The 111979-nt window shown below is 69.3% G+C and carries 112 protein-coding genes and 2 pseudogenes; 63 read left to right on the forward strand and 51 right to left on the reverse strand.

The annotated features are described in order from the left end of the window. Positions 1 to 174 precede the first annotated feature (174 nt). Positions 175 to 864, forward strand: coding sequence for an SDR family oxidoreductase (locus tag AB0F77_RS28385; protein ID WP_361954624.1), 690 nt, complete (start codon positions 175 to 177; stop codon positions 862 to 864). Positions 865 to 882: 18 nt separating this feature from the next. Here AB0F77_RS28385 and AB0F77_RS28390 read toward each other — a convergent pair whose 3' ends face one another. Then, positions 883 to 1332: a MarR family transcriptional regulator gene (locus AB0F77_RS28390; RefSeq protein ID WP_361954493.1), complete on the reverse strand. Its 450-nt coding sequence runs from the start codon at positions 1330 to 1332 to the stop codon at positions 883 to 885. 178 nt (positions 1333 to 1510) lie between these two features. Between AB0F77_RS28390 and AB0F77_RS28395 the strand changes: the two genes are divergently transcribed. Further along, positions 1511 to 2263: an SDR family oxidoreductase gene (locus AB0F77_RS28395; protein ID WP_361954495.1), complete on the forward strand. Its 753-nt coding sequence runs from the start codon at positions 1511 to 1513 to the stop codon at positions 2261 to 2263. Positions 2264 to 2360: 97 nt separating this feature from the next. Here the strand turns inward: AB0F77_RS28395 and AB0F77_RS28400 are convergent, their stop codons facing one another. Together AB0F77_RS28400 and AB0F77_RS28405 are read right to left on the reverse strand one after the other, a co-directional pair. Then, the gene (locus AB0F77_RS28400) at positions 2361 to 2519 is read right to left on the reverse strand and encodes a hypothetical protein (RefSeq protein WP_361954497.1); all 159 of its coding nucleotides are present in this window, start codon (positions 2517 to 2519) and stop codon (positions 2361 to 2363) included. Positions 2520 to 2631: 112 nt separating this feature from the next. Further along, a complete protein-coding gene (locus AB0F77_RS28405; protein ID WP_361954499.1) occupies positions 2632 to 3198 on the reverse strand; it encodes a TetR/AcrR family transcriptional regulator in 567 nt (188 codons plus the stop codon). Between the two features lie 262 nt (positions 3199 to 3460). On the opposite strand from AB0F77_RS28405, the gene AB0F77_RS28410 reads away from it, so the two are divergent. Beyond that, a complete protein-coding gene (locus tag AB0F77_RS28410; protein ID WP_361954501.1) occupies positions 3461 to 4474 on the forward strand; it encodes an SDR family NAD(P)-dependent oxidoreductase in 1014 nt (337 codons plus the stop codon). Positions 4475 to 5092: 618 nt separating this feature from the next. Beyond that, positions 5093 to 5372 (forward strand): annotated as a pseudogene (locus AB0F77_RS28415) (IS701 family transposase); the annotation flags it as partial. An 18-nt stretch (positions 5373 to 5390) separates the two neighbouring features. Here AB0F77_RS28415 and AB0F77_RS28420 read toward each other — a convergent pair. The 4 genes from AB0F77_RS28420 to AB0F77_RS28435 are packed head-to-tail and all read right to left on the reverse strand — an operon-like array spanning position 5391 to position 7787. Further along, complete coding sequence (locus AB0F77_RS28420; protein WP_361954503.1) at positions 5391 to 5909, reverse strand: DUF302 domain-containing protein; 519 nt, start codon at positions 5907 to 5909, stop codon at positions 5391 to 5393. Between the two features lie 30 nt (positions 5910 to 5939). After that, positions 5940 to 6773 (reverse strand): hypothetical protein, encoded by an 834-nt coding sequence (locus tag AB0F77_RS28425; RefSeq protein ID WP_361954505.1) that lies wholly within the window; start codon positions 6771 to 6773, stop codon positions 5940 to 5942. A 37-nt stretch (positions 6774 to 6810) separates the two neighbouring features. Further along, positions 6811 to 7296 (reverse strand): zinc-binding dehydrogenase, encoded by a 486-nt coding sequence (locus tag AB0F77_RS28430; protein WP_361954625.1) that lies wholly within the window; start codon positions 7294 to 7296, stop codon positions 6811 to 6813. After that, positions 7248 to 7787 (reverse strand): alcohol dehydrogenase catalytic domain-containing protein, encoded by a 540-nt coding sequence (locus AB0F77_RS28435; RefSeq protein WP_361954507.1) that lies wholly within the window; start codon positions 7785 to 7787, stop codon positions 7248 to 7250. Before AB0F77_RS28435 ends, AB0F77_RS28430 begins: the two co-directional genes overlap by 49 nt. Before the next feature lie 219 nt (positions 7788 to 8006). Here AB0F77_RS28435 and AB0F77_RS28440 point away from each other — a divergent pair, with 219 nt between their 5' ends. Then, complete coding sequence (locus AB0F77_RS28440; RefSeq protein WP_361954509.1) at positions 8007 to 8606, forward strand: CGNR zinc finger domain-containing protein; 600 nt, start codon at positions 8007 to 8009, stop codon at positions 8604 to 8606. 88 nt (positions 8607 to 8694) lie between these two features. Here the strand turns inward: AB0F77_RS28440 and AB0F77_RS28445 are convergent, their stop codons facing one another. Genes AB0F77_RS28445 through AB0F77_RS28460 form a run of 4 tightly spaced genes read right to left on the reverse strand, consistent with a single transcriptional unit; the run spans position 8695 to position 12556 of the window. Continuing rightward, positions 8695 to 9570, reverse strand: a complete 876-nt coding sequence (locus AB0F77_RS28445) for a hypothetical protein (RefSeq protein ID WP_361954511.1) — start codon at positions 9568 to 9570, stop codon at positions 8695 to 8697. Next, a complete protein-coding gene (locus AB0F77_RS28450) occupies positions 9563 to 10006 on the reverse strand; it encodes a hypothetical protein (protein WP_361954513.1) in 444 nt (147 codons plus the stop codon). Before AB0F77_RS28450 ends, AB0F77_RS28445 begins: the two co-directional genes overlap by 8 nt. Further along, positions 10003 to 10932 (reverse strand): NAD-dependent epimerase/dehydratase family protein, encoded by a 930-nt coding sequence (locus AB0F77_RS28455; protein ID WP_361954515.1) that lies wholly within the window; start codon positions 10930 to 10932, stop codon positions 10003 to 10005. Before AB0F77_RS28455 ends, AB0F77_RS28450 begins: the two co-directional genes overlap by 4 nt. A gap of 52 nt (positions 10933 to 10984) precedes the next feature. Then, the gene (locus AB0F77_RS28460; protein WP_361954517.1) at positions 10985 to 12556 is read right to left on the reverse strand and encodes a succinic semialdehyde dehydrogenase; all 1572 of its coding nucleotides are present in this window, start codon (positions 12554 to 12556) and stop codon (positions 10985 to 10987) included. Between the two features lie 159 nt (positions 12557 to 12715). Here AB0F77_RS28460 and AB0F77_RS28465 point away from each other — a divergent pair, with 159 nt between their 5' ends. After that, positions 12716 to 13426, forward strand: a complete 711-nt coding sequence (locus AB0F77_RS28465; protein WP_361954519.1) for a TetR family transcriptional regulator — start codon at positions 12716 to 12718, stop codon at positions 13424 to 13426. Positions 13427 to 13435: 9 nt separating this feature from the next. Here AB0F77_RS28465 and AB0F77_RS28470 read toward each other — a convergent pair whose 3' ends face one another. From AB0F77_RS28470 to AB0F77_RS28485, 4 genes are all read right to left on the reverse strand, one after another. Next, a complete protein-coding gene (locus AB0F77_RS28470) occupies positions 13436 to 14353 on the reverse strand; it encodes an MBL fold metallo-hydrolase (protein ID WP_361954520.1) in 918 nt (305 codons plus the stop codon). A gap of 188 nt (positions 14354 to 14541) precedes the next feature. Then, positions 14542 to 14925 (reverse strand): YciI family protein, encoded by a 384-nt coding sequence (locus AB0F77_RS28475; protein ID WP_361954521.1) that lies wholly within the window; start codon positions 14923 to 14925, stop codon positions 14542 to 14544. Then, complete coding sequence (locus AB0F77_RS28480) at positions 14922 to 15686, reverse strand: SDR family oxidoreductase (protein WP_361954522.1); 765 nt, start codon at positions 15684 to 15686, stop codon at positions 14922 to 14924. The genes AB0F77_RS28475 and AB0F77_RS28480 overlap by 4 nt, the downstream gene beginning before the upstream one ends. A 136-nt stretch (positions 15687 to 15822) precedes the next feature. Next, a complete protein-coding gene (locus AB0F77_RS28485) occupies positions 15823 to 16662 on the reverse strand; it encodes an SDR family oxidoreductase (RefSeq protein ID WP_361954523.1) in 840 nt (279 codons plus the stop codon). A gap of 105 nt (positions 16663 to 16767) precedes the next feature. Here AB0F77_RS28485 and AB0F77_RS28490 point away from each other — a divergent pair. Then, positions 16768 to 17424 (forward strand): annotated as a pseudogene (locus tag AB0F77_RS28490) (LLM class flavin-dependent oxidoreductase); the annotation flags it as partial. 367 nt (positions 17425 to 17791) lie between these two features. On the opposite strand, the gene AB0F77_RS28495 reads toward AB0F77_RS28490, so the two are convergent. Beyond that, on the reverse strand, positions 17792 to 18502 hold the full coding sequence (locus tag AB0F77_RS28495) for an SDR family oxidoreductase (protein WP_361954524.1): 711 nt from the start codon (positions 18500 to 18502) through the stop codon (positions 17792 to 17794). Between the two features lie 125 nt (positions 18503 to 18627). Here AB0F77_RS28495 and AB0F77_RS28500 point away from each other — a divergent pair, with 125 nt between their 5' ends. Beyond that, the gene (locus tag AB0F77_RS28500) at positions 18628 to 19023 is read left to right on the forward strand and encodes a MerR family transcriptional regulator (RefSeq protein WP_361954525.1); all 396 of its coding nucleotides are present in this window, start codon (positions 18628 to 18630) and stop codon (positions 19021 to 19023) included. Positions 19024 to 19305: 282 nt separating this feature from the next. On the opposite strand, the gene AB0F77_RS28505 is transcribed toward AB0F77_RS28500, so the two are convergent. Beyond that, on the reverse strand, positions 19306 to 20193 hold the full coding sequence (locus AB0F77_RS28505; protein ID WP_361954526.1) for a DUF5753 domain-containing protein: 888 nt from the start codon (positions 20191 to 20193) through the stop codon (positions 19306 to 19308). Positions 20194 to 20470: 277 nt separating this feature from the next. Between AB0F77_RS28505 and AB0F77_RS28510 the strand changes: the two genes are divergently transcribed. The 3 genes from AB0F77_RS28510 (at position 20471) to AB0F77_RS28520 (ending at position 23356) form a co-directional block, all read left to right on the forward strand. Next, positions 20471 to 21604: an XdhC/CoxI family protein gene (locus AB0F77_RS28510; protein ID WP_361954527.1), complete on the forward strand. Its 1134-nt coding sequence runs from the start codon at positions 20471 to 20473 to the stop codon at positions 21602 to 21604. Positions 21605 to 21745: 141 nt separating this feature from the next. Continuing rightward, positions 21746 to 22477, forward strand: a complete 732-nt coding sequence (locus tag AB0F77_RS28515; protein WP_361954528.1) for a GntR family transcriptional regulator — start codon at positions 21746 to 21748, stop codon at positions 22475 to 22477. A 186-nt stretch (positions 22478 to 22663) separates the two neighbouring features. Continuing rightward, positions 22664 to 23356 (forward strand): GntR family transcriptional regulator, encoded by a 693-nt coding sequence (locus tag AB0F77_RS28520; protein ID WP_361954529.1) that lies wholly within the window; start codon positions 22664 to 22666, stop codon positions 23354 to 23356. Here the strand turns inward: AB0F77_RS28520 and AB0F77_RS28525 are convergent. The 4 genes from AB0F77_RS28525 to AB0F77_RS28540 are packed head-to-tail and all read right to left on the reverse strand — an operon-like array spanning position 23331 to position 27765. Next, positions 23331 to 23951: an SRPBCC family protein gene (locus AB0F77_RS28525; RefSeq protein WP_361954530.1), complete on the reverse strand. Its 621-nt coding sequence runs from the start codon at positions 23949 to 23951 to the stop codon at positions 23331 to 23333. The genes AB0F77_RS28520 and AB0F77_RS28525 overlap by 26 nt on opposite strands. 28 nt (positions 23952 to 23979) lie before the next feature. After that, the gene (locus tag AB0F77_RS28530) at positions 23980 to 24507 is read right to left on the reverse strand and encodes a (2Fe-2S)-binding protein (RefSeq protein ID WP_361954531.1); all 528 of its coding nucleotides are present in this window, start codon (positions 24505 to 24507) and stop codon (positions 23980 to 23982) included. Further along, positions 24500 to 25375 carry an FAD binding domain-containing protein gene (locus AB0F77_RS28535; protein WP_361954532.1) on the reverse strand — a complete coding sequence of 292 codons (876 nt, stop codon included), beginning with the start codon at positions 25373 to 25375 and terminating at the stop codon, positions 24500 to 24502. The genes AB0F77_RS28530 and AB0F77_RS28535 overlap by 8 nt, the downstream gene beginning before the upstream one ends. Then, complete coding sequence (locus AB0F77_RS28540; protein WP_361954533.1) at positions 25372 to 27765, reverse strand: xanthine dehydrogenase family protein molybdopterin-binding subunit; 2394 nt, start codon at positions 27763 to 27765, stop codon at positions 25372 to 25374. The genes AB0F77_RS28535 and AB0F77_RS28540 overlap by 4 nt, the downstream gene beginning before the upstream one ends. 532 nt (positions 27766 to 28297) lie before the next feature. On the opposite strand from AB0F77_RS28540, the gene AB0F77_RS28545 reads away from it, so the two are divergent. The 10 genes from AB0F77_RS28545 (at position 28298) to AB0F77_RS28590 (ending at position 38145) form a co-directional block, all read left to right on the forward strand. Then, on the forward strand, positions 28298 to 29383 hold the full coding sequence (locus AB0F77_RS28545) for an alcohol dehydrogenase catalytic domain-containing protein (protein ID WP_361954534.1): 1086 nt from the start codon (positions 28298 to 28300) through the stop codon (positions 29381 to 29383). A 23-nt stretch (positions 29384 to 29406) separates the two neighbouring features. Further along, positions 29407 to 30633 carry a Rieske 2Fe-2S domain-containing protein gene (locus AB0F77_RS28550; protein WP_361954535.1) on the forward strand — a complete coding sequence of 409 codons (1227 nt, stop codon included), beginning with the start codon at positions 29407 to 29409 and terminating at the stop codon, positions 30631 to 30633. Then, positions 30620 to 31120, forward strand: a complete 501-nt coding sequence (locus AB0F77_RS28555) for an aromatic-ring-hydroxylating dioxygenase subunit beta (RefSeq protein ID WP_361954536.1) — start codon at positions 30620 to 30622, stop codon at positions 31118 to 31120. The genes AB0F77_RS28550 and AB0F77_RS28555 overlap by 14 nt, the downstream gene beginning before the upstream one ends. 10 nt (positions 31121 to 31130) lie before the next feature. Beyond that, on the forward strand, positions 31131 to 31445 hold the full coding sequence (locus AB0F77_RS28560; protein ID WP_361954537.1) for a hypothetical protein: 315 nt from the start codon (positions 31131 to 31133) through the stop codon (positions 31443 to 31445). Positions 31446 to 31461: 16 nt separating this feature from the next. Next, positions 31462 to 31650, forward strand: a complete 189-nt coding sequence (locus AB0F77_RS28565; protein WP_361954538.1) for a rubredoxin — start codon at positions 31462 to 31464, stop codon at positions 31648 to 31650. Continuing rightward, positions 31650 to 32849, forward strand: a complete 1200-nt coding sequence (locus AB0F77_RS28570) for an FAD-dependent oxidoreductase (protein ID WP_361954539.1) — start codon at positions 31650 to 31652, stop codon at positions 32847 to 32849. The genes AB0F77_RS28565 and AB0F77_RS28570 overlap by 1 nt, the downstream gene beginning before the upstream one ends. Positions 32850 to 33027: 178 nt before the next feature. Next, complete coding sequence (locus tag AB0F77_RS28575) at positions 33028 to 34341, forward strand: MFS transporter (protein ID WP_361954540.1); 1314 nt, start codon at positions 33028 to 33030, stop codon at positions 34339 to 34341. Between the two features lie 107 nt (positions 34342 to 34448). Further along, a complete protein-coding gene (locus AB0F77_RS28580; protein WP_361954541.1) occupies positions 34449 to 34748 on the forward strand; it encodes a Dabb family protein in 300 nt (99 codons plus the stop codon). Then, complete coding sequence (locus tag AB0F77_RS28585; protein WP_361954542.1) at positions 34748 to 35674, forward strand: cyclase family protein; 927 nt, start codon at positions 34748 to 34750, stop codon at positions 35672 to 35674. Before AB0F77_RS28580 ends, AB0F77_RS28585 begins: the two co-directional genes overlap by 1 nt. 203 nt (positions 35675 to 35877) lie before the next feature. Continuing rightward, on the forward strand, positions 35878 to 38145 hold the full coding sequence (locus AB0F77_RS28590; protein WP_361954543.1) for a SpoIIE family protein phosphatase: 2268 nt from the start codon (positions 35878 to 35880) through the stop codon (positions 38143 to 38145). 2 nt (positions 38146 to 38147) lie between these two features. Here AB0F77_RS28590 and AB0F77_RS28595 read toward each other — a convergent pair whose 3' ends face one another. Then, the gene (locus tag AB0F77_RS28595; RefSeq protein WP_361954544.1) at positions 38148 to 39605 is read right to left on the reverse strand and encodes an aldehyde dehydrogenase family protein; all 1458 of its coding nucleotides are present in this window, start codon (positions 39603 to 39605) and stop codon (positions 38148 to 38150) included. Positions 39606 to 39837: 232 nt separating this feature from the next. Between AB0F77_RS28595 and AB0F77_RS28600 the strand changes: the two genes are divergently transcribed. After that, on the forward strand, positions 39838 to 40701 hold the full coding sequence (locus tag AB0F77_RS28600; RefSeq protein WP_361954545.1) for a helix-turn-helix transcriptional regulator: 864 nt from the start codon (positions 39838 to 39840) through the stop codon (positions 40699 to 40701). Between the two features lie 92 nt (positions 40702 to 40793). After that, positions 40794 to 41963, forward strand: coding sequence for an acyl-CoA dehydrogenase family protein (locus AB0F77_RS28605; RefSeq protein ID WP_361954626.1), 1170 nt, complete (start codon positions 40794 to 40796; stop codon positions 41961 to 41963). On the opposite strand, the gene AB0F77_RS28610 is transcribed toward AB0F77_RS28605, so the two are convergent. Both AB0F77_RS28610 and AB0F77_RS28615 read right to left on the reverse strand, forming a co-directional pair. Then, positions 41947 to 42609 (reverse strand): phospholipase, encoded by a 663-nt coding sequence (locus AB0F77_RS28610; RefSeq protein ID WP_361954546.1) that lies wholly within the window; start codon positions 42607 to 42609, stop codon positions 41947 to 41949. The genes AB0F77_RS28605 and AB0F77_RS28610 overlap by 17 nt on opposite strands. Before the next feature lie 100 nt (positions 42610 to 42709). Next, a complete protein-coding gene (locus AB0F77_RS28615; protein WP_361954547.1) occupies positions 42710 to 43021 on the reverse strand; it encodes a helix-turn-helix domain-containing protein in 312 nt (103 codons plus the stop codon). Positions 43022 to 43480: 459 nt separating this feature from the next. On the opposite strand from AB0F77_RS28615, the gene AB0F77_RS28620 reads away from it, so the two are divergent. The 3 genes from AB0F77_RS28620 to AB0F77_RS28630 all read left to right on the forward strand — a co-directional run bounded on the left by AB0F77_RS28620 (position 43481) and on the right by AB0F77_RS28630 (position 46432). Continuing rightward, positions 43481 to 44062: a Rid family hydrolase gene (locus AB0F77_RS28620; RefSeq protein ID WP_361954548.1), complete on the forward strand. Its 582-nt coding sequence runs from the start codon at positions 43481 to 43483 to the stop codon at positions 44060 to 44062. Between the two features lie 215 nt (positions 44063 to 44277). Continuing rightward, the gene (locus tag AB0F77_RS28625) at positions 44278 to 45192 is read left to right on the forward strand and encodes a dioxygenase (protein WP_361954549.1); all 915 of its coding nucleotides are present in this window, start codon (positions 44278 to 44280) and stop codon (positions 45190 to 45192) included. Between the two features lie 184 nt (positions 45193 to 45376). Beyond that, the gene (locus tag AB0F77_RS28630; protein WP_361954550.1) at positions 45377 to 46432 is read left to right on the forward strand and encodes a maleylacetate reductase; all 1056 of its coding nucleotides are present in this window, start codon (positions 45377 to 45379) and stop codon (positions 46430 to 46432) included. A 56-nt stretch (positions 46433 to 46488) separates the two neighbouring features. Here the strand turns inward: AB0F77_RS28630 and catC are convergent, their stop codons facing one another. From catC to AB0F77_RS28685, 11 genes are all read right to left on the reverse strand, one after another. Continuing rightward, positions 46489 to 46773 carry a muconolactone Delta-isomerase gene (gene catC, locus AB0F77_RS28635; protein WP_361954551.1) on the reverse strand — a complete coding sequence of 95 codons (285 nt, stop codon included), beginning with the start codon at positions 46771 to 46773 and terminating at the stop codon, positions 46489 to 46491. A 6-nt stretch (positions 46774 to 46779) separates the two neighbouring features. Next, a complete protein-coding gene (gene catA / locus AB0F77_RS28640) occupies positions 46780 to 47634 on the reverse strand; it encodes a catechol 1,2-dioxygenase (protein ID WP_361954552.1) in 855 nt (284 codons plus the stop codon). A 26-nt stretch (positions 47635 to 47660) separates the two neighbouring features. After that, positions 47661 to 48764: an enolase C-terminal domain-like protein gene (locus AB0F77_RS28645; RefSeq protein ID WP_361954553.1), complete on the reverse strand. Its 1104-nt coding sequence runs from the start codon at positions 48762 to 48764 to the stop codon at positions 47661 to 47663. Beyond that, positions 48761 to 49660 carry a LysR substrate-binding domain-containing protein gene (locus AB0F77_RS28650; protein WP_361954554.1) on the reverse strand — a complete coding sequence of 300 codons (900 nt, stop codon included), beginning with the start codon at positions 49658 to 49660 and terminating at the stop codon, positions 48761 to 48763. The genes AB0F77_RS28645 and AB0F77_RS28650 overlap by 4 nt, the downstream gene beginning before the upstream one ends. 158 nt (positions 49661 to 49818) lie before the next feature. Then, complete coding sequence (locus tag AB0F77_RS28655) at positions 49819 to 50313, reverse strand: response regulator transcription factor (RefSeq protein WP_361954555.1); 495 nt, start codon at positions 50311 to 50313, stop codon at positions 49819 to 49821. Beyond that, positions 50307 to 51329 (reverse strand): histidine kinase, encoded by a 1023-nt coding sequence (locus AB0F77_RS28660; RefSeq protein WP_361954556.1) that lies wholly within the window; start codon positions 51327 to 51329, stop codon positions 50307 to 50309. The genes AB0F77_RS28655 and AB0F77_RS28660 overlap by 7 nt, the downstream gene beginning before the upstream one ends. A 41-nt stretch (positions 51330 to 51370) precedes the next feature. Further along, a complete protein-coding gene (locus AB0F77_RS28665) occupies positions 51371 to 51964 on the reverse strand; it encodes a VOC family protein (protein WP_361954557.1) in 594 nt (197 codons plus the stop codon). Positions 51965 to 52038: 74 nt separating this feature from the next. After that, positions 52039 to 52872, reverse strand: a complete 834-nt coding sequence (locus AB0F77_RS28670) for an aldo/keto reductase (RefSeq protein ID WP_361954558.1) — start codon at positions 52870 to 52872, stop codon at positions 52039 to 52041. Then, a complete protein-coding gene (locus AB0F77_RS28675) occupies positions 52869 to 53159 on the reverse strand; it encodes a DUF3703 domain-containing protein (RefSeq protein WP_361954559.1) in 291 nt (96 codons plus the stop codon). Before AB0F77_RS28675 ends, AB0F77_RS28670 begins: the two co-directional genes overlap by 4 nt. Positions 53160 to 53164: 5 nt before the next feature. Further along, complete coding sequence (locus tag AB0F77_RS28680) at positions 53165 to 53977, reverse strand: mycofactocin-coupled SDR family oxidoreductase (RefSeq protein ID WP_361954560.1); 813 nt, start codon at positions 53975 to 53977, stop codon at positions 53165 to 53167. 219 nt (positions 53978 to 54196) lie between these two features. Then, on the reverse strand, positions 54197 to 54943 hold the full coding sequence (locus AB0F77_RS28685; protein ID WP_361954561.1) for an enoyl-CoA hydratase/isomerase family protein: 747 nt from the start codon (positions 54941 to 54943) through the stop codon (positions 54197 to 54199). Between the two features lie 66 nt (positions 54944 to 55009). On the opposite strand from AB0F77_RS28685, the gene AB0F77_RS28690 reads away from it, so the two are divergent. From AB0F77_RS28690 to AB0F77_RS28700, 3 genes are all read left to right on the forward strand, one after another. After that, on the forward strand, positions 55010 to 55444 hold the full coding sequence (locus tag AB0F77_RS28690) for a helix-turn-helix domain-containing protein (RefSeq protein WP_361954562.1): 435 nt from the start codon (positions 55010 to 55012) through the stop codon (positions 55442 to 55444). Between the two features lie 126 nt (positions 55445 to 55570). Next, complete coding sequence (locus AB0F77_RS28695; RefSeq protein ID WP_361954563.1) at positions 55571 to 56272, forward strand: EthD domain-containing protein; 702 nt, start codon at positions 55571 to 55573, stop codon at positions 56270 to 56272. Between the two features lie 148 nt (positions 56273 to 56420). Then, positions 56421 to 56783, forward strand: coding sequence for a helix-turn-helix domain-containing protein (locus AB0F77_RS28700; RefSeq protein WP_361954564.1), 363 nt, complete (start codon positions 56421 to 56423; stop codon positions 56781 to 56783). Between the two features lie 22 nt (positions 56784 to 56805). Here the strand turns inward: AB0F77_RS28700 and AB0F77_RS28705 are convergent, their stop codons facing one another. Continuing rightward, positions 56806 to 57888, reverse strand: a complete 1083-nt coding sequence (locus AB0F77_RS28705) for an aldo/keto reductase (RefSeq protein ID WP_361954565.1) — start codon at positions 57886 to 57888, stop codon at positions 56806 to 56808. 111 nt (positions 57889 to 57999) lie between these two features. On the opposite strand from AB0F77_RS28705, the gene AB0F77_RS28710 reads away from it, so the two are divergent. The 11 genes from AB0F77_RS28710 (at position 58000) to AB0F77_RS28760 (ending at position 69854) form a co-directional block, all read left to right on the forward strand. Beyond that, on the forward strand, positions 58000 to 58893 hold the full coding sequence (locus AB0F77_RS28710; protein WP_361954566.1) for an AraC family transcriptional regulator: 894 nt from the start codon (positions 58000 to 58002) through the stop codon (positions 58891 to 58893). A 174-nt stretch (positions 58894 to 59067) separates the two neighbouring features. Continuing rightward, on the forward strand, positions 59068 to 59856 hold the full coding sequence (locus AB0F77_RS28715; RefSeq protein ID WP_361954567.1) for an enoyl-CoA hydratase-related protein: 789 nt from the start codon (positions 59068 to 59070) through the stop codon (positions 59854 to 59856). Between the two features lie 181 nt (positions 59857 to 60037). Continuing rightward, positions 60038 to 61198 (forward strand): acetyl-CoA C-acyltransferase, encoded by a 1161-nt coding sequence (locus AB0F77_RS28720; protein WP_361954568.1) that lies wholly within the window; start codon positions 60038 to 60040, stop codon positions 61196 to 61198. 54 nt (positions 61199 to 61252) lie between these two features. After that, entirely contained in the window at positions 61253 to 62044 is a 792-nt protein-coding gene (locus AB0F77_RS28725) for an enoyl-CoA hydratase-related protein (RefSeq protein ID WP_361954569.1), read from the forward strand. A gap of 25 nt (positions 62045 to 62069) precedes the next feature. Continuing rightward, a complete protein-coding gene (locus tag AB0F77_RS28730; RefSeq protein ID WP_361954570.1) occupies positions 62070 to 62828 on the forward strand; it encodes an SDR family NAD(P)-dependent oxidoreductase in 759 nt (252 codons plus the stop codon). A gap of 2 nt (positions 62829 to 62830) precedes the next feature. Continuing rightward, positions 62831 to 63736: an SDR family NAD(P)-dependent oxidoreductase gene (locus AB0F77_RS28735; RefSeq protein WP_361954571.1), complete on the forward strand. Its 906-nt coding sequence runs from the start codon at positions 62831 to 62833 to the stop codon at positions 63734 to 63736. After that, entirely contained in the window at positions 63733 to 64887 is a 1155-nt protein-coding gene (locus AB0F77_RS28740; RefSeq protein ID WP_361954572.1) for an acyl-CoA dehydrogenase family protein, read from the forward strand. The genes AB0F77_RS28735 and AB0F77_RS28740 overlap by 4 nt, the downstream gene beginning before the upstream one ends. After that, the gene (locus tag AB0F77_RS28745) at positions 64884 to 65804 is read left to right on the forward strand and encodes an LLM class flavin-dependent oxidoreductase (protein ID WP_361954573.1); all 921 of its coding nucleotides are present in this window, start codon (positions 64884 to 64886) and stop codon (positions 65802 to 65804) included. The genes AB0F77_RS28740 and AB0F77_RS28745 overlap by 4 nt, the downstream gene beginning before the upstream one ends. A 116-nt stretch (positions 65805 to 65920) precedes the next feature. Continuing rightward, on the forward strand, positions 65921 to 66421 hold the full coding sequence (locus AB0F77_RS28750; RefSeq protein WP_361954574.1) for a MarR family transcriptional regulator: 501 nt from the start codon (positions 65921 to 65923) through the stop codon (positions 66419 to 66421). Positions 66422 to 66625: 204 nt separating this feature from the next. Further along, positions 66626 to 68290 carry an AMP-binding protein gene (locus tag AB0F77_RS28755; RefSeq protein WP_361954575.1) on the forward strand — a complete coding sequence of 555 codons (1665 nt, stop codon included), beginning with the start codon at positions 66626 to 66628 and terminating at the stop codon, positions 68288 to 68290. Between the two features lie 100 nt (positions 68291 to 68390). Further along, positions 68391 to 69854 (forward strand): aldehyde dehydrogenase, encoded by a 1464-nt coding sequence (locus AB0F77_RS28760; RefSeq protein ID WP_361954576.1) that lies wholly within the window; start codon positions 68391 to 68393, stop codon positions 69852 to 69854. Between the two features lie 101 nt (positions 69855 to 69955). Here AB0F77_RS28760 and AB0F77_RS28765 read toward each other — a convergent pair whose 3' ends face one another. Further along, the gene (locus tag AB0F77_RS28765) at positions 69956 to 71533 is read right to left on the reverse strand and encodes a class I adenylate-forming enzyme family protein (protein WP_361954577.1); all 1578 of its coding nucleotides are present in this window, start codon (positions 71531 to 71533) and stop codon (positions 69956 to 69958) included. Positions 71534 to 71615: 82 nt separating this feature from the next. On the opposite strand from AB0F77_RS28765, the gene AB0F77_RS28770 reads away from it, so the two are divergent. The 9 genes from AB0F77_RS28770 to AB0F77_RS28810 all read left to right on the forward strand — a co-directional run bounded on the left by AB0F77_RS28770 (position 71616) and on the right by AB0F77_RS28810 (position 80050). Further along, positions 71616 to 72815: a MaoC family dehydratase N-terminal domain-containing protein gene (locus AB0F77_RS28770; protein WP_361954578.1), complete on the forward strand. Its 1200-nt coding sequence runs from the start codon at positions 71616 to 71618 to the stop codon at positions 72813 to 72815. Beyond that, the gene (locus AB0F77_RS28775; RefSeq protein WP_361954579.1) at positions 72812 to 74029 is read left to right on the forward strand and encodes an acyl-CoA dehydrogenase family protein; all 1218 of its coding nucleotides are present in this window, start codon (positions 72812 to 72814) and stop codon (positions 74027 to 74029) included. Before AB0F77_RS28770 ends, AB0F77_RS28775 begins: the two co-directional genes overlap by 4 nt. Before the next feature lie 9 nt (positions 74030 to 74038). Beyond that, on the forward strand, positions 74039 to 75163 hold the full coding sequence (locus tag AB0F77_RS28780) for an acyl-CoA dehydrogenase family protein (protein WP_361954580.1): 1125 nt from the start codon (positions 74039 to 74041) through the stop codon (positions 75161 to 75163). Continuing rightward, positions 75160 to 75870, forward strand: coding sequence for a PaaI family thioesterase (locus tag AB0F77_RS28785; protein WP_361954581.1), 711 nt, complete (start codon positions 75160 to 75162; stop codon positions 75868 to 75870). The genes AB0F77_RS28780 and AB0F77_RS28785 overlap by 4 nt, the downstream gene beginning before the upstream one ends. A gap of 8 nt (positions 75871 to 75878) precedes the next feature. Next, complete coding sequence (locus AB0F77_RS28790; RefSeq protein WP_361954582.1) at positions 75879 to 76379, forward strand: MaoC family dehydratase N-terminal domain-containing protein; 501 nt, start codon at positions 75879 to 75881, stop codon at positions 76377 to 76379. Beyond that, on the forward strand, positions 76376 to 76915 hold the full coding sequence (locus AB0F77_RS28795; protein ID WP_361954583.1) for a MaoC/PaaZ C-terminal domain-containing protein: 540 nt from the start codon (positions 76376 to 76378) through the stop codon (positions 76913 to 76915). The genes AB0F77_RS28790 and AB0F77_RS28795 overlap by 4 nt, the downstream gene beginning before the upstream one ends. Then, on the forward strand, positions 76912 to 78090 hold the full coding sequence (locus tag AB0F77_RS28800; protein ID WP_361954584.1) for a thiolase family protein: 1179 nt from the start codon (positions 76912 to 76914) through the stop codon (positions 78088 to 78090). The genes AB0F77_RS28795 and AB0F77_RS28800 overlap by 4 nt, the downstream gene beginning before the upstream one ends. Positions 78091 to 78191: 101 nt before the next feature. After that, the gene (locus AB0F77_RS28805; protein WP_361954585.1) at positions 78192 to 78968 is read left to right on the forward strand and encodes an enoyl-CoA hydratase/isomerase family protein; all 777 of its coding nucleotides are present in this window, start codon (positions 78192 to 78194) and stop codon (positions 78966 to 78968) included. Positions 78969 to 79066: 98 nt separating this feature from the next. Further along, a complete protein-coding gene (locus AB0F77_RS28810) occupies positions 79067 to 80050 on the forward strand; it encodes a nitronate monooxygenase family protein (protein WP_361954586.1) in 984 nt (327 codons plus the stop codon). A 124-nt stretch (positions 80051 to 80174) separates the two neighbouring features. Here the strand turns inward: AB0F77_RS28810 and AB0F77_RS28815 are convergent, their stop codons facing one another. Continuing rightward, complete coding sequence (locus AB0F77_RS28815; protein ID WP_361954587.1) at positions 80175 to 81818, reverse strand: carboxylesterase family protein; 1644 nt, start codon at positions 81816 to 81818, stop codon at positions 80175 to 80177. 968 nt (positions 81819 to 82786) lie between these two features. Between AB0F77_RS28815 and AB0F77_RS28820 the strand changes: the two genes are divergently transcribed. Continuing rightward, positions 82787 to 83314 carry a DinB family protein gene (locus AB0F77_RS28820; protein WP_361954588.1) on the forward strand — a complete coding sequence of 176 codons (528 nt, stop codon included), beginning with the start codon at positions 82787 to 82789 and terminating at the stop codon, positions 83312 to 83314. Between the two features lie 153 nt (positions 83315 to 83467). Here the strand turns inward: AB0F77_RS28820 and AB0F77_RS28825 are convergent, their stop codons facing one another. Then, on the reverse strand, positions 83468 to 84103 hold the full coding sequence (locus AB0F77_RS28825) for an AraC family transcriptional regulator (protein ID WP_361954589.1): 636 nt from the start codon (positions 84101 to 84103) through the stop codon (positions 83468 to 83470). Between the two features lie 241 nt (positions 84104 to 84344). Between AB0F77_RS28825 and AB0F77_RS28830 the strand changes: the two genes are divergently transcribed. After that, complete coding sequence (locus tag AB0F77_RS28830; protein WP_361954590.1) at positions 84345 to 85676, forward strand: MFS transporter; 1332 nt, start codon at positions 84345 to 84347, stop codon at positions 85674 to 85676. 79 nt (positions 85677 to 85755) lie between these two features. On the opposite strand, the gene AB0F77_RS28835 is transcribed toward AB0F77_RS28830, so the two are convergent. Beyond that, complete coding sequence (locus AB0F77_RS28835; protein ID WP_361954591.1) at positions 85756 to 88236, reverse strand: SpoIIE family protein phosphatase; 2481 nt, start codon at positions 88234 to 88236, stop codon at positions 85756 to 85758. A gap of 148 nt (positions 88237 to 88384) precedes the next feature. Here AB0F77_RS28835 and AB0F77_RS28840 point away from each other — a divergent pair, with 148 nt between their 5' ends. Further along, positions 88385 to 88915, forward strand: coding sequence for a hypothetical protein (locus AB0F77_RS28840; protein WP_361954592.1), 531 nt, complete (start codon positions 88385 to 88387; stop codon positions 88913 to 88915). Between the two features lie 64 nt (positions 88916 to 88979). Here AB0F77_RS28840 and AB0F77_RS28845 read toward each other — a convergent pair whose 3' ends face one another. Further along, a complete protein-coding gene (locus tag AB0F77_RS28845; protein WP_361954593.1) occupies positions 88980 to 89657 on the reverse strand; it encodes a TetR/AcrR family transcriptional regulator C-terminal domain-containing protein in 678 nt (225 codons plus the stop codon). A 124-nt stretch (positions 89658 to 89781) separates the two neighbouring features. Here AB0F77_RS28845 and AB0F77_RS28850 point away from each other — a divergent pair, with 124 nt between their 5' ends. From AB0F77_RS28850 to AB0F77_RS28860, 3 genes are all read left to right on the forward strand, one after another. Next, the gene (locus tag AB0F77_RS28850) at positions 89782 to 90867 is read left to right on the forward strand and encodes a hypothetical protein (RefSeq protein ID WP_361954594.1); all 1086 of its coding nucleotides are present in this window, start codon (positions 89782 to 89784) and stop codon (positions 90865 to 90867) included. 11 nt (positions 90868 to 90878) lie between these two features. Continuing rightward, positions 90879 to 91439 carry an ester cyclase gene (locus AB0F77_RS28855; protein ID WP_361954595.1) on the forward strand — a complete coding sequence of 187 codons (561 nt, stop codon included), beginning with the start codon at positions 90879 to 90881 and terminating at the stop codon, positions 91437 to 91439. Between the two features lie 160 nt (positions 91440 to 91599). After that, a complete protein-coding gene (locus AB0F77_RS28860; protein WP_361954596.1) occupies positions 91600 to 92400 on the forward strand; it encodes an MBL fold metallo-hydrolase in 801 nt (266 codons plus the stop codon). 45 nt (positions 92401 to 92445) lie between these two features. Here the strand turns inward: AB0F77_RS28860 and AB0F77_RS28865 are convergent, their stop codons facing one another. After that, positions 92446 to 92982 (reverse strand): hypothetical protein, encoded by a 537-nt coding sequence (locus tag AB0F77_RS28865; RefSeq protein ID WP_361954597.1) that lies wholly within the window; start codon positions 92980 to 92982, stop codon positions 92446 to 92448. 145 nt (positions 92983 to 93127) lie between these two features. Next, positions 93128 to 93712, reverse strand: a complete 585-nt coding sequence (locus AB0F77_RS28870; protein WP_361954598.1) for a YrhB domain-containing protein — start codon at positions 93710 to 93712, stop codon at positions 93128 to 93130. A 146-nt stretch (positions 93713 to 93858) separates the two neighbouring features. Here AB0F77_RS28870 and AB0F77_RS28875 point away from each other — a divergent pair, with 146 nt between their 5' ends. Continuing rightward, positions 93859 to 94599, forward strand: a complete 741-nt coding sequence (locus tag AB0F77_RS28875; RefSeq protein ID WP_361954599.1) for a methyltransferase domain-containing protein — start codon at positions 93859 to 93861, stop codon at positions 94597 to 94599. A gap of 177 nt (positions 94600 to 94776) precedes the next feature. Further along, on the forward strand, positions 94777 to 95379 hold the full coding sequence (locus AB0F77_RS28880; protein WP_361954600.1) for a DJ-1/PfpI family protein: 603 nt from the start codon (positions 94777 to 94779) through the stop codon (positions 95377 to 95379). 210 nt (positions 95380 to 95589) lie between these two features. Here the strand turns inward: AB0F77_RS28880 and AB0F77_RS28885 are convergent, their stop codons facing one another. After that, entirely contained in the window at positions 95590 to 97761 is a 2172-nt protein-coding gene (locus AB0F77_RS28885) for a TerD family protein (RefSeq protein ID WP_361954601.1), read from the reverse strand. 330 nt (positions 97762 to 98091) lie between these two features. Here AB0F77_RS28885 and AB0F77_RS28890 point away from each other — a divergent pair, with 330 nt between their 5' ends. After that, positions 98092 to 98232: a hypothetical protein gene (locus AB0F77_RS28890; RefSeq protein WP_361954602.1), complete on the forward strand. Its 141-nt coding sequence runs from the start codon at positions 98092 to 98094 to the stop codon at positions 98230 to 98232. A 220-nt stretch (positions 98233 to 98452) separates the two neighbouring features. Here the strand turns inward: AB0F77_RS28890 and AB0F77_RS28895 are convergent, their stop codons facing one another. Continuing rightward, complete coding sequence (locus AB0F77_RS28895) at positions 98453 to 99442, reverse strand: LysR family transcriptional regulator (protein WP_361954603.1); 990 nt, start codon at positions 99440 to 99442, stop codon at positions 98453 to 98455. A gap of 112 nt (positions 99443 to 99554) precedes the next feature. On the opposite strand from AB0F77_RS28895, the gene AB0F77_RS28900 reads away from it, so the two are divergent. Next, the gene (locus tag AB0F77_RS28900) at positions 99555 to 100181 is read left to right on the forward strand and encodes a LysE family translocator (protein WP_361954604.1); all 627 of its coding nucleotides are present in this window, start codon (positions 99555 to 99557) and stop codon (positions 100179 to 100181) included. 193 nt (positions 100182 to 100374) lie between these two features. Next, the gene (locus AB0F77_RS28905; protein ID WP_361954605.1) at positions 100375 to 101163 is read left to right on the forward strand and encodes an alpha/beta fold hydrolase; all 789 of its coding nucleotides are present in this window, start codon (positions 100375 to 100377) and stop codon (positions 101161 to 101163) included. 218 nt (positions 101164 to 101381) lie between these two features. On the opposite strand, the gene AB0F77_RS28910 is transcribed toward AB0F77_RS28905, so the two are convergent. Continuing rightward, a complete protein-coding gene (locus tag AB0F77_RS28910; protein ID WP_361954606.1) occupies positions 101382 to 102263 on the reverse strand; it encodes a phytanoyl-CoA dioxygenase family protein in 882 nt (293 codons plus the stop codon). Between the two features lie 194 nt (positions 102264 to 102457). Here AB0F77_RS28910 and AB0F77_RS28915 point away from each other — a divergent pair, with 194 nt between their 5' ends. Beyond that, positions 102458 to 102583: a hypothetical protein gene (locus AB0F77_RS28915; protein ID WP_361954607.1), complete on the forward strand. Its 126-nt coding sequence runs from the start codon at positions 102458 to 102460 to the stop codon at positions 102581 to 102583. Between the two features lie 96 nt (positions 102584 to 102679). Here AB0F77_RS28915 and AB0F77_RS28920 read toward each other — a convergent pair whose 3' ends face one another. The 4 genes from AB0F77_RS28920 to AB0F77_RS28935 all read right to left on the reverse strand — a co-directional run bounded on the left by AB0F77_RS28920 (position 102680) and on the right by AB0F77_RS28935 (position 107248). Further along, complete coding sequence (locus tag AB0F77_RS28920) at positions 102680 to 103432, reverse strand: iron-containing redox enzyme family protein (RefSeq protein ID WP_361954608.1); 753 nt, start codon at positions 103430 to 103432, stop codon at positions 102680 to 102682. A 71-nt stretch (positions 103433 to 103503) separates the two neighbouring features. Beyond that, entirely contained in the window at positions 103504 to 104820 is a 1317-nt protein-coding gene (locus AB0F77_RS28925) for an ATP-grasp domain-containing protein (protein ID WP_361954609.1), read from the reverse strand. Positions 104821 to 104852: 32 nt separating this feature from the next. Beyond that, positions 104853 to 105947, reverse strand: a complete 1095-nt coding sequence (locus AB0F77_RS28930; protein ID WP_361954610.1) for a DUF1611 domain-containing protein — start codon at positions 105945 to 105947, stop codon at positions 104853 to 104855. Between the two features lie 59 nt (positions 105948 to 106006). Next, positions 106007 to 107248 (reverse strand): ATP-grasp domain-containing protein, encoded by a 1242-nt coding sequence (locus tag AB0F77_RS28935; RefSeq protein ID WP_361954611.1) that lies wholly within the window; start codon positions 107246 to 107248, stop codon positions 106007 to 106009. Between the two features lie 611 nt (positions 107249 to 107859). Here AB0F77_RS28935 and aroA point away from each other — a divergent pair. Together aroA and hisC are read left to right on the forward strand one after the other, a co-directional pair. Further along, entirely contained in the window at positions 107860 to 109209 is a 1350-nt protein-coding gene (gene aroA / locus AB0F77_RS28940) for a 3-phosphoshikimate 1-carboxyvinyltransferase (RefSeq protein ID WP_361954612.1), read from the forward strand. A gap of 216 nt (positions 109210 to 109425) precedes the next feature. Beyond that, positions 109426 to 110493, forward strand: coding sequence for a histidinol-phosphate transaminase (gene hisC / locus AB0F77_RS28945; protein WP_361954613.1), 1068 nt, complete (start codon positions 109426 to 109428; stop codon positions 110491 to 110493). A 563-nt stretch (positions 110494 to 111056) separates the two neighbouring features. On the opposite strand, the gene AB0F77_RS28950 is transcribed toward hisC, so the two are convergent. Next, complete coding sequence (locus AB0F77_RS28950) at positions 111057 to 111530, reverse strand: LuxR C-terminal-related transcriptional regulator (protein ID WP_361954614.1); 474 nt, start codon at positions 111528 to 111530, stop codon at positions 111057 to 111059. Positions 111531 to 111979 lie beyond the last annotated feature (449 nt).

The raw sequence follows: 111979 nt of genomic DNA on the forward strand, positions 1-111979 counted from the left end.
CACGCTCAACCAGCAGTCGCCTGCCGTGAACGGTCAGCCGGGCATTACGGTGGGACACGAAGGCCTCCGTGCGGTGAAGATTCGACACCTCCACCACACACGGAGGCCTTCGCCATGATCAAGCCCGGCGGCGTTAACAACGCTCGTGATCAATACAACTAGGTCGTCGCCGCCATCCGCGCCGAGGGCGGCACAGCCGTCGCCAACCACGACGACGTCGGTGACTGGACCAGCTGCCGCAGGATGGTCGACCAGGCCGTCGAGGAGTTCGGCGACCTGCACGCCGGGATCCTGATCGACGCCCCGCTCACCGAGCAGCACCAGGCCATGTGGGAACGCGTCCTCCGCGTGCACCTCACCGGGCACGCCGGTCTGATCAGCGCCGCCGGCGCTTATTGGCGCGGCCGTCCGCGGTGCGACCGGTCGATCGTCAACAGCACTTCCCGGGTGGGCATGGGCGGCGGCAGCTCCGGACAGTCGAGCTACGCCGCGGCGAAGGCCGCCATCGCCATGCTCACCCTGGTCGTCGGCAACGAACTCGCCGACCAGGGCGTACGCTGCAACGCCGTCGCCCCCAGCGCCGTGACCCGGCTCGCCGACGCGCACTCCCGCATGGCGGAGCGGCTGGTCGGCATGACCCACGCCGAACGAGACCGGCTCGGTCCCGCGAGCGTGGCCCCGCTCGTCGTCGCCCTCGCGGCGGCGGACTGCGAGATCACCCGTGAGATCTTCTACGCGGGATCGGGCACCGTACAGCGCTACAGCCCCTGGCGCGCGGTCGGCGAGATCACCACTGAGGACATCTGGACCGCGCGGCAGCTTGCCACCCGGCTGCCCGAACTCATCGCGTCGGACAGCGTCTGACCCCACGCCGACGACCTCTCAGCGGTCGTCGGTCTCCCCGGCCAGTTTGCTCAAGTCGGCCTCCAGACGCTGCAACTGCGCCGCGAGCGCCTTGAGATCGGCCACCTTCCAATCGGGAAGGCCCGCGACCATTGACGCACCCGTCTCGGCCCGTAGGTCGTCCAGCATGCTGCGACCGCTGTCCGACAGGGTGATCAGCTGCGCCCGCCGGTCCTTGGGATCCGTGACCTGGACCACCCAACCCCGCTTCTTCAGTGGGGCGATACGACGGCTGAGGACCGAGGTGTCGATGGCGAGTCGATCAGCGAGCTGGGAGATCCGTGCGCCCCCCGACTCACGGATCGCCTCCAACGTGGCCAGAAGGGTCGTCCTGGTTCCGAATCGGGCATCGGCACTGCGCCGGCGAAGACGGCTGATCTCATGCACGGACGCGAGGATGTCCACCAGCAGATCGGCTTTCCTGACCATGGGGCAACCCTAGACCCAGTGCATGCAACAAACAAACAGTGCTCTCGTTCCTGCCTGGGGCTCTGCAAGTCGGGATCGACCCCGGTTGCGTGACGGAGTCCTCTCCGTTAACGTAAACATTGTGACGGAGTGGTCTCCGTCACGGTTGGAAAGTACCTTCTCTTGAGGAGTCTCACTGATGTCTGCACAGGACAGGCGTGTCTCGATCGTCACCGGAGGGTCGCGAGGGATCGGTCGCCGTATCGCCGAACGTCTCGCCGAACGCGGCGACGCTGTTGTAGTGGCCTACCAGAACGGAGCGTCGGCGGCGGACGACGTCGTCTCCGGGATCATCGCCGCGGGCGGCGCGGCGATCTCGGTGCAGTCGGACGTCGCCGACGAGGCGTCCGTCTCCGGCCTCTTCGACAAGGCGAAGGCGGAGTTCGGGGGCGTCGACACCGTTGTCCACGCCGCGGCCGTACTGACCACGAAGCCGCTGGTCGATCTGACGGTCGACGAGATGGACGCCATGCTGCACACGAATCTGCGTGGCACGCTGCTCGTCGATCGCGCGGCTGCCTCGACGCTGCGGGCGGGCGGATCGATCGTGAACATCTCGACCGCGGTCACGAAGAACTTCGCCCCGGGCTACACGGCCTACGGTGCGACCAAGGCAGGTCTTGAAGCGATCACCAAGATTCTCGCCAAGGAACTCGCCGGACGGGACATCACCGTCAACGCCGTCGCGCCCGGCCCGACCGAGACCGAGATGTTCGCTCGTGACCTCGCTGACAGCGGCGACGGAGCGGCGATGAGGCAGGCGCTCGTCGACATGATCCCGCTCCGTCGCATCGGCACGCCCGACGACATCGCTGAAGCCGTGCTCGCCCTCACCGGCCCGGTCCGGTGGGTCAACGGACAGACCGTCCACACCAGCGGCGGCCTCGTCTGACGGTCTCGCGCATGGCCGGCGCCGAGTCGTCGAGACGTGCTCTCGCACTCCGGTTGCCGATGTGACAGCGGGCCGACGACGGCATGCGGCATCTCGCTCATGTGCTCGCGGCGCCGAGGCGGCGGACCGGAGCCCGCCGGTCCTTGAGATGCGCGGTACCGATGGTGCACCCCCGCTCGGCGAGCAGGGGCCGCACCTCACCGATGGCCCGGGTGACGGCCGGGTGGTTCCCGCCGAACCAGCAGACCAGCACCAACGGCCCGCTTCCGTTGCCGGGAACGCCCGGGCGAGCCGGGCAGGAGGTGCCTGCCCGATCCTCCTGCCGATGCCCGAAGAACGAGCCCTCGGCTCCGCGCCGTGCCGCGCGGTCAGTTCGTGCCGCGCAGTCCGGTGACGACGAGGTCGAAGAGGCGTGCCGCTCTGGGCGGCCAGTCGCTGTCGGGGTCCAGGTTGTAGAGGCCGTCGACGGCGAGCAGTACGTCGTCGGCGGTGAACCCGGGCCGGACCGTGCCCGCCCGCTCGTTGGCGGCGAGCAGCCTGTCGATGGCGGCCGCGACCGGGCCGTACGCCTCCTGCACGAAGCGTCCGTGCGTCGCCGCGCCGCGCAGGGCCCGGACGAGCCCGGCCTTCGCCATCACATAACGCGCGTATCCGTCGAGCCAGTCGCGCAGGGCGACCGCGGGCTCCGAGACGGCCAGCAACTCGTCCGCCGACGCGGCGAGTTGGTGCACCTCGTGCCGGTACAGCTCGAAGACCAGCTCCTCCCGGGTGGGGAAGTGCCGGTAGAGCGTGCCGATGCCCACCCCGGCCGCCTTCGCGACCGCGTTCAGCGACACCGCGCCGTCCGCGGCGAACGCCTCCCGGGCCACCTCCAGCAGTCGCGCCCGTGTGCGCTCGCCCTGTGCGTGCAGCTGCTCCACTCGTTTGCCGCTCACCCCGCGCCGCCCTCCTCTTCTTGCCTGCACGTTCTTGCCCGCTTGCGTGACGGAGGGCCCTCCGTCACGTTGATGGCAACCATGACGGAGAGGTCTCCGCCATAAGGTCCCATCGTACGCCACGCACCAGGAGCGGTTCCACGCCCACACAGGTCTCGGAAGCTGCCGGATCTCGCGGCACCTCCGACGGGTGCGGCGCCGGCAAACCGAGTGACTTCCCGGTCCCCGTTGCGCACCCTCATCCCCATCAGGAGACACTTTCATGACCTTCCCCGGCCACCAGCAGCCCATCGGCTCCGGCTTCACGGCAGCCGACACGGCGCTCGACGTCGTCGCCGGCCTCGATCTGTCCGACCGCACGGCAATCGTCACCGGTGGGCACTCCGGCGTCGGACTGGAGACCACCCGTGCGCTGCGCGCCGCCGGCGCCCATGTCGTCGTACCCGTCCGGGACCCGGACAAGGGCCGGGCGCGGGTCGCCCGTATCGACGGCGTCGAGATCGCACGGCTCGACCTCACGCGACCGGCCTCGGTGGACGCCTTCGCCGACCGGTTCGTCGAGTCAGGCCGGCCGCTGCACATCCTGGTGAACAGCGCCGGCGTCATGGGGCTGCCCCTGACGCGGGACGATCGCGGCCACGAACTGCACTTCGCCACCAACCACCTGGGCCATTTCCAGCTCGTCCAGAGGCTGTGGCCTGCCCTGCGGGCCGCTGGAGGTGCCCGTGTGGTGAACGTGTCCGCGTGGGCACACCGCATGTCCCCCGTGGTGTTCGACGACCCGATGTTCGAGCGACGCGAGTATCAGTGGTGGCTCGGATACGGGCAGTCCAAGACGGCGAACATCCTGCACGCGGTCGGCATCACGGCCCGCGGCGCCGACGACGGGATAGAGGCGTTCTCGGTCCACCCCGGTGCGATCCCCAGCACCGATCTGTCTCCCTGGACCACGCCCGAACTCCTGCGTGAGATGGGTTTCATGGACCGCGAGGGAGGCTGGATCATCGACCCCGAAGCAGGTAAGAAGACACCGGAACAGGGCGCCTCGACCCAGACGTGGATGGCGACCGATCCACGTCTGGCCGGGCTCGGCGGCGCGTACGGCGAGAACAACGAGGTCTCGCCTCTTGTCGGACTGCCCGAGCCCGAAGACCTCCAGGCCCTGATCGAGAGCGGTCAGACCCCGGTCGGGGTCGTACCCCACGGCGTGGACCGCGACTCGGCCGACCGCCTCTGGCAGCTCAGCGAGCGACTCCTGCACGGAACGGCGGCATGAGCCGGACTCTCCCTGCCCTTTCCCACGTCAGCGGCACTACCGGCCCCTAGGCTCGCTGACGCACCCTCGCGCCGCACAGCCCGTCCGGGCCGTGCGGCGCTTGTGTTCGCCTGCGACGGAGGTACCTGCCCCGTCCATAGGACCACGTGGGGCAGGCACGTCCGCGCCCCCGGAGTCGCCCGTGCCGGGAGACCACCGCCGCGCCGAAGCGCCATCCCGGCAGCACAAACCCCCCGCCCCCGGGCGCACGTGGCACCACGAGCCGCAGCGGCATGCCACCGCGGAGAAGATCGGGGGCGCCCGCCGGACCGGGGACGGTGACCTCGGTGTGCTCCAGGCCGGTGCCCGCGAGGATCTGATCGATTCCAGGGAACCAGGCGATGGTCTGCCGGCGGATCTTCGGAATCGTTTCCATGGTCAATTCGTAGGAGATCGTGTCCCTTTGGGATTCGAGGAAGGCGGCGAGCTCAGGATCGTACGGCGGCCTGGCAGGGGACACGGACACTCCTCGTGCAACGGTGGAGGAAGGTGGATAAAGACCACTGTCCTATCCGTCCACGTACCACGTGAACCGCCACCGTGACGCGTTCGACGGCACCGCACCCGCCATGCGGCGGTCAACGCCGTCCAGCCGGACCCGGCGCGAACGGGCAGCGGTTCTACGGCTGCGCCATCATTGACCTCGCCGCCCCGTCGCCAGGTCGCCACCAGCTCCTGATCCGCCGCAACCGCCACCGGCGAACTCGCCTACTGCCGCTGCCACTCCACCAAGCCGGTATCCCTGGCCACCCTCGCCATGCTCGTCCACGCCTTCCTCGACGTCGTCCGCGTCGACGAACACGCGCACCCACTCACACCCGACGACCTGATCCCGCTGACCTGCGACGAGATCCAGCGGTCCTCGAATGCAAGCGATTCATTGGCGGGTCATCTCGTCCGGGGGTGTGAGCCCTAGTCGGCGTAGTAGGTGTGCTATCTGTGTGTCGACTTCATGGCCGATCCTGGTTATATGGGGACTGTTCAGGCTGTTCAGCTGGGTGGACGGCTGGACGATCGTCAGGGTCGTGCGCCCTTCGCCGTCTCGGCTGACGGTGACACGAAAGGGAGCGTAAGTCAGGGCAGCCGGATCATGCCGAAAAAGTGATTCACCGATGAGGCTGTTGCCGAGCAGGTATGTGACCGCGGTCGTGTCGTGCCCATTGAGGCGCTGGAGCGGCCCGATGTCGATCTTCCAGTACACGGACCAGCCATTCGGCGCATGTACAGAAAAGTGTTCGCTGACCGCGTTCATGTCGCCTGCGGCGATGAGGTGGGCCAGCTTTTTCGGTTCAACGTCCGGAACCAGTGTCTCGAAGAGCTTGATGAACTGGCCGTACGGTATGTGCACCGGCAGGTGAAACTGGCGCGCCTGGTAGAGGGAAACTTCCGGAGTCATGGAGAGACCTTGAGTCGCGTGTGTTTCAGTTCAGTTGACTTGGATGTCGGAGAGGTCGACCGTGATGAAAGGCTCTTCGCGAAGGGACGTGCCGTCGGCGTCCGGTATCAGGATGTACCGGTGGGTGGGGAATATCAGTCCGGACACTTCCTGGTGTCCTTCGGTGAAGTGGGCTCCTCGTCCGCCTCCTGCGACTTCGACTCGGTAGTCCATGCGGCGCTGGAGTCCGAGGTCGTCGTAATAGAACGTCTGCTCGCGGCTGTGGGTCTCGATCTGTTGGGGAAAATTGACCCGTAGGCGATGCCATGTGCCGCTCACAGGCGGCCGCAGGTCGAGGGTGTCCGGGTCGGGGCTCAGTTCTTGTATCAGCACGCCGGGCAGTGTCAGTAGATAGGGCGCCGTGAGATAGTTCCACATGGCGTATCCGACGAAAAACAGGAGGTGGAGTTCGTCCCAGGGGGAGTTCACCTGGAAGCCTTCGAAGGATTTCCGTGGGGCGTGGCGCTCTCGCAGGATGCGCCCGTTCTTGTCGACCAGAGCCACGTGGTTGGGGGTGTAGACGCCCTGGATTCCGGGGCCGGTGAAGTCGCTGATGACGGTGTGCTGCTGCTTGAGGTCGATGGTGAACTTGTTGTCGTTCAGGAGGCCGGCCACACCGCGCAGTTCCCACATGGGTCCTCCGAAGCTGGCTCGCGTCTGGATCGTGGTGGCGTTGCGCCAGCGTTCCAGGCCACCGTGGGCGTTGAGCACCCGGTTCAGAAGCTGCGTCATTGCAATTTGACCTTTCGCTGGTTTTCGGTAGCGGAAGCCAAGGTGGAGAGCGGCGTGATTGTCGTGCCAGACTTTGCTGTTGTTCTTCGCCACCCCGTGAAGCTTGGGCTGATGTCGGCCCGTTGTGGGGTCAGTTGCCGGCCGTCGAGGCCCGCAGGTCGAGGAGGATCTTGCCGCCGCGGAAGAGGTGGTCGAGTGCGTCCTGGATCTTGTCGAGGGTGTAGACACCTGCTACCGGCACGACAAGATCGCCGGACGCGATCAGCGCACCGGCTTCACGGATCGCCGGGGCGGTCTCGGTGACATAGTCCCGGGCGCCGGCGAAGAAGCCGTGGACCGTCGCCCGTTTGCTGGTCAGGATGAAGTACGGCACGTGCATGGGGTCCCCGGACACGGCCGAGTAGGCGACGAGCGCGCTGTTCTCGGTGAGCAGCGAGGCCAGGTTCAGCGTGGCGGCGCCACCGACCCCGTCCACGCCGAGGCGCACCGGCGCGTCGCCGATCAGTTCCTTGGCGATGGCCACGGACTCCGGCCGGTCCGGCAGCACGATGTCCGCGCCCGCGGCCTTCAGTTCCTCGAAGGTGGCCTCGTTGCGCGCGAAGTTGATGGTCCTGATGCCGCGGGCGCGGCGATGGCGATGAGGGAGCGTCCGACGCCGCTGTTGGCCGCGTTCTGCACGACGTAGGAGCCGGCCGGGACATCGGCGTACTTGTCGAGGATGAGCGCGGCGGTGGGCGGGTTGCTGCCGATCATCGCCAGTTGCTGCGGGTCGGCCTCGGGCAGGGCGGCCATACCGACCGCCGGAACGACGATCTGCTCGCGCCAAGTGCCGCTCAGCAGCGGGAGCGCGACGCGGTCGCCAGGCTTGACGTTCGTCACCCCCTCGCCGGTGGCCGCCACGACACCGGTGCCCTCGTTGCCCGCCACGAACGGCGCCGGGGGCACCGGCAGGAAGCCGCTGATCGAGGCCAGGTCGTGCTTGTTCAGCGGCGCGTATTCCATGTCGATCAGTACCTCGCCGACGCCGGGTGCGGTCGGCGGCTCCAGGTCCACGACCTGCAGGACCTCGCGGGCGTCCCCGTACGCGGTGACGTGGATGGCTTTCATCGCATTCTCCTTGTTCCTGGTGCTGCTCAAGTGGGACCCTCGATCCCAACGGTTACGACCATAGAGCCTATGCTCGTAACTGTCTATTCCGCGAGCAGTCCCGTCCGGCGGCCCGGATATGCTGAACGCGGCGCCGGTTCCAGCCCGCCGGGCGTGTAGAAAGGTGCAGGCCAGGAAGCCGGCGCAAGAGGTCGGGCAGGAGAGGAGAGCCAACCGCCGATGGCCGAGAACGCAACGTTCCGCACGTGGCACGACGTCTGTGATCGCTACAAGGCGCCGCTCGCGCCGCCCGGCCTCCATCTGACGCAAGCCCTCGCCAACTCCACCGCGCGTACCCAGGAGGACGTCGACCCGCTGGACGACCCGAGCGATGCGCTCGCGTGGATCACGACGCTCGCCGACGAGTGGGCCGTCGTCCATGGCGGCCCCACCCCGCGGCTCACCTTGACCGCGGCGGACATCGCGGCCGTGCGGCGCTTGCGGTCCACGGTGCACGACCTGCTGCTACGGAAGCCGGAAGCGACCTTGCGCACCCCGGTCGAGATCTCCGTCGGAAACGGACAGGTGAGCCTGCTGCCGAAGGGGTCCGGTGGGACGTGGCTGACGTCGGCCATCGGCGCCGAGCTGCTGCTCGCCCAGCAGAACGACACTCTTCGTCGCCTGAAACTATGTCGCGAGCCGTTGTGTCGGACCTGCTTCTACGACCAGTCGAACAACAACAGCAAGCAGTGGCACGACACGAGCACCTGTGGCGTGCGGCAGCGCATGCGCGACTATCGGCAGCGCCGCCAGCAGGCGGGACAGCAAGACCAGGTCTGACGGCAGGACCGGGCACAGCGACGAAACTGGGGGGGAGTGGTGCGGAGGCGGGGTGAACCGGCCGGAGCCGGACATGCCTGCTACCGCGTCAGGCGGACGGTGTGCCGAACGTGGCGTGCAGCCCGGGCAGCAGGCCGGCGAGGTGGGTCATGCCCATCTGGTCGTTGAACAACTGCTCGTAGCCGGTGTCCGGCGTGATGAGCCGTCGTTTGAGACCGAGTGCGGACAGGGCCGGTGTGAGGTTCACCGGGCCGGCGGCGATGCGTTCGCCGAGCCAGAAACGGGTGCGCAGTTCGAATCCGTCGTCGGTCGCGCGGGCCAGCCGCAGCATGCGTCCGACCCGTACGCCGGCGAGAATGATCTCCCCGCACACTTGGGCGACGATCTTGGCTTCGGTGAAGCGGCCGGTGTCCAGTCCCCAGGCTGACGGTTCGACGAACCGGGTGCGGGCCGTGATCCGTTTCGGACCCACGTACTCGGTGACGTGCACGGTGTTGCCCACATACCGCTGCTCGTGCGTGAGGCCGGGCCGGGTGAGGACGGCGGTGTCCAGCGCGCGAGCTGTGACCCGGGTGTACGGCGACCAGACGCTGTAGCGCTCGGAGGCGGCCATGTACCACCAGAAGAACCAGCTGAACATCTCCCCGGTCGCGCCCGGGAAACGGGTCCGGCTGGCGACGTACGCCGTGCCGCCGGGCAGCAGGCAGTAGCCGTTCTCCACTCGGTGGTCGCCTGGGTCGAGCAAGGTGTTGAGCGCCTCTGGACCGGAGTCGAGGGCGTCGGCCGGGTCCATCGGCCGGCGCAGCGCGGGCAGGACGTCATCAGGCAGGAACATCTCGTCCCGGAAGAACTCCTCGTACGGAGTCCCCCTGATCCGGCGGGCATTGGCGGCGAGTACGGACTGGGTGGCCGCAGGGTAGTAGGGGACGGGGACCATGGCGGCGGGGGCGGAGACGTCAGTCATGTCGGTCCTCCGTGGACGGCGGGTCGTGCGGCCGTTTGTGTTCGACCGTCAGGAACCTCAGCTCGGACGGGCCGTCGTTGCACAGGTCGTGCAACAGGTACGCCTCGCCCGGGAAGCTGAAGTGGCGGGTGTCACCGGCCCGGTAGCCGACCCGGCGGGTGGTGCCGTCATCGGTGTGCTGGACGCTCGTGCCATCGACGAGGGCGGTCCAGAAGTAGTCGAGGACGTGCCGGTGGGCGGGCAGCCGACCGCCCGGGGGCACCGTGACACCCCACACCTTCAGGTTCCCGGTCTCCGACAAGAGCTCGGAGCCGACGCTGTAGTTGAAGGCGTTGTCGACGAACTCCTGTTGCAGTTCCTCGCTCCAGCCGTCGAAGTCCCGGGCGACGACCTCGCCGGCGAGCTGTCCGTCCACCGCCGGATCGGGCCGGGTCACGCCGCCACCTCACCAGTGACCAGTGCGACCTCGCGGTCGCCCCACACCTTGCGGTACGAGCCGCGCACCAGGTCGTCGATGAGGGAAGGGCCGACCGGGTTCCAGCCCAGCTCGGCTCGGGCACGTGCGGAGTCGACCCGCACGTTGGAGGCCATTCCGAACGCGTAGGTCAGACCGATGCCTTGGGCGACCTCCTCCAGCGTGCTGGAGACGGCCTCGCCCAGTCCCAGGACGGAGGCGACGCCCTCGGCGATCTCCCGCATGGTGGTCTCGTCGGCGGCGAGGTTGTACTCGCTGCCGGCCGGTGCGGACTCCACGGCGAGGACATAGGCCTGCGCGACGTCGTCGAGGTGGACGTTCGGGTACCGGTTGAGGCCGGGACCTGTGTAGCGGCTGACCCGGTCTCGCATCGCGGCGCGCAGCAGCACGGGCAACTGCTCGCTGCCACCCAGGCCATAGACCATGCCAGGACGCAGCACGACGCTGTGGATGCCGTCCGCGGCGGCGGCCATGACGCTCAGGTCCTGGTTCCAGCGGTGGCGCAACGGCTCGATCGGCTCCCAGGCGGGGTCCTCGACGTGCACGGTGTCGCCGGCCTCACCGGCGGACAGCTCGGTGTAGACGGCGACACCACTGGTTCGGACATACCGCTTGCCGCTGCCGGCCAGGAGGCCGAGGAAGCCGGCGGTGGCCCCCGCATTGTCTGCGTCAGCGGTCTCCACGACAGCCTCGGCTTCCTCGACGGCGTCTCGCAGCGACGTCGGATCCGACAAATCGCCGCGCACGGCGTGGAATCCGGCCGCCGTCAGCGCACTGAGGCCGACGGTATCGCGGGCCACAGCGGTGACGTCGTGCCCGGCGCCCTTGAGCCGCTGGGAGACGGCCCGTCCCAGGTATCCGGTTGCTCCGGTGACAAGAATCCTCATGATGGTTTCCTCAAGCGAGTACGGGTGGACGGGGAAGGCGGGAGAGCGCGGATCAGCGGATCCGCAGGGCCTTCAGCAGACGCAGGGAGCGGGTGAACAGCGCGGCCTGGCGGGCCCTGCTCATGCCGAGGGCGGGGTCGAAGCCGAGCAGGCGCTGAGCGGCGACGGTCTGCGGTTCGGTGTACTTCAGCAGTCCGCCGACGCCGTGCCTGCGTCCCAGGCCTGAGGACTTCATGCCGCCCATCGCGGCGCCCTGGGACGCGTAGGCGGTCGCATAGCCCTCGTTGATGTTGACGGTGCCGGCCTCGATGCGGCCGGCGAGTCGGCGCGCACGGGCGACGTCACGGCTGTACACGGCGGCGTTCAAGCCGTACGGGGAGTCGTTGGCGGCGGTGACGGCCTCGTCGTCGGAGGCGACACGGTAGACGGAGACCACCGGTCCGAATGTCTCTTCGCCGTGTACCGGGGTCCCGGCGGGGACGTCAGCGAGAATGGTCGGCTCGTAGAACAGCGGTCCAAGGTCCGGCCGTGCCCGGCCGCCTGTCACCACACGGGCTCCGGCGGATCTGGCCGCCTCGACGTGTTCCTGGACCCGCGCCAGTTGCTGCGGGGAGGTGAGGGAGCCCATGTCGGTGGCGAAGTCGAAGTCCGGGCGCAGCGTCATGCGGGCGACGCGGGCAGCGAAGCGGTCGAGGAACTGGTCGTAGACCTCGGTGCGGACATAAACGCGCTCGATGCCGACACACATCTGCCCGGAGTTGCCGAAGCAGCCGCGCACCGCGGACTCGACGGTGGCGTCCAGGTCCGCGTCGTCGAGCACCACCATGGGGTTCTTGCCGCCCAGTTCCAGCGAGCAGCCGACCAGCCGGCGAGCGGCCCGCTCGGCGATGCCCCGACCGGCCCGGGTGGAGCCGGTGAAGGTGACGAAGCCGGCGCCGTCGATCAGGGCGTCGCCGATGACCGCGGGGTCGCCCGGCACGATCTGCCACAGGCCGGCCGGCAGTCCCAGCTCCTCCAGGACGGCGCGCGGCCACAGCGTCGACAGCACGGTGCGCGTGTCCGGTTTGTGTACGACCGCGTTGCCGGCCGCCAGTGCCGGGATCACGTCCAGGCCGAGGGCCAGTGGGTAGTTCCACGGTGTGATCGCCGTGACCACACCCTTGGGACGATGGGCCTCCAGCGCGCGGGTGAGGCCTGGGAACGCACCCTGTCGACGCCGGGTGCGCAGCACGGAAGGCGCCTGCCGTCCGGCGTACAGAGACGCTGTGGCGGCTTCCAGTAGTTCGTCGAAGGCGTCGTGCCGGGCCTTGCCGGTCTCCCATTGCAACAGATCGAGGATCTCGTCCTGCCGGGCGAGCAGTGTGTCGTGGAACCGGACGAAGAGCCGGGCTCGCTCCTTGAGCGACACCGCCGCCCACTCTCGCTGCGCGACGCGGGCTGCCGCGAACGCCCGTTCCACGTCGTCCACTCCGGCTTGCGGGATCTGCGCGAGCGGCTGCCCGGTGAACGGCGCGTGGGTCGTGACGGCTTCGCCGGATGCCGCGATGCCCCGGGTGAGGCGTTCGACGAGTGCGGGGGCGAGCGAGGCCGACGAGGTGGCGGTGGGCTGTTGGGTGATGGGCATGCGGGACTCCGTCCACGGGAACCGCCGCGCCGGGCGGCGGCTGCCTACGACGGTGTGGGCGGGCTGTTGACTGCCGACACCCGCCCTCAGCTGATCGCTGCTCCTGTACGGCGTTCAGGTACGAGGTACATGAGACATGTACGGGGTAGGGTTGTCAACATGGCGAACAAGGGACCCGCGCCGACGCGGCGGGAACGGCTGACCCCGGAGACGATCGCTCGCGGTGCCATCGCGCTGGCGGACGACGAAGGGCTGGACGCGGTGACGATCCGTCGGCTGGCGCAGCTGCACGACGTGACGCCGACGGCGTTGTACTGGCACTTCAAAGAGAAGGACCAGCTGCTCGACGCCATGGCCGAGCGGCTGTTCGCCGACGTGGTGTTCCCCGAGACGGACGATTCGCCCTGGCCGCACCAACTACGCGCCATCCTGGAAGCATTCGTCGCGGCGCTGCGGCCGCATCCTGCCGTTGCCCCGCTTCTGCCGGCCCGAGTCCTCGGCTCACCGGCCGGCCTCACCCTGACCGAACGAACCTTGTCCCTGCTGCGCCAAGGCGGCCTGCCCCCGGACCGGACCGCGGAGGCCGGCGGCTACCTGCTCAGCGCGGCCGTGGCCCTGGTCGCCGCCGAGCCGGGACGCGAACTCCCCGACGACGCGGAGGCGCGCGACGACGCCATCCGCGTCAAGCGTTCCTCCCTGACCGCACTGTCCCCCCGCCGTTACGGCACCGTCGTGTGGTGCGCGGACGCTCTGAGCGACTGCGCGAGCCCTGACCAGTACTACGCCTTCAACCTCGATGTCCTCATCGGCGGAGTCACCGCCATGACCGAACCGCCCGACAGTCGTGCGGCGGTGGCGGTTCCTCGGTGATCGGCGCGCTTATGTGAGTGTGCGGGGTGAAGGTGCGAGGACCGTGCTGAGGACGGGCCGCCAGACCGGCATGTCATCGCCGTCGCGCTCCACTCGACCGAAGGGCTGATCCCCGAAGTGGAAGGCGAAACCCAGTGTGTCTGGAGTTTCGAGTTCACTGAGGATGGTTCTGCGGGCCGTCGGCACGGCCGCACCGATCAGATCGGGCTGAGAGCCCCACTCGGGGTGGGCGAGCTGTGCCGGGATATGAAAAGCGTCACCAAAGACGACCACGCGGTCTTCACCGGTGTGGATGATGTAGGACGTGTGTCCGGCGGTGTGGCCAGGCGTCACGAGGCCGTACACACCCGGGAAAATCTCTTCTCCGTCGTCCATCAGCACAAGCTGGTTCGAGAGGGTGGCAAAGAGCGAGGCGTTGGGCGGTGCGCCCGGCACGGTCTCGCCCCGCCCGTATGGAGCCCACTCCTGTCGAGCCAAAACGTAACGTGCTCGAGGAAAGGTCGGACGGCCGGCACCCTGGGCGTCGGGGGAGAAGGCCCAGCCCGTGTGGTCGGCGTGCAGATGCGTGAACGCCACGGTGTCAATGTCTTCTGGCCCCTTACCTGCGCGGGCGAGGCTCTCCAACAGCGATCCGCTATCGGCTGCGCCCATGGGGTTCTCACCTGCGATCGGCCCCAGCCCCGCGTCGATCAGCAATGCTCGCCCATCCCGTTCGACGAGCAAGCCTCCTGCGGACATCGGCACGCGACCGGCGGCGTCCAGCTCGCTGGATCCATGCTCCCAGTGCCCCGCCGGGACCGAGGGCAGAAAACTGGCAGGGTAAAAAGCCATTGCCCCGTCAACGACGTATGTCAGTCGCACATCACCGCGAGTGAGGGTACGAAGTGCGGCCTGCGTAGCCAGCTTTCCCATGTCATTGCTGTGCAATTGAAGACTCCTTCACACCATCTGTGCTCACAGCGTTGGATGAAGCGTGCTGGACCTATTGGCCATTACGTTCCAGACCCTGGCGCTCACTCAGAAGACAAATGTGACGACCATCACTCTAAATCACCGGGTTGTGTGCACACTTTTGTCGAGGGTTTACGGCGGGACCACCGGATCCAGCGCTCTGATCAGAGCGGGTAGATCAACGGCTGCCAGATCTGCACGGCAGAGATCGTGATGAGCCCGTGGTCCACATAAGGGTCGTCGTGGATGAACCGCTCGGCCGTCGCACGGTCACGGAAAACGGCCAGAGCGCCATGAGGCACCTGGGCGGCGACCGCCGTCCGAGCGCGAGGTTCGCCGCTGTGCTCTGGCACGAGATCGGTGAGGACACCGGTGAGCCAGAGGCCACCTGCGGCACCGAGCTGGTCGACGTGTGCGCGGTGGCTGGGATACACAGTCCGGAGCCTCGGCTCACTCGCCGGATCCCAGCGGTACGTCACGACGTAGTAGGCACCCCGCTCCCCGCCGGCGGTCGCTGGGTGTGGCTGTCGGTTGTCCGGTGTGCTCATGTGTGGAACCGAGCACTAAGGCCACCGTCAACGCTCCAGCTCGCTCCTGTGACATAACTGGCGCGGGGGGATGCCAGGAAGGACACGACTTCGGCTATCTCCTCGGGTTCGGCGATGCGGTCGAGGGGCTGTGCAGCGTTCAGGTGCGCCCAAGCGCCTTCTGCGTCGGGGCGTTGCTGGTACTGGGTGATGATGGGATGCGTGCGAACGTAGCCAGGACACACTGCGTTGACTCGAATGTTGTCGCCGGCAAGCTCCAGAGCCATCGTCCGGGTCAGGCCGAGCATGCCGGCCTTGGCTGACGCGTAGGGGAAGACTCCGGGCCGGGTGAGGTGTGCGTGGACGGACGCGACATTGACGATGGAGCCGCCGCCGATGCTGCGCATGCCGGGGAGAAAGGCTTTGGTCAGAAGCCAGGCTGCCTTGAGGTCAACGGCGAAGAGGCCGTCCCATGCGTCAGTGGTGAGATTTTCGACCGTCGCGTGCAGACCGATGCCGGCATTGTTGATGAGGATTTCGACAGGTCCGAGGGAATCTTCGATCTCCCGGGCTGCGCTTGTTGTCCGGGCTTCGTCCGCCAGATCACAGGCGACGAAGCGGTGCCTCGGCCCGAGGGCGGCCCTGGCGGTCTCCCCGGCGGTCCGCGAGCGGCCGAGGACAGCAACCGGCCACCCGGCGTCGGCGAGCTGATGCGCGACGGCCAGGCCGATGCCGGAGGTTCCACCGGTGACAACGGCGCAGCCTCGGGCGGTGGATGCCATGGCCGCCCTGCGGTCGAGAGCGGGTGTTCGTGCCGAGTCGTCCGTTGACCGTTCCCCTGAAGGGCCGGAAGCAGCGAGGTCGGTCCTATCCGCCCTGCCCCGGGGCTCCGCGGGTGGTTGGGTGGCGTAAGACATTTCAGTCCCCTTCGACGATGTCGGTCCGGCCGGCGGTGTCACGCTGAGCCTCGACCTCGGCCAGCCGCTCGGACAGGGCGGCCTGGAGGAAGCGGTAGGAGTCGCTGCCCAGCACGAGCCGCCGGGGGGCGGGCGTCTGCTCGACGCTGTCGATGATGCGAGTGGCCATCAGCCCGGGGTCGCCCAGAGAGGGGCGGCTGCGGTCCTGCGCGCCTCGGGTCATGGCGGCCGGTGAGTCGTCGTACTCCGGCATCGGCGTCGCCATCCGCAGGCTGCTGTAACGGAACTCGGTGCGGGCGCCGCCGGGCTCGACGATGGTGACGCCGATGCCGAACAGGGCGACGTCCTTGGCCGTGGATTCCATGAACCCTTCGATGCCCCACTTGCCGGCGTGGTACATGCAGGCCCCCGGGTTGGTGGCCTGTCCGCCGTAGGTGGAGATCTGGATGATCCGGCCCCCGCCCTGTGCGCGCAGATACGGCAAGGCAGCCCGGGTGACCTGAATCGAGCCCACCAGATTGGTGTCGAGGATGCGGACGATGTCCTCGTCGGTGACTTCCTCGGCCGCGCCGAACAGACCGTAGCCGGCGTTGTTGACGATCACATCGATCCGCCCGAACTCGCTGAACGCGCGGGTGACCACCTCCTTCACGCCGGGGGTGTCGGTGACGTCGAGCTGAGCGACCCGGAACGTGTCCGCGTACTTGTCCTTGAGATCGTCGACGGACCCGGGCCTGCGGACAGTGCCGACCACCCGGTCGCCACGCTCGAGCAACTGCTCGGTCATGCGTCGGCCGAAGCCACTGTTGACACCGGTGATGAACCACGCGCGCTGCGTCACGGCGTACTCCTTGCTGAGGGAACTGTCCAATGCCCTGCACATCGGATCTGCGCACGATCGTGCGCCGTCGCCGAGCGACCTGGCAGAGCCCTGGTGTTCCAGGTAGTGACAGGACCCCTCAAACGGGGCCGCGCCACATCACCGCCGAAGCGCGCGCACAGCAGGAACTGTCACCCACGGGTTGGTGGGCTCCACCTGCGCCGCGAGCAACTGACCGTTGCCGGTGCCGACGGCCTACTCCTCGTGATCCACCATGCCCAGCCCGGTACGCCATCAGCGGTTGCGCTCGCCCTGCTCGCTTTTCCCGGGGTGATGGACACGGTCGCCCTGGCCGCCGCCGCGGGTGCCACCGAGCGGATCGGGCTTCTCAGCACGGTGCTGCTGGGCCCCGTATGGCCGGCCGCGCTGCTGGCCAAGGAGGTTGCGGGCATCGACGAGGTCTCCGGCGGACGCCTCACCCTGGGAGTCGGCCTCGGAGGCCGGCCCGACGACTTCCTGGCCGAGGGGTTCGGCGCGCGCGGGCTCGGCAAGCGGCTCGACGACGACATCCTGACGTACAGGAGTGTCTGGCGTGGTGACGTTCTGCCCGGCGGTGACAATCCTCTGGTGCCGCGGAACACCTGTGAGGTGCCGCTGCTGTTCGGTGGCCTGGTCCCGGCGACCTATGCGCGCGTCGCCCGTTCCGGCGACGGCTACATCGGGGGTTCGCTGCCGCCGGCCATGGCCGGCGCGTCCTTCGACGGGGCGCGCGCGGCCTGGGAGAAGGCCGGCCGCGAGGGGGAACCCCGCCTGGTTGCCATCCCCTATTTCGCCCTCGCGGACGTGGAGGCCGGCCGAGGCAATGTGCGCGACTACGCCGGCACCGCGGGAGCCGAGGCCGCCGAGTTCCTGGCCTCCGCCGTCAGCGGCGGCGCCCAGGCGGTCAGGACGACACTCAAGGCATTCGAAGCCCTGGGCGCCGATGAGCTCATCTTCAATCCCACCCTCGACGATCCCGACGAGATCGAACGCCTCGCGGACATCGTCCTCCAGGCGCACGGTCGTCGGCGCCGCCTCGCCCGCTGTCCGGCCACCGAGCCGTTGTGGGTGGGTGGCGCCGGGATGTACAGGCGCCACCCGGGCCGCAGGGTCAGGCGGCGGAACCGGTCGATGCGTAGATCGTGCCGGGATCGAGGGCCAGATTGGCCTTGGCCCGTACCGAGAGCGCGTCGGCGATCACTTCGGAGCTGTTTGTCTCGACCCCGTCGAGCGCGGCCCTCACGACGTCGGCGGGGTCGTTCTTCTCGATCGGCAGCCCTTCGGCCATGTCGGTGTCGGTCGGCCCCAGATAGACGCCGGTGACCAGAGTGTTCTGCCCGGAGAGTTCGAGACGGACGCTGTTGGTCAGATTCCATGCGGCGGCCTTGGCGGCGTGGTAGGCACCCCACTGATCGCTGGGAACCCAGGACGCCGCCGAGAGGACGTTCACGATCGCCCCGCCGCCACCCGCCTTGAGGATGGGGGCAAAGGCCCGGACCATGTGCAACGGACCGTAGTAGTGGGTGTTCATCTCCAGTTCGATCTGCTCCAGATCCCCGTCCACCAGTCGGCTGAAGGTCATGATGCCCGCGTTGTTGACCAGCAGCGTCACATCCGAGGCCGCGTCCGCCGCGGCGGCCACGGACGCCGGGTCGGTGATGTCGAGACGCAGCACCTCCGCTCCGGGCAGGTCGACACTACGGGGATCACGGGCGGTCGCGTACACCTTGGCCGCTCCCCGCTCCAGCAGTTGGAGGGCGAAGTGGCGGCCGAGGCCACGGCCCGCGCCGGTGACGAGCGCGACGGAGTTGGCAATCTTCATGGGGGAGGCCCTTCGCGTAGGAAAACGTCATCAGGTGCGTGGAAGAGCACCGGCGACAGCTACGCTAAAACCTCACGCTAACGTCAGATGCAAGTCTGGCTGGGCACGCCACCCCTGGAGGCGGGATGCGCATAGGAGAGGTCGCCGAGGCCGCGGGAGTGAGCGTTCGCGCGCTGCGGTACTACGAGGAGCAGCGACTGCTCGCCTCCACGCGCACCAGCGGCGGGCAGCGGCAGTACCCGGACGGTGCGGTCGAGCGGGTCAGGATGATCCAGAAGCTGTACGCCGCCGGCCTGCCGAGCAGACTTGTTCGCGAGGTCCTGCCGAGGTGCATGCACGAGGGCGACGTCTCCTCCGGCTTCGCCGAGCACCTCGTCGCCGAGCGGGACCGCATCGACCGTCAGATCAACGACCTGACGGAAGTACGCACCCGCCTCAACGACATCATCGCCACGGCAGTGGACCCCACCCATCCCGACTACTGCCACCCCATACGCTCCGCTCTCCCCAACGCCGGCTGAGGCAGGCTGCTCCCTCAGCGAATGCGCCGTCCACCCGCGCCGTGCCCAGGCCCGCGCGACCCGGATCGGCCATGAGGCGCCACGGTGCCTGTGCACCCGACACAACGTCACCTATTCACGCCCCCTCCGGACTTCCCACCGCGCCCACGGCGCCCTGAAGTCGATCCGCGGGGCCCGCCCGTACGGTGCCCTGATCCACTCATCCCGGTCCAGGACCAACCCGAAGACCCGCTTCGGACCGGCCGGAGTCCGGCAGACACTGTCCGAACCACCAGATCGGGGCTACTGCCGTTGCCCGAGAGCTCGCAGGTGTCTGATCGTGGCTTCGCGGCTGAGCGCCGCGCTCTCCATCGACTCGAACCGGCGCGTGAACCGCTGCACGTCCGGGGCCTTGTCCGAGCTGGACACCGTGCCCCAAGCGCTCTCGGCGTGCACATGCGCTGGTATGTCGCCGAAGCGCAGCAGCGTGAAGCCGTGAGTCGACCGGTAGCCACGCTGGAAGGTCAGTACCCGGATCGAGATCCTGTCCTGGCCGGCGAGGTCGACGAGGGCGCGGAACTGCTCGCGCATCACGTCGCCGTCTCCTACGGGCGTACGGAGCGCGGCCTCGTCGAGGACCACGCGCAGTGCGGGCGGATTCCTGCGGGTGAGGATGTGCTTGCTCCGTTCCAGTCTCAGCTCGGTGTTCCTCTCCCCGTACTCACTCGAAAAGCCCTCGACCAGGCGCTGGGTCTCGAACCACGCCCGGGTGTACCGCTCGGTCTGGACCGGTTCGCACACCACCGTCGGGTGGTAGGTGAGGATCTCCCTGGCTTCCGCCTCGAGAGCGACGACGCGCGGTAGCCCCGTCCGCATGAAGGGGCGGTACCGCCTCAGCCGATCCTCGTCCCCGCCCTCGCGAGCCAGTCGGGCGAGCTGTCCGATCAGTACGTCGTCCTCGACCCGGTATCTGCGCAGCAGCAGTCGCAGGTCGCCTGTGCCGATACCGAGATCACCCCCTTCGATGTGTGCGAGAGCGGCTGGTGTGAGAGCGGCGACCTCGCGCACCGCCGCCGCGCGGGTCATGCCGCGGGATCTGCTGGCCTCCACCGGAGGGCAGCTCTCCCGCAGTTCCTGGAGCCGCATGCCGAGCCGGAGGCGGGCGGACCCGTCGCACGCGTCCTCGTCCATTCACACTCTCCCTCCACGGACACCAGATCATTGCATCCAATTCTGCCGCCGCGGTGGCCTTCGCTTGAAGGTTGAGTCGACACTCACCCTGTGTCAACCCTCACGTTTCCGCCTTATTCAATAGGTACTTCGTGCCCTTTGGGTCATCGTTGACGGTTCTGTCGGCGGTCGGGCCCGCAAGGGTGAGCGGGGTGAAGTTGTATACTTTTTGAGCGTCGGCATTGGTGAGTACGGACCGGCCCGTGAACGCGGGGCGGGCATGACAGGGAGCTCCGGCATGTTGGACGTGATGGACCAGGCGCTCGCCTGGTACCGGGAAGGCGTGCGGTTCTCGCTCGCCACCGTGGTGCGAACCTGGCGCTCGGCGCCGCGCCCGGCGGGGGCGACGATGGCGATCGCGCAGACCGGTGAAGTGGTCGGCAGCGTCTCGGGCGGCTGCGTGGAGGCTGCGGTGTACGACCTCGGACTCCAGGTCCTGGAGACGGGCGAGCCCGTGCTCCAGTCCTACGGAGTCAGCGACGACGACGCTCTGGCCGTGGGCCTCACCTGTAGTGGGGCGCTCGAAGTGTTCGTGCGGCCGGTCGACTGCGAGTGGTTTCCGTGTCTGGAGCAGTTGGTGGGTGAGGTCACCGCCGGGCGTCCCGTGGCCGTGGCCACCACCCTTGCCGGTGGACCGCGCCCCGGTCGGGCCCGGCTGATGGTGCAGCCGTCAGGATTCACGGGGTCACTGGGAGAGGCGCGGTTGGACTCGCTGACCGCCGCTTCGGCGCTGGACATGCTGTCCCGGGGGGAGACCGGTGTGCTCCGCCCGGCGGACGCCGCGTGCGCGGTGAGCCCGGAGGTCCTGGTGGAGTCCTACGCGCCCCCGCCGCGCATGCTCGTCTTCGGCGCCGTCGACTTCGCCGCGGCGGTGACGGAGATCGGCAAGTTCCTCGGTTATCGCGTCACCCTGTGCGATGCGCGGCCTGTGTTCGCGACCGCGAAACGCTTTCCCGAGGCCGATGAGGTCGTGGTCGACTGGCCGCACCGTTACCTCGCCTCGGTGCGTGAGAGGGTCGACGAGCGCACGGCCATCTGCGTTCTCACCCACGACCCGAAGTTCGACGTCCCCCTGCTGGAGGTCGCCCTGCGGACGAGGGCGGGGTACATCGGTGCGATGGGCAGCCGCAGGACACACGCGGACCGTCTCGTCCGGCTCCGTGAGGCGGGCCTGAACGCCGGCGAACTGGCGCGGCTGTGTTCTCCGATCGGCCTCGACCTCGGTGCCCGCAGTCCTCAGCAGACCGCCGTGTCCATCGCGGCCGAGATCATCGCTGCCCAGTGCGGTGGCAGCGGTCGGCGTCTCACCGATACCGGCTCGGCGATACACCGCAGGCCGGAGCCGGCGGAAGCCGTGGCACCGCGCTCGTGACCGATCGACTGCCTCCCGTGCCGCGGGTCACCGCTTCAGCAGAAAGAAAACTGTATACTGAAAGAGCTTTATGCGTTGTCGTCGATCGCCGGGACCGCTTCCGTTCGGCACAGGCGACGACGGGGAGGAAGGATGGAAACCGTGGCCAGGCAATCGGTCCGTGCGGCCGACCCGAGCGGGGTCAAGACCCCCGGGACGATCACAGACTTCGTCACGGACGAGATCCGCAACCGGATCGTGCTGGGCATCCTGGCGCCCGGGCAGAAGGTGGCCGTCTACGACCTGGCCGACGAGCTGGGTGTGAGCCGGGTGCCCCTGCGGGAGGCAGTCCGCCAGCTGGAGGCGGAGTCGCTGGTGGACAATCTTCCCCGCCGGGGCACGGTCGTGCGCGCCCTGAGCCTGGACGACCTCAACGACTCCTTCCAGATCCTCCAGGCCATCGAACCGATCGCGGCGCGACGCGCGGCCGAGGCCAGGGACGACGCCATCGTCAAGGCCATGGAGTACTGGCTGGGAGAGATGCGGCGTCTCGCGGAACAGCGGGTGCCGCAGGTGTCCGAGGAAATGCTCCATGCCCACAGGGAGTTCCACTTCGCCTTCTTCCGGGCCGCGGGCGAGGGCGTCCTGCAGCGGCACCTCCGGATGCTCTGGCACACCTGCGAGCGGTACGTCATGAACAGCCTCCCCAACCACGAGCGCCTTGTGGCCTCGGCACGGGAACACGCCGAGCTGGTGGGAAAGATCAAGGCCGGTGACCCGGACGGCACGGCGGACGCCCTGCGCCGGCACCTGGATGCGAGCCTGACGAACTCCCTCGACTACCTCGTGGCCGCCGGGGTGCTCCCGAACCCGTCGCCGTCGAAGGCGAGCTGATCCGGTTCGTTCCTGCTCGGACCGCGGACCGCGGACCGCGGACCGCGGACCGCGGGACGAGCGAAGACGCGGCAGACTGTGCCGATGGCCCCCCGAGGAACCCGGCGGCACAGGACGCCGCGACTTTTCGTCGGGCACGAGTGTCACGAGGCAGGCGCACCGCTTGCACGATGAGGAGTTGCACTGATGACAGACGGCCGGCCAAGGGACGGCTCGGCGGCCCAGCGCGCCTACGTCGAGATCACGGACCGCATGGCGTCGGGCGAACTCCGCCCCGGCATCTGGTTGCGCGAGGAATCACTCGCCTCGTCCATGGGGCTCAGCCGCACACCCGTGCGAGAAGCCTTGCGCAAGCTGAGTTCCGAGGGCCTGGTCCGTTTCGAACGCAACCGCGGTGCCCAGGTCGTGGAGTGGAGCCGTGAGCAGATCTCCGAGATCTATGGACTGCGTGCCATGGTCGAGGGTTACGTCGCCGCCGTCGCCGCGAGGAACATCGGCGAGGAGACCCTGGGCAAGCTCGAGGCCAATCTGGCCGCATACGAGCGGGCGATCGCCGAAGGCGGTGCCACGCGGCAGCAAGCGGCCGTGCTCAACAACGAGTTCCACTCCATCGTGCTGGAGGCGACCGGCAACGAGAGCCTGATCAGTCTGCTCACCGGTGTGCTCGGTCTGCCGCTGGTGCGACGGACGTTCCTGCGGTACACCGAGCGCGATCTCGAACGCAGTGTCGAGCACCACCGGCAGCTCATCGAGGCCCTGCGCCTCAAGGACGACGTGTCCGCCGAAATGATCATGAAGATTCACATTCGCGCGGCGCAGCACGCCGTACTGCAGGCGCAGGACCCGAGCGACCTCAGTGACGGGCGACCAGCCGACTGACCAGCGCCCCGAGCAGGAAGGCCGCCACCACCGGCACACCCCGCTTCGCCACGGGCCAGGCCAGAGTCAGCGCGTTCAGTTCCGAATCCGCCTGGGGTGCCGGGCCGGTATCGGCCGGTCGAAGTGTGCCGGGCCGGGTGTCCTCCTGGCCGCCCGTCACCAGCGCCTCCAGGTTGGAGGCGAACTGTCCGATCAGGCGGGCCCCGACGTCGGCCATCGCGCTGCGGCCGAACTGCGCGACCTTCCCGCTGATCTGGAGATCGGTGCTGACCAGCACGCGTGTCTTGTCCGAGCCCTCGCCGACCAGGTCCACGGTGACGGTCGCGCTCGCGGCCCCCTTGCCACTGCTCTCCTGGCCGCGTGCGGTGAGCACCATACGGTGGTTGGCCGAGTCGAGTTCGGTGAACGACGCCGTGCCGGTGTAGCCGACCTTGATCGGGCCGACCTTCACCGTGACGCTTCCGTCGTACTGTCCCTCACCGGCCGGAGTGACCGTGGCGCCGGGCAGACAGGGCGCGATCCTCGGTACGTCGGTGAGCAGGGTCCAGGCGGCATCCGGTGCGGCGGGGACGACGAACTCGTTGGTGAACTCCACGACTTGCTCCTTGATGGCTTGTTATCTGTCATGCTTGATCGTCCGAGGACCCGCCCGTCGAGGGCGGGGAAGCGGCGGAGACCGGAGCCGCGATTCCCTCGTTGATCGTGTTCTCGATCGCCCGGACGATGCCGTTGTAGCCCGTGCAGCGGCAGATGTTGCCGGACATCGCCACGCGCACCTCTTCGCGCTCCAGAGGCTGCCGGTGACGTACGAGGTCGTAGCCCGCGATCAGCATCCCCGGCGTGCAGAAACCGCACTGCAGGGCGCCCTCGCGGGAGAAGTTCGCCCGCAGACGGTCCGCGTCGGGCCCGTCGAGCGCCTCCACGGTCAGGACTTCCGCCCCCGCGCACGACGCGGCCAGGGTGAGGCAGGAGCGCATGGGCAGCTCGTCGACGAGGACGGTGCAGGCCCCGCACACTCCCTGTTCACAGCCCAGATGGGTACCGGTGAGACCGAGATGGTCCCGCAGTAGGTCGGCCAGCGTGGTCCGGGCCGGCACGGTGACCGTTCGCCGCTGCCGGTTCACCCGCAGCTCGATGGTGACGTCATTCATGGTGTGGTGACTCCTCCGCGGCCAGCAGCGCACGGTGCACGGTGACCACATGTAGTTGCAGGGCGTGCCGCTCGTGGGGCTCCGCCCCGCCCGGATCGGCGCCGATATCGGTGGCGACGGAATCGAGCAGGTCGGCGGGGGACAGCTCACCAAGGGTGAAGTCCTTCACCAACTGCTCGGTGTGGGCGAGGCGCACCGGTGTGTCCCGGGCCGCGCCGAGCCACAGACGCGCGTCGGCGGTGTGTCCGCCGGCGGCGAGTTCAAGCTGCGCGACGGCGAGCGATTCGGCGAACTCACCCGGTTTACGGGCCATCTTGTACATGCCCCAGCGGGTGGTGGGCGCCATCCGCGGGACCTCCACGCCCACGATCAGCTCGTCGGGTTCCAGTGCCGTGGCGAAGAACCCCAGGAGCAGGTCGGTGACGGGGATGCGCCGGACGCCTCGGACCGACAGGGCGTGCACGACGGCCCCGACGGCCGACATCACGGTGGGCCACTCCGCGGAGGAGTCGCTGTGGGCCAGACTGCCGCCGACGGTACCGCGGTTGCGGATCGCCGGATATCCGATGCCCCGTGCCGCGTGGCTCAGCAGCCCCGTCGTGACATCCGGCACCAGCCGGTGCTCGAACATCATGTGTGTGGTGGTCGCACCGTAGGTGGCGCCGGTGCGGCTCTCGGTCGTCCGCCGCAGTTCGGCGATGCCGGTGATGTCCACGAGATGGGCGGGCTCGGCCAGCCGCATGTTCATGATCGGCAGCAGGCTCTGCCCGCCGGCGATGACCTTGACGTCGTCGCCGAGGCTGTTCAGCAGCCCGGCGGCCTCGGCGGTGGTGGACGGCCGGTGGTACTGGAACTCGGCGGGTTTCATCGGGCCGCCCCCGCCGCTTCGGCCCCGCGCGATGCCTGGGCCCGCTGAAGAGCGGTCCATACCCGCATGGGTGTCATGGGCGTCTCGTTCGCCTCCGCGCCGAACTCGCGCAACGCGTCGGTGATGGCGTTGGCGATCGCCGCGGGGGGAGCGATCGCGCCGCCCTCGCCCGCGCCCTTCATGCCGAACACCGTGTTGGGGGAGGGGGTTTGGATGTGCCCGATCTTGATCATCGGTATCTCTGTCGCGCCGGGCATCAGATAGTCGAGGAAGGTGGTGGCCTTCGGTTGCCCGTCGGCGTCGTGGACGATCTCTTCGAGCAGCGCGCTGCCGATGCCCTGCGCGATGCCGCCGATGATCTGGCCGTCCACGATGAGCGGGTTCACCACGGTTCCGCAGTCCTCGACGATGCCGTAGTCGAGGAGCGTCGTCGCGCCGGTGTCCAGGTCGACCTCCACCACCGCGGCGTGCGTGGCGTAGGTGAACGCACCCGTCTGCACCTCCGGGCGGTAGTAGAAGCTCACTTCGAGGCCGGCCTCCACCCCGGGCACGTGATCGGGCGTGAACAGGAATTCCTTGGCCAGCTCCTGGTAGGTGACCGAGCCTGACGGCCCGACCACCCGGTGGTCCTCCAGCCGTAGGTCCGCGACGGGCTCCTTGAGTAGCGCGGCACCGATGCGCTTGACCTTCTCGGCGAGCATCTTCGCCGCTCCGTGGGTGGCTCCTCCGGCCATCACCATGGAGCGGGACGCGAAGGTGCCGTCACCCCGGGGCGTCAGCGCGGTGTCTCCGTGCACGACCGTGACGTGCTTCGGATCGACGTCGAAGACCTCGCTGACGACTTGCGCGAGCGTGGTCTCCGAGCCCTGGCCGTGACTCTTGATGCCGACGCTGAGGGTGAGGCTCCCGGTGGAGTCCATCTCCAGCCGGGCGCCCTCGGTGCCGATCGTGATGGCCAGTCCGCGGGCCGCCCACTCGATACAGCCGTGCGCGGTCTGCTCGGTGAAGGAGCCGTAACCGATGCCGATCCTGCGGCGCGAGTCCGCCGGTACGCTCTGCTGGCGTTCCCTCCACTGCTTGTGGCCGATGAGTTCCACGACCTGGCGCACGGCCTCGGGGTAGTCCCCGCTGTCGTAGACCTTGTTGGCGACAGAGGTGTACGGCATGTCCTCGGACCGCACCATGTTCTTGATCCGTATCTCGTACGGCTCCATTCCCAGCTTGTGTGCCAGTTCGTCGAGGGTCCGTTCGATGGCGAAGCAGGCGCCGGGCCGTGCCACCCCGCGGTAGGGCCCGAGCGGTGTCTTGTTGCTCGCGACGCTGCGGGTGCGGAAGCGGTAGTTCCGCAGCCGGTAGGGGCCGGGAATCATGGCCGAGGACATCGTGGCGTCCATCGTCGCGGTCCACGGATGCACCGAGTACGCCCCGGCGTTGACGAGGATGTCGGCCTCGACGCCGAGCAGGGTGCCGTCCTCGGCGGCGTGCGCGGTGACCCGATAGTGGTGGTCACGGGCCTGCGTGGAGGACACCATGCCTTCCCAGCGGTCCTCCACCCAGCGGATCGGGTGCTCCAGCCGGACCGCCACCGCGGCGAGAGCGACCTCCTCCGGGTAGACGGAGCACTTGGCGCCGAAGCCGCCGCCCATGTCCGGCGCGATGACCCGGACCCGCCGCGCCTCGATGCCCAGCAGAATCGCGATCATGTCGCGGATCATGTGCGGGGTCTGGGTCGACGACCACACGGTGAGCCGGCCCGTCGTCCGGTCGTCGTGGGCGATCACACCCCGGGTCTCCAGCGGTACCACGGCCTGCCGGTTCATGGTGTACTCGCGGGTGATCGACACCGCCGCCGCCCGCGCCGCGGCGTCCACGTCGCCGAGATCGCCCGACGTCGTGACGAAGACGTTGTCGGGCCAGTCGTCGTGTACGAGCGGCGCGTCCTGCGCGAGGGCGGAGGGGAAGTCGACCACCGCCGGCAGCGGCTCGATGTCCACGGTGATGCGCGCTGCCAGGTCCTCGGCCGCCGCGCGGGTGTCGGCGATGGCGATGGCGATGGGCTCGCCGACGTAACGCACCTTGTCCACCGCGAGGTTGGGCAGGGGCGCCGTCCTGAAGCCTTCGAGTGTCGATGTCGCCGTGAGGGGCATGGCGAGCGGGGCGATGTCCTCTCCGGTCCATACCGAACCGGGCTCGGCATCCTCGGGAACGCGCACCGCCCTGATCCGGCCGTGCGCGACCTGGCTCCGCACGAAGGCGACCTCCTTGAGCCCCGGCAGTTTCACGTCCGCGATGAACGAGCCCCTGCCGGCGAGGTGCTTGGCGTCCTCCCGCCGCGGTGTTCGGGCTCCGATCCCGTGGCGTCGTGTGACTTCGCCGTCGTCGGCGGTCATGCGAACCTCCTTGTTGGCCTCAACGCAGCTCCCCTGCCGACGGACCACTGCGTCGGCGGAAGCGACGAGTGCGATGCCGTCCCCGGCTAGGCCGCTGCGACAGATCGTATGCAACTTTCTCGTGGGTGGCCAGTGCTTGCGTACCCCGGCGACGTGGTCGAGACGCCCCTCGGAGGGGCTGGGTCGATGGATCGCGGTGTGGCACTCGCGGGTGTGGCTGTGCTGGAGCAGTGGTGCAGGGGTCGACCCACCTAGGGATCGGCTCCGCGTTTCCGCTGCTTGTTCGCTTCCACCCCTTGACTTTACGGGCGACGGCAACCCACTCTTTGGAATATAGAATTCTATCTACTCCAGGGCAACCATCACTTCACCTGGAGCGGGTCCGCTTCAGCCCGGTCGCCGAACAGCGATCCGCCGGCATCGCGGTCCGTATCTGTCGGCGCCATGCGCGCCGCAGGTTGTATCCAATCATTCGCGCGGATGGGAGAAGCCCATGGTGGCGGCTCCGCTGCGGAGGAGGAGAGATCCCGGTATGAACGCGACGAGCAGAGCGGCCGTGCTCCACGGCCCCGGCGAGCTCCGGATCGAGGAGTTCCCCCTGCCCAGGACCGGCAGGCACGACGGACTGCTGAAGGTGGAGGCCACCGGCGTCTGCGGCACCGACATGGCCGCCTACCACGGAGTCAACCCCTACTACGAGCTGCCGTGTGTCCTCGGGCACGAGTTCGTCGGAACGGTCGTCGAGATCGGCCCCGAAGCCAGCGCGCGATGGGGCGTCGTCGAGGGTGACCGGATCGTCGTGGAGGAATACCTGCCCTGCGGCACCTGCCGCTCCTGCCTGGCGGGCGCCTACCAGATGTGTCGCGTGCCGCGATACGGCGGCAAGTCCATTCATGACGGAAGCGGCCTGTACGGAGCCTACAGCGACTACCTCTACCTGCATCCGCAGTCTATCGTCCACAAGGTCTCCGGCGACGTGCCGGCCGAACTGGTGCAGCTGTACATCCCCCTGTCCAACGGCCTGGACTGGGTCTCCGAGGTCGGAGGCCTGCGGCCCGGCGGGACCGTCGTCATCGTCGGGCCCGGTCCGCACGGTCTGTCCTGCGTGGTCGGCGCGCGTGAGGCCGGGGCCGGCTCCGTCATCGTCGTCGGGCGTCCCAGTGACGACGTGCGCATGGATGTGGCCCGTGCCCTGGGCGCCGACCACACGCTCACCGGCCCGCCCGAGGACGTCCTCGCGGTCGTCGAGGAGATCACGGGCGGACACCTCGCCGACACGGTGATCAACGCCGCCGACTCCTCGGCCGCGTTGGACACGGCGCTCGCCGTCGCGGGCGACCGGGCGACGGTGGTCCAGGCCGGACTGGCCAAGGGAGGCGGCGGTGGCGCCGAATCCATCGTCGACGCCATGAACCGCAAGGTCCTCACCCTCAGGGGAGTGCGGGGGCGGCCCAGCAGTGCCGTGCCCCCGACCCTTCGGCTCATCGAATCCGGCAGGTACCCACTCGCCCGGATGTGCACCGGCCAGTTCCCCATAGAGCAGACCGAGCACGCCCTGACCCTCGCGGCCAAGGACCCCTCGGCGATCCGCTCGGTCATCGTCCCCGCGCTCACCTGAACGCTTCGACAGGAGGCAAGCACATGACAGTCGACAGCGCCAAAGAACCCCTCATCACCGATGACTGGCGGGTCAGCGGCCGGATCTACCGCGACCCCGGGATCTTCGCCCGCGAGATGGCGGAGATCTACGGCCGCACCTGGGTCTTCGTGGCCCACGAGAGCGAGATCCCGAACGGGGGTGACTACAAGACCGCCCACCTCGGACGCCAGCCGGTGATCGTCAACCGCGGGGCGGACGACGGCGTCGTCCACGTGATGTTCAACCGCTGCCGGCACCGCGGAGCGTCGGTCTGCCAGCGGGAGTTCGGCAACGCCAACTACTTCCGCTGCGCCTACCACGGATGGACCTACGACTCCACGGGACAGCTCACCGGGGTCCCCTTCGACGACGGCTACGGCGAGGACTTCGACAAGGCGGCCATGGGCCTCGTGCACGTGCCGCGCGTCGAGACCTACCGCGGCTTCGTCTTCGCCAGTCTCCACGCCGGCATCGAGCCGCTGGCCGACTACCTCGGCAACGCCCGCCGCTACCTCGATTTCATCGCCGACATCGGGGACGGCGGGCCGGAACTCGCCTCCCACGCCCACAAGCTCGTCTACAAGGGCAACTGGAAGCTCCAGGTCGAGAACACCATCGACCCCTACCACTTCTCCTTCACCCACAAGAGCTGGCTCGACATCCTCAAGGAACGCAGCGGCCAGAGCAGCCCCTGGGTCAAGAACGTCCGCGCCAACCCTCAGTGGCGGGGCATCGACCTCGGCGGCGGACACGCGGTGCACGAGTTCGGCAGCATCGACGGCGACACCGCCAACGCCCACGCGATCGCCATCGGCGAGCTGATCCCCTTCAACCTCAACGTGTTCCCCAGCCTCGCCTTCGTCGGGGCACACCTGAGGCTGATCGTCCCCCGCTCCGCGGACGAGACCTGGGTCTACCTCTACCCGATCTTCCCCAAGGGCGCCGACGAACAGACCCGCAGCCGCATCCTGCGCGACCATGAGATCTTCTACGGCCCCGCCGGCTTCGGATCCACCGACGACATCGAGGTCGCCTTCGACCGGGTGACCGCCGGCGTCGAGGGCTCCGCCAGCGCGGCCGACTTCACCCTCATGAGCAGGGGCCTGGACCGCGAGGAAGTCGACGAGTCCACCGGCATCCGCATCGGCCGGTCCTCCGACGAAGTGCCCCAGAGGGCCTACCTGCGCCGCTGGATCGAGCTGATGGAGGCCGACGTTGACAACGGCTGAAACGTCCCTGCAGCATGCGGTGGAACAGTTCCTGTACACCGAGGCGGCGCTGCTCGACTCGGAGGACTTCCCGGCCTGGCTGAAGCTGTTCACCGAGGACGCCCTGTACTGGATACCGGCCGTCGCCGACGACATCGACCCCACCCGCGAGGTGTCGATCGTCCACGACGACATCGCCGCCCTCTCCGAGCGCGTGTGGCGCTTCGACAGCGGTCTCGCCTACGCGCAGGAGCCGCGCTCACGCACCGCCCACCTGATCACCAACGTCCGGGTCACGGACGTACGGTCCCCGGGCGAGGGCGCGCAGGAACTGGACGTCGAAGCACGCTTCCTCGTCGCCGAGTTCCGCAGGGGCAGCCGCCACCAGCACGTCGGGCGCTACAAGTACGTGCTCCACCGTGAAGACGCAGGGTTCCGGATCCGTCGGAAGAAGGTCGAACTCATCGACATCGACGGCCACTTCGGAAACCTCAGCCTGCTCCTCTGAGGGGAACCGCATGTCGAGCCACGAAGCCCCCGGCCCCGACGAGAGCGCCGAGGAACTGCGGCTGGAAAGCATCATCGCCGCCCTGCGCCCCGACCCCGACCGGATGATCGTCCGCAACGAGTTCGCGGTCGTCGCGGTCACCGTCCGAGACGCGGGATCCGCACGCCCCCGGCTGCTCATCGAAGACCTCCGCACCCGCCAGACGGTGGAACTGGACGCCCTCGAACTGGAATCGCTGGCCTGGTCCCGGCACCGGGACCTCGCACCACTGCTGGACCCCAGCCGCACGCGCTGGGCCAACTCCGACGACCAACACGCGCATTGAGAAAGAGCAGCACACCATGACCGCAGCAACAGCCCAGAAGTGGATCTGCATGTCGTGCGGGGACATCTACGACCCCGCCGAAGGCGACCCCCTGGCCGGCATCGCCCCGGGCACGGCCTTCGAGGACCTCCCCGACGACTACATCTGCCCCATCTGTGGCGCCCGCAAGAGCGACTACGAGCCCTACGTGGAAGAGGCAGCGTAATGCCGGTACAGGACCTGGACGTCGACATGCTGCTGATCGGCGGTGGCGTCGCATCGGCCGCCGCGGCGGGCGAGCTGCGCAACAGCGGGTTCGACGGATCCATCGCACTCGTCACCCGCGAACTCGATCCGCCCTACCGCCGGCCCGCGGTCACCAAGGAACTCCTCGGCCCCAAGGCCGAGGCCCACGATCCCGCGGTGCAACCGCCCGACTGGTGGGCGGCCAACGAGATCCAGCTGCTCACCCGCTCCGCGGTCGCCGCCCTCGACACCGACGCCCACACCGCGACCCTGGTGAACAAGAGGGCGCTTCACTACCGGAAGGCTCTCGTGGCGACAGGAGCCGGAGTGCGCAGGCTCTCCGTCGCGGGGGCCTCGCTGGAAGGCATCCACTACCTGCGCGCACCGGGCAACGCGCACAAGCTGCGGACCGAGGCGCGGAACGCGCGACGTGCCGTGCTCGTCGGCGGATCGTTCATCGCGGTGGAGGCCGCGGCGTCGCTGACGGCGATCGGGGTGCACTGCACCATGGTGATGCCCGAGCGCGCCCCACTGGAGACCGCCTTCGGCCCCACCGTCGCCGACCACGTCTCCGACATGCTGCGCGAACGCGGGATCACACTCGTGTGCGGCCGTCAGGTGGTGGAGTTCACCGGCGAAGGCAGGGTCGACGGAGTGCGCACCGACACGGGCGAGCAACTGCCGGCCGACCTCGTCGTGGTGGGCATCGGCGCCATGCCGGACGCCAAGCTGGGCGCCGCCGCCGGTCTCGACATCGGCGTCACGGGAGGCATCGCCTGCGACGAGGCCCTGCGCACCAGCGCCGAGGACGTCTACGCGGCGGGCGACGTCTGCGAGTACTACAGCCTCGTGCACCAGCGTCGCATTCGCGTCGAGCACGAACGGCACGCGGAGGCACAGGGTGTGACAGCGGCACGCAACATGCTCGGGCTGGCCACACCACATGTGGAAGTCCCGTACTTCTGGACCGATCTCGCCGACTGGGCCCGGTTCGAATACGTCGGCCCGGCGGTGGACTGGGACGGAGAACGCATCACCGGATCCCTCCGCAGCGGAAACTTCACCGTCTGGTACCTGCTCGGCGAGCGGGTCGTCGCGGCCCTGACCTCCGGACGCCCCGAGGACCTCGATCACGCTCGCGAACTCATCTCCTCGACGAGGAACACCGCCCCGAAGTAGCAGGAAGGAGGGCGCAGCACTCAGCTCGGCGATCGCCGGCCGCGGCAGCCCCGCACGGACCGGCATCGCACCACCGTCCCCCGTTAGGCTGGGTATCCAGACAGGAGCTCTCCCCATGGAGAATTCACCGGACGTAGCACCTCTCAGACCATCGACAACCGTGGCTACCGCAGAAGAAATGCCAACCCGGTCGAAGAAGGCGACGAGGGCCGCGTTCCTCGGGTTCGCCGTCGACTACTACGACATCTACCTCCCCGTGGTGGCCCTCGCGCCCGCCATCCAGTACTTCCAGCCGGAATCGATCTCAGGTTCGCTCGAGACGACGCTCTTCTACCTGACCTTCGCGTTCACGCTGATCGGCAGGCCCATCGGCTCGGCCATCTTCGGCAGCCTCAGCGACAAGATCGGCCGCAGGAAATCCACTCTCATCGCCGTCGCCGGCTTCACGGTGGCGACCTTCCTGATGGCAGCCCTCCCCGGATATCAGGCATGGGGATACGGCGGGCTCGGCACCCTGATGTTCCTCCGGCTGGTCGGCGGCGTGTTCATGGGCGGCGAGTACACCAGTGCCAACCCGCTGGCACTGGAGTCCTGCCCCAAGGAGAAGCGGGGCTTCGTCGGAGCGCTGATCGCCTCCGCCTACCCGATCGGCTACATCGCCATCTCGCTGGTCACTCTGCCGCTTCTCCGGCTCCTGCCGACGCAGGGTCTGCATTCGGACTACGTCCAGTGGGGATGGAGAATCCCCTTCGTCGTCGGCGGCCTGCTCGGTGTCGTCTTCTTCTGGTACTTCCACCGGTCCATCGAAGAATCCCAGGTGTGGGAAGAGGAATCCAAGAAGGCCGCTCCGTCGGAGAAGCCGCCGCTGCGCCAGCTCTTCCAGGGAGAGAACGGTCGTCGGCTCCTCCAGGTCATGCTCCTGATGAGCGGGCTGTGGTTCGCGGTCCAGTCCATCATCTCACCCATGTCAGGGCTGCTGATCGTCTATCTGAAGCAGGGGTCCGACTCCGTGACCACCGCCCTGCTCCTCGCCAACGTCGCCCTGTTCCTCGGTTATCTGGCCTACGGCCGGCTCGGGCAGAAGCACGGCAGGCGGAAGGTACTGTTCCTCTCGGGCCTCGGCACCGCGATAGTTTCCGCCATCGCCTTCTACGAGACGGTTCACATTCTGCGAAGCGGCGGCAGTTTCACCCTCGCCATGGTCGTCTACACCATCTGTCTGGTCGTGGCGATCGCGCCGTACGGCGTGGCGACCGTTTACCTGCTGGAAGCCTTTCCCACCCGTATCAGGGCCTCCGGATACGGTGTGGCATACAGTTTCTCCCTGGTCATTCCGTCGTTCTACAGCTTCTACATGCTGTGGCTGTCGAACGTGATGCCGTACGTCTACACACCGCTCGTCCTGATCGTGCTCGGTGGCGTACTGACTGCCCTGGGGGCCAAGCTCGGGCCGGAGACCAAGCACGTGGACTTCACTCCCACGCAGGCCTGACACACGTAAAGCCGGGGACGGGGCCGGCCGACGAAATCCGGCCCCATCCCCTTCTCTCGCTATCCGCATTCCATGGCCGGGTAGCCGTTTCCCGAAAAGGAGAGAGCATGATTCGCCACGTATTCCTGTGGAAGGTGACCGCCGAAAGCGATCCGGACGAGGTCATCGATCTGCTCACCCAGCTGTCGACTCGCATCCCGTCGCTGCGCAGCTGGGAGATCGGCAAGCACAAGGGCGACCCCGGGGACAACGGTGAGCCGTGGGACGGCATGCTCATCTCCGACTTCGACGACTGGAAGGGGCTCCAGGAGTACTCCGACCACCCCTTCCACGTCGAGGTGGTCGAGAAGCTCAAGCCCATGGTCGCCGCCCGCGCAGTGGTCGACGTCGAGAGGACGGACGCCTGATGGCCCCGAAGGCAGGGATCAAGGTCGCGACGAGCCCCTACGGTCCGGACGACCAGCTCGGCGCGCTCAACCTCATGACGCCGGCTTCCCAGGCAGCCATCCTCGCCAGGGCCGACGCCTCCCGCGTCTACGACCTCAGCATCGACTACTTCGTCGGCATGCCGAGTTTTCAGGCCGCCGGTGACCCCGCCTACCAGATCTTCATGAGCCACACGCCCGCGGGCACGCCCGTGGACAACCTCAACGGTGTGGGGAACGAGATCAACCAGCGGGTCTGTTACTCCGGCGACGTCGTCTTCATGTACACCCACACCGGCACCCACATCGACGCCCTGAACCACTTCGGGATCGACGGGAAGATCTACAACGGGTTCACCGCCGACGAGCACCTGGGCAGCCGGCACTGGGACCGCGGCGGTGCCGAACAGATCCCCCCGATCGTGGCCCGCGGCGTGATGCTGGACATCGCCGCACTCAAGGAGGTGCAGTGCCTGCCGGACTCCTACTCGATCACGGTCGAGGACTGCCGGCAGGCGCTGAAGCAACACGATCTGTCCCTCCGGCCCGGTGACGTCGCCCTGATCCGCACGGGCCGGATGGCCTTCTGGCCGGACGGCTCCAAGGTCCTCGGCTCGCCCCCCGGCCTCGGACTGGACGCGGCCCGCTGGCTGACCGGCCAGGGCATCATCGCCGTTGCGGCGGACCAGGAGTGCGTCGAGGTGGGTCCCTCCGAGCACGAGGACAACTGGTTGCCCGGCCACTGCCACTTCCTTGCCGAATCGGGTGTGCCCATGATCGAACTGGTCAACCTGGAAGAACTGGCGGACGCCGGCGTCCATGAGTTCTGTCTGGTGGCCGCCCCGATCAGGCTGCGCGGTGCCACCGGCGCCCCGCTGCGTCCGCTCGCCATGGCCCTGAGGGACTGACCCCTTCCGCCACACACGGAAGACCTCAGGCGCCACCATGATGTCCCGGCTCCGCTCGCTCGGAGCCGGGACATACGGTGCATCCCACCCCTTCGCGATCGCCGATCTGCCCATAAAATGGACAGCGATCAATCCCTCGTCAGCAGCCGTGAGAACCGGATGTCGACTCGATCCCGCCGTACGCGACTCACCGGGTGGACCTCATGGAATCCAAGCATTCCACGCCGCTCAGCACCGGGCTCGACGGGCTTGTGGTGCGTCGTGACGACGCCATCGCCTCCGCGCTGCGCCGCGTACATGACCGTATGCACACGAGTACCTGCACGGCCTACCTGCTGACGGCGGACGCCCAGCTCCTGGTCGCCGCGATGACGGTCAACGCACCCCTGAGCTTCGCCATCACTCCCGAAGTCAAGGTGGAGAATCGCGCCTGGCCCGTTGCCGAGGCGTTCCTGACCGGACGAATGGTGGTCTTCGACGAACGAGATCTTCGGAATCTGTCGCACCAGTCGCCGGCGCTTCTGGTCACCACACCCTTTCCCATGGTGATAGCGGTCGCACCGATACGGACACCGCAGAACCGGTTCGGGGTCATCAGCATGCGCTGCGCACCCCCACGAGAGATCACCGCTGATGAGCTGACGTTCCTGCAAGCGACCGCGGACGCGCTGGCGGACGAACTGGAGGGCCTGGCCCGGCAGGGAGTGCCCATCGAAGGGCCTTCGATTCCCCTGTTCGTCTCCAGTCGGCCCGGTTCGCCGACCGCGGGCGCCCGGGGCGCCGTCCAGCAGCACCGGGAGGCGACGGCCTCGACGTCTACGCCGGGAAGTCCGTTCCTCTACCAGCTCCAACGACTCGCCACGGAACTCACCGCCGCGGTGGACACCAAAGGCATCCTCGCCGTCACCCAGAGCCAGATCGTCCGGCCCTTCGGTGGCGAGGCCGCGGCTCTGTGCCTCGTGGAGGGAGAACGCCTCCACGTGGTGGGAGCCGTGAGCCTGTCACGTGAGGTGCTCCATCGCATCGAGGGGACACCCCTGTCCCACCGCAGCCCCGAGACCGACGCCATCACCGGTGTCGAGGTCAAGATCTTCGCGACGGCCGGTGACATCTGGCGTGCGTACCCTGGTCTCGGCATCGATCTCGAGCGCCAGGCACGGGCCTACTTTCCCCTGATCTCCAACGGTCGTGCCGTGGGCTGTTGTGTCCTGGAGTTCACCGAGCCCGGCCATCCCCTGTCCGCCGAGGAGATCGCCGTACTCATGGTCATGCTGGAACAGGTGGGGCAGTCCTTGAAACGGGCACGGTCCTACGAGCATGAGCACGCGCTCACACAGACCGTCCAACGCAGCCTGCTGCCGCGGAGCTTTCCGCACCTTCCCGAAGTGGCCGCCACCGCACGCTACTTCCCGGCGGCAGAGGGCGCGGCGGTAGGGGGCGACTGGTACGACATGCTCACTCTGCCCAACGGAGGAGTGGGCCTCGTCATCGGCGACGTGGAAGGGCACAGCCTGGAGGCCGTGTCGGTGATGGGCCAGTTGCGCAGCGGAGTGCGTGCCTACGCCGCCGAGGGACATGCTCCGGCCCGTGTCCTGGAGCGGAGCAACAGGCTGCTCGCCGGGTTGGACACGGATCTGTACGCCACGTGCTGCTGCGTATGGCTGGACCCGGCGACCGGGCTCGTCAGCGCCGCGTCGGCCGGCCATCCCGGACCGGTGATCAGCGATGTCCGAGGGCGGATCATCGAGCCTGAGCTGTTGATCGGGCCGCCGTTGGGTGTCGAAAGGGATTCCGCCTACCAGCACTCCGAGTTCCAGTTGGACGCGGGCTCCGTGGCCGCCCTGTTCACCAACGGCCTCCTGGATTCACGCCAGTTGGGTATCGATGCCGCCGTCTCCCAGCTGGCCCGCAGGCTGGCCGACAATCGCCGCCAGGACCTGGAGGTGCTGGCCGACCAACTTGTCGGCCGTCGCCGACGTGCGGTGATCGACGACGACGCCGCACTTCTTCTGGTCCGGTACGAGGGCGTCCGGCCGGACGATCGCCCACGTCTGGCCCGGACGTCCATCGCACGCCACGACCTCCGTGGGGTGTCGCAAGTGCGTTGCTTCCTGCGCGACGTACTGCACGGATGGCAACGTCTGCCGCTGCTGGACGACCTGGAGCTGCTGGTGACGGAGGTCGTCACGAACGCCCTCATCCACGCTCACAGCGAAGTGGATCTGCGGTTGCGCATGTATGCGGACAGGATTCGTGTCGAGGTGCGCGACAGCGATTCCTATCCTCCGGTGCCGACGGCCCTCCTTGAGGACGAGACGAGCAACCAGGAGGCCGAATCGGGGCGCGGCCTCCTGATCGTCGACGCGCTCGCGCTCACCTGGGGCAGCTCACCTGCGGGCCGGGGAAAGACCACTTGGTTCGAGATCGCGGTTCCTGCCGCGGACCGTGAACCGAACATCGAGCCGGCCTGACATCACAGGAAGACGGACCGGGTCTCCAGGTACGCGTGGAGTCCTTCCGGGCCCAGTTCGCGTCCGTACCCGGATGCCTTGAAGCCGCCGCAGGGCACGGCCGGGTCGAATCGCAGCGGGTGGTTGATGTTCACCGTTCCCGTGCGGATGCGGCGGGCCACCGACAGGGCACGTTCGGGGTCCGTTCCGTAGACGGCTCCGGACAGCCCGAAGACGGAACGGTTCGCGATGTCCACGGCGTGGTCCTCGTCGCGGTAGACCAGCACGGTCAGCACGGGGGCGAAGATCTCCTCCTGGGCGACGGCCGAGTCGGCGGAGACGTCGGTGATGACCGTCGGGCGGACGTAGGCGCCGTACGTATCCCCTTCGGGGTGCGAGCCGACGGTGACGACATGGCCTCCCTCGGCACGTGCGGCGTCGATGTAGCCCAGGACACGCTCGTAGTGACGCCGGTTGATCATCGGGCCGAGCTGGGTGTCCGGGTCCGCGGGGTCACCGACGACCGTCTTCTCCAGCGCCTCGACGAGAGCGGAGACGACCTCGTCCTTGCGCCGTTCGCTGACGAGGAGACGGCTGGGCATGGCGCAGATGGCGCCGTTGTTCAGCGGCAGGAACGACGCGATGTCCTGGACGACGCGGTCCAGCGGGGCGTCGTCCAGGACCACGACCGCGGACTTGCCACCGAGTTCCAGAGTGACGCGCTTGAAGGTCCCGGCCGCCGATGCGGCGATGCTCCTGCCGACGGCCGTACTGCCGGTGAAGGAGATCTTGTCCACGTCGGGGTGCTCGACGAGGGCCCGGGACGCCTCGACGTCGGCCGCGACGATGTTGATGACTCCGTCCGGGATGCCGGCGCGGACGGCGGCGTCGGCCAGGAAGTGGATGCTCAACGGGGTCTCGGGCGACGGCTTGAGGACGAGGGTGCAACCCGCCAGCAGGGCCGGAGCGACCTTGAAGGCCGCCAGTCGCAACGGCGCGTTCCACGGCACGATCGCGGCCACCACACCCACGGGCACCTTCTCCACCAGGGCTCGCACACCCGAGGTGCCCTCGCGCTCCTCGACCAGGGCCGAGGACGGGGTGGTGTCGACGTAATGCCTCAGCAACTCGGAGAGCGCCTCCGCGTTGTTGCGGGCCATGTGTATGGACAGCCCGGTCTCGCCGAGGACGGTGTGCGCGGCCGTCTCGACGTCACGGTCCAGTTCCGCGGCCAGCCTGAGCAGGTACTCCCCGCGTTCGGCGTGCGAGAGGAGGGGCCACGGTCCTCGATCGAAGGCGCCCCGGGCAGCGGCGACGGCGTCCGCCACATCGCCAGGAGTGGCCGTGGCGGCCCGTCCGACCACCCTGCCGTCCACGGGACTGTGGACCGTGACATGGCCGCCGTCCGAAGCGTTTCTCCACGTACCGCCGATGAACAGGCCACGCTCGACGACGGAATTCTCGGTGTGGGACACAGTCATGGCGTTATTTCCTCCAGGTGGGATGAATACGGGGCGGCATGTGCCGGGATGTGCGGATCGAAGCCGCCGGGCCGGCGTCGCGAAAACCGCTGACGTGATCCCACTCAACCACTCACTCCGCGATCTCCGAAGCCATGAGCGGTACCCCGCTCGAAGTCGGTTGAACGAACCTGGGTCTGCCAGTCCCAGGTTCGAACGCGGAGGTCCCGAGGGGCTGTTCTAGAATGCGGGCATGCAACACAACGTGGCCCTGGGGGAATTCCTCCGATCGCGCCGCGCCCGCCTCACTCCGGAGGAGGCCGGCTTCAAGCCGCACGGGGGGCCTCGGCGGGTGCCGGGTCTACGACGGGAAGAGGTGGCACACCTCGCCGGGGTGAGCGCCGACTACTACGGACGCCTTGAGCAGGGCCGCGACCTGAACGTTTCGGAAGCGGTGCTGGGCGCCGTGGCCTCCGCGCTGCGGCTGAACACCACGGAACGTACTCATCTGTTCGAGTTGGCGAGTCGAGCGCCGACCATCGATGACGCGCCGCCCCCGGCCGGACAACAGCCCCTCAGGGCGGGGTTGATGACGCTTGTGCACACCCTGGACCACGTTCCGGTCGTGGTCGTGGGCAGACGGCTGGACGTGCTTGCGTGCAATGCCCTGGCGCGAACGGTGTTGACGGACTTCGAGCGAATTCCACCGTCCGAGCGCAACTTCGCCCGCTTCCTATTCCTCGATCCGCTCGCACGCGAACGCATCGTGGAATGGCGCGAGATGGCGGCCGACACCGTCGCGGCACTTCGACGCCACAGCGGGCGGCACAGGGGAGATCCACTTCTCGGGCAACTGGTGGCCGAGCTTTCCGCCCGCGACGCCGACTTTCGACACTGGTGGTCACATCACGACGTGCTCGACCCGGGACACCTCGTCAAACGCATTCGGCACCCCGCAGTAGGTGAACTGACCTTCCAGTGCGAGAGCGTCACCTTCCCGGACGACCCGGATGTGTACATGAACATCTATGCCGCCGAGGCAGGCTCGCGAACGGAGAAGGCACTCCGCTCACTCCGGGCGGCTGAACAATGCGGTCATGGCGCATCGGCGTTGTGATGTGAACTCTGCGGCGATCAACTCCGTTGAAGAGATGTGAGCGGGTGGTTCGTTCCCCGAGCTGTTCTGCTCGTTGTGGAACGCGTGCCGATCTGTTCGGCCGGACGGACGGACAACTCGTCGCGAAGGCAGAGGAACTGAAGCCCTTGCTGCGTGAGCACACGGCGGGATCCGAGGTGGATCGCCGACTGGTCGACGAGGTGAACACCGCCCTGGTGGAGGCCGGCCTGTTCCGGATGCTCGTGCCCAGGCGCTCCGGTGGTCACGAGGCGGATCTGCGAACGGTCCTCGAAGTCACCGAGACGCTCGGTCAGGGCGACGGCTCCGTGGCCTGGCTGGTGGGCGTCGCCTCCGTCGCGAGCTGGATGGCCGGACTGGCGTCCGAGCAGGCGCAGCACGACCTGTTCGGCGCGGACGCCGATGCCCGGGTCGCTGGAGGCAGCGCCCCCGCCCCGGCCCGACGGGTCGAAGGCGGCTATCGCGTGAGCGGGCGCTGGCCCTACTCCTCGGGTGCCAACCACGCCACCTGGGCCTCGGCCGGTGCCCTCGTGACCGATGAAGAAGGCGCGGTCGACGCGGTGCTGTGCCTGCTTCCGGCGTCGGAGATGAAGCTTGAGCAGACGTGGCGAACCGTCGGAATGCGCGGAACCGGCAGCGACACCTGGATCGCCGACGATGTGTTCGTACCCGACCACAGGATCGTCTCCATGGGACGGATGACCCTGGGTACATGGCCGATTCCCACTCAGGAGGCGATGTATCGGCTGCCGGTCGGGCCACTGGCCGGCCTTCCGCTGCTCGGGCCGTTGCTCGGTATCGGGCGTGCCGCACTCGATCTCGTGGTGGGCAAGGCACCGTCCAAGGGGATGCACCACACGTTCTTCGCGCGGCAGAGCGACTCGGTGGGCAATCAGATACAGGTCGCGGAAGCCGCGTTGAAGCTCAAGACCTCGCGTCTGCACGCCTATGCCATCGCCGACGAGGTCGACGCGGCGAACGCACAGGGCACGGAGGTCGACTTCGCCACCCGCGCCGAATACCGGGCCCAGTACGGCTACATCGCACAGCAGGTGCTGGAGGCTCTCCACATTCTCATCAACGTGCACGGCTCCGCCACGTTCGAGGAGTCCAATCTGCTCCAGCAGTACTGGCGTGATGCCAACACCGGCGCCCGGCACGCGGGACTCAACGCGTCCGTGGGGTACGAGGTGCTGGGCAAGACACTGCTCGGCATCAACGAACAGGTCACTCCGATGATCTGACCGGACCGGCACGGTCGGCGTCCCGCAGCGGCAGGGTCTCTTGCAGCCAGTCTCCGAGGGCGGCCAGCGCTTCGGTGGCGATACCGTGTCCCACCGGATCGCGTCTGGCCATGGTCGGCGCTTCCGACTGGACGGTCAGGTAGTGCCAGGTCCTGTCCAACAGCTCGCGTGGAATGACGTGGTCGTACACGCCCTGCGCGACGAAGACGGGGACGCCGGCCAGCCGCGCCGTGTCCGTCGGGAGTCCCGCGTCGAAGGGCAGCGTGCCGTACAGAATCGCCGCGCCGGCGAACCGGGCCGGGTCGTCCAACAGCAAGCCTCCCGCGAAAGCGGCTCCGCCACTGAAGCCGACGAGGATCACCGGACGGTCGTGCGGCGCCGCTCGGTCGAGCCAGTTCCGGAACCAGTCGATGGTCGCGCGCAACGACTCCGGAACCGGACGGCCGATACCGCGGTTGGCGAACCAGGCGAACCCGTTCTGTTCGGCGATCGGCGCACGCACTGCCGCGTACGACAACCCGGACGGCAGGGCTTCGGTGAGCCCGATGATCTCGCTTTCGCGTGAACCGCGGCCGTGGAGCAGCACCACCAGTGGTCCGTCCGCAGCTCCACGGGTCATGACGACGGGTGGATCGAACTGGCTCATGTCGCACCTCCAGCGTTGCGGTGTGGGTCGAGCATCACGATGGGGATGGATGTCGATCAGCGACTTCGGCGGGACCGAAGGTCGTGGGGGTGGGGCAGGCTCACGGTCGTGTGGTGCGCTCGTCGTAACTGAGCTGGGCCATGAGGACGGCCGGCATCTGTGACTCGATGTGCCTGAACAGTGTGACCAGTTGATCCGCGACCGACCGCCCGAGTGGGGTGAGCGAGTACTCGACGTGCAGCGGGAAGGTGCTGAGCAGCTTCCGGTCGACGAAGCCGTCGCGCTCCAGTGTCTGCAGGACCTGCCCGAGGATCTTCTGGCTGATGCCGTCCACGCGGCGCCGCAACTCGTTGAACCGCAGCGGTCCTGGCTGGAGCGCGCCGAGGATCAGGCTGCCCCAGCGCCCGGTCACGTGTTCCAGTGTCGGCCGAGAGGAACAGGTTCGCGCGAACACGTCGAACGACTCAGGGTCCTGCCGTGTCTCGCGTGCTGCCATGCCGCAACGTTACCCCATGTCAGGTGTTTATGTGATCAGAAACACTTCACTCCCTTGGGGGTTGCGGTTTCTCTGAGATACCGAGATTGTCGTTGAGAGTTCAAAGACCTGCCCATGGGAGCCGACTGTACGACCGGAGGGGACTGTCGCGAAGAACGAACCGACCGCTGTCACCGGGTCGTTCTGCGCGCAGATGCGCCTGGCCCGAGTCCGGGACAGGCCCCGGCGTGCGACACGGCCGACGACCGGCCCGCGTCGCCCCGCCCAGGTGCTCTCGCATCCCCGCGGCACCGACCGCGTACAGCCACCAACCATTCCGCAGTGCTCTTCATCAACTGGTGCCTCCTGGCACCGCAACTCGAATCGGAGTGGACCATGAGTGAACAGAACGCTGCCGCGCACCGCCTCTCCACCGAGTCCGAGCGCGGCCCGATCGGGCGACGGCCGATGCTCGCCGGGGTCATGGGCGTGGCCGCGGCCGTAACCGGTGTCGCGGTGACGTCCGGTGTCGCCGTCGCGGCGACGTCCGACAAGACCGGCAAGGTTGATGCCTCCCGGCCTTCCTACCAGGTGATCAATCCGGCCGACATCCCCGCGCCGCTCGGCTACTCGCACGGCATCTCGGTCCGGGCCGAGCGGACGGTGCTGCTGGCCGGTCAGGTCGGACAGAATCCCGACGGCAGCTGGGCGGTCGGTGTCGTGGCCCAGTACGAACGAGCCCTGCGCAATCTGCTCGCCGTCGTGCGAGACGCCGGGGGCCGGCCCAAGCACCTGGTCAGGCTGACGGCGTACGTCACGGACCTGCCGGCGTTCCAGGCCCACTACGACGAGATCCAGGCCGTATGGCGACGACTGGTCGGACCCGACTACCCGGCGCAGGCCGTCATCGGCGTCAACCGGCTCTGGTTCCCCGAAGCACTGATGGAGATCGAAGGCACCGCGGTGCTGTACACCTGACAGGGAAACCCCCAGAGTCCAACGCGCCTGGGCAAGTGGAAAGTCACCCCGGGGAAGCCACCCTCGGGGTGACTTCGCCGGGCTGTCGGCCCACTGATGGGACCCGGCTGAAGCGCACCACGTCGGCGGGCGGCAGCCGCACAGGCACCCCGCGACCCTCACCATCAGGCCGGCCAGGCACCCGCGTGCCGCGGCCGACCGGGAAGACGGACGGCATGACCGATCACACCAACGACGTGACGACGGGCCCTTCTTCCGGCCCCTTCGAAGCGGAACGCTCCGCGGAGATCGTCGCCGCCAGCTTCGCCCGCACGCCCGACGACCGTCTGAAGGAGGTCCTCACCTCCCTGGTGCGGCACGCCCACGACTTCGTCAAGGACGTTGGGCTCACCGTCGAGGAATGGACGGCCGGAATCCGCTTCCTGACCGAGACCGGCCACAAGTGCGACGACATACGGCAGGAGTTCATCCTGCTCTCCGACGTCCTGGGTGTGTCGATGCTGGTCGAAACGCTCAACAACCCTGCGGACGGGCAGTTCACCGAATCAACCGTGGAAGGCCCCTTCCATATGGTGGACTCGCCGTCGCGCGCGCTCGGTGACAGCATCGACGAGGCCGGGCGGGGTGGCGAGCCGTGCCTGGTCACCGGCCGGGTCACGGACATCGACGGTACCCCGGTCGCGGGGGCCAGCGTCGATGTGTGGCAGGCCGACGCGGACGGCTACTACGACGTTCAGCGGCCCGGCGAGGTCCCGGACCGTAATCTGCGCGGGCTGTTCACCACCGACGACGACGGCCGTTTCCGGTTCCGGACCATCGTGCCCCGCCACTACCCCATTCCCACGGACGGACCGGTCGGCGACCTGCTGACGGCCACCGCACGCCACCCCAACCGCGCCGCCCACATCCACGTCGAGGTCTCCGCACCCGGCATCCGCACCCTCACCACACACCTCTTCGTCGAGGGATCGCCGTACCTCGACTCCGACGCGGTGTTCGGGGTGAAGGAGAGCCTGATCCGCACGTTCGCCACGGTCGACGACCCGGCCCTCGCGGCCCGGCACGGGCTTCCGAGCCCCTTCCGCCACGTCGACTTCCCCGTCACCGTCCGGCGCGACACCCGGCCGTGACCGCATTCGACGCCGTCGCCCTGCCCGAGGGCGCGACCGGTGCCCAGGCACTGCGAGTTCTCGGGCTTCGCCGCCGGCCCCACACTGGCGCTCTCCCTCACCGCTCGAAGCCGCACCGGCATCCGGCACGCAGCCGATCCGATGCGGGAGGCATCCGTCAACCGACCCACCGAAGGTGCTGACCATGACCGAGCCCGCCACCGGGCACGTGACCGTGCACGAAACCCTGCCCACGCGGGTGCTGTTGGGCCCCGGGGCACGCCACGCGATCCCAGCGGAGACCGAACGGCTGGGCTCGCGGCGGGTGTTGCTCGTCGCGACCCGGTCGGCGCGGCCCGCGGCCGACGAACTCGCCGCGGCCCTCGGTCCCCGCCTGACCGCGTGCTTCGACCGGCCGGTCGCGCACACGCCGGTCACGGTCACCGAGGAGGCGCTGCGGACCCTGCGGGAGAGGGACGCCGACAGTGTGGTGGCGCTCGGCGGCGGCTCGGCCGTCGGCCTGGCCAAGGCGCTGTCGGTGCGAACGGGGCTGCCGCAGATCGCCGTACCGACGACGTACGCCGGTTCCGAGGTGACGCCGGTCCTGGGCGAGACCCGCGACAGCGTGAAGACGACCCGCCGCGACCCGGCCATCGCGCCGGGCACGGTCGTCTACGATCCCGACCTGACCCTCACCATGCCACCGGGTCTGACCCGTACCAGCGCCCTGAACGCCCTGGCCCACGCGATCGAGGCGCTGTGGGCACCGGACGCCACCGCCGCCACCGACGCCCTGGCCACCGAGGCGGCCGAGGGCATCCTCACAGCGCTTCCGGCGGTGCTGGCCGACCCGAGGGCACTACCCGGACGCGCACGGCTCCAGGAGTCCGCCTGGCTCGCGGGCCTGTGCCTGGCCGGGATCCGCATGGGTCTGCACCACCAGCTCGCGCACGCCCTCGGCGGCACGTTCGACCTGCCGCACGCGGAACTCCACGCCCTGCTCCTGGCGCACGTCCTGGCCTTCAACCTCCCCTCCGCACCGAAGGCCGCCGCCCGCCTCCGCCGCATCACCGGAGGAGACCCGGTGGCAGCGGTGGCCGACCTGGCCCGCGGCCACGACGGCCCGACGACGCTCCGCGCGCTGGGAGTACCACGCGCCAGTCTGCGCACGATCGCGGAACGCATCGCGGCCGAGCCCTACCCCAACCCGCGCCCACTTGAAGCGGGGGCGCTCCTCGGGTTGCTGGAGAATGCCTGGTAGCCGGACGCACCACCGGCAAGGCGCGCGGTCCCCGTGCACCCCGCGCTCGTCGTCCGTTACGAGGTCGCCAGGTCCGAGGGATGCCGGGCCAGCGGGGTGACCTCGACGCTCATGTAGGGGAACAGGGGCAGGTTCCACAGGATGCGGTGGAGCGCCTCGTTGTCGGCGACGTCGAAGACGCTGATGTTGGCGTGGCGGCCGACGCACCGCCAGATGTGCACCCACTCACCGGACTTCTGCAGGTCCTGGCAGTAGGCCTTTTCGCGGGCGACCAGGTCCGAGCGGACCTCACGGTCGAGGTCGCGCGGGATGTCGACCTCCATGCGTACGGCGAACAACACGGTCCATCACGCCTTGTCGAGCACGAAGTCGTAGGTGACCTCACGGCCGGAGCCGTCCGCGACCGGGACGGGGTCCAGGACGAGCTCGGGCTTGACGGCCGAGGCGATGTCGTCGGAGACGTGCTCGCCGCCCTTGAAGTACAGCTGGGTGGTGATGAGCCGGTGGCCCGGTGCCGACACCTTCAGGTGGAGGTGGGCGGGGCGCCAGGCGTGCCATCCGGCGGCGGTGATCAACCTGCCGCATGAGCCGTCCGTGGGAATCTGGTACGGCGCCGGCTCGACCGTGTGGATCGTGAAGTGGCCCTGCTCGTCGGCGATGACGGTGCCGCGCAGGTTCCACTCGGGCAGGCCCGGGGCGAACTGCGAGTAGTAACCGTCGTCGTCGGCGTGCCAGATCTCCACGGTGGCGCCGGACAGCGGGCTGCCGTCCACGGACCGTACCTGGCCCTGGAAGAGCAGTGGGATGCCCGCCTCGCCCTCGCGCATGGGCAGTGCGGTCTCGGCGAGCAGGCGCGGGGCGCCGGGGACGTAGTAGGGCCCCTCGATGGTGCCCTTGCTGCCCGGCCTGTTCTCGTTGGCGACCTCCTCGACGACGTGCTCCAGCCAGACGTCGAGGAAGAGCGGCCACTCGCCGTCCTCGCCGACCTGGATCAGCCAGGACTTGAGCGCGTCGTACTCGGCGTACGTCACCTTGTGACGGCGGATGACGTCGTGGGCGGCGGTGAGGAGATCGGTGACGAGCGTGTCGACACGCGCGGTGTCGGCGTCGGTGGCATCCGCTCGCCGCTTGGCGCGGAACTGCTCGGTGGCGGCCGCTCCGGAGGCGGCGGCGGTGGCCTGGTCGGTGATGATGTCGGTCATGGTCGTCCCGTTCTTCTTCGAAAGGGTCAGCGGTCCTGGCGGTAGCGGGCCAGCTTGTCGGGGTCGATGTCGATGCCGAGCCCCGCGCCCTCACGGACGCGGAGGGCTCCGTGCTCGATGGTGAGCGGCTCGGTGAGGAGGTCGTCGGTCATGTCCAGGAAGTTGGACAGTTCGCCCGCGTGCCGGGCGGTGGAGCGGTGGGCGGCGCCGAAGGCGACCGAGCACAGCGTGCCGATCTGACCGTCGATCTGGTTGCCCATGACCACTTCCACGCCGAGTCCCTCGCACTCGTGCAGCACACGCTGCGAGGCGGTGAAACCCGTGCGGGCGGTCTTGATGCTGATCGCCGTGGCGGAGCCGCCGAGGAGCTCGCGGGTCACCTCGCCGGCCCGGGTGGCGCTTTCGTCCGCGATGAAGGGGACCGGGCTCCGCGCGACCAGCCAGCGGCGGCCGAGTACGTCGTCGGCGGGGCACAGTTCCTCGGCGAAGGTCAGGCCGAGGTCGGCCATCTCGCGAAGGGCGCGGGCCGACTCGGACGCCGTCCAGCCGCGGTTGCCGTCGATGTACAGCTCGATGTCGCGGCCCAACGCCTCGCGTAGCGCGCGGCAGCAGGCCACGTCCTCGCGGTACGGCTGCCGGCCCACCTTCACCTTGAAGGTGGTGATGCCGTAGGTGTCCCGGATCCGCTCGGCCTCGGCCACCATCTCGGGGGCGGGAGCGAAGCCCACCATGTGGCTCACTCGCATCCGGTCGGTGTAGCCGCCGAGCAGTCCGGACACCGGCATTCCGGCGGCCTGGCCGAGAACGTCCCACAGGGCCATGTCGATCGCCGCCTTGGCGGCCGGGTTACCCACGGTGCGGTCCAGTCGCGTGTGCACGGCCTCCCGCTCCAGGGCGGTGAGACCCAGGATCTGGGGAGCGAAGATCTTGTCGATCACCGCGATGATCGACTCCTGGGTCTCGCCGTAGGTGTACGGCCGCGGCGGGGCCTCCGCAGTGCCGACGAGTCCGTCGTCCGTGTGCACCCGGACGAGTACGTGGTCGGCGGTGTGCACCTCACCGCTGGCGAATCTCAGCGGTTTCGCATAGGGAATGGCGAAGGGGACAGCCTCCACCCGGGTGATTTTCATGCCACTCCTCCGAGGAACGCGTCATTGCGCTCCAGTACCTCCAGAAGGCTGTGCACCAGGGGCGAGTCGTCCTCCGTACGCCACGCCAGGGCCAGCGGGACGGACAGCGCGTCCTCGATGTCCTTGCACACCACGCCCTCGCGGGGCGCGGATCTGATGGAGTCGGGCAGGACGGCCACGCCGAGCCCGGCGGCGACCAGGGCAAGAGCGGCGGAGGTCTCGGTGACCTCATAGGCGCGGTGGGGGTAGAAGCCGGCGGCGAGACAGCTGCGGACCACGGCGTCGTTGACGACGGAGCCCAGTGCGGCGCCGTACATGACGAAGTCCTCGTGGCGCAGCTGCTCGACGCGGACGGTGTCGGCCTCGGCCAGCCAGTGCTCCGTGGGTACGGCGACGACCAGTGGTTCGTCGGCGAGTGCGCGGTGGGTGATGCCCTCCTGACGGACCGGCGGGCGCAGGACACCGACGTCGAGACGGCGCTCGATCAGCCCGAGCTCCTGGGCGGGAGTGAGCATCTCGGTGTGCACCTCCATCATCACGTGAGGCATCTCGCGCTTGAGCAGCCGGGCGAGCGCGGGCAGTTGGCGGTACGAGGCGGAGCCGGTCAGGCCGATCCGGAGCACCCCTTCCAGCCCCGAGGCGAAACGCCCGACCCTCGCCACCGCCTCGTCGACGGCCTTGAGGATGCGCTCCACGTCGGTCCGGAAGACCTCGCCGGCGGCGGTCAGGGCGACCTGCCGTGTGGTGCGGGTGAACAGGTCTACACCCAGTTCCGTCTCCAGGCGGCGAATGGCCTGGGAGAGCGGGGGCTGAGCCATGTGGAGGCGTTCCGCGGCCTTCCCGAAATGACGTGTTTCGGCAACGGCCGTGAAATACCTCAGAGTTCTGAGCTCCATCAGGCTGCCCCTTTCCTGGTGGAGCCCTCTCGTGCACCTCAGCGTAGAGAGCGGACCCCATAGCCCACAAATACTTGATTCCATTGTATTGAGATGCCGTGGATATCAATACCTCTGGATCAACCCTCGGGAGAGGTCGGGAATCGGCTCTCCACCGGTCACAGCAAGCCGTGTGTACGGGCGTTGGCGATCAGCTGGGCCCGGTTGCGGGCGGCGAGCTTGCGCGCGGTGACGGGAGCCGCGGACGGGGTGGTGCGGTCGGCGCGGAAGGCACCGGTGCGCGCGACGCTGCGGATCGCGTCGCGCACGGCCGTGCCGCCGGAGTTCTTGACGAGCAGCCCACCGGCTCCGGCGGCCAACGTCGGTGCGACGGCGGCGTGTTCAGGGAAGGCGGTGAAGAGCAGGACGCGGCTGCCAGGACTGACCCGGTGCACCGCCGGGACGACGTCGGCGGCGAGGCAGTCGGGAAGGCGGAGGTCGAGCAGGACGACATCGGGCTGTTCCCGCGCGCACAACTCGACGGCCTCGGTGCCGGTTTCGGCGTGGCCGACGACCGCCAGGTCGGAGTACCCGTTCAACTGCGCCGCGACGCCGTCGTGGACGACCGGATGATCGTCCACGACGACGATCCGCGTGGGGCGGGTCGTCAGCACGGCACTTGCGCCCGCCACATCGTGCCGCCGTCCGGGTCGGAGACGACGCGGACGGTACCGCCCAGTCGGCCGAGAGCCTCGGCGGTCTTGGACAGCCCCAGGCCCGGTTCATGGTCCGGTGCAAGCCCCGTGCCGTCGTCGTGCACGGCGACGGTCAGCAGCCGGCCGCTGCGCCTGACACACACGGTCACGGCACTCGCACGGGCGTGTTTCTCGACGTTCAACAGGGCCTCGCGCACCGCCGTCAGCAGCACTTCCGAGCGGGACGTGGGCAGTTCGGGAGGCTCGTCGTCCAGGATGACGAGTTCGGCCGGGATACCGGTGCGGTCGGCGAAGGCACCGCAGTCGGCCTGCATGGCGACGCCGAGTGCCAGGGCGGCGGGGGAGGAGCGGAGCGTGCGCAGGGACTCGCGCAGGGCGGTGGTGGCGTCCGCGGCCTGGCTCCGGAGCCGGTTCAGCGGCGCCGACAGCTCGGGGTCCGCGCTCGCGGCGTCGGCGAGGGCGGCCATGCCGGACCCGATGGCGAACAGCAGCGCGCCCACACTGTCGTGGAGGTCGGCCGCGAGCCGCTGTCGCTCCTCGTGGACGGCGATCTCCCGGGTCAGGCGGGCCCGCTCGGCGATGGACAGGGCGAGGGCGGTCTGCGCGGCCACCGCCGAGGCGCGTTCGACCTCGCGGTCGCCGAAGACCCCCTCCCGGCGGGGCCCGACGGCCAGCACGCCCAGCGACTCGCCGTTCCGGACCAGGGGCACGGCCAGGAGCCCGCGGACACCCTCGGCGGCGATGTGCCGGTCGAAGGTGTGCGTGATGTCGGCGCTGGCGAAGTAGTCGTCGACCCACTCGGCCCGGCTCGACCAGTGCACCTTGCCGGTCAGCCCGGCGCGCGGCGGCACCCGCAGCGCGCGCAGGACTCCCGTACGGTCGCCGACCAACTGCTCGATGCTCAGTTCCTCCGTCGCGCCGGGCCGGGCCGCCCATACCACCTGCGTATCACCGGCGAGCAGGTCACGACTCACACGCCGCTGAGTCCTCAGCACCCCGCCCCGAATCCGTTTCGCTAGCGACTCGCCGGAGGCTGAATGAGTTCGATCAGATTCCCCTCCGGATCCTTGACGTAGGCGAAACGAGCCCCGGGCTCAACGGCGTCGGCGGGCGACCAGACAGCTGTCGCACCGACTTTGATGAGTTGCGCGTACGTACGGTCAAGGTTGCGCACGTTCATGGCCCAGTGGTTGTAGCCCTGCTCGCGTGCCGCATCCAGAGGGTCGGTATAGGAACTGACACGAGCGGAGCCTGACCGTTCGATCAACTCGATGCGCAATCCATCACCGTTCTCCAGGACGGCGGTCTGGACATGCGGATCGGGCAGTTCGAAACGTTCGACTGTCCGGTTGAATCCGAAGGCCTTCCGGTACCAGCGTTCCTGGCCGGCAAGGTCCTTCACGGAAATGGCGACGTGAGCGAACTGGATCGAGGGGGTCTTCGAACTCGGTGCGGGTGGTGCCGTAGTAGTCGCTTCCTGCTTGTCGGAAGAGGAAGACGGGTCGGCAAGCGCGCTGCTGGCGGTGCCTATGAGGACGGCGATGCCGGCGGAGACGGCCACTGCCAGCGTCGCGCGGCGAGTGGGGAGCCGTCGGGAGTGCTTTGTCACGGACGTTGCTCTTTCATTTGATGACGCGTTGCGGATTTTCCGGGACTGACAGGCAGGTGCGATGAACGCCGAGTTCAGTTGAATTCGGCCGGGTCGGGGGAGAGTGCCTGGCCGCGTTCTGACTGGTTGATGATTTCCAGGTCACCGGCGGAAAGCGGAGGAAGCGCACCCGTGGCAAGGTTGGCCCGCATCCGTGCCGGATTCTGTGAGCGGGGAATGACGGAGTTGCCGATCTGGAGGTGCCAGCGGAGGACAAGCTGCGCGACGGTGAGTCCGTTGCGGTTCGCCAGCTCGGTCAGGGCGGGATCGTCCAGAAGGCCGCCCTGATGGAGCGGGGCCCAGGCTTCGGTGACCATACCCAGGCGAGCGTGGTGGGACCGCAGGTCGGCACGCGAAGCGTACGGGTGCAGCTCGACCTGGTTCACGGTCGGGCGGACGTCAGCGTTTTCGAGCAGGACGTCGAGGTCCTGGACGCGGAAGTTGGAGACGCCTATCGCGCGGACCAGCCCCTCGGCGTACAGCTCTTCCAGGACCTGCCACGTCTCCACGAACAATCCCCGTGCCGGGGCCGGCCAATGGATCAGATACAGGTCCACATGATCGAGGCCAAGCCGGTCAAGGCTCTTCTCGAAGGCATCTCGTGCCCTGACACGCCCCTGCTCGGTGTTCCACACCTTCGTCGTGACGAAGAGTTCTTGTCGGGGCAGGCCGGATTCGGCGATCGCCCGGCCGATGCCACGTTCGTTGGAGTAGGCGGAGGCCGTGTCGACCTTTCGGTAGCCGACGTCAAATGCGGACTCCAGCGCCTGCTCGGCTTGGTCGTCGGACAGTTGGGCCGTACCGAAGCCGATCTGCGGCATGGTCACCCCGTTGTCGAGGGTGACCGTCGGGACCTGGATGTCGCTCATGAAATCCTTCGTCGGGAGGTTTCCGGGGGAGAGGTGAGCCACGCGAATCCCAGGAAGAAGCCCTGGTAGCAGATCCGCCCGAAGCGGCCGGCCGCGACCGCCGCGCGCAGGGCGGCACGGTGCGCCGCCAGGTGGCGCGACCTGGCGGCATGGCCCAGGTCGTGAGCCCTGCTGAAGTGACGGTAGGCGTCGTCCCAGCGGCCCTCAGCGGCCAGGGACCACCCGGCTTCCATCTCTCGTCCGAACTCTCGTCCGAACGCGTCCGGAGGGAGCGGGACTTCCTTCATCGTGTTCACACCTTCGTCGCGCCGTGATCGACGGTCAGCTGCGTTCCCGTGACGGTGCGCGCTTCGTCGCTGGCCAGCCATGCGCCGGCCGCGGCTATGTCCTCCGGGTCCGAGGCACGGGGTTCGGTGATGGTCTGGGAGAAGGAAGCCATGTAACTGGGGTTGGCCTCGATGAGAGGCATGGCCCAGGTGTCACGTCCCATGTCGGTGTCGATTCCCCACGGATGGATGGAGTTGACGCGGACCCGATGGGGCGCGAGCTCAATGGCGGCGTTCTTGACGAGCCCGGTGACGGCGTGCTTCGAAGCGACGTAATGCGCTTGTCCGGGTACGGCCTTGAGCCCGGCGACCGAGGAAATGACGATGATCGACCCGCCCTCACCTTGTCCGATCAGGATGGGCGCGGCGGCCTTGAGCGTATTGAAGACCCCGGTGAGATTGACATCGATGACGTCGCGCCACTGCCGATCGGTGAGCTCCCAGAAATTGCCCCAGTTTCCGACGCCGGCATTGGCGACGACCACGTCCAGGCGGCCCAGTTCATCAACGGCGTCCTTCAACGCTTCATCCACGGCGGCGTAGTCACGTACGTCGGCTATGGCGGTCACCACCCGACGACCGTGTGCCCGCACCAGGCGTGCGGTTTCTTCGAGATCCTCGCGAGTGGCCACGGGGTATCCCGTGTCGACGACGTGCCCACAGATGTCGAGGGCGATGATGTCCGCTCCTTCGTCGGCCAGACGGACGGCGTGCGCGCGTCCGACTCCACGAGCGGCACCGGTGATGAAGGCGACCTTTCCAGCGAACCTACCGGCCATGAGCTGATTCTTCCTGTGCTGGGCGAAGACGCCACGGCGGTGCCACACCCCATGGTTAGCACCATTTACCTTGTAAGCGTAGCAGACAAGGTAAGTGCTATTAACCCTGAGCTCCGCGATCATCGAGCCGCCGGGATCTTGAGAGGTCCGCGTACGCCGAGAGCCGGGCGGCGCGGGGTGACCGCGACCGCCCGGCTCTCGCCGCAGCGCTGGAGGGAATCAGGCCCCGGCGGGGTTCCAGTCGTCGAAGAGTCGGACGAAGCGGTCGCGCTCCAGTCGGAGGGCGTCGGTGAGGGGGAGGTCGGCGCCGCCGTCGACCACGCCCTTGGCGGCCCCCTGGGAACCGACCGGTCCGGCGGCGAACGAGGCCGCCCACGCGAGGGCGGTGTCGAACACGTCGCCGCTCTCGACCACCTTGTTGACGAGCCCGATCCGAAGGGCCTCGGCGGCGTCGACGAGCTCGCCGGAGAGGATCAGTTCCTTCGCGCGCGAGATCCCGACCAGCCGGGGGAGTCGCTGGGTGCCGCCCCCGCCGGGGAACAGCCCCATGTTGATCTCGTACTGGCCGAACTGGGCGTCCACCGCGGCGACCCGGAAGTCGCACGCCAGCGCCGCTTCCAGACCTCCGCCCGAGGCGACGCCGGTCACCGCCGCGATCGTCGCTCGCGGGATCGCGGCCAGCGCGTCGTTGGCGCCGTGGAACGTGTCCGCGATCCGGCGGCCGATCTCGGCGTCGAAGTGGTCGAACTCGCTCGCGTCCCCACCCGAGGAGAACAGGAGCGGTCCGCCCCAGACCACGACCGCGCCGGGCGGGTCGGCCGTGAGGTCTTCGGCCGCGGCCTGGATCTGGGTGAGTACGGACATGGACAGGGCGTTGCGGTCCGGGTGGTCGATACGGAGCACGGCGACCCCGTCGGGCCGGCGGTCGACGGTGACGAACGTGCCGTCGGTGGGTGTTTCGGTCATGCGGGGAGCCTTGCAGGTGATGGTATCCGGAGTGAAGAAGGCACTTCCTTGATATACAGGTTCCCCATGGATACCAACCTGCCGCAGGAAACCGGCGCGAGGGAGCCCGCGTACCGTCTCGACTGTCCGTCCCGGACGATCATCGACGTGCTCGCCAACAAGTGGGTCCTGTACGTTCTGGGTCTTCTGGAGCGCAACGACAGGCCGATGCGGTTCAGCGAGCTGCGGCGGGCGGTGGAGGGTGTGACGCAGAAGTCCCTCACCCAGACCCTGCGCGCGCTGGAGCGTGACGGGTTCATCGACCGCAGGGTGTACGCGACGGTCCCGCCCCGGGTCGAATACCGCCTCGCCGACCTCGGTCGCGAGGCGGGGCGGCTCCTCGGCGCCATCGGCGACTGGGCCCTGAACAACGCTCCTCGCGTCGTCGCGGCCCGCGAAGCCTTCGACTCCGCGCCTCCCGAACACGCCACCGCCACGCCCTGGACGGCCCGCCGCCCGTAGGCGACGGACTGACCGGACGGTGAACGGAGCCGGCTTCTTATTTCCAAGCAACTGGAAATATGGAAGCATGCGCTGCGGCGATGGACGACTGGCGTCCGTCGGACCGAGGTACAGGAGCACGGCGAGATGACCGCTGAGGGCCGACAGGTGACGATCCTGCTGCTGCGGGCGAAGGACGGACTGACAGCGGACGCGTTCCGTACGGGATTCACCGTGGCGGCCGGAGAGGTGGTCAGTCCCCGGCAGCGGTGGTCCGTGCTCATCGAACGCGGGGACCGGGAACCGGTGCCGCACGAGACCTTCATGAAGGACGGTTCACGTCCGGCCGACGCGGTGGTCCTCGTCGCGCACGACGGAGGGGACGACGCGGCGGCCGATGCGGTACGGGCGATCCTGGCTCGGGTGGAACCGCTCGTCGAGGCCGGGCGGACCGAGCCGGCGACCGGCACGGAAGTGGTGATCCTTCCGGGGTACGCGCCCGTCTACGTGATGATGCAGAACCGGCGGACGCCCGGCCTGACGCACGACGCGCACATCGACGCCTGGTACGGGCGGCACGCACAGCTCGGTGAGGGGTCCGGGGTGGCCGGCTACCGGCAGTATCACGTGCTGCCCGACGCATCCGCGCGGCTGTCCGGCGCGGTCGGCCTGGCGGACGCCGGGTACGACGGTGTCGCCTGCTCGTACTTCCCGGACCTGGACGCCGCCGTGCGGCTGATGTCCGGTCCGCTCATCACCGAGGCCGCCATCCCGGACGAGAAGACGTTCATCGACCACGCCCGGTCCACGTTCGGCTTCTACACGGACGTCCGGGCGGACGAACGCTGAGCCTTCGCCGGGCCCCTCGGACGTGCGGCCGGCGTGCATGACCGTGGTCGGAGCCGTCGTTGGAGCCTCCGGCCGGGCACGTCACGGCGAGGGCCCGGCGGGACCGGGTATCCGCCGGGTGCGGGAGGGCTGTCATAAAATCGGGCGCATGGCTTCGAAGCAGCGACCTCGGCGTGAGCCGCCCGCCCCGGACCTCGACCTCGCGACCGTGCTGCGGACGCTGGGCGACCCGGTGCGACTGGAGATCGTACGCATCCTGTCGGGCGGCGACCTCCACAGCTGCGGGCGCCTTGCCGAGATGGTGGGCCTGCCGTTCTCGACCTGCTCCTACCACCTCAAACAACTGCTCCTCAGCGGCGTCACCGAGGTGCACGCCGAGGGCACCACCCGCTTCCAGGTCGTTCGCCGCGCGGAACTCGACTCCCGCTTCCCCGGCCTCATCGACCTCGTCCTCGCCGCACCGCCCGCGCCCCGCGAAGCCGTCGGCGCCTCGCAGGGCGCGGAACGATAACGACGGTCGTGGCGCTCAGGTGTCAGTAGCGCGCCGTGGCGCTGTCCAGGGCGGGGTTGGGTGGATAGGCGATGCCGTCGACGGTGGTTCCGGGGAACTGCATGATTCTCGTGGACGCTTCGTATCCGTTGGGGTAAACGGGGGCAGGGCGAGACACCGCGTCGAGGCGGGCGAGGTGTTCGTCGGAGAGCTCGACGGTGAGCGACGCGAGGTTCGACCGCAACTGTTCGGGCGTCCGGGCCCCGATGAGGGTGGACGTGACCTCCGGACGTGACCTCACCCAGGCGAGGGCCACGGCCGCGGGGGAGACGCCGACGTCCTCGGCGACGGCGTGCACCTCCTCGACGACGGCCCGGTCGGCATCGCTCAATGCGTCGACCGCGGCGCGTCCGCCCCGCGTCGACGACGAGCCGTCCCGCCGGTAAGTGCCCGACAGCAGCCCGTTCTTGAGCGGGCTCCACGGCATGACACCCATCCCGTGCGCCTCGCACATCGGCAGATGAGCGCCTTCCACGGTCCGCTCCAGCAACGAGTACTCGAGTTGAAAGGCCACGACGGTCGGCCGGCCGCGCAACCGGGCCAGCGTCTGGGCCTCGCTGGCGATCCAGGCAGGGGTGTTGGAGAAGCCGATGTAGCGGACCTTGCCCGCGCGGACCACGTCGTCGAGGGAGCACATCGTCTCTTCGAGCGGGGTGAAGGGGTCCCAGCCGTGCAGCCAGAGCAGGTCGACGTAGTCCGTCCGCAGCCGACGCAGTGACTGATGGAGCTGGTCGAGCAGCGACTTGCGGCCGGCCCCGCCACCGTTCGGGTCTCCCGGATGGAGATTGCAGAAGAACTTGGTGCCGACCACAAGGCGGTCGCGACGCGCCGGGGCCGCGGACAGCCAATCGCCGATGATCCTTTCGCTGTGCCCGTTGGTGTAGGAGTTGGCGGTGTCCACCGAGTTGCCGCCGGCATCGACGTATGCGGACAGCATCGTGTGGCATGTGCGCGGATCGGCGCCCCGGCCCCAGTCCTCGCCGAAGGACATGGTCCCGAGGGTCAGCGGGCTGACACGGAGCCCGGAGCGGCCGAGAGTGACGTAGGAATCAAGCGTGTTGCTCATACCGCCCACGACATCACGGCCGTGGTGCGGCACCAACGAAGAAACCGCCGGATGATTGCACGATCCTGCCGCGGCGACCTGCCGACGGAACGCCCGTGCTTGGCTTGGACCATGGATCCACTGGAACGGTTGCGCCGGATCGTCGAACGCCATGCCGTCGCGGGCGAGACCGCGACCGCGGTCCCGGGTGTGCGACTGAGCCGGGTCGACTCCCGGACGCTGCCGACGGGAAAGACGTTCGAGCCCAGCGTCGCCCTGATCGTGCAAGGTGGGATGCGTACCGTCCTGGGATCGCGAACCCTGGAGTACGGCGCCGGCCAGTACGCGGTGACCTCGGTCGAACTGCCGGTGACCTGCGCCGTCACCGACGCCACTCCGAACAGGCCGTACCTCGCGCTGACGATGCGTCTCGATGCCACGGTGGCCGCGGAAGTGCTCCTGGGGGCAACCGCGGGCAGCCGCGGGATCGTCACCGGCAGGGCGGCGGAGGGCATCGAGGTGAACACCGCCGACCAGGATCTGCTCGACGCCTTCGCCCGCATGGGCCGACTGGTCGAGCAGCCGCACCACGTCCCCGTCCTCGCCCCGCTCTACGAACGGGAGATCGTCTGGCGTCTGATCTGCGCGGAAGAAGGGGCGGCCGTACGGATGCTCGGACAGGCGGACAGCCAGTTGTCCCAGGTGAGCCGGGCGATCGGCTGGCTGCGCAACCACTACACCGAGTCGCTGCGCATATCGGAGCTGGCCGGGCTCGCGTCGATGGGCAGCACCACCTTCCACCGCCACTTCCGCGCCCTGACGCGGATGACGCCGCTCCAGTACCAGAAACAACTGCGCCTGCACGAGGCCCGCGCCCGTCTGATGGCCGGTGCCGACGACGTCGCCGGCATCGGCCACGCGGTGGGGTACGGAAGTCCGTCCCAGTTCAGCCGCGAGTACCGACGGCTGTTCGGCACCTCGCCGGGACGCGACATCACACACCGCCGAGACACACGGTGGACATGAGGGAGCCGTGCGCTCAGCGAGATGAATACTCTGGCAATCGATGGTTTGGTGCTAGATTAATTGCGTGGTGGCGACCCGGCGGCACGCGAGGGACCGGCCCAGCGCCGACGAGTGCGCCGCGTCGCCCAGGGCGCACCGAGTTCCGATCCCCTTCGCGAGAGGCAGCCGCCCGCCATGACCGACAGCACGCCGCCCCCGTCCCCCGCCGTCACCTGGTCGACGGACGGCCCCGTCTTCGTCGCCACGATGGCCAATCCGCCCGCGAACCAGCTCGGCCGGGCACTGGTGGACGGGCTCATGGCCGCCCTCGACGCGTTCGAGGCGTCGGACGCCCGGGTGCTCGTCGTCGCGTCCGCCCTCGACGGGCTGTTCGCGGCGGGCGCCGACATCAAGCTCATGTCGTCGGTCGATCGGGCCGGCTTCGCGGCGTACGGCGCGCAACTGCGTACCGCGCTCGACCGGCTGGCCGGTCTCGCCCGGCCGTCGATCGCCGCCGTCGACGGCCGGGCCCTCGGTGGCGGACTCGAACTCGCCCTCGCCTGCACGATGCGCGTCGGCTCGGCGTCCGCCCGGCTCGGACTGCCGGAGCCGCGGCTCGGGCTGATCCCCGGTGCGGGCGGCACGCAGCGGCTGCCCCGGCTCGTCGGGCGGGGGCGGGCGCTCGACATGATGCTGACCGCGCGTGAGGTGGAGGCGCCGGAGGCACTCGCCTTCGGCCTGCTCGACCGCGTCGGTGACGGTCCGGCGCTCGACACCGCGCTGGACCTCGCCCGGCGGCTCGCCGAGCTGTCGGGCCCCGCCCTGGGGGCCATCCTGCGGTGCGTCGACGACGCGGCGGAACTGCCGTTCGCGCAGGGCGCCGCGAACGAGGCGTCGCGGGTGGAGGACCTGTTCGACTCGCCCGAGGGGCGAGAGGGTCTTGCCGCATTCCTCGCCAAGCGCCCCGCGAACTTCGCCCGCTGACGTAGGTCGCCCCTCCGCTGACGTAGGCCGCCCGGGTTCCGCATTGCCGGGTGGCCGGGCCGTCATGTGCCCTCCCCGCAGGCCCCATGACCTGCGGGGAGGGCTGACCCGAGCATCACCGTGGCCGCCACGCCGTACGGACCGTTGACAACCAAATGGTCTAGTGCCCTACTATCGAGCAATGGATGAATCAGTGGTGGTGGTGTCGGCCGTGCGCACCGCACTCGGCCGCCGGGGCGGCGGTCTCGCGGAGGTTCACCCGACCCGCCTGCTCGGCGCGGTCCAGCGGGCCGCCCTCGACGCGGCAGGTGTCGATCCGGCGCTGGTCGGACAGGTGATCGGCGGCGTCGTCGCCCAGGTGGGGGAGCAGGCGTTCAACGCGACGCGCACGGCGTGGCTGGCCGAGGGGCTGCCGCCCACGGTGGCCGCCACGACCGTCGACGCCCAGTGCGGCTCCTCCCAGCAGGCGCTCACCCTCGCGGCCGGCCTGGTGTCCTCCGGCATCACGGACGTCGCGATGGCGTGCGGCGTCGAGTCGATGAGCCGCATCCCGATCGGCGCGAACTTCCGCAAGGAATTCGACCTCGGCCGGCCCGTGCCGAAGGCGTACCGGGACCACTACGAGTTCCTGAACCAGTACCAGGCGGCCGAGCGCATCGCCCGGCGCTACGGCATCACCCGCGACCGGGCCGACGCACTGGGTCTCGAATCCCAGGAACGCGCGGCGCGGGCCTGGGACGAGGGCCGGTTCGACGGACAGGTCGTCGACCTCTCCGTTGCGGCGGAGGACGGTGCGACCGTCACGCTCACCCGCGACGAGGGACTGCGGGAGACCGGCCGGGACAAGCTGGCCGCCCTCAAGCCGGTCCTCCTCGACGGCATCCACACCGCCGGGACGGCGTCGCAGATCTCCGACGGGGCGAGCGCCGTCCTGCTCATGACCGCCCGCCGTGCCGAACAGCTCGGCCTCACCCCGCTCGCCCGCGTCGTCGACTCCCTGCTCGTCGGAGTCGATCCCGTGACGATGCTGCTCGGCCCGCACGCCGCCGTTCCGAAACTGCTGGAGCGCAACCGCCTCACCGTCGACGACATCGATCTCATCGAGATCAACGAGGCGTTCGCCTCGATCGTCCTGTCCTTCCAGGACGAGACCGGTGCCGACCCCGACCGGATCAACCCGAACGGCGGCGCGATCGCCCTCGGACATCCGCTCGGCGCGACGGGCTGCGTGCTGGTCACCAAGGCCGTCCACGAACTGCGGCGCACCGGTGACCGCTACGGCCTGGTCACCATGTGCTGCGGCGGCGGAGTGGGCACCGCCACGCTCCTCGAACGGCTCTGAACCACCCCGACACCCCGATCCGACTCCACGGCACGATTGAAGAGGGCTGGAAGCGTGAACTACGAAGACATCTCCTACGAGGTCGACGGACCCTCGGCCGTCATCACCATCGACCGGGAGAGCCGCCTCAACGCCTTCCGGGCGAAGACGATCGAGGAACTCATCCACGCGTTCAAGCGGGCGTGGGCCGACAAGGGCGTGCGCGGCATCGTCCTGACCGGCGCCGGAGAGCGGGCGTTCTGTGTCGGTGGCGACGTCAAACAGCGTACGGAGACCGGCGACTACGGCCCGTCGGACAACGGTCTGTTCGAGGTCACCTATCTGCACCGGCTCATCCGGGACGTCCCCAAGCCGGTGATCGCGGCCGTCAACGGCCTGGCGATCGGCGGCGGTCACGTCCTGCACGTCATCTGCGACCTGTCGATCGCGGCCGAACACGCCAAGTTCGGGCAGGCGGGTCCCCGGGTGGGCTCGTTCGACGGCGGGTTCGGCTCTGCCTACCTCGCCCGCGTGGTGGGGGAGAAGCGGGCCCGGGAGATCTGGTTCCTCCTGCACCAGTACTCCGCGGAACAAGCCGAGCGCTGGGGCCTGGTCAACAAGATCGTGCCCAGCGAGGAACTGCTGCCCGCGGCGAAGGCATGGATCGAGGAGCTGGCCCAGTACAGCCCGACGGCCCTGCGCTTCCTCAAGCACTCGTTCAACGCCGACACCGACCACCAGGGCGGCCTCTCGCAGCTCGCGCAGGCCGGACTCGACGTCTTCTCCGTCACCGACGAGGCGAAGGAGGGGGCGAACGCCTTCGCCGAGAAGCGCAGCCCCGATTTCACCCGCCACCAGATCTCCTGACCGCCGCCCCAGAGGAGTTGAGACCGTGAGCATTTCCATCGACCTGTCGGGTCAGGTCGCCGTCGTCACCGGCGGCGGCAGCGGCATCGGCGAGGCGACCGCCAGGACCCTCGCCCGCGCCGGCGCGACCGTCGCCATCGCGGACCTGTCCCTCCCGGCCGCCGAACGCGTCGCCAAGGAGATCGGAGCCGCCGGCGGCCGTGCCCTCGGCGTGGCCGTCGACATCGCCGACCGCGCCTCCATCGACGCCGGCCTGGCCGCCGTACGGGCCGAACTCGGCCCGGTCACCAGCCTGGTGAACAACGCCGCCGCGTGGGCGGTCAAGCTGTTCGCCGACCACACCGCCGAGGACGTCGAGCGTGTCGTGGGCGTCACGCTCAACGGCACCATGGCCTTCACCCAGGCCGTGCTGCCCGACATCACCGCGCAGCACGGGAACATCGTGGTGATCAGCTCCGACGGCGCACGCATCGGCGAGCGGTACATGAGCGTCTACGCCGCGGCCAAGGCGGGCCTCGTGGGCTTCGCCAAGAGCCTGGCCCGAGAGGTCGGCCGCGCAGGCGTCAACGTCAACGCGATCGCGCCGGGCACCACCAACACCCCCGGCGGCGCCGGCTTCATCGAACAGGCCGGCGGCGCCGAGAAGCTGGCGAAGGCCTATCCGCTCGGCCGGATCGGCGAGCCCCAGGACATCGCCGACGCGGCACTCTTCCTCGTCTCTCCGCTCTCGTCGTGGATCACGGGCCAAGTCCTGTCGGTCAGCGGCGGATTCACGATGGTGTGATCATGACTGAACTTCACTTCTCCGGCGATGTCGTCCTCGTCACCGGCGCCGGCCGGGGCATCGGCCGCGCGCACGCGCTCGAACTGGCCCGGCGCGGCGCCCGCGTCGTCGTCAACGACTTCGGCGGGACCCTGGACGGCGGCGCGGGGGCCGAGGACCCCGCCGAATCGGTGGTCGCCGAGATCCTGGCGGCGGGTGGTCAGGCGGTCGCCAACCATGACTCCGTCGCCACGCCCGAGGGCGGCGCCGCCATGGTCGCGCAGGCCGTCGGGACCTTCGGCCGGCTCGACGTGGTGGTGAACAACGCGGGCATCCTGCGGGACAAGAGCTTCGGCAAGCTCACCACCGATCTGGTCGACCTGGTCCTCGACGTGCACCTGCGAGGGGCGTTCAACGTACTGATCCCCGCCTGGCAGCACATGAAGGGCCAGGGATACGGACGGATCGTCAACACCAGCAGCGGATCGGGGCTGTTCGGCAACTTCGGCCAGGCCAACTACGGCGCCGCCAAGGCCGGGCTGATCGGCCTCACCCGGGTGCTGGCCGTCGAGGGGCGCGAGGCGGGGATCCGTGCCAACGCGATCGCACCCGCCGCCCTCACCCGTATGACCGAGGAACTCCTCGGTGGGAAGGGCGAGTTGCTGTCCCCCGAGTCGATCTCCCCGGTCGTGGCGTTCCTCGCCAGCCGGGAGTGCGACCTGTCGGGGCAGATCCTCTCGGTCGGCGGCGGGCACGTCGCCGCGGTGCTGCTGTCGGAGACGCGCGGCATCACCGAGAAGGAGCTGAGCGCCGAGTCCGTCCGGGACCGCCTCGCCGAGATCTTCGCCGCGGACGGGGCGTTCGTGCCACGCCACCTCGGTGACGAGCTGAAGGAACTGGTCACGGCGCTCGAAGCCCTCCCGGCATGATCTCCTTCGCGTTCACACCCGAGCAGGAGGACTTCCGCGCCGTACTGCGGCGGTTCGCCGAGGAGGAACTGGCGCCGAGGTACGTCGAGCGGTCGGCCAGGGCCGAGTTCTCCTGGGAGGCGCACCGGCAGCTGGCGGAGCTCGGTGTCCTCGGCATCGGGCTGCCCGAGCGGTGGGGCGGGACGGGCGACCCCGACCCGGTCACCCTCGGCATCGCCACCGAGGCCCTCGCCCACGGGGACGTCAACGTCGCCGCCGCCCCCGTACAGGTCGGGCTGATCGCCGCGCAACTGGCGCACCAGGCGCGGACGGTCGTGGCCGAGCGGTACGTGCCGCGGCTGATCGCGGGAGAGATCGTCGGCGCCATCGCGGTGACCGAGCCGGCCGCCGGGTCCGACGCCTCCGGCCTGCGAGCGCGGGCACGGCCGGTGCCGGGCGGCTGGCGGCTCTCGGGCGAGAAGAGCGCGATCACCCACGCCATGACGGCGGAGGTCGCCCTCGTCTACGCCCGGCACCCCGGTAGCGAGGGCCACCACGGCATCAGCTGCTTCGCCGTGCCGCTGGACGCCCCCGGGGTGACCCGGGGCGCCATGCCCGGCATGGGCGCGCTGCCGCTGGGCTGGGGCACCCTCGCGTTCGACGACGTCTTCCTGCCCGCGGACCACCTCGTCGGCGAGGAAGGGCGGGGCTTCTCGGGGGCGATGCACCACTTCGACTTCAGCAGGCCCGCGTTGGGGCTCCTGTGTCTGGGAGCGGCGCAGGCCAGCGTCGACGAGGCGGTCGAATGGGCGCGGCAGCGCGAGGCGTTCGGGCGTCCGATCGCGGCGTTCCAGGGTGTGTCGTTCCCGCTGGCCGAGCACGCCACGTATCTGGAGGCCGCCCGCTGGCTGTGCTACCGGGCGCTGTGGATGCGGGAGACCGGCAGGCCGCACACCGAGCTGGCGGCGATGTCCAAGTGGTGGCCGCCGCAGGTCGCCAAGGACGCGATCGAGACCGCCTGGGTGACGCACGGCAACCTCGGCTACTCCACCGAACTGCCGCTCCAGCAGCGCTACCGCGACGTGGCGAGCTATCTGCTCGCCGACGGCAGCGCCTCGATCCAGAAGCGGATCATCGCCACGAAGATGTTCGGTCGGGTGGCGGCCCAGTGACGGGCCCGCCGGTCAAGGTCGGAGTGTCGGTCCACACGAGTGTCCTCGTGCCCGACCCCGCCGCGCGCCGCCGCGTTCTCGACCTGGCCCACGCCTCCGGACTCGACCACGTGGGCGTCGCCGACCACGTCAGTTTCCGCGGCGGCACCGGATTCGACGGGCTCGTCGCCGCGACGTCGGTCCTGTCCAGCCACGACCGGCTGCCCGTGCTGGTCGGTGTCTATCTGCTCGGCCTGCGACATCCCCTGCTGACCGCCCGGCAGCTCGCGTCCCTCGGCCAGATCGCTCCGGGACGGCTCGTTCTGGGCGTCGGTGTCGGTGGGGAGGACCGGAGCGAGATCAGCAACAGCGGTGTGGACCCGGCGACCCGGGGGCGCCGTCTGGACGAGACGCTGGGCCTGATGCGCCGGCTGGCCACCGGTGAGGCCGTCGACCACGACGGGGAGTTCTTCCGGCTGAGGTCGGCGAGCATCCAGCCGCCCCCGTCGCCGCGCGTTCCCCTGGTCATCGGCGGCCGCGGCGCGGTGGCCGTGCGGCGCACGGCGCGGTACGGCGACGGCTGGCTCGGCATCTTCTGCTCCGCCCGGAGCTTCGCCCGCACCCGGCAGGACATCGCCGAGGCCGCCGAGGCGCGGGGTCGGGACATGCCCGGCTGGTACGGGCTGCACGTGTGGTGCGGCCTGGACCGGGACGAGGGACGGGCCCGGGAACTGCTCGCCCGCGAGATGGAGGGCCTCTACCGGATGCCGTACGAGCGCTTCCGGCATGTCGCACCGTCGGGGACGCCGGACCGCGTCGCCGAGTGGCTGTCGGAGTTCGTGGGCAGCGCCGAACATCTCACCTTGATCCCGGCGGCCTCCTCGCCGGAGGCCGGAATCGAGTACGCGGCCGAAGTCCGGGCGCTCCTCGACTCCTGAACCGGCACCGTGACTTCTGAACCGGGACCGTGTGACCTTGTTTGTCTGGCACCATATATTCGAAGGCTAGAGAGAAGTTTCGCGTGCCACCCCGAGCAAGGAAACAGGAGGACGCCTTGTCTCCGAAGTCCCAGACCGACTCCGTAGCGTGGATGCGGGCACAGTGGGAGGAGCACGGCGAACCCTCGCCGTCACAGTTCGCCGCCATGGCGTCGATCCTGCGCACGTCCGTCGTCGTGACCGGCGCGATCGACCAGGTCCTCAAGCGGTTCAAGATGACGCGCACGGCCTACCTGGTCATGGTGACGCTTCAGATGTCCCGTGAGGAGACCCGCCCGCTGGGGCAGTTGAGCAAGGCGCTGCTGGTCCATCCCACCACGGTGACCATGGTCGTCGACCAGCTGGAGAAGACGGGACTGGTCGCCCGCGCACCCCATCCGTCGGACCGCCGCACGATCCTGGCCCGTCTGACGGAGGAGGGCCACGACGCGGTCCGGCAGGCGAGCGCCGCCCTGGCCGAGGTCGGCTTCGGCCTGGGGGAGACCGGCGAGGAGTCCGCCGACCGGCTCGCCGTCCAACTGCGCGAGGTGCGCGAAGCCCTGGGCGACTTCGGCTGACACCCCGCGCGCACGCTGTACCGCGCCCCTTCCGACGGCGGACTCCGCCGATCGGGAGGGGCGTTTGCCGTGGGCGCGGCAACGCTCAGTGCTCTAGTGATCGAGTATCTAGGAAAAGATATTTGAGCACTAGACTTCCTTTGTGTGTGAGCCGTATAACAGGAGTGTTTCCGACGGCCTCGGCTGCACCTTGAGAGGTTCCACGTGAGAGTTCCACCTCAAGCCCTCCGCCCCCAGGACCGGTACGACGAGGCGACGATCGCCGGCTTCCGCGCCCACGGACACTGGCGCGACGAGATCCTGAGCGACTACGTCGACCGCTGGGCGGCCGAGCGCCCCGACGCGATCCTGGTGACCGACGGAGACGGGGCCCTCACCGCGCTGCGGCTGCGGGACGACGCCTACCGGCTGGCCCGGTCGCTGCGCCGCCTCGGCGTCGGACCGGGCGACCGGGTCCAGGTCCAGCTCCCGAACTGGAACGAGTTCGTCGTCGCCTACGTCGCGATCGCCCGGATCGGCGCGGTCCTGGTGCCCACGATGCCGATCTACCGGCACGACGAGGTCCGCTACGTCCTGGAGCACTCGCAGGCGAAGGTCTCCATCGTCCCCGGCGAGTTCCGGAAGTTCGACCACCCCGCCATGCTGGCGGACCTCCGCGGCTCCTGCCCCGTGGAGCACGTCATCACGGTGCGCTGCGGCGAGCGGGACGGGGCACTGCGGTACGAGGACCTGATCACCGGCGATGTGCCGGGCGACGACGAACTGGGCCCGCCACCGGCCGCCGACGACCCGCACTGCGTCATCTACACCTCGGGCACCGAATCCCGCCCCAAGGGCTGCCTGCACACCCTGAACACGCTCACCTTCACCGTCCACGCCCTGGGCGGCTCGGTCCTCGGACTCGGGCCCGGCGACGTGATGTTCATGCCGTCCCCCGTCACCCACGCGACAGGACTCGCCATCGGTGTGGCGGCGCCCCTGATCCTCGGCAGCGCCCTGCACCTGATGGACGTCTGGGAGCCGAGGAGCGCGCTGCGGCGGATCGCCGAGCACGGCTGCACGACGAGCATGACGGCCACCCCCTTCGTCCAGATGGTGCTGGGCGCGATCCTCGAAGAACCGGAATCCGCCGCGCTGCTGCGCACGATGCGCCGGTGGATCTGCGCCGGGGCGCCGATCCCGGAGTCCATGCTGGACGACTGGTCCGAGCACCTTCCCGGCTGCACCCTGCTCCCGGTCTACGGCCGCTCCGAAGGTCTGCTGGTCACCGCGTGCTCCGTCGGCGATTCCCCCGCCGAGATCCTCTCCTCCGACGGCCGCCCCCTCCCGGGCGTCGTCCTGGAGATCCGCGACGAACTCGGACAGGTGCTGCCCGCGGGGGAGGAGGGCGAGATCTGCCACGGCGGACCCGGTCTGATGCTCGGGTACTGGCAGGACCCCGAACGCACCGCGGCCTCCATCGACCGGCACGGCGTCTCCGCCTCCGGCGACCTCGGCCGCCTCGACGAGGACGGCTACCTGCGGGTCACCGGACGCATCAAGGACCTCATCATCCGGGGCGGGACGAACATCTCCGCCGCCGAGGTGGAGAACCACCTCATCACCCACCCCCGCGTCGCACAGGCCGCCGTGGTCGCCGTGCCCGACGCCAGGCTGGGCGAGAAGGCCTGCGCCTTCGTCGTCCCGCGCGGCCAGGCGCCCACCCTGTCGGAGCTCACCGACTACCTGCGCGGCGAACGCCGTATCGCGACGCAGAAGCTCCCGGAAATGCTCCAGATCGTCGACGAACTCCCCACGACGAGCTCCGGGAAGATCCAGAAATACGTGCTGCGGGAACGCGCCGCGGCCGTCGCCGAACAGGCCGAGTGACCCACTGCGCCGACCAAGGCGCGGGGTCGAAGACCTCCGGCCCGGACCGCCGGGCCGGACCATCCCTGTCATCGTCGAGCTCGAAGGGGCAACGAAGCGCATGACAATCACGTACGACAAGCTGTTCATCGGCGGCCGTTGGGGGGCACCCAGCTCCGACAGGACGATCACCGTGGTGTCCGCCAGCAGCGAGGAGGTCATCGGCTCGGTCGCCGAGGCGCAGGAGGCCGATGTGGACGCCGCCGTCGACGCCGCGCGCGCCGCGCTCACCGACCCCGGCGGCTGGGCGCACTGGGAACCCGGCCGCCGTGCCGACGCCATGGAACGCCTCGCCGACGCCCTGGAGAGCCGCGGCGAGGAGACCGCACGCCGGGTCAGCGCGCAGAACGGCATGCCCATCGCCGTCTCGTCGGCCTTCGAGTCGGTGTTCCCCGTCGACCTGCTGCGCTACTACGCGGGGGTGGCGAGGACGCTGAACAGCGAGGAGGAACGCGCCGGCCTGCTCGGCGGGTCCATCAAGGTCCGCCGGGAGCCCGTAGGCGTCGTCGCCGCCATTGTGCCGTGGAACTTCCCGCAGTCGCTCGCCGCGTTCAAGTACGCGCCCGCACTGGCCGCCGGCTGCACGCTGGTCGTCAAGCCGTCGCCGGAGACCGTCCTCGACACCGGGCTGCTGGCCGACGCCGCGATCGAGGCCGGCATCCCGCCGGGCGTGCTCAACATCGTGCCCGGCGGCCGGGAACTCGGCGCCTACCTGGTCGAGCACCCCGGTGTCGACAAGGTCTCCTTCACGGGCTCCTCGGTCGCCGGCCGGTCCATCGCCGAGGTGTGCGGGCGGCTGCTGCGCCCGGTCACCCTCGAACTGGGCGGCAAGTCCGCGGCGATCGTGCTCGACGACGCCGACCTCGACCTGGCCACCGTGGGGCAGCGGCTGTTCCAGGCCACCCTGCTCAACCAGGGCCAGACCTGCTTCCTCGGCACCCGTGTGCTGGCGCCGGCCAGCCGCTACGACGAGGTCGTGCAGACCTTCGCCGCGCTGGCCGAATCGCTCACGATCGGCGACGCGCTGGACCCGGCGACCCAGATCGGCCCGATGGCCGGCGAAGGGCAACGGGCCCGCGTCGAGGGCTACATAGCCAAGGGCCTGGCCGAGGGCGCCCGGCTGATCACCGGCGGTGGCCGCCCGTCAGGCCAGGAGCGGGGCTGGTTCGTCCAGCCGACGGTCTTCGCCGACGTGGACAACAGCCACACCATCGCCCAGGAGGAGATCTTCGGCCCGGTCCTGTCGCTGATCAGGTACCAGGACGACGACGATGCCGTACGGATCGCCAACGACTCCGACTTCGGCCTCGGCGGCAGCGTGTGGACCTCCGACGACGAACGCGGCCTGGACGTGGCCCGCCGGGTGCAGACCGGCACGATCGGCATCAACGGCTATCTGCCCGACCCCGTCTCGCCGTTCGGCGGCGTCAAGGCCAGCGGCCTGGGCCGAGAGCTGGGACCGGAGGCCGTCGAGCACTACCAGCAGCTCAAGTCCATCTACTCCTCGAACCCTCCGGCTTCCTGAGTCCCCCGGCCTCCCGGCCCCCATCTCCGGATCGCCCACGTGAACGGCCCGGCACCCCCAACGGGTGCCGGGCCGTTCACACGTGACGGGCGGACGCCGCCTCAGTCGGCCGGCCAGGCGGCGGCGATCGCGCGCTTGTCGGTCTTCCCGGCGTCCGACATGGGCAGCGGTTCGGTGCCGATCCGCCATTCCACGGGCAGTTCGAACTTCGCCAGGACCGGAGCGACGTGCGCGGCGAGCTCCTCGGCGTCGGCCGACGCGCCCTGGGCGAGCTGGACCATCGCGGCGACGCGCTCACCGAGGTCCTCGTCGGGCCGACCGATCACCGCCGCGTTGACGACGGCCGGGTGGGTGAGCAGCGCCGCCTCGACACGCGCCGGCGCGATGTTCTCCCCGCCCCGGATGATCAGGTCCTTGATGCGGCCGGTGACGTACAGCAGTCCGTCCTCGATCCGCCCGAGGTCGCCGGTGTGCACGAAGCCCTCGTCGTCGAGCAGCGCGGGGTGCTCCTGGCCCCAGTACCCGAGGAGCTGGCCGGGGGTGCGCACCACGATCTCCCCGTCCCCCCGCGCATCGGGGGAGTCGATCCGCAGTTCGACCACGGGCAGCGGTCGCCCGGCGGTGTCGGGGTGCTCGGCCATCAGCGCGCCGGAGGCGGAGGCGACAGTGCCACCGGTCTCGGTCATCCCGTACACGGTCGACAACCCCTTCCCGGCGTTCGGGAAGAACATCCGCAACCGCTCCAGCAGATGGGGCTGCACGGGTGTGCCGCCCATGGAGATGGACCGGACCGACGACAGGTCGCGCCGCGCCGCGGACGGGTGGTCCACCGCGCGGACGGCCATGGTCGGCACCGCGCCCCACACGGTGACCCGCTCCCGTTCGATCAGCTCCAGCACCTCACCGGGGTCGAAACGGCCCTTGAGGAAGACGACGGTGTTGCCGCCCAGCAGGGCGAGCAGCAGGGACTGGAGGCCGCCGATGTGGAAGAGCGGGCCGCTCTGCAGGCTCACCGCGGGGGAGCGCGTCTCGTCGATCTGGTGCGGCAGGCGCCGGGAGACGGCCAGCAGGTTGTGCAGGTTCGCCAGGACCGAGCGGTGTGCCAGGACGACCGCCTTGGGGTTTCCGGTGGTGCCCGCGGTGAAGATGATCACCGCGGGATCGTCTTCGTCCGCCGCCCGTGGCGGCGGCAGTTCGCCCGCGTCCGTGGCGGAGGTGTCCGTGGCGGAGACCGCGAGCGTGGTGATGTCGACGCCCGGAACACCCGGCGGCAGCAGGGCGAGCCGGGGAGCGTCGGCGATGACGACCGCGGGCCGTACCAGGCCGACGGCGTACTCGACGTCCGCGGCGGACCACCAGCTGTTGCCGAGGGTGACGACCGCGCCGAGCCGGAACCCGGCCCACATGGCCACGACCCACTCCACGGAGTTCGGCGCGAGCAGCAACAGCCGGTCGCCGGCCCGCAGGCCCGACGCGTGCAGCCCGGCGGCGACCCGCTCGATCTCGCGGAACATGTCGGCGAAGGTGAGGCGCTTGTCCCCCTGCACCAGGTGGGTGCGGTCGGACCACCGCGCGGCGTCCTCCAGGAGCTGTGCGACCTGGGTGCGCCGGGGCGCGTAGACCAGGAAAGGAACGCCCGAGGTGCGTCGTTCGACCGTCTGTCCCCATGTGAATGCCATGCCCGCATCCTCTCGCCGGAGCCATAGATAGTCTAGTCATCAATACTCGACAACACGACTTTTGTGTCCTAGGGTATCCGGCATGACCACCCAGGAGCGCGAAGCGGTGATGCCGCAGGCCGTCATCGACGACGCCATGATCGAATCGATGCGGGCGAAGGTCGGCGCGCAACTGCGTATCGACCACTCCGTCAACAACGAACTGGCGTCCCGCATCGCGGTGACGAGGTTCGCCGGAGGCATCGGGGACATCAACCCGCTGTGGATCGACCAGGAGCACGCGCGCCGGTCTCCCTACGGTGCCCCCGTCGCCCCGCCGTCGTTCGTCATCGGATGCTTCTCCGGCATCCAGTTCGGCTGGCCCGGACTGGGCTCGTTCCACTCCCAGTCGCACATCACCTTCGAACGCCCCGTCTACTGGGGGGACACGGTCGACGCGTCCTGCCGGTACATGGGCTTCGAGGGACCGTCGCCGAGCAGCTTCGCCGGACGCACCGTCACCGACGAGTTCCGCAACGACTACACCAACCAGCACGGTGAGCGGATCGCGTCCATAGCCTGGAAGGTCATCAACTTCGAGCGTGGCAACGCCTCCTCGCGCAAGCGCAAGAACGGCCCCACGAACGAACTCGTCCTGCCCCACCCCTGGAGCGTGGAGGAGGTCGAGGAGATCGAGGCGGGCATCCTCGCCGAGACCCCGCGCGGCGCCGAACCGCGCTACTGGGACGACCTGACCGTCGGTCAGGGCCTCGACGTGGTGACCAAGGGTCCCATCGGCATGACCGACGAGATCGCGTTCGTCGCCGGCGGCGGCACCCCCATCCCCCGCCTCAAGGCCCACGCCGCCGCCCTGCACGACTACGCCGCGCACCCCGCGTGGTCCTTCCGCGACCCGGTCACCGGCGCGCAGGAGCCGATCTACTCCGTCCACTACAACCTGCAGGCGGCCCACGCCATGAGCGTCGCCTTCCAGTACGACGTCGGCTTCCAGCGCCAGTGCTGGCAGATCCACCACCTCACCCACTGGGCGGGGGACCACGCCTGGATCAAGGAAGTCCGCGCCGAGTACCGGAAGTTCGTCTACCTCTCCGACGTCGTCCAACTGCGCGGCACCGTCACCGGACTGCGGATCGACGGCGACGGCGAACACGTCGTCGACATCAGGACCGAGGCCGTCAACCAGCGGGGCGAAGTCGTCATGCCGGGAACCGCCGTCATCGCCCTGCCGACCCGGGGCACCGCCGGATCGCCCGCCGCCCGCCGCGCCCGGGAGCAGCGATGACCGGCAAACCGGCGCTCGAGGAGTTCCTCGCCGACGCCGACCGCTGGCTCGCCGCCCGCTATCCCCGGGCGGCCGCCACCGGCAGGAGCCGGTTCGCGTGGGGCGAGGGCAGCGACGAGGTCCGCGTCTTCCAGGAACCCGACCCGGTGGAGGAGGCCGACGCCCTGCCCGCCATCCGCGCGTGGCGCCAGGAACTGTGGGACCACGGATACGGCTGGATCTCCGGCCCCACCGCATACGGCGGCGCCGGTCTCCCCACCGGCCACCAGCGGGCGTTCGAGCAGCTGACCCGGGCGTACCAGGTGCCCGGCGACTCCAGCCTCACCATCAGCCTCGGCATGATCGCCCCGACGATCCTGCGCCACGGCAGCGAGGAGCAGAAACAGCACTGGCTGCCGCTGCTGTTCAGCGGCCGGCGCATCGCCTGCCAGCTCTTCAGTGAACCGGGTGCCGGATCCGACCTCGCCTCCCTGACCACCCGCGCCGTCCGCGACGGGGACACCTGGCGGATCACCGGACAGAAGGTGTGGACCTCCGGCGCCCATCTCGCCGACGTCGGCGAGATCATCTGCCGTACGGCCGACGAGCCGCGCCACCGGAACCTGACCGCCTTCCTCATCGACATGCGCGCCCCGGGCGTGGACGTGCGCCCGCTGCGCCAGATGACCGGCGGCGCCGCCTTCAACGAGGTGTTCCTCGACGACGTCACCGTCCACGACAGCCGGCGCCTCGACGCCGAGGGCGACGGATGGAAGGTCGGTCTCACCACCCTCGGCCACGAGCGCACCGCCATGGGGCACAGCTCGTTCGGGGGCGCCGGCATCCTGTCCACCGAGCGGCTGATCGGCCTCGTGCGCTGGGCCGGACTCGACGACGACCCGGTGATCCGCCAGGAGTTCGCCGAACTCATCTCGCACCTGCGGGCCGCCAGGTACACCCAGGCGGTCATGGCCGCCCAGGCGAAGTCCGGCAGGCCCCCGGGGCCCGAGATCGCCCTGAACAAGATCGCGCTGTCGGACAACATGAGACGGCTCGGGGAATTCGTCTCCGAGGTGCTGGGCCCCGCCCTGGTCGCCGACACCGGGGAGTGGGGCACGTACGCCTGGACCTCCGTGGTGCTCGGCGCCCCCGGCTACCGGCTGGGCGGCGGCACCGACGAAGTCCTGAGGAACACCATCGCGCAGCGGGTCCTCGGCCTGCCCCGGGCGAACTGAGGAGCAACCGTGGCGATCACCGACGGCCTGGCACCGACCGAAGAACAGCGCGACCTCGCCCGTACCCTGCGCGACTTCCTCGACGACCACCTGCCCTCCGGGGCACTGCGCGCCGCCATGGAGACCGAGGCGGGCCACGACCGCCCGCTGTGGAACCGGCTCGCGGGCGAACTCGGCCTCGCCGGACTGACGATCGCCGAGGAGTACGGCGGCCTCGGCCTCGGACCCGCCGAAGCCGCCCTCGTCCACGAGGAACTCGGACGGGCCCTGTACCCGGGGCCCTTCCTCGCCACCAGCCTCGCCACCGCCGCGCTCCTGGCCTCCGGCGACGACGCCGCCCAGCGGCGGTACCTGCCGCGGATCGCCGCCGGGGAATGCGTGGCGGTGCTCGCCGCCGCCGACCGCCGGGGCACCTGGGACGTCACGGGCCACTCCGTGCGCGCCCGGACGGCGGGCGCCGGCTGGCGCCTGACCGGCGCGCGGGGCTTCGTGCTCGCCGGCCACGTCGCCGACGTACTGCTCGTCCCGGCCGCCGGACCGGCGGGCCCGGCGCTCTTCCTCGTCGAGGCGGGCGCCCCCGGGCTCACCGCACGGGCCGTGCCCGGCCTCGATCTGACACGCAGGACCGCGACGGTCGCCTTCGAGGACACCCCCGCCGTCATGGTCGGCGCCGAGGACGGCCTCGACACGATCCTGCGGGCCGCCGATCGGACCAGGCAGCTCGCGACAGCGGCGGAAGCGGCCGGCGGCATCGGCTGGTGCCTCGACCGAAGTGTCGAACACGCCAAGAACCGCGAACAGTTCGGCCGTCCCATCGGCTCCTTCCAGGCAGTCGCCCACCAGGCCGTCGACATGCTGGCCCACCGCGAATCCGCCCGCGCCGCCGTGCGCTACGCGGCGGTCGCGACCGCCGAGAACGACCCGGAGGCACCCATGGCGACACGCGTCGCCGTCCTCCGCACGGGCGAGGCGTACCGCACCACCACCGAAGCGGCCATCCATCTGTTCGGCGGCACCGGATTCACCTGGGAACACGACGCCCACCTCTACTACCGCCGGGCCTGGTCGGGCCGCGAACTGGCCGGCAGCGCCCGCGACCACCGCGAGGCCATAGCCGGGCTGGCCGGACTGTGACCGCCACACCCCCCGGCACACCCTCCGCCACCGGTCGGCGCGTGCTCGCCGCCGACCTCGCCGACACCCTCCGGCAGGCGATCGACGAAACCGTCTGCACCGAAGCGCCGACGGCCGACCTCGCGGCAGCCCTCGCCTCCGCGCGGGAACTGCTCACCCGCCTCCGAGGACACCGGCGCCCCGACCGGCAACTCGCCTCCCTCGACGAGAGGGGCGAGGGCGCCAGGTTCCACAGCCCGGCGTCCGGCCGCGGGAACCCGCTCGCTCCGCCGCTGCGCATCCGCGTGGTCGACGGTGGTGTCGAGGCCGTCGCCGCACTCGGCCGGGCCTACGAAGGACCGCCCGGTTACGTGCACGGGGGCGTCACCGCGCTGCTCATGGACGAAGTGCTCGGACGCGCCGCCGTCGAGGCTGGCCGCTACGGCGTCACCGCCGACCTCACCCTCCGCTACCGGCGTCCCGTTCCCCTGCGCACCCCGGTCCTGCTGACCGCCCGTGTCCGGGAGACCCACGGACGCCGTACGACGGTCACCGGCCGGGTCGTCGCCGCCGGGGACCCCGACATCCCCCTCGTGGAGGCCGACGGGCTGTTCATGCAGCTCACGCACGACACACGGCAAACCTACTTCGGCGAACTCCTCGCCCCCGACGGCACATCCGCCGTCGGCTACCGCATCCACCGCTCCCGTTCCGGACAGGAAGACTGAGGAACGCCATGGCCGGCCCCGAATCCGCGGGCAGAACCGCGGCGCCGTTCCGCCTCGACGTGGAACACGGCAAGATCCGCGAGTTCGCCCGCGCGACGCAGTCCCGCAACCCCGACTACCAGCGGGAGGACGCGCCCATCCCCGCCACGTTCCTGACCACGCAGTACTTCTGGTCCGAGGGCGACGCGAGCTACTGGCGCCTGTTCGACTTCGACTGGGAACGCGGCCTGCACGCCGAACAGGAATACGTCTTCCACGGCCCACCGCCCACGGCCGGGACCCGGCTGACCGGCCGGTCGACGGTCCGCGAGGTCTACGAGAAGCAGGGCCGCCGCGGCGGTGCCATGACGTTCGTCGTCGTGGTCACCGAATTCCGCGACGACAACGGCCGCCTGGTCGCCGAGGACCGGGCCACCCTCGTCGAGACCGGCAGGCCCCCGGCCGCGCAGGAACCCGAGAAGCCCGAGAAGCCCGAGAAGCCCGAGGAGAAGGACGTACACACGTCATGAGCGTGACAGCCGAGCGTATGGGGCCGAGGGAACCCGCCGTCCACGGGCCGGTCACCCGCACGGACTTCGTCCGCTACCAGGGCGCGTCCGGCGACATGAACCCCATCCACCACGACGAGGAATTCGCCCGCGCCGCCGGGTTCCCCTCGCCGTTCTCCGTCGGCATGTTCCAGGCCGGACTCCTCGCCACCTTCGCCACCGACTGGCTCGGCGCCGCGAACGTGCGCCGCTACCGCGCACGGTTCAAGGCGCAGGTCTGGCCCGGCGACACCCTCACCTGCTCCGGTGCCGTCGTCCGCGCCTACGAACAGGACGGCGAACAGCGGGTCGATGTGGACCTCAGCTGCGTACGCCAGAACGGGGAGGTCGCCGTCCAGGCCGAGGCCACCTTCGTCCGGCCCCGCACCGATCCCGCACCGCCCCCGGCCCGACCGGCGGATCGGGTCGATCCGGTTGACCCGGCTGCCCCGGTTGACCCGGCTGTTCCGGTCGACTCGGTTGTCTCGGTTGACTCGGTTGAGGAGAGCAGGTCATGAGCGCGGACAGGATCGTCGTCGTCGACGGCGCGCGGACCCCCGTCGGCAGCTTCGGCAAGTCGCTCAAGGACGTCCCCGCGCACGAACTCGGCGCCACAGCGGTCCGTGCCGCCCTGGTGCGAGCCGGCGTGGACGGCGCCGACGTCGGGGAAGTCGTCATGGGATGCATCGGCCAGGTCGGACCCGACGCGTACAACGCGCGCCGCGTCGCCCTCGCCGCCGGACTCCCCGACACCACCCCCGCGTACACCGTGAACCGGCTGTGCGGCAGCGGCCTCCAGGCCGTCTGGTCGGCCGCCGCCCAGATGCGCTGGGGCGGCCCGGACATCACCGTCGCAGGCGGCGACGAGAGCATGTCCAGGATGCCGTTCCTCGACTTCAACGCCCGCGACGGCCACCGCCTCGGGGACCGCGCACTCGTCGACGGCACCGTGGGCATCCTCACCGACCCCTTCAGCTCGGTCCACATGGGCCGTACCGCCGAGGCCGTCGCCCGCCGCTACGGCGTCAGCCGCGCCGAACAGGACGCCTTCGCCCTCCAGAGCCAGCGTCGCGCCGCCTCACCGGAGGCCCGGACGGCCTTCGCCGAGGAGATCACGCCCGTCCACGTCGGAGGCCGCAAGCCCTTCCTCTTCACCGCGGACGAACACCCCAGGCCCGGCACCACGGCGGAGGCCCTGGCGGCGCTGCCGCCCGCTTTCGAGGACGGCGGCTCGGTGACCGCGGGCAACGCCTCCGGGATCAACGACGGCGCAGCCGCGCTCGTCCTCGCCCGTGAACCGGCCGTCGTCGAACGGGGCCTGCGCCCCCTCGTCGCCCTGGAATCGGTGGCGACGGCGGCCATGGAACCGCACCTCATGGGCTACGCGCCGGTTCCCGCCCTGCGCAAGCTCTTCGAGCAGACCGGCACCCGGCCGGACGACATCGGAGTGATCGAGCTCAACGAGGCGTTCGCCGCCCAGGCCGTCGCGGTCGTCCGTGACGCCGGGCTCGACCCGCTCCGCACGAACCCCTACGGCGGCGCCATCGCCCTCGGCCACCCCGTCGGCGCCACGGGGGCCATCCTCACCCTGCGCGTCGCCAAGGCACTCGTCCGACACGACCTCGAACTGGGCGTCGTCACCATGTGCATCGGCGGCGGGCAGGCCCTGGCCGCCCTCTTCCGCAGGATCTGACCCCGACAGGCGAGACCGGCGGCCCCTTCCAGGCCGTTCCGCGGCTCGCCGAAGAGCTCACCGTCCGTCAGAGAACGACAAGGGAACGTCAAGGGAACGTCATGACCGAGCAGCACGTCACGTACACGGCCGACGGGCCCGTCGCGCATCTCCGGCTGGCACGCCCCGGCATGTCGAACGCGTTCGACCTCAACGCCGCCCGAGACCTGGGAAAAGCCGTCGGCGATGCGGCGTCCGAGGCGATCCGCGCCGTCCTCGTGACCGGCGACGGCACACGGTTCTGCGCGGGCGGCGACGTCGCGTCGATGGCGGCGGCGGGGGACCGCGCCTCGTACGTCCGTGAACTGGCGACCGCCCTCGGTGACGCCCTGCTGCGCCTGTCGCGCCTGGAGAAGCCGGTCGTCACCGCGGTGCAGGGCGCTGTCGCCGGGGCGGGACTCGCGGTGATCCTCAGCTCGGACATCGTCCTGGCGGAACGATCCGCCAAGTTCCTCATGGCCTACGCGGGCGTGGGTCTGACCCCGGACTGCGGGGTGTCCTATCTGCTGCCCCGCGCCGTCGGGCAGCAGCGTGCGCTCGAACTCGCCCTGACCGGACGGGTATTGACGGCCGCCGAGGCTCTTGAGTGGGGCCTCGTCACCGAAGTCGTCGACGACGGCACGTCCGGTGCCCGCGCCCTGGACACGGCCCGACGGCTGGCCGAAGGGCCGGGCTTCGCGCTGGCGCAGGCCAAGCGGCTCATCAGATCGGCCTGGCACACCCCGCAGGAGCAGCACACGCGGGACGAGGCCGGCACGATCGCGCGGGCGGTCTCCGGGGACGACGCGACGGCCCTGATCAACGCCTTCCTCACGGGAAGCCGGACACGCCGGTCCTGACGCCGGTCCTGACGTCCGTCCTGACGCCGGTCCGGACGGCGCCTCCGCACGACACACACCCCCGGCCGACACCACCCGGCCCCCGAGGAGCGACACCGATGACCCTGACAACCCGGTTCACAGAGACATTCGGCGTGGACCACCCCGTCGTCTGCGGCGGTATGACCGCCGTCGGCACCGCCGACCTGGTGGCCGCGGTGGCGAACGCGGGTGCCCTCGGCTTCCTCTCGGCGCTGACCCAGCCGACCCCCGAGGCACTGGAGAAGGAGATCCTCCGCTGCCGGGAGATGACCGATCGCCCCTTCGGCGTCAACCTCACGATGATGCCCAGCACCCAGCCGGTCCCGTACGACGAGTACCGCGACGCGGCCATCGCCGGTGGCGTCAAGGTCGTCGAGACGGCGGGCCGGAGCCCCGAGCCCCACATGGCCGCCTTCGCCCGCGCCGGGATCAAGGTCATCCACAAATGCGTCGCGGTACGCCACGCCCTGAGCGCCGAGAAGCTTGGCGTCGACGCCGTGAGCATCGACGGCTTCGAATGCGCCGGACACCCCGGTGAGGACGACATCGGCGGACTCGTCCTGATCCCCGCCGCGACAGCCAGGCTCACCGTCCCCGTCATCGCCAGCGGCGGCATCGCCGACGCCCGCGGCCTGGTCGCCGCCCTGGCCCTGGGAGCCGAAGCCGTCAGCATGGGCACCCGCTTCGTCGCCACCCGTGAGGCCCCCGTCCACGACAACGTCAAGCGGCAGATCGTCACCAACGACGAGCGCTCCACCACTCTGCTCTTCCGCAAGCTCCGCAACACCGCCCGTGTCGCCAGGAACGTGGTCTCCGAGCGGGCCGCCACCATCGAAAGCCTCCCCGACAGCACCTTCGACGACCTCGCCGAGCTCGTCGCGGGCCGGCGCGGTCGCACGGAAGTCCTCGCGAAGGGCGACATGGACGGCGGCATGTGGTGGGCCGGACAGACCCAGGGCCTGATCAACGACATTCCGACCTGCGCGGAGCTGATGGCGAGGCTGATCCGCGAGGCGGAGGACATCGTCGCCCACCGCCTCGCCTCCCTCGCACGCCGCTGAACTCGCCGGGCGCGCCCGGCGATTCGGCCGACCGCGGCTGCCGTCGGCTGCTCGACACGGTGTTCGTTCCGCGCCGGTTCGCCTGCTCACGGAACCGCGGCCGGAGCCGGGATCGCGGTCCTCGTCAGGGTGTGACGCGGTCCCACAACTCGCAGTGGTGCTGCTGGGCGTACTCGTCGAGGGCGGCCGAGGTGAGGCTGCCGGGCTGGAGGGGGAGGTAGGTGTCGCGATGGGCGAGGGGACCGAGGGGACGCCACCCGTTCCCGAGGGGACGCGCGGTACGGGAGCCCCGGGCGAAGTCGGCCCAGGCGGCGCGCATGCTGTGAGCCAGGCGGCGTTGCGCGGACGTCATCCGGTCGCCGTACGGCACGCCGTGGGAGTCGCTGAGCCTGGGGAAGAGGTAGGGCAACTCGTAGGCGTGCGCGGCCGCGTAGTCGTAGCCGGCCGGTGAATCGGCCATGCGTGGCGGGTGAGGATCCTGGAACTGGTAGTAGTACACGGGCTGTTGGGTGCTGATGGCGCGTGCGGTGCGCAGGGAGGTGCACCCGCCGAGCCCGCGCGTGCCGCTGTCGGTGATGACGGCCGCGATGGCGTAGGCGGCCGGGTACGGCTCGGGGAAGTCGCTGAGCGGGTACTCCTTCGCGATGGCGCGGGCGGTCTCCGCGTTGCCGAAGACAGGGGCACCGGTCGACATGGGGGGCCAGGCGGGCGCCGTGGCGAGCCAGCGTTCGTAGCCCGCCTGAGTGTCCTGGAGATGGTCGGTGGCGAAGGCGCGGCCCTCCTCGCGGTTGCTTCCCATGAGGACGGGCATCTTGTTCCAACGGCCGGTGGCGATGGCGGTGGCCGGCAGGAGGGGCAGGACGCCGCTGATGTTGGGGGCGATGTATCCGGTGGCGGCCACGATCCGCTTGCTGTCGGCGTCCCGCAGACAGGCCGCGGTCTGCGCGGGGGTGGCGAGATCGCAGTCCAGGGCCTTCACGACGGCTGAGGCGCGGGCCTGGGCCTCCTCGTAGGTGTCGACGTCATGGATGCAGTCGTCGCTCTCGATGACCGCCGCGCTGAACAGGCCGCGGGCGCGGGGTGATGCCAGTTGGGCGCAGACCGAGCCGCCGCCGGCGCTCTCTCCGGCCAGGGTCACCCGGGAGGTGTCGCCGTCCCATCCGCCGATGTTCGCCTTGACCCAGCGCAGGGCGGCCTGCTGGTCCAGGAGGCCGTAGTTGCCCGCGGGCGATGACGTGTCGAGAGCGGGCGCCGCGAGGAAACCCAGGGCGCCGAGACGGTAGTTGACGGTGACGACGACGATGTCGTTCTCGGTGACGAGCTCGACCGGGTCGAAGTCATTGCCCGACCCTCCGGTGAAGCCGCCCCCGTGCAGCCACACGAAGACCGGCAACGGTCCCCTGTGGTGGGGGCGTTCAGGACGGTAGACATTGACGAACAGACAGTCTTCGGAGCCTTCGACGCCTTGCTGCGGGCACGCGGCTCCCTTCTTGTCGGCCGTACGGATGCCCGTCCACGAAGGAGGCGCGGCGGGGCTGCGCCAGCGCAGATCGCCGGTCGGAGCGGCGGCGTAGCGGACACCGAGGAGTTGGTCGGTGCCGTCTCGGCTGATGCCGCGCAGCGAGCCCTCGGTGGTGTGCAGCACGAGCGAACGGCCTGCCGCGGTGAGGGGCGAGGCGTTGGGGGCGGCACCGAGGAGCAGAAGGAGGACGGTGAGGAGTCCGACTGCGAGGCGGGTGGGGGAGGGACGGCTGAGAGGTGCCGACATGGTCGCTCCAGGGACAGGGTGTCGGGATGCGGGGGCTGCGGCGTGTTGGCGGGTTCCTATACGGTGGGCAACGGACGCTTGTTGAAGGAGTCCCGGATCAGAGGGGCTCGGGCGTGAGGCATCAGCTCATCGGCGCGACGCGGTCGAGGGCGTGGGGGCGCGTTTCGCGGTGCGTTGTTCCTGACGGGAGCGGCTCGGTGGGGGGATCGCCAGCCGGGACCTTAGCGTCACTTCCTGGTACCGCAATACGCCCCGGTCACGCCTTTCTCAGCAGCATGCCTTGATTGCTTGTCGTCAGCGTGGCCCAAGTGGAGGGAAGGGCGGGCGCGGTGCACAACAAAACCACTGATCAACACGTCATGAACCGCTGTTGGGCCGCTCTCCGGCTCCGGGCCCCGTTGAGGTTATGAACTCAATGAACGCAATGCCGTCGGAGGGCCGCACGACTCACTTCGGCCCTTCGCAACGTCCTTGGTCAGACCGGCCGACACGCCCGCAACTACGAACGGCTCATCCAGCACTCAGAATTACTGATCGCCTTGACCGCTGTCCCTCCCATGACCGGATGCGCCACCCAGACAATCCCGCCGCACCGGCCGGGGAGCCGGTTCTTCTGGTTCGTTCCCGTCCGCGTCCCCATCAATGATCAGAGTGCTTGCGATCGAACTTGCACGCGTGGTTCGTCACGAACTGGCTCAGCCGGTAGGTGGTCGGCAGTGCCAGACGGCCGCACAGCGTGTCGATCCGGATCACCGACCCGTCGACTCGTGCCTCTCGAAGGGGCGTCTTGTCGCCGCTATCGCTTCCCCTGTCCTGGCACCGGCCCAGAATCACCGACCCGGCATCAGGACGGCAAGGGGCCGGAACCGAGGCTTGGAGTCGCCGGTTCGCTTCGGGGGAGGGGACACGCCTGTTCGTCGGCGGCGAAGTGGGCTGTGGGGGATGGGCGTTCCTGCCATGGTGTGTTGATGAATACGACACCGGATGGGCGCCCCATTCCGCCCGCGCATGCTGACGAGCGCGCCATGCTGGAGGCGTGGCTGGATTTTCACCGTGCGACTCTCGCCTTGAGGTGTTCGGGCCTCAAGGATCATCAATTACGGCTTGCCGCAGCGTCACCCTCGTCGATGACGCTGCTCGGTCTGGTTCAGCATGCGGCTGAGGTGGAACGCCAGTGGTTCCAGCGTGTGTTCGCGGGTCAGGACGTTCCGCCCGTCTTCGGGCAGAGCAACCTCGACGGCTTTGCACTCCGGCCGGAACGAGGGATCGACGAGGCGATGGCCGCCTGGCAGGCGGAGGTCGCCCGAGGCCGTGAGTTGATCGCTGACGCATCGCTGGACGACATCGGCCTCCTGCCCGAACAGGACGCGGTGCACGTTGGCGATCAGGGGGTCTCCCTGCGCTGGATCATGGTGCACATGATCGAGGAATACGCACGTCACAACGGTCATGCCGATCTCATCCGCGAGCAGATCGACGGAGTCACCGGCGCATGAGACGTGCCGGCGCGGTCGCGAGTGCCCAGCGGGCATCCGGCTCCGGGTCACTGACCGACCAGCGCCAGTCACCCTCGACTACGGCTGGTCGGCGTACGGGCCGACGCCTCTCCGCGGCGGCCCTTCTGGCCGCCGATCAGCCGCACGACGCCGTCAGCTGTGGCGACTGTTGGTGAGCGAGCGCTGGTATCTGCCCGGGGTCTGCCCCACCAACGTGGAGAAGATCTCGATGAACGCGCCCGGGTTGGCCCAGCCGCACGCTTGCGCCGTGTCCAGCACGGAGACGCCGTCGGCGAGGAGGAGCAACGCGCGGTGAATGCGTAGCTGGGTGCGCCACTGGGGGAAGCTCATGTGGGTCTCGGCCTGGAACAGCCGGCTGAGGGTGCGCTCGCTCGCGCCGACCCGGAGCCCCAGTTCGGCGAGGGACGAGGGGCTGGACAGCTCGTCCTCGACGATGCGGGTCACGGCCCGCAGCCGGTCGTCGGTCGGCTCGGGCAGGTGCAGGGGCTGCTCGGGGGCCGCGGTGAGGTCGTCGATCGCGACCTCGCGCAGGCGGGCCCGGGCCGCCGGCGGGCGGGCGTCCGGGCCGGTGAGCGCCAGGAGGGCCTCGCGGGCCAGCGGGGTCACCGCCAGGACGGCGGGGTGGGCGGGCAGCAGATCGGCCAGGTCCCGTGTCATGAAGGCGACGCGCATGTCCGTCTGCCCGTGCGCCCGGTGCTGGTGGGCGAAGCCCGCCGGGATCCACACGACCCGGTTCGACGGGGCGATCCACGAGCCCTCGGCCGTCACCAGCGAGAGCACCCCGGTGGCTGGGTAGACCAGATGTCCCTGCGGGTGGGTGTGCGCGGGCGTGCGCTCGTCGTGGCCGAAGAGGTGAGCCTGCTCCTGATGGAGCGAGGTGTGGCGGGTTTTGGATATAAGTCGTCAGTTTACTGGTTGATCGCCGTAAGGGGTGAGGCGAGTCTGGGACCAGTACCTCTCCGGCCGCCCGACGGCAGGCCCGGCAGTGCACCACGCAAGGAGCAAGGCATTGACGCCCCCACCCGACACACTCGACCTGCGCCCCGCCCAGACCCCCGCGAAGCGTGGCGGCTCTCACCGCAAGCCGCGCCGGCGGTCCTTCGCCGCGACCCTGCTGGGCGCCGGCCTGATAGCCATCGCGCTCAACCTGCGCATCGGTGTCGCGTCCGTCTCCCCGGTCCTCTCGGACATCCGCGCCGACCTGGGCCTGTCCACCACCGTCGCGAGCCTGCTCACGACCGTCCCGGTGGTGGCCTTCGGCGCGTTCGCCTTCCTGACTCCCGGTCTCACCCGGCGCCTTGGCATGCACCGCCTCCTGGGCGTCGTGATGGTCGCCATGACCGCGGGCCTGCTGCTGCGGCTCGAGCCGAGCCTGTCCGCCCTCCTCGGCGGCACGGTCGTCGTCGGCGCCGCCATCGCCGTGGCCAACGCCGTGATGCCCGCGGCGATCAAGCACGACTTCGCCCACCGCACCAGTCTCATGATGGGCCTGTACTCCACCGCGCTGTTCCTCGGCGCGGCGCTCGCCTCCGGGCTGACTGTTCCGCTCGTCTCCTCGCTCGGCGGCCACTGGCGGCCGGCCCTCGGCATCTGGGCCATCCCCGCGGTGATCGCCCTCATGCTCTGGCTGCCCCAGCTTCGCCGCGGTCGCACCACGAGCGGCAAGACCGGGCAGTCGGACGACGACGCCTTCTCGGAACTCGGTGAGCCGCCCTTCCGGGCCATCCTGCGCGACCCGACGGCGATCGCCGTCACCGCCCTCATGGGCATTCAGAGCATGAGCTACTACGCCGTCCTGACCTGGGCCCCCACTCTTCTGCAGGACCACGGCATGTCCGCGGGCCGAGCGGGCGCGATGCTCTCCTTCTCCTCCTTCCCCGGCATCCTCGCCTCCCTCGTCACTCCCGCCCTCGCGCAGAAGCTGCGCCCGACATGGTTGCCGGTCGCCCTCTCCGTCGTACTGACCGCGGTCGCCTACCTCGGCCTGGGCATCGCCCCCATCGGGGGCGCCCTGCTGTGGATGACGCTGCTCGGCCTCGGACAGGGTGCCGCGATCAGCCTCTCGCTCACCTACATCGTCTGGCGCTCCCCGGACACCCACCACACCGGCCACGTTTCGACCATGGCCCAGGGCTTCGGCTACCTCTTCGCCGGCCTCGGCCCCGTCGGGCTGGGCGCGCTGCACACCGCCACCGGTGGCTGGACCGTGCCGCTCATCGGCCTCGCGGTGCTGCTGGTCTTCCAGATGATCTCGGGCGGCCTGGCCGGCCGGGACCGTCACGTCCGCGCCCGCGTCGCCGGAGGCGGCGGCCCGCAGACCGCCGTCAGGAACCAACCATGACCTCACGCGTCGAACTCGACCGTGAAGGTTCGCCGGACGGTGTCGAGGACACCGAGGTCGCTCTTGTCGTCCTGGAAGATCAGATGTGATCAGGTGTTGTTTCGGTTGTCGTGGCCGGGTTCGTTTCGGTGAGTAGGAGGGCGATGTCGTCGGCTCGGTTCGGGGTGGCCTGGGCGTTGTGCAGGAGTCGGTCGGCGAGTTGGTCCAGTGAGTCCGCACGGGCGTGGGCCAGGGATGTTCGCAGACTGTCGATCCCCACGCTGATGTCGGTACCGCGTGTCTCGACGAGTCCGTCGGTGTAGAGGGCGAGGACGGCCCCTGGCGGGAGGTCGAACCGGGTCGCCGGATAGGTGCTTGCGCGATCCACGCCCAGGAGTGGACCGGTGTCCAGTTCAAGGGCGTTGGTCGTCGTGTCGGGGTGCCGGAGCAGGGGCGGGAGGTGGCCGGCGGTGACGGCGTGGGCGTGGTGGCCGTGGGGTTCGAGGTGGATGTAGCAGCAACTGGCCAGCAGCCCGGGTTCGAGGTCGATGAGGGTCCGGTTGGCGCCCGCCATCACATCGCCGGGCGTATGGCCCACCGCGGCGAAGGCCCGTACGGCGCTGCGTAGTTGGGCCATGGTGGCCGCCGCGGCGATGCTGTGGCCCTCCACGTCCCCGATGACGAGACAGACCCCGCTACCGGTCGGGATGACGTCGTACCAGTCGCCGCCGATGTCCATTCCGCTGGTGCCGGGCAGATAGCGCGCGACGGTGCGGATGCCCGGGAGCACCGGCAACCGGTGCGGCAGGAGCGCTTGCTGCAGGCCGCGCGCGAGGGCGAACTCCGAGTCGTAGAGCCGCGCTCGTTCCAGGGCCTGGGCGATCAGCCCGGCCAGTGCGGTGAGGACGGCACGGTCCTTCTGGGTGAATCGGTGGATCTCGTCGAAGCCGAGGACGCAGGTGCCGACAGGGTGGCTGGAGGCGATCAACGGCAGGTAGGCCCAGGAGCTCACATCACCCGTGGGGACGCCCTGGTAACCCCGGGAGAGGTCCTGCCGCGACTCGATGAAGAGCGGAGCGCCGGAGGTCAGGGTCTCCGTACCGGGCAGGCAGGCATGCAGCGGCACACCCTCCAGCCAGTCGAGGAAGTCCTCGTGGTGGCCGGTGTGGTGGAGCAGACGCATCGTCGCGTCTCGGACCACGTAGATGGCCAACTGCTGGCCGCCGAAGGCCGGTAGGAGCTGGTCGGAGACGACTTCGCAGACTTCGCGGGCGGTGACCGCCTCGGTGAGCGCGCTGCCCAACTGCAGGACGTGGTACATGACGCCCAGCCGCGCCGGTGTGTCAGCGGGTGCGGCCTCGACCGCGGAGGCCGACGGCGTCGAGGCCGAGGGCGTCGAGGCCGAGGGCGGACCGCCGGAGGGCACCACCTGACCGGTCACTCCGTCCGCTTCCGGATGGAAGCAGAAGGCGAGCCACCGGTCGGGCGGTCGGCAGGTCAGGAAGGAGACCGGCGCCTGCGAGATCATCGCCAACCGGTGCCGGTACTCGACGTCGGGATCGGACAGCCACGGCAGCACGTCCGAGAGGAACCGGCCCAGCAACTCGTCGCCGCGTACGCCCAGCAGCTCCAGGGCCCTGTGGTTGGCGTAGGTGACCCGCCCGTCGGGGGAGAGGGAGAACACCCCGTCCCGCAGCCGTTCGACCGCGGCGACGGCCGCACTGCCGGCCCGCGCGTCGATGACCGCGCCGACCAGTCGGGTGTGTGCCCGTGCGTCGTCGGTCTTCGGCGCGTGGCTCCACAACTCGACCGTGCGGTACGCACCGCCGCCGTCCTTGCGATCCCGTACACGCAGGCGCCGCGCCGTGAGCCGGCCCTCGGCGGCTGCCGCGCGGGCGGCCCCTCGAAGGGCCGCGCGGTCGCCGGGGTGCAGGCAGGCGGTCAGTGTTTCGGCTCGTCCGTCGAAAGCACCGGGAGCGAGACCGAAGATCGCGCAGAGTTCTTCGTCCACGGTGAGGGTGCCGGTGACGAGGTCCCAGTCGAACAGGCCGGCCCTCACGGCCGGCGCCGAGGGCGCCGGGGTCTCGACGGGAATCGTCTGTGGGGCGCACTCGACGGGATCGCCGGTACGGGCGCGGAGATCGGCGAGGGAGGCGCCGAGCCGTTTGGCGACGGTCCGCACATGACGGCGCTGTGCCTTGGACAGCCCTTCGCCGCCTGGTGATGCGGCCCAGACGACCGCCAGCGCCCCGAAGCTCTCCTCACCCGCGTGTACCGGCACGGAGCAGGAGCCGAAGGCGTACGGCAGAGCCACCGAGAGCTGGGGGTAGCGGCGCATCGTCTCGTCGGCGTCGCGCAGGTGGATCGTGCGCCCGGAGCTGTAGGCCGCGGCGACCGGGATGGGGCTGCTCACCGGAATGAGGTGCCAGCCACCGAGCTGAGAAGGCGGCACCCCGCATGTCGCGGCAAGCACGATCGACCGACGGTCGCGGGAGCGGAGGAAGACGCTCCCGGAGTGCGCGCCGGTTGCTTCGACGGCTTCGACGACGGCAGCGGCGAGCAGATCCTCACGCTCAGCCATGTCGCCGACGACTATTTCGCGCACAGTTCCAGTGTGCGCAGGTCGGCCCACCGGTCCAAGGCGGCGATCCAGAGGGCACAGGTGTTGCCCGGCCGACTGGCCGGAAACCAAAGTTGTCGCCACCCTTGACGGTAACTATAGTTGTCGCGTGGCTTCGATTGAGATCACTCCTGAAGAGCGGGCCGAGCTGGCGAAGGCCCTTACCGATGCGCTCGATCCACTCGCGGCGGCCATTCGCTCCCGCCGGTCAGGGCTGTCCGCGGCCCGCATGTGGGAGGCGGATCCGATTGATGTGACGCTGTCCGTCCTCGCCGCCTGGAAGGTGGTGGACACGGAGGTCAAGCAGCTGACGGCGATCGCGGCGGCGACAGCCGGCTCCTACGGCGCGAACTACGAGCAGATGGGTGCGGTCTGGGGCATCACCCGCCAGGGCGCGCGCAAGAAGTGGCCCGACGCGGTTCCCCGCCCCGCGGCGGCAAGGACGGGCGCGGCGCTCGCGCTCTTCGGCGGCACCGCCGAACTGGTACGGGACCCGTCGTCCGGCGGCTGGGCCTGGGCGGGCGAAGGCGCGGACGGAACGCGCGGCGCCGCCGAGGACGGCACCTGGTACGCGACGAAGGAAGAGGCCGCCGCTCACGCCGGAGCCTTCCTGCGGGAGCACGCCGCCACCCCCTCGTGACACGCCCGCGGACTGCGGCTCGGGCGAATGCGGCGTCGCTCCGGTGGCGGTGCCGCGGGTCACGCTACGTCGTGGAGAGGCGTGCCATGACGGAGTCGAGGATGAGGTCGAGGGTGAATTGGTATTCGGCCTTGCTGTCGAAGCGTGCGAGGTCGGCGGCGACTTCGGCGACGTGGGGGAGCCCCGACCGTTCCAGCGTGGTTCGGCGCTGCTCGATGCCTGCGACGTCGGTCGTGCCGTACGTGGGCCCGGCCTGGACCTCTCGGAGCAGAGTGCCGATCAGCGTGGCGACCAGGCTGCGGAGGACGGGCACGGCGTCGTGCGGTGGGCAGCCGGCGGCGCGGAGCACGGCGAGGACCGCTTCGACGGGCGCCAGCCCTTCGAACGAGCCGAGTTGGCGTGTCAGCACGAGTGGCGCGGCTTTGGGATGGGTCAGGGCGCTCTTGCGGAACGCGTGACCGATGGCCAGGAGGTCACCGCGGAGATTCCCGGTGGGCTCGGGCAGGTGCATGGAGCCGAGGATCTCCTCGGCCACCGCGTCGAGTAGGCCGTCCTTGCCCGCGACGTGGTTGTAGAGGCTCTTGGGATCGACGCCGAGGATGCGGGCGACCGAGCGCATGGTGACCGCGTCGATGCCGTCGACGTCGACGACCTGGAGGGTCGCTGTGACGATCGCCGCGCGGGTCAGCTGTGCGGCTCCCTTGGGGGGACGCCCCCGTCGGGGCTGTTGCGTCGCGGTCATGACCTCATGGTGCCTGCCGTTGCCTTAATCCACAACGTGGGTATATTGAGGCCGCGATGAATACCCACAGCGTGGATTAATGGCGAAGGGATCGGCGATGCAGTTTCCGTGGGGCCCCGCTGAAGTGGCAGACCTGCCCACGGTCGGCACCGGCGTCGACACGTTGTCCGACCTGTCGAGGTCGGACGAGCCGCCGGGTGTCCGCCTGCGGACGGCACGCGCCGAGGCCGCGGCGTTCCGAGCCGAGTTCGCCTCGACGGGCACGCCGGACAGCGTCGTCACCTGCGATCTGGTCACGTTGCCGTACCCCACGCGGTTCGGCTTGTTCCGCGCCTCGCGGTCGATCGCACCGTTCCTGTCGATCACCAACCGCATGCTGGTGATCCGGTGGCACGACAGCGACGGCCACCGACGGGTGCTGCTCTTCGAGCCCAGTGACGTCGAACGGGGCCGCTACACGCCGTACTTCGACGACCTTGCCCAGAAGACACCGGGCGTCCTCCAGCGGCAGATGGTCCACGAGCACGGCACGGTGGTCGGGCACCTCGCGCGGCTCGGCATCGAGCCGGGCGACGTCGACTACCTGATGTTCGACCACCTGCACACCCAGGACCTGCGCCGCTGGGTCGGTACGACCGCGCACCAGGACGACCTCGGCGCACGTCCACAGGCCGCGTTTCCCCACGCCAAGGTCATCGTCCAGCGTGACGAGTTGGCCGCCATGGCCGAGCTGCACCCGCTGCAGAAGCCCTGGTACCAACCGGCGACCTACCGCCATGTCCCGCCGGAGGCATTCCTGCCGATCGGCGGTTCGATCGTCCTTGCCCCGAGCGTGGCCGTGATCAAGACACCCGGGCACGTCTTCGGCAACCAGAGCCTCGTCCTCAACACCTCGACCGGCATCTGGGTGAGCAGCGAGAACGTCATCGCCGCCGAGGCGCTTACCCCCGAGCACTCCAGAATGCCGGGCATCGCCAAGTGGGCCCGACGGTGGCAGCAGGAGGTGGTGCTCAACGCGAACACGATCGAGACGACCGCCGACCAGTACAACTCGATCGTCCTGGAGAAGACGCTGGCCGACCGCAGCCAGGCCGACCCGCGGTTCCTGCAGTTCTTCCCCTCCAGCGAGCTGACCGGCGCCTGGTCGAACCCCGGCACCACGCCGACGTTCAGTCATCAGCACATCACCCACGGCGTCCAGCCAGCCTGAGGAGGCACACCGTGTCCAGATTCATCCTGCCGTCGGAGGACGTTCTGCGCGCCCGCGAGAAGCTCGTACTCGATCACTTCCACGACGAGGTCCGCCAGGACTGGGACGCCACGCTCTCGACGTTCCCGCACCCGCACTACGAACTGATCGCCCAGATGACCGTCCACGACGGCGACGCGGAGGTACGCGGGTACTACCACGACACACGCCGGGCCTTCCCCGACCAGGACCACGAGATCATCGCGATCCGGCACGGCGCCGACGCCGTGATCGTGGAGTTCTGGCTGCTGGGCACCCACAAGGGGCCTCTCGGCGACATTCCGCCGACCGGGTCGAAGCACCGCACCCGCATGACGGCGTACTTCATCTTCGACGACGACGAAAACCTCGTCACCGAGCGGATCTACTTCGACCAGCTCACCATCCTCAAGCAGCTCATCGGCGGCGTCGACAAGCGCAGTCCGGCCGGTCTGCTCAAGCTCGGCCGCATCCTCAAGGGGGTTCTCAAGGCGTCCGGTACCGCCCCCGACCCACGGCTGCTCGCGACCACGCCGCCCGGTCTCGACCGTTGACGACCCGCGACCGCAGGAGAGGTCTGCCGGCGCTGACGACCAGGACAACGGCTCCGGCTCTGGCTCCGGTTCAGGTTCTTGCTCCGGCTCCGGCTCCGGCCACGATGCGCGCACTCATCGGCGAACTCGCTGTCACAGCCGAAACGACGGAGGCACTCGGTTGAAGGTCCACCACCTGAACTGCGGCACCATGCGACCCTGGGGCGCCCCCGAAGGTCTGGTCTGCCATGTCCTGCTCGTCGAGACCGCCACCGGACTGACGCTCATCGACAGCGGCCTCGGCCTGCTCGACAGGACCGCACCCGGCCGCCGTTTCGGGCCGGCCCGGTACTTCGTGCGCCCCGCGTTCGAGGACACCGAGACGGCCGTCCGGCAGGTCGAACGTCTCGGCTTCCGACCGACGGACGTACGCGACATCGTGCTGACCCACTTCGACGCCGACCATGCCGGAGGACTGGCCGACTTCCCATGGGCGAACGTCCACCTCACCAGCGCCGAAGCCACCGCCGCGCTCCACCCGGCGACGCGGGTCGAGAGGGGACGCTACCGGCCCGCCCAGCGCACACACGGGCCGACGCTCATCAGCCACACACCCAGGACGGGCGAGACCTGGCGCGGGTTCGCGGCCGCCACCGAACTCGACGGGATCTCACCCGGAATCGTGCTGATCAGCATGCCCGGCCATACCCGAGGGCACGCGGCGATCGCCGTCGACGCGGGGGACCACTGGGTGCTCCACGCCGGTGACGCCTTCTACCACCACGGCCAACTCGATGGCACCGGCAAGACACCGAAGTCGCTGCTCGCGATGGAACGCGTCGTCGCCCACGACTGGCACAGGGTGCAGGCCAACCATGAACGGCTCGCCGAACTGTGGCGGGCCACAGACCCCGACCTCGTGCTCATCAACGCTCACGATCCCCACCTCCTGGCCGAAGCCCGAGCCCGCGCCGTCCGCTAGGCGAAATGGACCGCCGTCCTGTGGTTGGCGTGGTGCATCCCGCTTCTACTCGCTGCCGTGACAGTTGAGTTGGGCGTCGATCTGCGCGGCGGTTCTGGAACCGTCGGGGGTCCAGTACTGACCGGGCTTCAACTTCGCCGCGGACACCGTGCGCAGTGTGAAGACCCCGTCCAGCTCTCCACCCGACGGGTCCAGGTACCCCACCACTAGATCGCGGGGTATCGCGGACTGGGCCGGTTGCGGGGCATGACGCTCAAATCCGTCGCCGGACCAGAGCGTGACGACCCCGTTCTTGGCCGACGGTGTCGTGGGGTCGGAGGCCCACCACAGCACGTGCGGGTGCGCGGTCTTGTCGTCGTCGAAGTCCGTGACCTCCACACGACGGATCACGTCGGTGGGACAGACGGGAAACTTGACGACGATCGTCTCTCCTTCGACGCGCGCGCCGACCGCCGGGAGCACTGGGTCGGACATGCGGTAGACGCCGTACACCCAGGTGCCGACAGCAGCGAGGACGGCGAGGGCGACAACCGCCCCCACCAGCACGAAGGGCCACAGAGGTCGTTTACGGGACTGGGTCAATGGATGCATCGGAGGTGATTCCCGTCCCTGTGACCAGCGTGGCGCTTCTCGTGTTGCATCCTGGCCGAAGTCCCCGGTGCGCAACCCCTACGACGGTGGCACCGACGTCTTCCTCGCCACGTCCGACGAGCGGGACACTGCCCAGTCATCCGTCGGGTCTCCGATCGGCTCGCATTGCCGCACCGTTCAGAATGGTCTTCACCGTGAATACCGGGTCGAGTGGTTCCACGAGTTCCCTGGTGGCGACGGCCACGAGGCGTGCGGGCGCATCACCCTCCAGCAACGCGCTCACGTATGCGATGGCGTCCGCAGGTGAGAGCACGGGCAGCCTCTGGCGCAGTGTTCGCACGGCGTGCATGCGTCCGCGAGTGGCGGCGACTTCACGGAGCACGTCGTGCAGATCGTCCACCACGGTGCGCACCGGCAGCCCACGTATCCGGGTCCGGTAGTCGTCCTCCCACGCCCCGGTCATCGAGGAGACGACGCCGACCTGATGCAGGCCCCCGTCGACACGGTCGACCAGGTACGGCCCGTTGCCTGCGATCATGAACTTCGGATTCCGAGTGCGCTCGAATTCCTCGGGCGTCCAGTAGACGATCCACGCCAGTTCGTGCTCCTCGACATCCGACACGGCCATGCGCAGCGCCTCCACACCCGCAGCACGCCACCTGGAACAGTCGCGCTCCAGCTGTTCCTCGACGGCCCGAACGGCGGCTTCTCGCTCGATCACGCTTGCAGCATCCCGTACGGTCCCGAGTCCAGCCAGTGATTTCACGCGCCCTTGTAGCACCACATAGGGGCAGCTTTACGACCAACACAGGGCGAGGGGCTCGTACCGTGTTGACCGCCCCCGGCAGGCAGTGGTGGAGTCGGCACGTGGACAGCATCCCCGCCAATCGACGGCTCTGGAACCAGATCGGCAGCGGCTACCAGCACGAGCACGACCCGCAAATCGGCGCCGCACCCCGGCTGTGGGGCATGTACTCCATCCCCGACGCGCACCTGCACGCCCTGGGCGACGTCACCGGCAAGCGCGTCCTCGAACTCGGCTGCGGCGCCGGCCAGTGGTCCAGGGCGCTCGCCGCCGAGGGCGCCACCGTGGTCGGGCTCGACCTGTCCGAAGCCCAACTCGCCGCAGCGGCCCGCGCGATGGGAGCGGCCCGCTACCCGCTGGTGCAGGGCGCCGCCGAACAGCTCCCCTTTGCCGCCGACAGCTTCGACCTGGTGTTCTGCGACTTCGGTGGGCTCAGCTGGGCGCCCCCGCACCTGGCCGTCCCGCAGGCCGCACGCGTCCTGCGCCGAGGCGGGCGCCTGGTGTTCAACGTCGCCAGCCCGTGGTTCGAAGCCTGTTACGACGAAGCCGCCAGCCGCGTGACCACGACGCTGCGGCAGGACTACTTCGGGCTGAACACCATCGCCGAAGGCGACGGCGCGACCAGTTATCAGCTCACCTATGGCGACTGGGTCAGGGTCCTGCGCGGCGCGGGTCTTGTCATCGACGACCTCATCGAGCCGCGGCCCGAACTCGGAACACCCAACGGCTACAACAAAACCGACCCACCCGACTGGGCACACCGCTGGCCGGCGGAACTGCTCTGGGTAACCCACAAACCGTAAGTTCCGCAGCGCGAAGACGTGAAGGGTCAGCGCATGGCGCAAAGATACGGGGACCGGCCCAAACCCCCCTGAGGCCATCACGTCCTCCGCGAAGCTCGGCCTCGCTGACCACCGTGGTGTGAACAGTGCGGGTGAAAACTCGTGGCTGTGTGAGATCGAGCCTGCTTGGATCGCGGCATGAGTAACCAGAGCGCGCGGCAGATCGGGATCCTGTTGTTCCCGGACGTCGAGGAGTTGGACGCGATCGGCCCCTGGGAGGTCCTGTCGTACTGGACGCGGACCTTTCCTGAGGACAGGTGGGCAGCGTTCTGCTTCTCCGTCGACGGCAAGCCGGTGACCTGCTCGAAGGGGCTCGTGATCGGATCACACCACTCGATGGACGACATGCCCGCCCTGGACGTCCTGCTGCATCCCGGCGGTCGGGGAACCCGGCCTCAGCTCAACGACAGTCGGCACCTGGAGTGGGTGCGCCGCCAGCGCCGGTCGGTTCCGCTCATGACCAGTGTGTGCACCGGCTCGCTGGTCTTCGCCGCGGCCGGCCTGCTGACCGGGCGTCCGGCGACCACCCATTGGGGCGCATTGGAACGGCTCAAGGAACTCGACCCGACCATCGACGTGCGGGCCGACGAGCGGTTCGTCGATGACGGTGACACGATCACTTCCGCGGGGATCTCGGCAGGCATCGACATGGCTCTCCATGTCGTCGCCCGGCTGTCCTCCGCGGAACGCGCACGTCAGGTGCGCCGCGGTATTCAGTACGATCCCCAGCCGCCGGTGTGACCTGACCACGTCGAAGACGATCAGTCGGACAGCGCTTGCTCGCTGAGCCGTCGTCCCGGGTGTCGGGATGTCGGCGCACATGAAAACTGGGAGGCGCCGAGTTGGCGTCTCCCAGTTGAGGTCGGTGGCGAGGGAAGCGAAGGAACTCGTTTCAGTAAAGGAGTTGAGAAGGAAGCCCCTTCATGGCCTCGCCTTAGGCAACGCTAGCACTCAGGCCGGGATCAAGTCGCGGAGATTTTCGAGGGTGATGATCCGTGAGTCCGGATGCAGACCCTCGGGACGTTCGAGCCCGATATACGTCACGGGCTCGTCCGGGACCGGCTCGCCGCCCCACAGGTCCACGGTCGTGGTGTCGCCGGACATCAGATCGATCAGGTACCCCACCGTCAACTGCTCGCGCTCCACGACGGCGCGCACCACCTTCGACACGGACACCTGGTTCTCCTCGACCCGGTTGGCCGACGAGATGCCCCTCAGATACAGGTGCAGCCACTTCGCGCGCCACCGGCCGTCGTCCCCGCGCTGGAACACCAGCGGCAGCGCCACCCGGCCCACCCCACGCAGCTCCGACTTCATCCGCACGGTGCGCGGCTCGAACGGCCGGCCCTTCTGCTCACCGTCGCGCACCATGAAACCGAAGAACGACTCCTCGACCTCCTCGAAGCCCTCGCCGGCGTAGATGTTGACCTGCGGGACGATGAACGTGCTGCGCACGCCGTCCAGGGACAGGTTGATGAACTCCGAGGCCCCGTCGGGTGCTTCGGTGACGTCGCCCGAATGCTTGCCCCCGACGGCCTTGAGGGATGTGTAGGAGAGCCAGGAATCGGTGCTGTAGTCGGCGTGGAGAAGCAGCGCCGACAGGTCGTAGTCGGTCCGGTTCTCGGTTTCCTTCCAGTACACGAAGAAGCGCAACTGTTCGCCGTCGACCGCGGAGACCGACCCCCGCGGCAGTACGCCGAGCCCGGCCGCGGTCGCCCGGCCGCTGAGCGGAAGCGCCACGTCGAGGACTTCGGGGTCGAGCAGCAGCCGGCCCGGCGCCGGGAGCCGACGACGTATCTCGGCGTCGAGGGCGGCGATCAGACGATCGCGGTCGGCGGCGGGTACGGGCGGTCGGAAGTCGGGGGTCACCCAGGCGCGGCCCCGGCGGTTGACGAAGATCCGGGGCTCGCCGCTCTCACGTGCCCGGTTGTGGAGGTGCTCGCGCACCGAGAGCACGACCCGGCCGGAGACGTCGGGAGCGACCTCCACCGCGGCGGCCACCACCGCGTCCCGTTCCTCCTGGTCGGCGGCGATGCGCAGCAGGAGGTCCAGGGCGCGGAACAGCTTGCCGGGAGCGGACTTCAGCAGCTTCACCGCGCCGAGGACGTCACACGCGTCGAGCAGCTGCTCGATCCGGCTGTCGAAGGACCGTGCCTCCTTCTCGCCCCGCGCGACCGCGAACACATCCGCGGCGTGCGGCCAGCGTGGGTACTCGTGCGGGTGGAGACGCTCACCGAGCCGCTTGAAGGGCTCCCGGTGCGCGTGCACGTCGGCGAGCTTCGCGGGGTTCGCCGCGACCACGGCGTCGAGACCCGCGAGCAGTCCCCGGCGCACCGGTCGGGACAGCGCCCGGAACCGGGTCGGCTCCCGCAGCGTCACGTCGCCGCCCGACAGCGCGCAGGCCAGCCGCAGCACATCGGTGACGGTGTCGAGGAGGAGGTCCGCCCCGACGCCGAGCCGGGCCTCGTTGACGACCGCCCGGTTCTCCCGGACCGGGATCGCCTCCGGCTGGGGGCCCAGCGCGCACCGCTCGGCGAGGGCCTTGAGGTCGCGCAGGTCGTCCTCGCCCAGCGGGGTCGTGCTGCCGGCGAGGGCCAGGTACAGGTCGGTGAGTTCGTCTTCCAGATCCCGGCCGAGATGCAGGACGGTGACCCGGTCGCCCGCCGAGGCGATCAGTTCGTCCTGCGCCGCGAGCATGTCCTCGTAGGTGTGCTGGTAGCGGCCGTACGTGGGGAGGCTGAGCAGGTCCAGCACGCCGTGCCCGAGCTGCGTCAGCACGTTCTTGCGCGACTTCTCGTCGCCGAGCGCCTTCGCCACGCACTGCGTCCAGAACTCTTCGGTGTCCGGCACGTTCGCCGGGAAGTCGATGAAGTACGAGTTGTGCCGGACGTGGTCGCCCACCATCTCGCTCACGGTGCGCAGCGTCCGCTTGGCGGTGTGCACGACCGCGGCCTCGGACAGCCCCGACAGCCGCTCCAGCAGCTCCGCCGAGAGCTTGAAGCCCACGGATGTCAGCGCCGCGTCGAACTGCCGTGCGGCGATGGTTCCTTCCCCGGCGGAGCCCTTGGGGGAGGGAAGGCGGTGGGTGTGCCGGATGACGAGCGATTCGAGACTGTGCGCCATTCGGGGATGATCGCAGAGGTGCACGAGCCGGTGCACGGGAGTTTTGTACGCGGGTTACCGGGCCGGCGGGTGGCTTGGCGGCCGCCTCGGCCACGGAGGCGGCAGCGGTTCGATCGGCTCAAGCCGTCCCGCCAAAGCGTCATTTCGCGCGGAGTCCTTGCACGTCGAACGGCATGACGTCCCAAGGGATCGTCTTCTGCGTGGTCCCTCGGCCCTCCAATTCACCAACTGCCTACCATGGCGGCAAGCCAGGGTGGATCGGAAGGGACACTCGTCCGAAGAGCAGCCTGCTTTCGCTCCTCCCCCATCGCTTCAAGGGAGATCCGAATCATGAAACTACGCACTCGCGCGGGCGTGATCGTGACCGGGCTGATGGCCGGTGCGCTTTCGGTCTCGGCGCTCGCCCAGCCGGCCTCCGCCGCCGCGTCCCACCAGCAGCACACCATGAGCACGAGCATCACGGGCCGCTGATGACCTATGCCTGCGGGAAGGGCGTTGACGGGTGGGGAGCCCAGCGACACGCGAACAGCCCGAGCCACAAAATCAAATCGTTCCGCATGGCGGTATGCCGTGCTCACAAGCCGGGCACCCGCTACTCCAGCCACAACCAGATCTCCTACCCGGTGAGTTGCAAGGAGTGGAACAACAGCAACGCGGTTGGCTGGGCGGCCATCGCCTGGAAAGCGAACGACTACAAAATCACGTCCGTGGGCTGAAGTCGTACGGCCGACGAGCGTTGGGTTTCTTGCAGGGGAGCCTCCCAGGTCGCGGTGATGTCGCGGGCGACATCACGTAGGAGGTCGATGAGCATGTCCGCGAGTGGTGTGAGGCTGGCGTCGGTTTTGGTCACGGCGTAGAGCTGGCGGTGGGGTCTGGGGTGGGCCAGTTCGCGATGGGTGGTCCCGGGCGCATGGGTCAGGGCCAGGCGCGAGACCAGGGCGACCGCGATGCCCGTGCCGACGAGGGCCTGGGCGACGTCGTACGACTCGGTCTCGAACCGCACGGTGGGAGTGAAACCGGCCTCGCGGGCGGCGTCGTGGAACTGTTCGCGGGCGGCATGGCCGGCCAGGATGGAGACCCACGAATCGTCGCGCAGTTGTTCCAGGTGGAGTTCGGTGTCCGCGGGCTGCCCGGTGGCCAGTGGATGGTCATCGGGGAGGACCACGACCATCGGGTCCAGCAGGAGCGGGTGGGCCCGTACATGTGGGGGCGGCGCGAGCGGCGTGCCCCACGATGCGACGATGGCCACGTCCAGGCGCCCCGCGCCGATCTCGTCCGCTCCGCGCGCGGACCCCACGTCTATGACGGAGACGTCGGCGTCCGGATGGCGGTGTCGCAGGGTCGTCAGGGCCGGTGGCAGCAGGTGCAGGGCAGCCGCCTGGAACGTCCCGATCCGCAGACGGAGCGACAAGTGGCCGAGTAATGCGGCCAGTTCCGCCTCGGCCTTGTCCGATGCCTCCTCGACAGTACGACCGTGGGAGGCCAGCAGCGCACCGGCCGCGGTGAGCGTTGCTCCGCGAGGACCACGGATGACCAGCGGCACCTGCCAGTCGCGTTCGGCCTTGGCCACCTGCTGGGTGATCGCCGCGGGCGTGAGTTGGAGTGCGTGAGCCGCCGCCGTCAGGGAGCCGTGCCGCTCGATCAACGTCAGAAGTCGCAGCTGTCCCGGATCCACCACCATTCACTAATCCTAACGCTGCACCCTTCTTTTTTAACTTCTCTTAGGAGCGCGAGGCGGGAAGCCTGGTGGTGTACACCCATCTGCCGTTATCCCCAGAAGGGGTTCCTTTCCCATGCCCACGCATGTGCCCGTTTTCATCGCCACCACGTTGCTGCTGGCGATGCTGCCCGGCGCGAGTGCAGCCCTGATGATCCGGCAGGTTCTGGAAGGCGGCCAACGTACGCTCCAAGGCACGCTCGCGGGCAATGCCACCGGCTTCGTGCTGTGGTCCACGGCCGCCGCGGCCGGTCTCTCCGCCGTCCTGCTGGCCAGCCCCACCGCGTACACGGCGCTCCGGATCGCGGGCGGCATCGTGCTGATGTACCTCGGGGTGAAGACGCTGCGGACCACGCTCAACACCACCGTCTCCACCACCCCGACCGACGAGGGCGAGCGCAGTACTGGCTTCGCGAGTGGATATCTCACCGGCCTGAGCACCAACCTCGGCAACCCCAAGGCGGGCGTGTTCGCCATCTCGGTGCTGCCCCAGTTCGTGACCGCGAAGGGCCCGGTGTTCCTGTCGACCGTCGCCCTGGGAGTCGTGTGGGCGCTCGTCAGCGCCTCCTGGTACATGTTGCTCACCTGGGCCGTCAGCCGAGGGCGCGACCTGGTGTCGAAGCCGACCGTCCTGCGGGGACTCAGCGTGACCACCGGTGTCGTCCTGCTGGGGCTGGGCGCCGCGGTGGCGGCAGGTGTCTGAGGGCCGGGCCGGTACTTCTCTCCAGCGCCCGACCGCCCGGGGCATCTACCCCCGGTCATACTGACCTTCATGAGCTCGCCCGGTACGACAGGTGGCGACGAAACACATCGGAACGATCGCTCCGGCCCAGCCGTCCGCTCAGGCCCGGGGCAACGCGGGCAATGTGCCCGACAGCACGGGAGCAAGGAAGCCTTTGACGTACGTCGTGACACCGGACGGAACCCGCATCGCCTACCAACTCCAGGGTCACGGGGCGCCGTTGGTCCTACTGGCGGGTCAGGCCAACAACCACCACTGGTGGGACGCGGTTCGTGCCGACTTCCATCCCGCTCGCAGCACCCTCACGCTCGACTATCGCGGCACCGGCGACAGCGACAAGCCCGACACCCCCTACAGCACCGAACTGTTCGCCCGTGACGTCATCGCGGTCCTCGACGAGCTCGGCATCGACCGGGCTGACGTCTACGGCACGTCCATGGGCGGACGAGTGGCCCAACAGATCGCGGCCCGCCACCCCGACCGGGTAGGTGCCTTGGTTCTGGGCTGCACCTCACCCGGCGGCCCCCACGGCGTCGAACGCGACAACGACGTCCGTAAAGCCCTGGCGCAACCTCAGCCGGGAGCCGCGCGACAGGCCCTGCTGGAGCTGATGTACACCCCTCAGTGGCTCGCCTCCCATCCCGGCCCGCACCACACGCTCGGCGACCCTCACATGCCAGCGCACGCCCGGCGCCGCCACCTCGTGGCCAGCAACCAGCACAATGCCTGGGACCTCCTGCCGGACATCAGCGCTCCCACCCTGGTCGTCCACGGAACCGACGACCTGCTCAACCCCACCGCCAACGCACCCCTGCTCGCCGACCGCATCCCCGGCGCCCGGATGCACCTGATCCCCGATGGCCGGCACGCCTACTTCGAGGAGTGCCGCAGTCAGGCCGGCCCGCTCGTCCTGGACTTCCTCACCACCGCGCACAGGCTGTAGGCACGGCGCAGCCGATGCTCGGACACCAGGGTGAGAGGACTCGACGGCGCTGCTCCCACGGCCATCTCCCCACCTCGCCGTAGGTGCGGGGAGTACCAACGTTCTGAAGCAGCCCGCCGGGGACGTGCGACAGCCCCTCAGCCGTCTTCTCCAGGAAGACGGCTGAGGGGCTGTCGGCCGTGCCGCCCCGCAGGCAGGCGCGGACGACGGGCACTCCGTTACTTCGCTTCCTCCAGCGTGGCGTACCCGGTGGTCGCCGCGGTCGAGGTCTTGTCGGCGCCCTCCTGGAGCTGGAAGAGCGAGCCGAAGGGGCGCTCCGCGAGCGGCAGCCGCCACGTCCCGCCTTCCACACGTGCGGTGTCCGACACGCTGCCGCGCAGCAGTTTCACTCCGGCCTCGTTGTGGCCGGCGTGCGCGCCGAAGTGGATCGGGTAGGCGTCGGCCGCCCGGTAGGCCGGCAGGAAGGCGCGGCGGTACCGGTCGGAGCGGTTCGGCGAGGAGTAGTGCAGCAGCAGCGGGTGGATGAAGACCACGCTGCCCGCGGGCGCCTCGATGGACACGGCGAGCTCCGCGTCGGGCGCGTCGGCGCCCGCCACCTTGCCGCGGAAGAAGCCGTCGACGTAGTGGTCGGCGAGACCGCGTCGGTGCGAGCCGGGGACGGCCTGGAGGGCGGAGTTCTCGGTGGTGGTGTCGTCGAGGTAGACGAGGGCCGTCACCAGGTCGGTGTTGGTGTGGGGGTAGTAGGCGAAGTCCTGGTGCCAGTCCACGACACTGCCCACGTGCGGGGCCTTGAGGTGGAGCTTGCTGTAGTGGAACAGGATGTCGTGGCCGATGAGTGCCTCGACGTGGTCGAGCAGTTTGGGGCTGGCGGCGGCACGCTCGAACGCGGAGTGCTGCTTGGTGGGCGACCAGATCCGGCGGGCCATGCCGTTGTCGCCCGGCTCCACTTCGGCGACGGAGGCGATGTCGCCGACGTTCAGGATATCCGTGATGGCGGTGTTGAGCTCGGCGACTTCACTCGGATCGAAGAGACGCTCGGCGACCGCGAAGCCGTTCTCGCGGTACTCCTTGACCAGCGCGGCTGTGTCGGGTGCGGACATGCGCGGGTTCCTCATCCTTCAGTAAGTGGTTCCAGCTCGTCCCAACAGGGTCCGGCCGGACTGGTGTTGTGGTGGGTGTCGCGATGGTCACGTGGGCACCGGGCCGCGCGAGACTCACTGGCGCGAACGCACGAGGACGGGAGATCGGCCCGACGGTGCTCTGCGGGATCGACCGGCCCGGGGCGCATCACGACGTGGCCCCGATCGACCAGGACGGCACCCTGCCGGCCGAGCGCCGCGTCAACGACGACGCGGCCGGCCACCGGCTTCTGCCGGGCCTGCCGGCCGCGTACGGGGACAGTCCCGACCTGGGCACGTGAGATGTCTCTCTGTCGGGTGGTGGGGCTACGGTGCGGTGGGGTCCGTACGGGTCCGCCGGGCGACGACTGCCCGGCGGACCCGCGGTGTCTCGTCCCTCAGGCGCCCGAGGGCTGCACCTGCTTGGCGAAGGTGTCCTCGTAGATCTCACGGAAGAACATCGCGAGGATCTCCTGGACGTCGTCGATGTACTTGAACACCTTCTGGAAGTCCTCCTCGCTGAAGATCAGCTGGCGGAGGATGTCCCACATCTCCTGGGAGTGGTCCTCGGTGGTGTCGACGTGGAGGTGGGCGGCCTGCCCCTTGACGTTCTCCTTGCCGAGCCGCGTCTGGAGGTTCTCGACGATGGCCGGCTGGAGCTTGACCTGCGTGTACTCCACCAGGTAGTTGGAGACGACCGGGGCGAGGGCCGACTCGTGCTCGAGAGCGTAGTAGAAGAAGCCCTCGAACAGACGGGTGGAGAGGTACGGCTCGGTGGCGAGGATCTCTTCCTCGGTGACGCCGGCGGCTTCGGCGTCACTGATGTACAGCTTGTCGTGGAGCATCTCGTCGGCCTGGTACTGCGCGTAGTCGCGCGCGGCCCTGGGGGAGACCTGGGCGATCTTGTAGATGGCCTTGGACTGGCTGACCCGGGAGAGACGGATCCGCCACACGTGCTCGATGAGGGTGCGGCGGTAGTACGCCTGGTGGAGCTCGGGTTCGGTCAGGTGGGACGCGAAGGGGACGGTGGCCTTCCACTCCGCCATCTTCTTGTCCATGTAGCGGTCGAGCTCGGCCTTCTTCAGACGGCTCTGCTCTTCGTTGTAGAACGGCTTCGGGTGGTTGATCCCGGTGTTCTGCACGCGGTTCATCACGTTCTCCTTCATAAGAGGGTTCGCGTGGGGACGTTCACGGAATGGTCGGAGTGCGGTGCCGCCCGCGGTCAGCGGTAGCGGACATGGAAGTGCTCCGTCGCGTGTCGGTCGAGGAAGGCGGTCTCGGCGTCGAGGTCGTCGGCCGCCGCGTCCCACAGGGCGTCCATCAGGCAGATGCCCCGGTCGGACGCGTCGAGTTCGGTTCCCTCCGCCACATGGACGTTCAGGATCCGGGGCGGACGGGTGGGCGGCTCGAAGCGGATCTCGTCGACGGTCCGCCCCTTCTCTCCGTACTTGCTCAGGAACACGGTCGCCCGGGTGGGCGCGCCGGTGCGCAGGGCCTCCAACTGGGAGGCGCGGGTGAGGCGTTCGTGGAAGGCGTCCCGCTCGCCGTCGGGCAGCAGCAGGGACTCGGTCCACAGGTCGAGGAGGGAGTGCCCGGTGACGGTCTGGACGCTGGCGTTGATGAGGCTGCCGCCCATCCGGGGATTGATCTCGATGATCTCCCAGCGCTTCTTCGACTCCCAGTACTTGACCTCGATGTGGAAGACACCGGCGGTCAGCCCGTGCCCCGCCAGCGCGGCGAGGCAGTCGGCGACATGATCGGCTCCCTCCAGGACGAGTTCACGGTCGAGGCTCACGGGCGGACTGACCGACATCCCCTCCAGGACGGTCCGCTCCAGGTGTTCCACGCGGGCCTTCTCGTGGACGCACAGGTGGTGGATCCGCCCGTCGAGGACGACCGTCTCGAAGCTGAACTCCGGACCGTCGACGAACTCCTCGACGAGGAAGTCGTACCGGTCCATGAAGATCGCCTTCATGCGCCGGTCGGCACGCATCTGCTCCTGGATCGCCGGCAGGTCGGCCAGGTCGTCGACGTCGTTCAGACGGAAGGTCGCGAAGGACGAGGCACCGCGCACCGGCTTGACGAACCAGCCCGCGGAGGGGTCGAGTTCGGGCGTCACGCCGGGGGAGAGCCGGTGGAGCCGGACCTCGCTCAGTCCCTCGGCGAAGAGGTGGCGGCGAAGTTCGTACTTGTCGAGGCAGAGGCGCAACGCGGCCTCGGCGGAGTCGTGCGCGCCGAGCCGCTCGTTGAGCTCCGCCATCAGCAGCCGGTAGCCCTCGAAGCTGGCGAGGGCGGCCTCGACCCGGTAGCCACGGTCGGCGAGTTCACGAACGGCCTTGTCGAGGTCGGCGGAGCACAGTTCGGGTTCCTCGGTGACCACGCAGTCCGCCACGTGGCGGCGGCTCGCGTCCAGGACCTCCGGTGTCTCCGGCCGGGAGCTGAGGGCGACCAGGGTCAGACCGAGCCCGGCAGTGGCCGCGGCGACCTCCTCGGTGTACGACTTGCCCTGGTGCATGAGGAGCAGGATCGCTCGCTTCATCTGTGCATCTCCTCGGAGTTCCGGGGCCGCCCTCAGCGCCGGCCGCTCGACAGCCGGTCCGCGGTCTCGCGCCGGTGGGCGCGCAGGATCTCCACGAGCCGGGCGGCGCCGCCCTCACGGACCGGGTCGACGACGGGCAGTCCGGTGTCGGCCTCCAGCTTCTCGGCCTCGCGGCGGAAGTCCTCGTCGGAGAAGCCGAAGCTGTTGACGCTGACGGCGGCGACCTTGGCGGGCCGTTCGAAGACGGAGAGCTCCTCGTTCATGCGGATGAGCTCGGGGATGGGGATGATGGGCGTCTCCCAGACCTTGGTGCGCTCGGCGCCGAGGCGGTGACAGAAGACCAGGGCGTGCGGCAGGGCGCCGTGGAGGATGGCGAGGGCGACACCGCTGAACCCGATGTGGTTGAGGGAACCCTGGCCCTCGACGACCACCCATTCGTTGCCGGCGGCGGCCTCCAGGACGACCTGCTCGACGGCGCCGGCCATGAAGTCGCCGGGCACACCGTCGACCGCGATGCCATGGCCGGAGATCAGCATGCCGCTCTGGCCGGTGGCGGCGAAACCGGTGCGGATGCCGGTGCGGTTGGCCTCGTTCCAGATCTGCAGGGCGGCGGTCTTCTTACCGATGTTGGAGTCGCTGCCGCATGTGTGGATGACCCAGGTGTCCAGGTCCAGGACGCGGGCCTTGTTGAGCTGAACCGGCGGGGCGTCCTTGGTCTCCCAGACGGTGATGCCCTTCTCGCGGATGCCACGGGCGATGTCCGGGTCGTCGGCGAGGCGGTAGTGGATCGAGTTGATCAGGTGGAGGCCGTTCTGGACGGCCGCGAGGATGTGCGGCTTCCAGGCGGAGGGCAGGTTGGCGGAGTGCAGGCCCTTGCCGATGATCATGACCTCGGGGCGCAGGTGCAGAGCCTGTTCGACGCGGCTGACGATCGGGATCGAGCCGCCGTAGCCGAGGACGTCCTGCACGGTCTGGCCGGCCTTGCGGCTGTCGATCACGGCGACGCAGCGGTCCCCGTTGTAGCGGATCAGCGACGCGGCGATCTTGCTCGTGAAGAGTCCGAAGCACCCCTCGGCGAACAGCACGAATTTCTTGTCGACCAGCTCCGCATGGCTTACCTGATCCACGACTTCCTCCACGGACTCGACGGTTCTATTTGCCGGTGGCACGAGATGGTTCGGACGGTCTACGCGACAGGCTCGGTCGTCAGGCGATACTGCGTACGCGCCTGGCGCACGGCCTCCTCGATCTGCTCCTGGGTGCCGCCGCGGAAGAGGAAGCGGCCGCCCTGGAGCGTGGCGTACGCGCCGGGCCGGGAGACCAGAACCTCACCCGGCCTCGGCACCAACTCGCGGTATAGGTAGGGGACTTGGCCCAGGAGCGAGGTGGCGGCGGTGACCTTCTGCGGCAGCGGCTTGGGACCTTGGACGATCAACCAGCCGCCGCTCAGCTCCGTGTCGGGGACAGGCGGGTCCACCGGGCGACCGAGCAGCACGTCGACCCACAGCCGGAAGAGATTCACGTCGTGGACGTCGTTGATGACGTACGAAACGTCGGCACCCGGCACGCGCGCTCCGACCTCCAGGAACACCAACTCGGTGCCGGTGTCGAAGAGTTCGAGGTGAAAGGCGGAGCTGCGCAGGCCGAGCGCGGTCAGGCAGCGCAGGGCGAAGTCCTCGCAGTGGCCGCGCACCTCGGGGTCCGTCTGGAGGACCGAGCCGAGCGGTGCGCCCAGGACCTCGAAGTCCAGGCAGGTGGAGACGTAGCGCGAGGTGCACATGAACAGCGGTTTGCCCGCGGCGTCCAGGACGCCGTCGACGTGCAGGATGTCGCCCTGCACGAACTCCTCGATCTCGTAGTCGCGCAGGCTCCGTTCGGCACACAGGGCCAGCAGCTCCTCGGCCGAGGCGATCTCGCGCACACCCTGGCTGGACGCCCCCCGCACCGGCTTGACGATCACGGGGTAGCCGAACTCCTCGGCGGCCGCGAGGATCTGGTCCTCGGTGCGGCAGGGCGCCCAGCGCGGCACTCGGAGGCCGGCCCGCGACACCCTCTCCTTCATGACGGTCTTGTCGCAGAACCGGGAGGTCTCCTCGGGGCTGGAACCCGGGACGCCGTGCCGCTCGCGCAGGGTCGCCGCGAGGTCGAGGAGTATTTCGGAGAAGGCGATGACGTGGTCGAACGGGCCTTCGTCGCGCACGATGGTGTCGACGAGCTCCAGCACGCCGTCCACGTCGCCGAAGTCCGTCACGACATGGACCCGTTCGGCGTCGGCAGGCACTCCGCTGCGGCCGCCCTCGTCGCAGAGGTACGTGACGCGGTCGGTCTCCGGGTCGAAGACCAGATCGGGAGCGGCGAGGCGGTTCTCCCAGCGCCGCTCGTCCTCGTACAAGGGCCAGCGGGTCAAGAACAGGATTGCGCCGGACATGGATGTCGTCCTCACGGTTCACGGGAAACACGGACGTGCCCGGCCGGGGGAGGCCGGTTGACGGCGACGGCGACGGCGGGCCTGTCGGAACGGAGGAATGAACCCGAACCGGAATCCCGGGAACGGCCGCCAACGTGTTGATCGCGTGGCCACAGCCTCGCATGGGACCGGCCTGGTCAGAATAGGACCTAGGTCCCAACGCCCCCGGGACCGCGATCGCCGTCCCCTACAAGGGACACCGATGTCGGCTCGTCGGGGTGGTGGTCGATTGCCGGGACCGGCCGGGTGGGCGGTCGAGGGCGACGCCCCGGGGGTAGTCTGCGCGGCCCGGCGCTAAAAGAGGGTCTGGACCACCTTGTGCCGGTAACGCCATAGGCAGATGGACCTATTGCCCACGCGTCCCACGGGACACAGAATTCTTATCGCCCCCACCGCTGGAGGAGGGCTGTCGTGCGCGCCAGGAGACTTTTCCGAACTGCCGCCCCGACATTGAAGCGTTGAGCGGTGGGATGGCATGTTCTCGCTCCGCGGATATCGCCGACCCCGGACGTCAGAGCGACATCGCTGGCAAGGTATCAGACGGCGAACGATGGGAAAAAGGAGATACGAGGATGCTGCTGAAGGTTGATCCGGTCGATTCCTTTTCCGGAACTTTCCGCGTCCCTTCTTCGAAACCGGAGACGCAACGGGCAATTCTGACCGGCACACTGGCCGAGGGCACGTCACGCGTTTACAACGACCTCCGTTGCGACGAGACGGAGACCATGAAGAACGCCTGCCGTGCCTTCGGCGCCAAGATAACCGAGCACGACGGATACCTGGAGATCCAGGGCATCGGAGGGGACCTCCCGCACATCCGGCGCGTCATCCAGTCCCGCGGCTCGGGTCTGGTCTTCCGCGTCATGACGGCGCTGGCGTCCGTACTGCCGTCGCCGGTCGTGGTGACGGGCGACGCGACCCTGTGCAACCGCGTGATGGAGCCCCTGCTGGAGGCGCTGCGCGAACTCGGCGCGGACATCGAGTCGATCGTCAGCGAGAACAAGGCCCCGGTCGTCAACTGGGGACGCGGCCTGAAGGGCGGCACGTGCCGGCTGCCCGGCGACATCAGCTCGCAGTTCATCACCGCCGTCCTGTTCGCCGCGCCGCTGGCCGACACCCCGGTGAAGATCGAGGTGACGGGTGAGGTCTTCTCCCAGTCGTACATCCGGCAGACGCTGGCGAGCCTGACCGACGCGGGCATCAAGGTCTCCGCGTCGGAGGACATGCGCCGCTACCAGGTGGAGCCCTCCACCTACCAGGCCCAGGACGTCACCACGCACGAGGACTACACGTCGGCCTCGTACCTGCTCGCCGCCGCCGCGCTCTTCCCGGGCCGGACCGTCCTGACCAACGTGTACGGCGACAGCATGCAGGGCGAGTTCGCGATCGTCCCGATCCTGCAGCAGCTCGGGGTGGACGTCACCTTCGACCGGGCCACCTCGTCGCTGACCGTCGACAACCCGCCGGACAGCCTGCGCGGCCACTTCGAGGTGGATGTACGGGACTGCCCCAACATCGTGCCCACGCTCGCCGCCCTCGGGGCGTACGTGCAGGGCAGCCTGCGGGTGACCGGCGGACGCCTCACCCGCTTCCACAAGGCGTCGCGCATCGAGGCCATGGCCGCCGAACTGACGCGCGCGGGCGTGGACATCGAGGTCCTGTACAACGACGGGGTCTGCGACGGCTTCGAGGTCCGCGGCGCGCAGACGTACCCCGGTGGAGTGACGCTGTCCAGCTGGGGCGACCACCGCATCTTCATGTCGCTCTTCGTGGCCGGCCTGCGCATGCAGTCCGCCAACCGGTTCTCGGGCTTCGAGGACGTCCGGCTGTCCTTCCCCACCTTCATGGAGGAGTTCACCAAGGCAGGGGTGCGGACCACGTCCGTCGAGGAGGAGAACGCGCCCGCCGGGGCCGTCGGCTGACCCTGCCTGCGGCAACCCCGGCGGTCCGCCGCGTCGCAGCGGCGAGCGCCGCCGGACCCGACAGGTGAGCGGGACGCGCTGCCGACCACGGCAGAGGTGTCGGCGCGCGGGCGGGATCTCACGCCCGCGCGCCCCGTCGCGGCGCACGGCCCCCGGAACCTCGGATGAACAACACCCCCGCACGACCGTCCGCTCCCCCTTCAGGAAGTTCCCTAGATGCCCCCTGCACCTGCCCCCCGGCTGCGCGTCGATGTCTCCGGGTTGCCTCGCTACGTCCCCGGCCGGGTCGCGCCCAGCGACCTGGTGGACAAGTTGTCGTCGAACGAGAACCCCTACCCCCCGCTGCCGTCGGTCGTCGCCTCGATGCGCGAGGAGTTGGGGCGCGTCAACCGCTATCCCGATGCGAAGAGCGGTGAACTGGTCACGGAGCTGTCCGCGGCCCTCGCGGTGCCCCCGGAGCACCTCGTGCCCGGCACCGGCTCCCTAGGGGTCACCAAGGACCTGTTGTGCGCCGCGGCCGGCGAAGGGGACGAAGTGCTGTTCGCCTGGCGCTCGTTCGAGGCGTACCCGCTGCTCGTGTGGGCCACCGGGGCAACTCCCGTGCAGGTGCCGCTGCGTGACGAGCGGCATGATCTGGAGGCCATGGCCGATGCGGTGACGGACCGCACTCGCATGATCATCGTGTGCAACCCCAACAACCCCACCGGCACGGCCGTGCACCGCGGTGAGCTCGAGCGCTTCCTGGACCGGGTGCCGGGCGACGTGCTGGTGGTGCTCGACGAGGCGTACCGCGAGTTCGTCGACGACACCGACGTACCCGACGGCATCGAGCTTTACCGCGACCGCCCCAACGTCGCCGTTCTGCGCACCTTCTCCAAGGCGTACGGGCTGGCGCGACTGCGCGTCGGCTACGCGGTCGCGCATCCGCCGGTCGCGGCCGCCCTGCGGGCCTGCACCATAGCCTTCAGCGTCAGCGGAGTCGCCCAGGCCGCCGCGCGGGCCTCGTTGCACGCGGGCCCCGAACTGCTGGAGCGGGTGCGGACCTTGGTGACCGAGCGCGCCCGGGTCACCCGTGCGCTGCGGGCCGCGGGCTGGACGGTTCCTGACAGCCAGGCCAACTTCGTCTGGCTGCGCCTCGGTTCACACACGCGGGCGTTCGCCGACGCGTGCGAGGCGGCGGGAGTCATGGTGCGGCCCTTCGGCGACGAGGGCGTGCGGATCACCATCGGTACGCCCGAGGAGAACGACCATCTGCTGAAGATCGCGGGCGACTGGCGGGTGTGAGGCCCCGCCGCAGACCCCGCGCCCCGGAAGCGGAGCGGTACCAGGCGTACCAGCCGAGCGCGCTGGGCGATCGGTACGGCGCTGCTGGTGGCGACGGGGATCACCTGCGGCTGGTCGCCGGACGCCTCGGCGACGACGTATCCGCCGCCGGACACCCCGTCGGCGGATACGTGCCACTGTCTTCGGTGCGGTCCAGGACGGCGGGTCCTGCCTCGTCGGGCACAACCCGGCGGGCGGGCCGGTGTGTCCGGCAGAACCGTGTGTCCAGGCGTAGATGTTCCTCTCCTCGTAGCGTGGATCGCGTGATCGCAGGCAGAGGTGGGGTTCACGGGGTCCAAGCAACGGAGACGCACACCTGAGTTGCGTGAGGGTGCCCGTACGCATCGAGATCGAGGCGGGGAGGCCGATCCCGGAGGTCGCTGGGGAGCTCGGTGTCCACTCGGGCCCGCTGTACAGCTGGTTCTCGGCGTCGGCGACGTAGCGGCTCCGCGTCGTCGGACCGGCCCGCGGTCGGGGCGACTGCGGGAGAGCTGCCCTCGGAGAGGGTTCCGGCTGCGGGCCGCTCAGGGAGCGAGGCCGACGCGCCGGGCGTAGAGGGCGGCCTGAGTGCGGTGGGTTGCGCCGATCTTGAAGTAGATGCTGCTCAGATGGTTCTTCACCGTCTTCTCGGATATGTCGAGTTTCCGGGCGATCAACCGGTTGCTCAACCCCCGGGCCAGCAGGCGGAGTACGCCCCGCTCGCGTGCGGTGAGGGCGGGGTCGGCGGGCGGCGCGTCCTCTTCGGGGACGGGAGCGGACGCCGGAGCGGACGGAGCCACGTCCCCAGGCCCGGTCAGGCCGACGCGTCGAGCGTAGAGGGCGGCCTCGGTGCGGTGGGTTGCGCCGATCTTGAAGTAGATGCTGCTGAGATGGTTCTTCACCGTCTTGTCTGATATGTCGAGTTTCCGGGCGATCAGTCGATTGCTCAACCCCCGGGCCAGCAGGCTGAGTACATCCAACTCCCGGCAGGTGAGTTTTGCTGCCGGTAACTCTTCCATGTCGTGCCTCCCCTTTGCCTCTCCCGAAGGGAATGAGAAAATACGTCCAAGTAAGAGTGCGGCCGGCAGGCCCATGCTGGAATTCCTCTCTAACCGCCTTCAGTGAACAGGGGCGGTGTGTACGGGTGGCCGAACAGAGCTGTATCTCCGTCTCGCGCGCACATGTCGACCGCACCCCCGGTTCCCGTTCGTCTTCGTTGATTTCAAGCTCAGCCGCTGCTTGGCCACGGACACGCTACCCGTGAGCTGAACCTGTCAACCATTTAAGTCTGACCTATAGCAATGAGCTTGTTGTCTCACGCAGGCCATTTCAGCCATGGGAACCTCAACAGCGGGGATCAACCTCGGCTCTGAAATATGGCCAGAAACTTCCGATGCCCTCCGCTGAGGGTGCATCGGGCCGGCCGCTCGGCATGGAGAGAGAAATGCCGCGTACGTGACTTTCGAGG

The sequence above is a fragment of the Streptomyces sp. NPDC026672 genome (assembly GCF_040638185.1).
Taxonomy (GTDB): Bacteria; Actinomycetota; Actinomycetes; order Streptomycetales; family Streptomycetaceae; genus Streptomyces.

Coding starts and splice junctions, on each gene's coding strand:
- AB0F77_RS28390 (WP_361954493.1), bottom strand. CDS start 1,332: ATGGTCAGGAAAGCCGATCTGCTGGTGGACATCCTCGCGTCCGTGCAT.
- AB0F77_RS28395 (WP_361954495.1), top strand. CDS start 1,511: ATGTCTGCACAGGACAGGCGTGTCTCGATCGTCACCGGAGGGTCGCGA.
- AB0F77_RS28410 (WP_361954501.1), top strand. CDS start 3,461: ATGACCTTCCCCGGCCACCAGCAGCCCATCGGCTCCGGCTTCACGGCA.
- AB0F77_RS28420 (WP_361954503.1), bottom strand. CDS start 5,909: ATGACTCCGGAAGTTTCCCTCTACCAGGCGCGCCAGTTTCACCTGCCG.
- AB0F77_RS28435 (WP_361954507.1), bottom strand. CDS start 7,787: ATGAAAGCCATCCACGTCACCGCGTACGGGGACGCCCGCGAGGTCCTG.
- AB0F77_RS28440 (WP_361954509.1), top strand. CDS start 8,007: ATGGCCGAGAACGCAACGTTCCGCACGTGGCACGACGTCTGTGATCGC.
- AB0F77_RS28445 (WP_361954511.1), bottom strand. CDS start 9,570: ATGACTGACGTCTCCGCCCCCGCCGCCATGGTCCCCGTCCCCTACTAC.
- AB0F77_RS28455 (WP_361954515.1), bottom strand. CDS start 10,932: ATGAGGATTCTTGTCACCGGAGCAACCGGATACCTGGGACGGGCCGTC.
- AB0F77_RS28460 (WP_361954517.1), bottom strand. CDS start 12,556: ATGCCCATCACCCAACAGCCCACCGCCACCTCGTCGGCCTCGCTCGCC.
- AB0F77_RS28465 (WP_361954519.1), top strand. CDS start 12,716: ATGGCGAACAAGGGACCCGCGCCGACGCGGCGGGAACGGCTGACCCCG.
- AB0F77_RS28475 (WP_361954521.1), bottom strand. CDS start 14,925: ATGAGCACACCGGACAACCGACAGCCACACCCAGCGACCGCCGGCGGG.
- AB0F77_RS28480 (WP_361954522.1), bottom strand. CDS start 15,686: ATGGCATCCACCGCCCGAGGCTGCGCCGTTGTCACCGGTGGAACCTCC.
- AB0F77_RS28495 (WP_361954524.1), bottom strand. CDS start 18,502: ATGAAGATTGCCAACTCCGTCGCGCTCGTCACCGGCGCGGGCCGTGGC.
- AB0F77_RS28500 (WP_361954525.1), top strand. CDS start 18,628: ATGCGCATAGGAGAGGTCGCCGAGGCCGCGGGAGTGAGCGTTCGCGCG.
- AB0F77_RS28505 (WP_361954526.1), bottom strand. CDS start 20,193: ATGGACGAGGACGCGTGCGACGGGTCCGCCCGCCTCCGGCTCGGCATG.
- AB0F77_RS28510 (WP_361954527.1), top strand. CDS start 20,471: ATGTTGGACGTGATGGACCAGGCGCTCGCCTGGTACCGGGAAGGCGTG.
- AB0F77_RS28520 (WP_361954529.1), top strand. CDS start 22,664: ATGACAGACGGCCGGCCAAGGGACGGCTCGGCGGCCCAGCGCGCCTAC.
- AB0F77_RS28530 (WP_361954531.1), bottom strand. CDS start 24,507: ATGAATGACGTCACCATCGAGCTGCGGGTGAACCGGCAGCGGCGAACG.
- AB0F77_RS28535 (WP_361954532.1), bottom strand. CDS start 25,375: ATGAAACCCGCCGAGTTCCAGTACCACCGGCCGTCCACCACCGCCGAG.
- AB0F77_RS28540 (WP_361954533.1), bottom strand. CDS start 27,765: ATGACCGCCGACGACGGCGAAGTCACACGACGCCACGGGATCGGAGCC.
- AB0F77_RS28545 (WP_361954534.1), top strand. CDS start 28,298: ATGAACGCGACGAGCAGAGCGGCCGTGCTCCACGGCCCCGGCGAGCTC.
- AB0F77_RS28550 (WP_361954535.1), top strand. CDS start 29,407: ATGACAGTCGACAGCGCCAAAGAACCCCTCATCACCGATGACTGGCGG.
- AB0F77_RS28560 (WP_361954537.1), top strand. CDS start 31,131: ATGTCGAGCCACGAAGCCCCCGGCCCCGACGAGAGCGCCGAGGAACTG.
- AB0F77_RS28565 (WP_361954538.1), top strand. CDS start 31,462: ATGACCGCAGCAACAGCCCAGAAGTGGATCTGCATGTCGTGCGGGGAC.
- AB0F77_RS28570 (WP_361954539.1), top strand. CDS start 31,650: ATGCCGGTACAGGACCTGGACGTCGACATGCTGCTGATCGGCGGTGGC.
- AB0F77_RS28575 (WP_361954540.1), top strand. CDS start 33,028: ATGCCAACCCGGTCGAAGAAGGCGACGAGGGCCGCGTTCCTCGGGTTC.
- AB0F77_RS28580 (WP_361954541.1), top strand. CDS start 34,449: ATGATTCGCCACGTATTCCTGTGGAAGGTGACCGCCGAAAGCGATCCG.
- AB0F77_RS28585 (WP_361954542.1), top strand. CDS start 34,748: ATGGCCCCGAAGGCAGGGATCAAGGTCGCGACGAGCCCCTACGGTCCG.
- AB0F77_RS28590 (WP_361954543.1), top strand. CDS start 35,878: ATGGAATCCAAGCATTCCACGCCGCTCAGCACCGGGCTCGACGGGCTT.
- AB0F77_RS28595 (WP_361954544.1), bottom strand. CDS start 39,605: ATGACTGTGTCCCACACCGAGAATTCCGTCGTCGAGCGTGGCCTGTTC.
- AB0F77_RS28600 (WP_361954545.1), top strand. CDS start 39,838: ATGCAACACAACGTGGCCCTGGGGGAATTCCTCCGATCGCGCCGCGCC.
- AB0F77_RS28610 (WP_361954546.1), bottom strand. CDS start 42,609: ATGAGCCAGTTCGATCCACCCGTCGTCATGACCCGTGGAGCTGCGGAC.
- AB0F77_RS28620 (WP_361954548.1), top strand. CDS start 43,481: ATGAGTGAACAGAACGCTGCCGCGCACCGCCTCTCCACCGAGTCCGAG.
- AB0F77_RS28625 (WP_361954549.1), top strand. CDS start 44,278: ATGACCGATCACACCAACGACGTGACGACGGGCCCTTCTTCCGGCCCC.
- AB0F77_RS28630 (WP_361954550.1), top strand. CDS start 45,377: ATGACCGAGCCCGCCACCGGGCACGTGACCGTGCACGAAACCCTGCCC.
- catA (WP_361954552.1), bottom strand. CDS start 47,634: ATGACCGACATCATCACCGACCAGGCCACCGCCGCCGCCTCCGGAGCG.
- AB0F77_RS28645 (WP_361954553.1), bottom strand. CDS start 48,764: ATGAAAATCACCCGGGTGGAGGCTGTCCCCTTCGCCATTCCCTATGCG.
- AB0F77_RS28650 (WP_361954554.1), bottom strand. CDS start 49,660: ATGGAGCTCAGAACTCTGAGGTATTTCACGGCCGTTGCCGAAACACGT.
- AB0F77_RS28670 (WP_361954558.1), bottom strand. CDS start 52,872: ATGAGCGACATCCAGGTCCCGACGGTCACCCTCGACAACGGGGTGACC.
- AB0F77_RS28675 (WP_361954559.1), bottom strand. CDS start 53,159: ATGAAGGAAGTCCCGCTCCCTCCGGACGCGTTCGGACGAGAGTTCGGA.
- AB0F77_RS28680 (WP_361954560.1), bottom strand. CDS start 53,977: ATGGCCGGTAGGTTCGCTGGAAAGGTCGCCTTCATCACCGGTGCCGCT.
- AB0F77_RS28685 (WP_361954561.1), bottom strand. CDS start 54,943: ATGACCGAAACACCCACCGACGGCACGTTCGTCACCGTCGACCGCCGG.
- AB0F77_RS28690 (WP_361954562.1), top strand. CDS start 55,010: ATGGATACCAACCTGCCGCAGGAAACCGGCGCGAGGGAGCCCGCGTAC.
- AB0F77_RS28695 (WP_361954563.1), top strand. CDS start 55,571: ATGACCGCTGAGGGCCGACAGGTGACGATCCTGCTGCTGCGGGCGAAG.
- AB0F77_RS28700 (WP_361954564.1), top strand. CDS start 56,421: ATGGCTTCGAAGCAGCGACCTCGGCGTGAGCCGCCCGCCCCGGACCTC.
- AB0F77_RS28705 (WP_361954565.1), bottom strand. CDS start 57,888: ATGAGCAACACGCTTGATTCCTACGTCACTCTCGGCCGCTCCGGGCTC.
- AB0F77_RS28710 (WP_361954566.1), top strand. CDS start 58,000: ATGGATCCACTGGAACGGTTGCGCCGGATCGTCGAACGCCATGCCGTC.
- AB0F77_RS28715 (WP_361954567.1), top strand. CDS start 59,068: ATGACCGACAGCACGCCGCCCCCGTCCCCCGCCGTCACCTGGTCGACG.
- AB0F77_RS28720 (WP_361954568.1), top strand. CDS start 60,038: ATGGATGAATCAGTGGTGGTGGTGTCGGCCGTGCGCACCGCACTCGGC.
- AB0F77_RS28735 (WP_361954571.1), top strand. CDS start 62,831: ATGACTGAACTTCACTTCTCCGGCGATGTCGTCCTCGTCACCGGCGCC.
- AB0F77_RS28740 (WP_361954572.1), top strand. CDS start 63,733: ATGATCTCCTTCGCGTTCACACCCGAGCAGGAGGACTTCCGCGCCGTA.
- AB0F77_RS28760 (WP_361954576.1), top strand. CDS start 68,391: ATGACAATCACGTACGACAAGCTGTTCATCGGCGGCCGTTGGGGGGCA.
- AB0F77_RS28765 (WP_361954577.1), bottom strand. CDS start 71,533: ATGGCATTCACATGGGGACAGACGGTCGAACGACGCACCTCGGGCGTT.
- AB0F77_RS28770 (WP_361954578.1), top strand. CDS start 71,616: ATGACCACCCAGGAGCGCGAAGCGGTGATGCCGCAGGCCGTCATCGAC.
- AB0F77_RS28775 (WP_361954579.1), top strand. CDS start 72,812: ATGACCGGCAAACCGGCGCTCGAGGAGTTCCTCGCCGACGCCGACCGC.
- AB0F77_RS28790 (WP_361954582.1), top strand. CDS start 75,879: ATGGCCGGCCCCGAATCCGCGGGCAGAACCGCGGCGCCGTTCCGCCTC.
- AB0F77_RS28795 (WP_361954583.1), top strand. CDS start 76,376: ATGAGCGTGACAGCCGAGCGTATGGGGCCGAGGGAACCCGCCGTCCAC.
- AB0F77_RS28800 (WP_361954584.1), top strand. CDS start 76,912: ATGAGCGCGGACAGGATCGTCGTCGTCGACGGCGCGCGGACCCCCGTC.
- AB0F77_RS28805 (WP_361954585.1), top strand. CDS start 78,192: ATGACCGAGCAGCACGTCACGTACACGGCCGACGGGCCCGTCGCGCAT.
- AB0F77_RS28810 (WP_361954586.1), top strand. CDS start 79,067: ATGACCCTGACAACCCGGTTCACAGAGACATTCGGCGTGGACCACCCC.
- AB0F77_RS28815 (WP_361954587.1), bottom strand. CDS start 81,818: ATGTCGGCACCTCTCAGCCGTCCCTCCCCCACCCGCCTCGCAGTCGGA.
- AB0F77_RS28820 (WP_361954588.1), top strand. CDS start 82,787: ATGAATACGACACCGGATGGGCGCCCCATTCCGCCCGCGCATGCTGAC.
- AB0F77_RS28835 (WP_361954591.1), bottom strand. CDS start 88,236: ATGGCTGAGCGTGAGGATCTGCTCGCCGCTGCCGTCGTCGAAGCCGTC.
- AB0F77_RS28845 (WP_361954593.1), bottom strand. CDS start 89,657: ATGACCGCGACGCAACAGCCCCGACGGGGGCGTCCCCCCAAGGGAGCC.
- AB0F77_RS28880 (WP_361954600.1), top strand. CDS start 94,777: ATGAGTAACCAGAGCGCGCGGCAGATCGGGATCCTGTTGTTCCCGGAC.
- AB0F77_RS28885 (WP_361954601.1), bottom strand. CDS start 97,761: ATGGCGCACAGTCTCGAATCGCTCGTCATCCGGCACACCCACCGCCTT.
- AB0F77_RS28890 (WP_361954602.1), top strand. CDS start 98,092: ATGAAACTACGCACTCGCGCGGGCGTGATCGTGACCGGGCTGATGGCC.
- AB0F77_RS28895 (WP_361954603.1), bottom strand. CDS start 99,442: ATGGTGGTGGATCCGGGACAGCTGCGACTTCTGACGTTGATCGAGCGG.
- AB0F77_RS28900 (WP_361954604.1), top strand. CDS start 99,555: ATGCCCACGCATGTGCCCGTTTTCATCGCCACCACGTTGCTGCTGGCG.
- AB0F77_RS28910 (WP_361954606.1), bottom strand. CDS start 102,263: ATGTCCGCACCCGACACAGCCGCGCTGGTCAAGGAGTACCGCGAGAAC.
- AB0F77_RS28920 (WP_361954608.1), bottom strand. CDS start 103,432: ATGAACCGCGTGCAGAACACCGGGATCAACCACCCGAAGCCGTTCTAC.
- AB0F77_RS28925 (WP_361954609.1), bottom strand. CDS start 104,820: ATGAAGCGAGCGATCCTGCTCCTCATGCACCAGGGCAAGTCGTACACC.
- AB0F77_RS28935 (WP_361954611.1), bottom strand. CDS start 107,248: ATGTCCGGCGCAATCCTGTTCTTGACCCGCTGGCCCTTGTACGAGGAC.
- aroA (WP_361954612.1), top strand. CDS start 107,860: ATGCTGCTGAAGGTTGATCCGGTCGATTCCTTTTCCGGAACTTTCCGC.
- hisC (WP_361954613.1), top strand. CDS start 109,426: ATGCCCCCTGCACCTGCCCCCCGGCTGCGCGTCGATGTCTCCGGGTTG.
- AB0F77_RS28950 (WP_361954614.1), bottom strand. CDS start 111,530: ATGGAAGAGTTACCGGCAGCAAAACTCACCTGCCGGGAGTTGGATGTA.